The organism is Pseudomonas sp. GW821-FHT09C10 (assembly GCF_059418085.1).
In genome coordinates, this window is sequence record NZ_JBWKPE010000009.1 from 104,431 (window position 1) to 219,773 (window position 115,343).

Annotated in this window: 100 protein-coding genes and 4 tRNA genes (1 of these 104 running past the window's edge); 60 read left to right on the top strand and 44 right to left on the bottom strand. The window is 63.1% G+C overall.

The genetic code is table 11. The features are described 5' to 3' along the window. From AC07OT_RS18170 to AC07OT_RS18185, 4 genes are all read right to left on the bottom strand, one after another. Window positions 1–72, bottom strand: a tRNA-His gene (locus AC07OT_RS18170). 77 nt (window positions 73–149) lie between these two features. Next, window positions 150–234 (bottom strand) — tRNA-Leu (locus AC07OT_RS18175). Window positions 235–290: 56 nt separating this feature from the next. Continuing rightward, window positions 291–366: transfer RNA gene (locus tag AC07OT_RS18180), tRNA-His, on the bottom strand. Window positions 367–398: 32 nt separating this feature from the next. Next, a tRNA-Arg gene (locus AC07OT_RS18185) sits at window positions 399–475 on the bottom strand. Between the two features lie 275 nt (window positions 476–750). Between AC07OT_RS18185 and folD the strand changes: the two genes are divergently transcribed. Both folD and pbpG read left to right on the top strand, forming a co-directional pair. Further along, the gene (gene folD, locus AC07OT_RS18190; RefSeq protein WP_027606241.1) at window positions 751–1,605 is read left to right on the top strand and encodes a bifunctional methylenetetrahydrofolate dehydrogenase/methenyltetrahydrofolate cyclohydrolase FolD; all 855 of its coding nucleotides are present in this window, start codon (window positions 751–753) and stop codon (window positions 1,603–1,605) included. A gap of 207 nt (window positions 1,606–1,812) precedes the next feature. Beyond that, window positions 1,813–2,736 (top strand): D-alanyl-D-alanine endopeptidase, encoded by a 924-nt coding sequence (pbpG, locus tag AC07OT_RS18195; RefSeq protein WP_495108678.1) that lies wholly within the window; start codon window positions 1,813–1,815, stop codon window positions 2,734–2,736. Window positions 2,737–2,779: 43 nt separating this feature from the next. Here pbpG and AC07OT_RS18200 read toward each other — a convergent pair whose 3' ends face one another. Beyond that, a complete protein-coding gene (locus AC07OT_RS18200) occupies window positions 2,780–3,442 on the bottom strand; it encodes a peptidase C39 family protein (RefSeq protein WP_495108679.1) in 663 nt (220 codons plus the stop codon). 211 nt (window positions 3,443–3,653) lie between these two features. Between AC07OT_RS18200 and AC07OT_RS18205 the strand changes: the two genes are divergently transcribed. Beyond that, window positions 3,654–3,815: a hypothetical protein gene (locus AC07OT_RS18205; protein WP_166655314.1), complete on the top strand. Its 162-nt coding sequence runs from the start codon at window positions 3,654–3,656 to the stop codon at window positions 3,813–3,815. Here AC07OT_RS18205 and AC07OT_RS18210 read toward each other — a convergent pair. Beyond that, window positions 3,812–4,222, bottom strand: a complete 411-nt coding sequence (locus AC07OT_RS18210) for a PA0061/PA0062 family lipoprotein (protein WP_115488536.1) — start codon at window positions 4,220–4,222, stop codon at window positions 3,812–3,814. The genes AC07OT_RS18205 and AC07OT_RS18210 overlap by 4 nt on opposite strands. Window positions 4,223–4,429: 207 nt before the next feature. On the opposite strand from AC07OT_RS18210, the gene AC07OT_RS18215 reads away from it, so the two are divergent. From AC07OT_RS18215 to AC07OT_RS18230, 4 genes are all read left to right on the top strand, one after another. Further along, entirely contained in the window at window positions 4,430–7,651 is a 3,222-nt protein-coding gene (locus AC07OT_RS18215; protein ID WP_495108680.1) for an efflux RND transporter permease subunit, read from the top strand. After that, window positions 7,641–8,810 (top strand): efflux RND transporter periplasmic adaptor subunit, encoded by a 1,170-nt coding sequence (locus AC07OT_RS18220; RefSeq protein WP_115488538.1) that lies wholly within the window; start codon window positions 7,641–7,643, stop codon window positions 8,808–8,810. The genes AC07OT_RS18215 and AC07OT_RS18220 overlap by 11 nt, the downstream gene beginning before the upstream one ends. Then, window positions 8,794–10,212, top strand: a complete 1,419-nt coding sequence (locus AC07OT_RS18225) for an efflux transporter outer membrane subunit (RefSeq protein ID WP_495108681.1) — start codon at window positions 8,794–8,796, stop codon at window positions 10,210–10,212. The genes AC07OT_RS18220 and AC07OT_RS18225 overlap by 17 nt, the downstream gene beginning before the upstream one ends. A 249-nt stretch (window positions 10,213–10,461) precedes the next feature. Beyond that, entirely contained in the window at window positions 10,462–10,920 is a 459-nt protein-coding gene (locus AC07OT_RS18230; protein WP_495108682.1) for an REP-associated tyrosine transposase, read from the top strand. 122 nt (window positions 10,921–11,042) lie between these two features. Here the strand turns inward: AC07OT_RS18230 and AC07OT_RS18235 are convergent, their stop codons facing one another. Next, on the bottom strand, window positions 11,043–12,326 hold the full coding sequence (locus tag AC07OT_RS18235) for a Zn-dependent hydrolase (RefSeq protein ID WP_495108683.1): 1,284 nt from the start codon (window positions 12,324–12,326) through the stop codon (window positions 11,043–11,045). A 25-nt stretch (window positions 12,327–12,351) separates the two neighbouring features. Next, window positions 12,352–13,833, bottom strand: coding sequence for an NCS1 family nucleobase:cation symporter-1 (locus AC07OT_RS18240; RefSeq protein WP_065940162.1), 1,482 nt, complete (start codon window positions 13,831–13,833; stop codon window positions 12,352–12,354). A 591-nt stretch (window positions 13,834–14,424) separates the two neighbouring features. On the opposite strand from AC07OT_RS18240, the gene hydA reads away from it, so the two are divergent. From hydA to preA, 3 genes are all read left to right on the top strand, one after another. Beyond that, complete coding sequence (hydA, locus tag AC07OT_RS18245; protein WP_065940163.1) at window positions 14,425–15,864, top strand: dihydropyrimidinase; 1,440 nt, start codon at window positions 14,425–14,427, stop codon at window positions 15,862–15,864. Between the two features lie 157 nt (window positions 15,865–16,021). Continuing rightward, window positions 16,022–17,389, top strand: coding sequence for an NAD(P)-dependent oxidoreductase (locus AC07OT_RS18250; RefSeq protein WP_495108684.1), 1,368 nt, complete (start codon window positions 16,022–16,024; stop codon window positions 17,387–17,389). Then, on the top strand, window positions 17,389–18,663 hold the full coding sequence (gene preA / locus AC07OT_RS18255) for an NAD-dependent dihydropyrimidine dehydrogenase subunit PreA (protein ID WP_065927011.1): 1,275 nt from the start codon (window positions 17,389–17,391) through the stop codon (window positions 18,661–18,663). The genes AC07OT_RS18250 and preA overlap by 1 nt, the downstream gene beginning before the upstream one ends. 95 nt (window positions 18,664–18,758) lie before the next feature. Here the strand turns inward: preA and AC07OT_RS18260 are convergent, their stop codons facing one another. After that, entirely contained in the window at window positions 18,759–19,379 is a 621-nt protein-coding gene (locus AC07OT_RS18260) for a TetR/AcrR family transcriptional regulator (RefSeq protein WP_027606227.1), read from the bottom strand. 115 nt (window positions 19,380–19,494) lie between these two features. On the opposite strand from AC07OT_RS18260, the gene copC reads away from it, so the two are divergent. The 9 genes from copC to AC07OT_RS18305 all read left to right on the top strand — a co-directional run bounded on the left by copC (window position 19,495) and on the right by AC07OT_RS18305 (window position 27,889). Beyond that, entirely contained in the window at window positions 19,495–19,860 is a 366-nt protein-coding gene (copC, locus tag AC07OT_RS18265) for a copper homeostasis periplasmic binding protein CopC (protein ID WP_065940165.1), read from the top strand. A gap of 3 nt (window positions 19,861–19,863) precedes the next feature. Next, window positions 19,864–20,721 carry a copper homeostasis membrane protein CopD gene (gene copD, locus AC07OT_RS18270; protein ID WP_495108685.1) on the top strand — a complete coding sequence of 286 codons (858 nt, stop codon included), beginning with the start codon at window positions 19,864–19,866 and terminating at the stop codon, window positions 20,719–20,721. A 191-nt stretch (window positions 20,722–20,912) separates the two neighbouring features. Then, on the top strand, window positions 20,913–22,163 hold the full coding sequence (locus AC07OT_RS18275; protein WP_495108686.1) for an OprD family porin: 1,251 nt from the start codon (window positions 20,913–20,915) through the stop codon (window positions 22,161–22,163). A gap of 224 nt (window positions 22,164–22,387) precedes the next feature. Then, on the top strand, window positions 22,388–23,206 hold the full coding sequence (locus tag AC07OT_RS18280; RefSeq protein ID WP_027606223.1) for an NAD-dependent epimerase/dehydratase family protein: 819 nt from the start codon (window positions 22,388–22,390) through the stop codon (window positions 23,204–23,206). Window positions 23,207–23,236: 30 nt separating this feature from the next. Continuing rightward, window positions 23,237–24,112, top strand: a complete 876-nt coding sequence (locus AC07OT_RS18285; protein ID WP_495108687.1) for an SMP-30/gluconolactonase/LRE family protein — start codon at window positions 23,237–23,239, stop codon at window positions 24,110–24,112. Window positions 24,113–24,163: 51 nt separating this feature from the next. Then, window positions 24,164–25,126: a TRAP transporter substrate-binding protein gene (locus AC07OT_RS18290; protein WP_495108688.1), complete on the top strand. Its 963-nt coding sequence runs from the start codon at window positions 24,164–24,166 to the stop codon at window positions 25,124–25,126. Window positions 25,127–25,192: 66 nt separating this feature from the next. Further along, window positions 25,193–25,720, top strand: coding sequence for a TRAP transporter small permease (locus AC07OT_RS18295; RefSeq protein WP_115487080.1), 528 nt, complete (start codon window positions 25,193–25,195; stop codon window positions 25,718–25,720). Between the two features lies 1 nt (window position 25,721). Then, on the top strand, window positions 25,722–27,002 hold the full coding sequence (locus tag AC07OT_RS18300; protein WP_495108689.1) for a TRAP transporter large permease: 1,281 nt from the start codon (window positions 25,722–25,724) through the stop codon (window positions 27,000–27,002). Next, window positions 27,002–27,889 (top strand): aldose 1-epimerase, encoded by an 888-nt coding sequence (locus tag AC07OT_RS18305; protein ID WP_495108690.1) that lies wholly within the window; start codon window positions 27,002–27,004, stop codon window positions 27,887–27,889. The genes AC07OT_RS18300 and AC07OT_RS18305 overlap by 1 nt, the downstream gene beginning before the upstream one ends. A 197-nt stretch (window positions 27,890–28,086) precedes the next feature. Here the strand turns inward: AC07OT_RS18305 and AC07OT_RS18310 are convergent, their stop codons facing one another. From AC07OT_RS18310 to AC07OT_RS18320, 3 genes are all read right to left on the bottom strand, one after another. Further along, window positions 28,087–29,232: an HlyD family secretion protein gene (locus tag AC07OT_RS18310; RefSeq protein WP_027606218.1), complete on the bottom strand. Its 1,146-nt coding sequence runs from the start codon at window positions 29,230–29,232 to the stop codon at window positions 28,087–28,089. Continuing rightward, entirely contained in the window at window positions 29,229–30,872 is a 1,644-nt protein-coding gene (locus tag AC07OT_RS18315; protein WP_495108691.1) for an MFS transporter, read from the bottom strand. Before AC07OT_RS18315 ends, AC07OT_RS18310 begins: the two co-directional genes overlap by 4 nt. Before the next feature lie 104 nt (window positions 30,873–30,976). Beyond that, window positions 30,977–31,576, bottom strand: coding sequence for a TetR/AcrR family transcriptional regulator (locus tag AC07OT_RS18320; protein ID WP_065940426.1), 600 nt, complete (start codon window positions 31,574–31,576; stop codon window positions 30,977–30,979). 177 nt (window positions 31,577–31,753) lie between these two features. Between AC07OT_RS18320 and AC07OT_RS18325 the strand changes: the two genes are divergently transcribed. Together AC07OT_RS18325 and AC07OT_RS18330 are read left to right on the top strand one after the other, a co-directional pair. Then, window positions 31,754–32,542: an SDR family NAD(P)-dependent oxidoreductase gene (locus tag AC07OT_RS18325; RefSeq protein ID WP_065926998.1), complete on the top strand. Its 789-nt coding sequence runs from the start codon at window positions 31,754–31,756 to the stop codon at window positions 32,540–32,542. Between the two features lie 29 nt (window positions 32,543–32,571). Continuing rightward, window positions 32,572–33,570 (top strand): NADP-dependent oxidoreductase, encoded by a 999-nt coding sequence (locus tag AC07OT_RS18330; RefSeq protein ID WP_495108692.1) that lies wholly within the window; start codon window positions 32,572–32,574, stop codon window positions 33,568–33,570. Window positions 33,571–33,772: 202 nt separating this feature from the next. Here AC07OT_RS18330 and AC07OT_RS18335 read toward each other — a convergent pair whose 3' ends face one another. The 10 genes from AC07OT_RS18335 to pedF form a co-directional block, all read right to left on the bottom strand. Beyond that, window positions 33,773–35,251 carry a DASS family sodium-coupled anion symporter gene (locus AC07OT_RS18335; protein WP_495108693.1) on the bottom strand — a complete coding sequence of 493 codons (1,479 nt, stop codon included), beginning with the start codon at window positions 35,249–35,251 and terminating at the stop codon, window positions 33,773–33,775. Between the two features lie 78 nt (window positions 35,252–35,329). Continuing rightward, complete coding sequence (locus AC07OT_RS18340; RefSeq protein WP_495108694.1) at window positions 35,330–36,700, bottom strand: ATP-binding response regulator; 1,371 nt, start codon at window positions 36,698–36,700, stop codon at window positions 35,330–35,332. Next, window positions 36,684–37,847, bottom strand: coding sequence for an alcohol dehydrogenase-like regulatory protein ErcA (ercA, locus tag AC07OT_RS18345; RefSeq protein ID WP_065926995.1), 1,164 nt, complete (start codon window positions 37,845–37,847; stop codon window positions 36,684–36,686). The genes AC07OT_RS18340 and ercA overlap by 17 nt, the downstream gene beginning before the upstream one ends. A 127-nt stretch (window positions 37,848–37,974) precedes the next feature. Then, complete coding sequence (gene pqqA / locus AC07OT_RS18350) at window positions 37,975–38,046, bottom strand: pyrroloquinoline quinone precursor peptide PqqA (protein ID WP_010209364.1); 72 nt, start codon at window positions 38,044–38,046, stop codon at window positions 37,975–37,977. A 255-nt stretch (window positions 38,047–38,301) separates the two neighbouring features. Beyond that, window positions 38,302–39,822 (bottom strand): acetaldehyde dehydrogenase ExaC, encoded by a 1,521-nt coding sequence (gene exaC, locus AC07OT_RS18355; RefSeq protein WP_495108695.1) that lies wholly within the window; start codon window positions 39,820–39,822, stop codon window positions 38,302–38,304. A 121-nt stretch (window positions 39,823–39,943) separates the two neighbouring features. Further along, window positions 39,944–41,719 carry a PQQ-dependent methanol/ethanol family dehydrogenase gene (locus tag AC07OT_RS18360; RefSeq protein ID WP_495101749.1) on the bottom strand — a complete coding sequence of 592 codons (1,776 nt, stop codon included), beginning with the start codon at window positions 41,717–41,719 and terminating at the stop codon, window positions 39,944–39,946. A 126-nt stretch (window positions 41,720–41,845) separates the two neighbouring features. Further along, a complete protein-coding gene (locus AC07OT_RS18365; protein ID WP_495108696.1) occupies window positions 41,846–42,778 on the bottom strand; it encodes a quinoprotein relay system zinc metallohydrolase 1 in 933 nt (310 codons plus the stop codon). Window positions 42,779–42,794: 16 nt separating this feature from the next. Further along, window positions 42,795–43,544 carry a quinoprotein dehydrogenase-associated SoxYZ-like carrier gene (locus AC07OT_RS18370; protein WP_408014012.1) on the bottom strand — a complete coding sequence of 250 codons (750 nt, stop codon included), beginning with the start codon at window positions 43,542–43,544 and terminating at the stop codon, window positions 42,795–42,797. Window positions 43,545–43,553: 9 nt separating this feature from the next. Continuing rightward, a complete protein-coding gene (locus AC07OT_RS18375; RefSeq protein WP_495108697.1) occupies window positions 43,554–44,429 on the bottom strand; it encodes a substrate-binding periplasmic protein in 876 nt (291 codons plus the stop codon). Between the two features lie 3 nt (window positions 44,430–44,432). Further along, a complete protein-coding gene (gene pedF, locus AC07OT_RS18380; protein WP_027606205.1) occupies window positions 44,433–44,894 on the bottom strand; it encodes a cytochrome c-550 PedF in 462 nt (153 codons plus the stop codon). Between the two features lie 255 nt (window positions 44,895–45,149). On the opposite strand from pedF, the gene exaA reads away from it, so the two are divergent. Both exaA and AC07OT_RS18390 read left to right on the top strand, forming a co-directional pair. Beyond that, entirely contained in the window at window positions 45,150–47,042 is a 1,893-nt protein-coding gene (gene exaA / locus AC07OT_RS18385; protein WP_495108698.1) for a quinoprotein ethanol dehydrogenase, read from the top strand. A 223-nt stretch (window positions 47,043–47,265) separates the two neighbouring features. Beyond that, entirely contained in the window at window positions 47,266–47,913 is a 648-nt protein-coding gene (locus AC07OT_RS18390; protein WP_495108699.1) for a pentapeptide repeat-containing protein, read from the top strand. 35 nt (window positions 47,914–47,948) lie between these two features. Here the strand turns inward: AC07OT_RS18390 and AC07OT_RS18395 are convergent, their stop codons facing one another. After that, a complete protein-coding gene (locus AC07OT_RS18395) occupies window positions 47,949–48,575 on the bottom strand; it encodes a response regulator transcription factor (RefSeq protein ID WP_065948415.1) in 627 nt (208 codons plus the stop codon). Further along, window positions 48,572–49,834, bottom strand: coding sequence for a sensor histidine kinase (locus AC07OT_RS18400; protein WP_495108768.1), 1,263 nt, complete (start codon window positions 49,832–49,834; stop codon window positions 48,572–48,574). The genes AC07OT_RS18395 and AC07OT_RS18400 overlap by 4 nt, the downstream gene beginning before the upstream one ends. A gap of 168 nt (window positions 49,835–50,002) precedes the next feature. On the opposite strand from AC07OT_RS18400, the gene AC07OT_RS18405 reads away from it, so the two are divergent. The 6 genes from AC07OT_RS18405 to AC07OT_RS18430 all read left to right on the top strand — a co-directional run bounded on the left by AC07OT_RS18405 (window position 50,003) and on the right by AC07OT_RS18430 (window position 55,027). Continuing rightward, a complete protein-coding gene (locus tag AC07OT_RS18405) occupies window positions 50,003–51,175 on the top strand; it encodes an ABC transporter substrate-binding protein (RefSeq protein ID WP_495108700.1) in 1,173 nt (390 codons plus the stop codon). A gap of 30 nt (window positions 51,176–51,205) precedes the next feature. Further along, window positions 51,206–52,165 carry a YVTN family beta-propeller repeat protein gene (locus AC07OT_RS18410; protein ID WP_027606199.1) on the top strand — a complete coding sequence of 320 codons (960 nt, stop codon included), beginning with the start codon at window positions 51,206–51,208 and terminating at the stop codon, window positions 52,163–52,165. Then, complete coding sequence (locus tag AC07OT_RS18415; protein WP_495108701.1) at window positions 52,162–52,902, top strand: ABC transporter ATP-binding protein; 741 nt, start codon at window positions 52,162–52,164, stop codon at window positions 52,900–52,902. The genes AC07OT_RS18410 and AC07OT_RS18415 overlap by 4 nt, the downstream gene beginning before the upstream one ends. Next, a complete protein-coding gene (locus tag AC07OT_RS18420) occupies window positions 52,899–53,690 on the top strand; it encodes an ABC transporter permease (RefSeq protein ID WP_495108702.1) in 792 nt (263 codons plus the stop codon). The genes AC07OT_RS18415 and AC07OT_RS18420 overlap by 4 nt, the downstream gene beginning before the upstream one ends. Before the next feature lie 107 nt (window positions 53,691–53,797). Then, complete coding sequence (locus AC07OT_RS18425) at window positions 53,798–54,346, top strand: PQQ-dependent catabolism-associated CXXCW motif protein (protein ID WP_495108703.1); 549 nt, start codon at window positions 53,798–53,800, stop codon at window positions 54,344–54,346. Between the two features lie 15 nt (window positions 54,347–54,361). Then, window positions 54,362–55,027, top strand: coding sequence for a response regulator transcription factor (locus AC07OT_RS18430; protein WP_032889994.1), 666 nt, complete (start codon window positions 54,362–54,364; stop codon window positions 55,025–55,027). A gap of 146 nt (window positions 55,028–55,173) precedes the next feature. Here AC07OT_RS18430 and AC07OT_RS18435 read toward each other — a convergent pair whose 3' ends face one another. The 5 genes from AC07OT_RS18435 to AC07OT_RS18455 form a co-directional block, all read right to left on the bottom strand. Beyond that, the gene (locus AC07OT_RS18435) at window positions 55,174–57,114 is read right to left on the bottom strand and encodes a PAS domain-containing hybrid sensor histidine kinase/response regulator (protein ID WP_495108704.1); all 1,941 of its coding nucleotides are present in this window, start codon (window positions 57,112–57,114) and stop codon (window positions 55,174–55,176) included. Next, entirely contained in the window at window positions 57,056–58,201 is a 1,146-nt protein-coding gene (gene nosP / locus AC07OT_RS18440) for a nitric oxide-sensing protein NosP (RefSeq protein WP_027606194.1), read from the bottom strand. Before nosP ends, AC07OT_RS18435 begins: the two co-directional genes overlap by 59 nt. Before the next feature lie 139 nt (window positions 58,202–58,340). After that, window positions 58,341–59,147 (bottom strand): sulfite exporter TauE/SafE family protein, encoded by an 807-nt coding sequence (locus tag AC07OT_RS18445; protein WP_495108705.1) that lies wholly within the window; start codon window positions 59,145–59,147, stop codon window positions 58,341–58,343. After that, a complete protein-coding gene (locus tag AC07OT_RS18450; protein WP_495108706.1) occupies window positions 59,148–60,392 on the bottom strand; it encodes an NAD(P)/FAD-dependent oxidoreductase in 1,245 nt (414 codons plus the stop codon). Between the two features lie 51 nt (window positions 60,393–60,443). Then, window positions 60,444–60,779, bottom strand: coding sequence for an ArsR/SmtB family transcription factor (locus tag AC07OT_RS18455; RefSeq protein WP_017527038.1), 336 nt, complete (start codon window positions 60,777–60,779; stop codon window positions 60,444–60,446). Window positions 60,780–60,873: 94 nt separating this feature from the next. Between AC07OT_RS18455 and AC07OT_RS18460 the strand changes: the two genes are divergently transcribed. Then, window positions 60,874–61,737 (top strand): MBL fold metallo-hydrolase, encoded by an 864-nt coding sequence (locus AC07OT_RS18460; RefSeq protein WP_495108707.1) that lies wholly within the window; start codon window positions 60,874–60,876, stop codon window positions 61,735–61,737. A 58-nt stretch (window positions 61,738–61,795) separates the two neighbouring features. Here AC07OT_RS18460 and AC07OT_RS18465 read toward each other — a convergent pair whose 3' ends face one another. Both AC07OT_RS18465 and AC07OT_RS18470 read right to left on the bottom strand, forming a co-directional pair. After that, window positions 61,796–63,421: a methyl-accepting chemotaxis protein gene (locus AC07OT_RS18465; RefSeq protein ID WP_495108708.1), complete on the bottom strand. Its 1,626-nt coding sequence runs from the start codon at window positions 63,419–63,421 to the stop codon at window positions 61,796–61,798. A gap of 177 nt (window positions 63,422–63,598) precedes the next feature. Beyond that, window positions 63,599–64,081: an Lrp/AsnC family transcriptional regulator gene (locus AC07OT_RS18470; protein WP_027606189.1), complete on the bottom strand. Its 483-nt coding sequence runs from the start codon at window positions 64,079–64,081 to the stop codon at window positions 63,599–63,601. 195 nt (window positions 64,082–64,276) lie between these two features. Between AC07OT_RS18470 and AC07OT_RS18475 the strand changes: the two genes are divergently transcribed. The 5 genes from AC07OT_RS18475 to AC07OT_RS18495 all read left to right on the top strand — a co-directional run bounded on the left by AC07OT_RS18475 (window position 64,277) and on the right by AC07OT_RS18495 (window position 70,336). After that, entirely contained in the window at window positions 64,277–65,512 is a 1,236-nt protein-coding gene (locus AC07OT_RS18475) for a 3-methyl-2-oxobutanoate dehydrogenase (2-methylpropanoyl-transferring) subunit alpha (RefSeq protein WP_495108709.1), read from the top strand. A gap of 1 nt (window position 65,513) precedes the next feature. Further along, window positions 65,514–66,572, top strand: coding sequence for an alpha-ketoacid dehydrogenase subunit beta (locus tag AC07OT_RS18480; protein WP_065884833.1), 1,059 nt, complete (start codon window positions 65,514–65,516; stop codon window positions 66,570–66,572). Further along, complete coding sequence (locus AC07OT_RS18485; protein WP_495108710.1) at window positions 66,573–67,829, top strand: dihydrolipoamide acetyltransferase family protein; 1,257 nt, start codon at window positions 66,573–66,575, stop codon at window positions 67,827–67,829. 4 nt (window positions 67,830–67,833) lie between these two features. Then, the gene (gene lpdA, locus AC07OT_RS18490; protein ID WP_495108711.1) at window positions 67,834–69,213 is read left to right on the top strand and encodes a dihydrolipoyl dehydrogenase; all 1,380 of its coding nucleotides are present in this window, start codon (window positions 67,834–67,836) and stop codon (window positions 69,211–69,213) included. Window positions 69,214–69,316: 103 nt separating this feature from the next. Further along, on the top strand, window positions 69,317–70,336 hold the full coding sequence (locus tag AC07OT_RS18495; RefSeq protein WP_065940198.1) for a branched-chain amino acid aminotransferase: 1,020 nt from the start codon (window positions 69,317–69,319) through the stop codon (window positions 70,334–70,336). Between the two features lie 127 nt (window positions 70,337–70,463). Here AC07OT_RS18495 and AC07OT_RS18500 read toward each other — a convergent pair whose 3' ends face one another. Further along, a complete protein-coding gene (locus tag AC07OT_RS18500; protein WP_495108712.1) occupies window positions 70,464–71,357 on the bottom strand; it encodes a GNAT family acetyltransferase in 894 nt (297 codons plus the stop codon). A 287-nt stretch (window positions 71,358–71,644) separates the two neighbouring features. Here AC07OT_RS18500 and ctlX point away from each other — a divergent pair, with 287 nt between their 5' ends. The 7 genes from ctlX to AC07OT_RS18535 all read left to right on the top strand — a co-directional run bounded on the left by ctlX (window position 71,645) and on the right by AC07OT_RS18535 (window position 77,553). Beyond that, on the top strand, window positions 71,645–72,571 hold the full coding sequence (ctlX, locus tag AC07OT_RS18505; protein ID WP_065948429.1) for a citrulline utilization hydrolase CtlX: 927 nt from the start codon (window positions 71,645–71,647) through the stop codon (window positions 72,569–72,571). A gap of 11 nt (window positions 72,572–72,582) precedes the next feature. Continuing rightward, window positions 72,583–73,629 (top strand): ornithine cyclodeaminase, encoded by a 1,047-nt coding sequence (gene ocd, locus AC07OT_RS18510; RefSeq protein WP_495108713.1) that lies wholly within the window; start codon window positions 72,583–72,585, stop codon window positions 73,627–73,629. Window positions 73,630–73,886: 257 nt separating this feature from the next. After that, window positions 73,887–74,666 (top strand): ABC transporter substrate-binding protein, encoded by a 780-nt coding sequence (locus tag AC07OT_RS18515; protein ID WP_495108714.1) that lies wholly within the window; start codon window positions 73,887–73,889, stop codon window positions 74,664–74,666. A gap of 138 nt (window positions 74,667–74,804) precedes the next feature. Beyond that, the gene (locus AC07OT_RS18520) at window positions 74,805–75,506 is read left to right on the top strand and encodes an ABC transporter permease (RefSeq protein ID WP_027606180.1); all 702 of its coding nucleotides are present in this window, start codon (window positions 74,805–74,807) and stop codon (window positions 75,504–75,506) included. Further along, window positions 75,503–76,216: an ABC transporter permease gene (locus AC07OT_RS18525; protein WP_495108715.1), complete on the top strand. Its 714-nt coding sequence runs from the start codon at window positions 75,503–75,505 to the stop codon at window positions 76,214–76,216. Before AC07OT_RS18520 ends, AC07OT_RS18525 begins: the two co-directional genes overlap by 4 nt. 3 nt (window positions 76,217–76,219) lie before the next feature. Next, entirely contained in the window at window positions 76,220–77,050 is an 831-nt protein-coding gene (locus tag AC07OT_RS18530; protein WP_065940203.1) for an ABC transporter ATP-binding protein, read from the top strand. A gap of 5 nt (window positions 77,051–77,055) precedes the next feature. After that, entirely contained in the window at window positions 77,056–77,553 is a 498-nt protein-coding gene (locus AC07OT_RS18535) for an Lrp/AsnC family transcriptional regulator (RefSeq protein WP_053138651.1), read from the top strand. 52 nt (window positions 77,554–77,605) lie between these two features. On the opposite strand, the gene AC07OT_RS18540 is transcribed toward AC07OT_RS18535, so the two are convergent. The 4 genes from AC07OT_RS18540 to AC07OT_RS18555 form a co-directional block, all read right to left on the bottom strand. Then, on the bottom strand, window positions 77,606–78,439 hold the full coding sequence (locus tag AC07OT_RS18540) for a TIGR03915 family putative DNA repair protein (RefSeq protein WP_141155476.1): 834 nt from the start codon (window positions 78,437–78,439) through the stop codon (window positions 77,606–77,608). Next, a complete protein-coding gene (locus AC07OT_RS18545; RefSeq protein ID WP_065940205.1) occupies window positions 78,436–79,656 on the bottom strand; it encodes a putative DNA modification/repair radical SAM protein in 1,221 nt (406 codons plus the stop codon). Before AC07OT_RS18545 ends, AC07OT_RS18540 begins: the two co-directional genes overlap by 4 nt. Window positions 79,657–79,722: 66 nt before the next feature. Further along, entirely contained in the window at window positions 79,723–81,060 is a 1,338-nt protein-coding gene (locus AC07OT_RS18550) for a lysine N(6)-hydroxylase/L-ornithine N(5)-oxygenase family protein (RefSeq protein ID WP_065940206.1), read from the bottom strand. 119 nt (window positions 81,061–81,179) lie between these two features. After that, on the bottom strand, window positions 81,180–81,662 hold the full coding sequence (locus AC07OT_RS18555; RefSeq protein ID WP_065923789.1) for a sigma-70 family RNA polymerase sigma factor: 483 nt from the start codon (window positions 81,660–81,662) through the stop codon (window positions 81,180–81,182). A 255-nt stretch (window positions 81,663–81,917) separates the two neighbouring features. Between AC07OT_RS18555 and AC07OT_RS18560 the strand changes: the two genes are divergently transcribed. From AC07OT_RS18560 to AC07OT_RS18630, 15 genes are all read left to right on the top strand, one after another. After that, window positions 81,918–83,087, top strand: a complete 1,170-nt coding sequence (locus AC07OT_RS18560; protein ID WP_495108716.1) for an efflux RND transporter periplasmic adaptor subunit — start codon at window positions 81,918–81,920, stop codon at window positions 83,085–83,087. A gap of 1 nt (window position 83,088) precedes the next feature. Further along, window positions 83,089–85,059: a MacB family efflux pump subunit gene (locus AC07OT_RS18565; RefSeq protein ID WP_495108717.1), complete on the top strand. Its 1,971-nt coding sequence runs from the start codon at window positions 83,089–83,091 to the stop codon at window positions 85,057–85,059. Then, entirely contained in the window at window positions 85,052–86,464 is a 1,413-nt protein-coding gene (locus AC07OT_RS18570; RefSeq protein ID WP_495108718.1) for an efflux transporter outer membrane subunit, read from the top strand. Before AC07OT_RS18565 ends, AC07OT_RS18570 begins: the two co-directional genes overlap by 8 nt. A 107-nt stretch (window positions 86,465–86,571) precedes the next feature. After that, window positions 86,572–87,321, top strand: coding sequence for an alpha/beta fold hydrolase (locus tag AC07OT_RS18575; RefSeq protein ID WP_495108719.1), 750 nt, complete (start codon window positions 86,572–86,574; stop codon window positions 87,319–87,321). Window positions 87,322–87,428: 107 nt separating this feature from the next. Next, complete coding sequence (locus AC07OT_RS18580; RefSeq protein WP_115487043.1) at window positions 87,429–88,199, top strand: FadR/GntR family transcriptional regulator; 771 nt, start codon at window positions 87,429–87,431, stop codon at window positions 88,197–88,199. Between the two features lie 123 nt (window positions 88,200–88,322). Further along, entirely contained in the window at window positions 88,323–89,525 is a 1,203-nt protein-coding gene (locus tag AC07OT_RS18585; RefSeq protein WP_495108720.1) for an ABC transporter substrate-binding protein, read from the top strand. 67 nt (window positions 89,526–89,592) lie between these two features. Continuing rightward, the gene (locus tag AC07OT_RS18590) at window positions 89,593–90,453 is read left to right on the top strand and encodes a branched-chain amino acid ABC transporter permease (RefSeq protein ID WP_065923782.1); all 861 of its coding nucleotides are present in this window, start codon (window positions 89,593–89,595) and stop codon (window positions 90,451–90,453) included. A gap of 1 nt (window position 90,454) precedes the next feature. Then, complete coding sequence (locus AC07OT_RS18595) at window positions 90,455–91,465, top strand: branched-chain amino acid ABC transporter permease (RefSeq protein ID WP_495108721.1); 1,011 nt, start codon at window positions 90,455–90,457, stop codon at window positions 91,463–91,465. After that, the gene (locus AC07OT_RS18600; protein ID WP_027606164.1) at window positions 91,462–92,211 is read left to right on the top strand and encodes an ABC transporter ATP-binding protein; all 750 of its coding nucleotides are present in this window, start codon (window positions 91,462–91,464) and stop codon (window positions 92,209–92,211) included. Before AC07OT_RS18595 ends, AC07OT_RS18600 begins: the two co-directional genes overlap by 4 nt. After that, window positions 92,211–92,906 carry an ABC transporter ATP-binding protein gene (locus tag AC07OT_RS18605; RefSeq protein WP_495108722.1) on the top strand — a complete coding sequence of 232 codons (696 nt, stop codon included), beginning with the start codon at window positions 92,211–92,213 and terminating at the stop codon, window positions 92,904–92,906. Before AC07OT_RS18600 ends, AC07OT_RS18605 begins: the two co-directional genes overlap by 1 nt. Before the next feature lie 13 nt (window positions 92,907–92,919). Then, window positions 92,920–94,188: a Zn-dependent hydrolase gene (locus AC07OT_RS18610; protein WP_495108723.1), complete on the top strand. Its 1,269-nt coding sequence runs from the start codon at window positions 92,920–92,922 to the stop codon at window positions 94,186–94,188. Continuing rightward, on the top strand, window positions 94,185–95,591 hold the full coding sequence (locus AC07OT_RS18615) for an amidase (RefSeq protein WP_495108724.1): 1,407 nt from the start codon (window positions 94,185–94,187) through the stop codon (window positions 95,589–95,591). The genes AC07OT_RS18610 and AC07OT_RS18615 overlap by 4 nt, the downstream gene beginning before the upstream one ends. A gap of 111 nt (window positions 95,592–95,702) precedes the next feature. Continuing rightward, on the top strand, window positions 95,703–96,566 hold the full coding sequence (locus tag AC07OT_RS18620) for a LysR family transcriptional regulator (RefSeq protein WP_495108725.1): 864 nt from the start codon (window positions 95,703–95,705) through the stop codon (window positions 96,564–96,566). Window positions 96,567–96,655: 89 nt separating this feature from the next. Next, a complete protein-coding gene (locus AC07OT_RS18625) occupies window positions 96,656–97,333 on the top strand; it encodes a sterol desaturase family protein (RefSeq protein ID WP_027606158.1) in 678 nt (225 codons plus the stop codon). Next, complete coding sequence (locus tag AC07OT_RS18630; RefSeq protein ID WP_065948440.1) at window positions 97,330–98,427, top strand: SMP-30/gluconolactonase/LRE family protein; 1,098 nt, start codon at window positions 97,330–97,332, stop codon at window positions 98,425–98,427. Before AC07OT_RS18625 ends, AC07OT_RS18630 begins: the two co-directional genes overlap by 4 nt. A gap of 60 nt (window positions 98,428–98,487) precedes the next feature. On the opposite strand, the gene AC07OT_RS18635 is transcribed toward AC07OT_RS18630, so the two are convergent. The 6 genes from AC07OT_RS18635 to AC07OT_RS18660 form a co-directional block, all read right to left on the bottom strand. After that, window positions 98,488–99,999, bottom strand: coding sequence for a hypothetical protein (locus tag AC07OT_RS18635; protein ID WP_495108726.1), 1,512 nt, complete (start codon window positions 99,997–99,999; stop codon window positions 98,488–98,490). A gap of 149 nt (window positions 100,000–100,148) precedes the next feature. Beyond that, complete coding sequence (locus AC07OT_RS18640) at window positions 100,149–100,505, bottom strand: hypothetical protein (RefSeq protein ID WP_495108727.1); 357 nt, start codon at window positions 100,503–100,505, stop codon at window positions 100,149–100,151. A 2-nt stretch (window positions 100,506–100,507) separates the two neighbouring features. Next, window positions 100,508–101,503 (bottom strand): hypothetical protein, encoded by a 996-nt coding sequence (locus AC07OT_RS18645; protein ID WP_495108728.1) that lies wholly within the window; start codon window positions 101,501–101,503, stop codon window positions 100,508–100,510. A 137-nt stretch (window positions 101,504–101,640) separates the two neighbouring features. Continuing rightward, window positions 101,641–102,702: a lipocalin-like domain-containing protein gene (locus AC07OT_RS18650; protein WP_495108729.1), complete on the bottom strand. Its 1,062-nt coding sequence runs from the start codon at window positions 102,700–102,702 to the stop codon at window positions 101,641–101,643. Continuing rightward, a complete protein-coding gene (locus AC07OT_RS18655) occupies window positions 102,692–105,154 on the bottom strand; it encodes an ABC transporter permease (RefSeq protein WP_495108730.1) in 2,463 nt (820 codons plus the stop codon). The genes AC07OT_RS18650 and AC07OT_RS18655 overlap by 11 nt, the downstream gene beginning before the upstream one ends. Then, the gene (locus AC07OT_RS18660; protein ID WP_065940224.1) at window positions 105,151–105,810 is read right to left on the bottom strand and encodes an ABC transporter ATP-binding protein; all 660 of its coding nucleotides are present in this window, start codon (window positions 105,808–105,810) and stop codon (window positions 105,151–105,153) included. The genes AC07OT_RS18655 and AC07OT_RS18660 overlap by 4 nt, the downstream gene beginning before the upstream one ends. A gap of 274 nt (window positions 105,811–106,084) precedes the next feature. Here AC07OT_RS18660 and pmrG point away from each other — a divergent pair, with 274 nt between their 5' ends. The 3 genes from pmrG to AC07OT_RS18675 all read left to right on the top strand — a co-directional run bounded on the left by pmrG (window position 106,085) and on the right by AC07OT_RS18675 (window position 110,128). Beyond that, window positions 106,085–106,759, top strand: a complete 675-nt coding sequence (gene pmrG / locus AC07OT_RS18665) for a lipopolysaccharide core heptose(II)-phosphate phosphatase PmrG (protein WP_253491351.1) — start codon at window positions 106,085–106,087, stop codon at window positions 106,757–106,759. Between the two features lie 187 nt (window positions 106,760–106,946). Continuing rightward, window positions 106,947–108,602 carry a lipid IV(A) 4-amino-4-deoxy-L-arabinosyltransferase gene (arnT, locus tag AC07OT_RS18670; protein WP_495108731.1) on the top strand — a complete coding sequence of 552 codons (1,656 nt, stop codon included), beginning with the start codon at window positions 106,947–106,949 and terminating at the stop codon, window positions 108,600–108,602. Continuing rightward, window positions 108,602–110,128 carry an ArnT family glycosyltransferase gene (locus AC07OT_RS18675; RefSeq protein WP_495108732.1) on the top strand — a complete coding sequence of 509 codons (1,527 nt, stop codon included), beginning with the start codon at window positions 108,602–108,604 and terminating at the stop codon, window positions 110,126–110,128. Before arnT ends, AC07OT_RS18675 begins: the two co-directional genes overlap by 1 nt. A 43-nt stretch (window positions 110,129–110,171) precedes the next feature. Here the strand turns inward: AC07OT_RS18675 and AC07OT_RS18680 are convergent, their stop codons facing one another. Then, window positions 110,172–110,630 (bottom strand): hypothetical protein, encoded by a 459-nt coding sequence (locus AC07OT_RS18680; RefSeq protein ID WP_147296022.1) that lies wholly within the window; start codon window positions 110,628–110,630, stop codon window positions 110,172–110,174. Between the two features lie 245 nt (window positions 110,631–110,875). Continuing rightward, window positions 110,876–115,343, bottom strand: the 3' portion of a protein-coding gene (locus AC07OT_RS18685; protein ID WP_495108733.1) for an amino acid adenylation domain-containing protein. 1,796 nt of this gene lie beyond the right edge of the window; 4,468 of the gene's 6,264 nt are visible here — the last part of the coding sequence; its start codon lies beyond the right edge, outside the window — the gene reads right to left on this strand; the stop codon is at window positions 110,876–110,878.

Here is a 115,343-nt window from a genome sequence, read left to right on the forward strand (position 1 = left end):
GTGGACGAAGGGGATCGAACCCTCGACAACGGGAGTCACAATCCCGTGCTCTACCAACTGAGCTACGCCCACCATATTGCGTTAACAAAGAAACCAAACTACTTCTTTGTCTAACCCCACCCTGCATGTAAACCGAGTAAGGCCTTATTTGGTGCGGATGAAGAGACTCGAACTCTTACGCCTCGCGGCGCTGGAACCTAAATCCAGTGTGTCTACCAATTCCACCACATCCGCGCTTGAAGCTCTTAAAGCAAAGGCGCCAGACGGTTAATCTGGCGCCTTTCAAAATATGGGGTGGACGAAGGGGATCGAACCCTCGACAACGGGAGTCACAATCCCGTGCTCTACCAACTGAGCTACGCCCACCATATAGCGCTACTTGTGCCAAAGCTGCCTAATGGCGCACCCGGCAGGACTCGAACCTGCGACCATCCGCTTAGAAGGCGGATGCTCTATCCAGCTGAGCTACGGGCGCCTTATTAATCTGTACTCTTGGAGGATTACAAACTAAGTGCTTCCAGCCTTGCAGAACAACGATTCTGCTCGACCTTCTTAACCAGTGCTAGGCTGTGCCCGACAAGTGCGACGAATAGTATAGAGGGCCTGGAAACCCGTCAAATCTTTTTTGAAAAAAATTCATTTTATTTAAGGGGTTAGGCCAATTTGCGGACCAAGCGCCTTTGCCCTCACGCCGTGGCGTGCGAGAATGCGCGCACTTTTCCTCCCCCTCTCGATGGTTAATCACGCGTAATGACTGCACAACTTATCGACGGCAAATCAATCGCCGCCAGCCTGCGCCAGCAGATCGCCAAACGAGTCACCGAGCGCAGCCAGCAAGGCTTGCGCACGCCTGGCCTCGCGGTGATCCTGGTCGGCAGCGATCCTGCCTCTCAGGTTTATGTCTCGCACAAGCGTAAAGACTGTGAAGAGGTCGGCTTTCTTTCCAAGGCCTACGACCTGCCTGCCGACACCACCCAGCAGGCCCTGACCGACCTGATCGACAGCCTCAACGACGACCCGGCGATGGACGGCATCCTCCTGCAATTGCCATTGCCCGCGCACCTGGACGCGTCCAAGTTGCTCGAGCGCATCCGCCCTGACAAAGACGTCGACGGTTTCCATCCTTATAACGTCGGCCGCCTGGCCCAGCGTATCCCGCTGCTGCGCCCATGCACGCCCAAAGGCATCATGACCCTGCTGGAAAGCACCGGTGTCGACCTGTACGGCCTCGATGCCGTCGTCGTCGGCGCGTCCAACATCGTGGGCCGCCCCATGGCCATGGAGTTGCTGCTGGCCGGTTGCACCGTCACCGTGACCCACCGCTTCACCAAGGACCTGGCCGGCCACGTTGGCCGTGCCGACCTGGTCGTCGTGGCCGCCGGCAAGCCGGGCCTGGTCAAGGGCGAATGGATCAAGGAAGGCGCCATCGTCATCGACGTGGGCATCAACCGCCAGGAAGACGGCAAGCTGGTCGGCGACGTGGTGTATGAAACCGCCCTGCCCCGCGCCGGCTGGATCACCCCGGTACCGGGTGGCGTTGGCCCGATGACCCGTGCCTGCCTGCTGGAAAACACCCTGTACGCCGCAGAAACCCTGCACGGTTAATAACCAGTCGTACTGAAAAAGCCCTGCCTTATCGCAGGGCTTTTTATTGCCTGGAAGAAAACCTGTTTTTTGTTAGTTTTTAAGCACTTTCGTCTGGTTTTAGAAGAACATTCGACAGTCTGTCGTCCATACTCCTAAAATGTAACGCCATTTGTCACAAAACCCGTTTACCAACGGTATTTTTTACTTTTTAGCGAGTTCATCCGCGTGAAAATTCGTCTTTCCATTGTCAGCCTGTTTTTTGCGTTCACCGGCACCTTTGCGCACGCTGCCGACTCCGCCCTGGCGCCGCGGGATCCGTCCAAACTGCAGATCGCTTCCGGTAGCGCCATGCTGGTGGACCTGCAGACCAACAAGGTCATCTACGCCAGTAACCCCGACGTGGTGGTGCCTATCGCGTCGGTGAGCAAACTGATGACGGGCCTGATCGTCCTTGAAGCCAAGCAGAACATGGACGAGTACATCGACATCAACATCACCGACACGCCGGAGATGAAAGGCGTGTTCTCCCGCGTGAAGATCGGCAGCCAGATGCCGCGCAAGGAGATGTTGCTGATTGCCCTGATGTCCTCGGAAAACCGCGCCGCCGCGAGCCTGGCGCACCACTATCCGGGCGGCTACGCGGCCTTTATTGCCGCGATGAACGCCAAGGCCAAGGCCCTGGGCATGACCAGCACCCATTATGTCGAGCCCACCGGCCTGTCGATCCACAACGTGTCCACCGCCCGCGACTTGAGCAAGCTGCTGGCCTACGCGCAAAAATTTCCGATGCTGAGCCAGTTGAGCACCACCAAGGAAAAGACCGTAGCGTTCCGCAAGCCCAACTACACCCTGGGTTTCTCCAACACCGACCACCTGATCAACCGCGCCAACTGGGATATCAAGCTGACCAAGACCGGTTTCACCAACCAGGCCGGTCATTGCCTGGTGCTGGTCACCCGCATGGGCAATCGTCCAGTGTCGCTGGTGATCCTGGATGCTTTCGGCAAATTCACCCACTTTGCCGATGCCAGCCGTATCCGTAGCTGGGTCGAGACCGGCAAGGGCGGCTCGGTGCCGGACGTCGCGCTGCGCTACAAGGCTGACAAGAACCTGAAGAACCGCGCGAGTGCCGCCGAAGTCAGCCGTTAAGGAACACCGAGAACGCAGTTAGGAGGGGCTCGCCCCTCCCATTTTATTTGTGTTCCGCCAACACCTTGAGCGCCTGCGCCGCCGCCCGCTCCTGCCCGGCCTGGGCCGTTGCGTTCGCCGAATCCCGCCAGCGCTGCGCATCCACATTGGCCGGCAATTGGCTCGGGCGCTGGGTGACGATTGCCCAGTGCCCGGCACTGCTCCACTTCGACTCAAAGTCACTGAAGCTCATCAGCAGGCGTCGGTCCATGCCTGAACGCAACAGCACCGTGCTTTTCTGCTGGTTGAAACCCACCACCACCACGTAGCGCGCGTCAGACAACAGGCCGCCGCCAATCCGCGCCATCACCGGATAACCCACGGCCACCTGCGCCAGTACCGCGGTCAGCTTGGCATCCAGCGGGTACACCATCAGCCCGTACTCACGGGCCAGCACCTGCATGTTGCGCTCCAGGTCCGCTTCACCGCCCGGCAAATGCAACGGCTTATCCAACAAGCCCGGTGTCATCACAATGCCTTGTTGCGACAGCATGCTGGCTAACGCTGTAGGACCACTCTGATAAGCCTCGCTGCGAAAGGTCGGCACACCATTGAGTTCGACACGTTCCGGCAGGCCCGGAAGTTTCGACGGCTGCCCGGAACAGGCCGCAAGCCCCAGGGCACAGGCCAGCAACAAGGATGTTTTAAGGTTCGACCGTAACCGCAATTTTTTACTCTCTTGATCAACTGCCGGTGAGGGCCCTGATCATAGGACGCTCTGCCACGCGGGTATAGCCCATAGGCTCAGTAAAGCGTCGCGGTTAGAGCAAACGAGTTGGACGAACACGACCATTGGTCAATAGCAGGCAACCGCCGGGTAGCTAGACTGTCCATTGAGAAGACTGTGTGTGCCCCCTGCGGGGCGAAAGGAGGCCAAAATGAGCCTTGCAACAACGATTTTCCTGTTGATCTGCGGTTGGCTGGCGGTAGCCGGCGCCATGTTGTGGGGGGTGTTGCGCATTACTCGCCGGCACCATCACCCCCACGTCAAACCTGAGGCACCCGCCAAGCCCCATAGAGCGGCGGTGCACCACGCCTAGCCAGGCATGCAATTGAAATCCTGAGTCGCCGCGACTTCCTTACCGTGCCCGTCCATCAGGGATGCGCGCACGGTGGTGCCCAGGCTCGACTCCACCAGGGTGTAATGCTCACCCGCCTTGAAATCCTTGTACTCGACCCGACCCTCGCAGTCCTGCTGGTTGTCGTCGCCGGCTTCTTCCTCGAATAACGTCACGTCCAGGCGGTGATCCCCGGGGGTCACCTCGAAAAAGCGCCCGTCGTCGACACGCTTGCCGTCCACACGTTCGGCCATCAGGTCGTTCGGCGCTTCTTCTTTCAAGCCGATCCAGGCTTCGCTGGGGTCCGCCTTGGGAATCGGGCCGGCACAGGCTGACAACAACAAAACAGCCCCCAGGGCGGGGATCAACAATAAAGGTTTGAGTGACATGGCAGGGCTCCAAAGAACATCAGTAAAAAGACAAGTCGTCCGATGGGATGCAAGCTTGGGCAGCCACGCCTTGTAGAACAAATGAATCCATATGAAACGATCTTCAGCCCTTACCTAAATGTTCCTTCACCTGGCTGAAAGGCGCGTGTTAGGTGGGTCGGGCAAGACTGCCGGGGTTTGCAATCCTGCTCCCTCGGAGGTTCACGCATGCTCGGGCTGGTAAAGACCGCACTGCAAAAGCCGTACACGTTTATCGTGTTGGCCATATTCATCTGCATCATCGGGCCGATGGCGGCCCTGCGAACCCCCACTGACGTGTTTCCCGATATCGGTATCCCTGTGGTCGCCGTGGTCTGGCAGTACAACGGCCTGTCGCCGGACGCCATGGCCGGCCGGGTGATCTACACCTATGAACGCTCTCTGAGCACCACCGTCAACGACATCGAACATATCGAATCGCAATCCCTGCCCGGCATGGGCATCGTGAAGATTTTCTTCCAGCCCGGCGTCGACATCCGCACCGCCAACGCCCAAGTGACCGCCGTATCACAAACGGTGCTCAAGCAGATGCCACCGGGCATCACGCCACCGCTGATCCTCAACTACAGCGCCTCCACGGTGCCGATCCTGCAAATGGCGTTCTCCAGCCCCACGCTGTCGGAAGCCAAAATTCGCGACCTGGTGCAGAACAATATCCGCCTGCCCCTCAGCGCCCTGCCCGGCCTGGCCATGCCCACGCCGATGGGTGGCAAGCAGCGGCAGATCACCCTCGACCTCGACCCCCAGGCGCTGGCGGCCAAAGGCTTGTCGGCCCAGGATGTGGGCAATGCCCTGGCGCTGCAGAACCAGATCATCCCGGTGGGCACCGCCAAACTCGGCCCCAATGAATACACGATCCTGCTCAACAACAGCCCCAAGGCCATCGATGAGCTCAACGACCTGCCGATCAAGACCGTCGACGGCGCGCTGATCACCATCGGCCAGGTTGCCCACGTGCGCGACGGTTCGCCGCCGCAGACCAACATCGTGCGCGTCGACGGCCATCGCGCGGTGCTGATGCCGGCGTTGAAAAACGGCAGCATTTCCACCTTGTCGATCATCGACGGTATCCGCCAGATGCTGCCGCGCATCAACGAAACCCTGCCGCCGTCATTGAAGACCTCGTTGCTGGGCGACGCCTCGGTATTCGTCAAGCAATCGGTGGGCAGCGTGGCCCAGGAAGGCATCATCGCCGCGCTGCTGACCAGTGCGATGATCCTGCTGTTCCTCGGCAGCTGGCGCTCCACGATCATTATCGCGGCGTCGATTCCCCTGGCGGTACTGTCGGCCATTGCGCTGCTGGCGGTCAGCGGGCAGACCCTCAACGTCATGACCCTCGGCGGGCTGGCGTTGGCCGTAGGGATCCTGGTGGACGACGCCACGGTGACCATCGAAAACATCAACTGGCACCTGGAACAAGGCAAGGCGGTGAAGACCGCGATCCTCGACGGTGCCGCGCAAATTGTCGGCCCGGCGTTCGTCTCGCTGCTGTGCATCTGCATCGTGTTCGTGCCGATGTTCCTGCTGCAAGGCATCGCCGGTTATCTGTTCCGGCCGATGGCGCTGGCGGTGATCTTTGCCATGGCCAGCTCATTCATTCTTTCGCGCACCCTGGTGCCGACGCTGGCGATGTTCCTGCTCAAGCCACATATGCCGGAGCCAGGTGCCGGACATCACCCTGAAGACGAATTCATCAACCACCATGAGGGCGAGCAGCACACGAAACCGCGCAATACCGCGCTGCAAGCCGTGCTGAATTTCCAGCGAGGTTTCGAGCGCCACTTCTCGAATATCCGCGACACCTACCATGGCTTGCTGACGTTGGCCTTGGGTCATCGCAAGCGCTTTATCGTGGGTTTCCTGGCCTGTGTGCTCGCCTCATTCCTGCTGTTGCCCAGCCTGGGCCAGGACTTTTTCCCGGCGACGGATGCCGGTGCGCTGGCCCTGCATGTGCGCCTGCCGCTGGGCACGCGTATCGAAGAAAGTGCTGCCGCCTTCGACCGCATCGAAGCGCGGATCCGTGAAGTGATCCCCGCCGAAGAACTGGACACCATCGTCGATAACATTGGCATTCCGCTCAGCGGCATCGACATGGCCTACAGCAGCAGCGGCACCATCGGCCCGCAGGATGGCGACATCCAGGTCAGCCTGAAAAAGGGCCATGCGCCCACCGCCGACTACGTGAAGAAACTGCGTGAAGCGCTGCCGCAAAGTTTCCCTGGCAGCCACTTTGCGTTCCTGCCGGCGGACATCAGCAGCCAGATCCTCAACTTCGGCGCGCCGGCGCCGCTGGACGTGAAAATCTCCGGGCGCAGCGATGCAGAAAACCGCGCCTATGCCGTCGAGTTGGAACGTCGCCTGCAACATGTGCCCGGCATCGCCGACCTGCGCATCCAGCAGTCCACCGGCTACCCGTCGCTGCAGGTGAATGTCGACCGCATGCGCGCCAACGGCCTGGGCATCACCGAGCGGGACGTGACCAACAGCATGGTGGCGTCGCTGGCCGGCAGTTCGCAGACCGCACCGACCTTCTGGCTCAACCCGGCGAACGGCGTGTCCTATTCCATTGTCGCCGCCACCCCGCAATACCGCCTCGACAGCCTGCCGTCGCTGGAAGCGCTGCCGGTCACCGGCGCCGATGGGCAGTCGCAGATCCTCGGCGGCGTAGCAACTATCTCCCGCGTGCAAAGCTCGGCGGTGGTGACCCACTACAACATCGAACCGACCCTGGACCTGTACGCCAACGTGCAGGGCCGCGACCTCGGCGGCGTAGCCCGCGACGTGCAAAAGGTGCTGGATGACACCGCGCATCTGCGCCCCAAAGGCGCGACGATCAGCCTGCACGGGCAGATCGATGCGCTGCATGAAGCCTTCAGCGGCCTGAGCCTTGGCCTGCTGGGTGCGGTGGTGCTGATCTACCTGCTGATCGTGGTCAACTTCCAGTCGTGGGCCGACCCGTTTGTGATCATTACGGCCTTGCCTGCGGCACTCGCGGGGATCGTGTGGATGCTGTTCCTCAGCGGCACCTCCTTGTCGGTGCCGGCACTCACCGGCGCCATCCTGTGCATGGGCGTGGCCACGGCCAACTCGATCCTAGTGGTGAGCTTCTGCCGTGAGCGCCTGGCCGAACATGGTGATGCGTTGAAAGCCGCCATGGAGGCCGGTTACACGCGCTTCCGCCCGGTGTGCATGACCGCCCTGGCGATGATCATCGGCATGTTGCCCCTGGCAATTTCCGAGGAGCAGAACGCCCCGCTCGGACGCGCCGTCATCGGCGGTTTGATCTTCGCGACCCTCGCCACATTGTTGTTTGTTCCCGTGGTCTTCAGCCTGGTCCACGGTCGTCACCCTACTCGCGCAGTTGCAGGAGAAACCCCACATGTCGTCTGATCACAAACCCTCGCGCAAGCGTCTGATGCTCATGGGTGTCGGCGGCCTGACCCTGGCCGCCCTGTTAGTCGCCAACGGCCTGCATGCCCGTACGCTGCACGAACAATCGGTCACGGCCTGGACCGAGACCGCCGCCATCCCGCACGTGATGGTGTTCCAGCCCCGGCAGAATGTGGCCGGCGATACCTTGCGCCTGCCGGCGCACCTGGAAGCCTGGAGCAAGGCGCCGATCCACGCCCGGGTCAGCGGTTACCTGAAGGATTGGAAAGTCGATATCGGCAGCCGGGTCAAGGCCGGGCAAGTCCTCGCGGAAATCGACAGCCCCGACCTGGATCAACAGCTGGCGCAGACCCATGCACGCCTGGTGCAGGAACAGGCCAACGCACGCCTGGCCGAAACCACCGCCACGCGCTGGCAAAACCTGCTGGCCAGCCATTCGGTATCGCGCCAGGAGGCCGACGAAAAAACCTCCAATGCCGCTGCCGCCAAGGCCAACGCCGAGGCCGCCGCTGCCGACTATGCCAGGCTGTCGGCGCTGGAAAACTACAAGACCCTTCGCGCCCCGTTCGCCGGCACCATCACCGCGCGCAACACCGATATCGGCCAGTTGATCAAGGCCGACACCGACAGCGATCCGGAACTGTTCAACATTGCCGACACCCATCAATTGCGCCTCTATGTACCGGTGCCGCAGAACTACGCAGCGGTCATCCATCCGGGCCTTGAAGCCGAGCTGACCGTGCCCGAGCACCCCGGCAAGCATTTCAAGGCGCGCCTGATCGGTGACTCCACCGCCATCGACCGCCGCTCCGGCACCCTGCTCGCCCAGTTCGTCGCCGACAACCCCGACGGCGAACTGCTGCCCGGTGATTATGCCGAGGCCACCCTGCCGATTCCGGCCGATACCCATGGCGTGAGCATCCCGGCCAGCGCCCTGATCTTCCGCGCCCAGGGCACCCAGGTGGCGGTGTTGGACGGGCAGAACCGTGTGCACCTGCAGCCCATCCATATCGGCCTCGACCTGGGCGAACGCCTGGTGATCGACCAGGGCTTGAAACCCGCCGACCGCATCGTCGACAACCCGCCCGATGCCCTGCGCGAAGGTGATCCCGTGCAGCTCGCCGATGCCTCCGGAGGTGCGCATGCGCATAAGGCTTAAACCGCTCGCCGCATTGACGCTGCTGCTCTTGCAGGGTTGCTCGATGGCGCCGACCTACAAGGTGCCGGCGATCGACCTGCCGACCCACTACCGCGAACAGACCAGCGATGGCCCCTGGCACAGCGCGCAGCCGTCCGACCAACTGGCACCCGAATGGTGGAAGCTCTACAACGATTCGCGCCTGAATGACCTGCAACAGCAGCTGCTCAAGGCCAACCCGGACCTGGCGGCGGCGCTGGCGCACTTCGATGCTTCCCAGGCGTATGCCAGCCAACTGCACGCAGGCCTGTTCCCGAAGATCAGCGCCAGCGCGCAACCGCTGCGCCAGCGGCAATCGGATTCGCGACCGTTGCGGGGGGATACGCAACCGTCGGTGTACAACAGCAACATCGCGGGGTTTTCCTTGAGCTATGACCTGGACCTGTGGGGCAAAATCCGCAACCAGGTCGCGGCCGGCGATGCCCAGGCGCAAGCGTCCGGGGATGACCTGGCGGTGGCGCGCCTGAGTTTGCAGCGTCAGTTGGCGACCTTGTACGTGCAACTCAATGGGCTGGATGCACAGAGCCGGATTCTCACTCGCTCGCTGGATGATTTCAGCCAGGCATTGCAATTGACCCGCAGCCGCTACGAGGGCCAGATAGCCTCGGAGCTGGACCTGACCCGTGCGCAAAATCAACTGGCGCAGGCCAGGGCGCAATTGGATGAAGTGCGTGGGCAACGCAACCTCACCGAGCACGCCATCGGCGAGTTGGTGGGTGTGGCAGCCAGCGACTTTACCTTGCCGCCCGGCCAGCAACTGATCGCCCTGCCGGGAATTCCGTCACAGTTACCAAGCCACCTGTTGCAACGTCGCCCGGATATTGCAGCGGCAGAGCGCCGGGTGTTTGCGGCCAACGCAAATATCGGCGTGGCCAAGGCGGCGTGGTATCCGGACTTCAGCTTGACCGGGTTGATTGGCGGGCAGACACAGGGCGTCGGCAATCTGCTGTCGGCGGGCAATCGGTATTGGGCACTGGGCCCGTTGGTGAACCTGCCGATTTTCGACGGTGGCCGCTTGAGCGCCAATGAACGCCAGGCCAAGGCCGAGTTTGAAGAGGCGTCGGCGCAGTACCGCAGCCAGGTGCTGAAGGCCGTGCGCGAGGTGGAAGATAACCTGGCGCAACTACGGGATTTGCAGCAGGAGGCGCAGGATGAACAGGCGGCAGCGGATGCGGCGCAGCATACGCAATCATTGGCGATGAACAGCTATCAGGCGGGGGCAGTCAGTTACCTGGATGTGGTGACCGCGCAGACGGCGGCGTTGCAAGCGCAGCGGACATTGCAGGCGGTGCAGACGCGGCAGTTGCAGGCCAGTGTAGGACTCGTGACCGCACTCGGCGGCGGCTGGCAACCTGGCGCCTGACATCACCCCAGGCACAGTGATAGCGGTGGAACAGCCAGTTTAACCGTAGCTGAGCCACCGCCATCGGGGGCAAGCCCCCTCCCACACTGATCCTGCGTCAGACACATAATGTATAAGCGCCGCTGAACCAATGTGGGAGGGGGCTTGCCCCCGATGGCGGCCGTCCAGACACATCCTGCCAAAAGCCTGCCCATCCACCTCCTGCTCGCCAATCTAGCCTCTCTAAGCACATCTAGAGAGGGCCAGGGAATGGCAGATTTACCCGCTTCACACCGCCTGCGCATCGGTCGATTCAGCGAACCCGACCGTATCTACCTCATCACCACCAACACCCACGAACGCATACCGATATTCAGCAATTTCCATCTCGGTCGCCTGGTGGTCTGGCAATTTCGGTTAGCCCAGTACCAAGGGCTGGCCAACTCCCTGGCATGGGTCATCATGCCGGACCATTTCCATTGGTTGCTTGAACTGAAAAAAGGCTCGCTGGCGGACTTGATGCGCCAGGTGAAGTCAAAAAGCACCAGGACCGTCAATGGCGTGAGTGGTCGCAAGGGCCGGCTCTGGCAAGAGAGCTTTCATGACCGCGCACTGCGCAAGGAAGATGACTTGGTGAAAATGGCCCGGTATGTGGTGGCTAATCCATTGCGAGCGGGTCTGGTCGAGCGGATTGGCGACTACCCACTGTGGGATGCCATCTGGGTTTAACGTCATACACAGTCCAAATGTGGGAGGGGGCTTGCCCCCGATTGCGGTAGGTCAGTCAGCTTATCTGTAACTGATACACCGCTATCGGGAGCAAGCCCCCTCCCACTTTTTTTACCCGCACTTCAAGCCGTGAGTTTGCCGCTGGCGATGGCGGCTGAAGCGGCCACCATGGCGCGCAACAGCACCGCACACCCAGCCGCCAGGTCATCCGGTGCGGCGTTCTCGATTTCGTTGTGGCTGATGCCCCCTTCACACGGCACAAAGATCATCCCCGCCGGCCCCAACTCGGCGACGAAAATCGCGTCGTGCCCTGCACCGCTGACGATGTCCATGTTCGACAAGCCCAGCCCATTGGCCGCATCGCGCACGGCGTCCACACAGCCTTTGTCGAAGTACAGCGGCGGGAAGTCAGCCGTGGGTTCCATTTCAAAACTCAGCCCGTGCTTGGCACAGGTCTCGTCAATCACCTGGCGCACCTGGGCAATCATCGAATCCAACCGCGCCGGTTCCAAGTGCCGGAAGTCCAGGGTCATGCGCACTTCGCCCGGAATCACGTTGCGTGAACCGGGATACGCCTGCAGGCAACCGACGGTCCCGCACGCATGGGGCTGGTGCCCCAAGGCCGCCGCATTGACCGCCGCCACCACCGCCGCCGCGCCTACCAGGGCGTCCTTGCGCAGGTGCATCGGCGTCGGCCCCGCATGGGCCTCGACACCGCGCAGTTTCAGGTCGAACCACTTCTGCCCGAGGGCGCCGAGCACCACGCCGATGGTCTTTTTCTCATCCTCCAGAATCGGCCCTTGTTCGATATGCGCCTCGAAATACGCACCGACCTTGTGCCCACTCTCAGGACGGGTTCCCGCGTAGCCAATCGCATTCAGCGCATCACCCACGCTGACCCCGTCCGCATCGACCTTGGCCAGGGTATCCGCCAGGGTGAATTTCCTGGCAAACACACCCGAGCCCATCATGCACGGCGGGAAGCGCGAGCCTTCCTCGTTGGTCCACACCACCACTACCAAGGGCGCTTCGGTTTCGATCTTGAGGTCATTGAGCGTACGCAGCACTTCCACTCCCGCCAGCACGCCAAAGCAGCCATCGAACTTGCCGCCAGTGGGCTGGGTGTCGATATGGCTGCCGGTCATCACCGGCGGCAGGTCGGGATTACGCCCAGGGCGGCGCGCGAAGATATTGCCGATGCCGTCGACGGTCACGGTGCAACCGGCGTCTTCGCACCACTGCACAAACAGGTCGCGAGCCTTGCGGTCGAGGTCGGTGAGGGCCAGGCGGCACACGCCGCCCTTGGGGGTAGCGCCGAGTTTGGCCAGGTCCATCAGCGACTGCCACAAGCGGTCGCGGTTGATGTGCTGGTGGGTCGATTGCAGAACGTCGAGGGCAGCGTTCATGGGGATCTCCTCAGGCTTGTATTTCTTATGAATTGACAACCACCGGGCTGGCTCCACGCCTGGCATTCAGGCCGTAATACAACAACCCGCCCAACGCCGAACCGGTAAACCAGCCGTAGCTGTAGAACCAGCTGAACGCATCACTGCCCAGGGACAGCAAGGTCAGCACCACCGGCACACCAAAGGCGATAAAACCGCTCCAGTTCCAAGCCGGGTACACGTCGTCGCGGTACAGGCCGGCCAGGTCCAGTTGTTGTTTGCGGGTGATGAAGTAGTCCACCACCATGATCCCGGCAATCGGCCCCAATAGGCTCGAATAGCCCAGCAGCCAGTTGGAATACACGGTTTCCAGGCTCACATCCGAGACGATCAGGCCGAGTTTTTTCAGCAGTTCGTGGCCCATCAACGCCAAGCCCACCAACCCGGTGAGGATCACCGCCGTGGTGCGGTTGATCAGCTTGGGCGCGATGTTCTGGAAGTCGTTGGTGGGCGAGACGATGTTTGCAGCGGTGTTGGTGGACAACGTGGCGACGATGATCAGCGCCATGGCCACGGCCACCCACACCGGGCTCTGGATATGGCCGATCAGGGTCACCGGGTCGGATACGCTGACGCCCACCAGTTTCACCGAGGCGGCGGTCATGATCACGCCGAGGGCGGCGAACAGGAACATGGTCAGCGGCAGGCCGAAAATCTGCCCGAGGATCTGGTCCTTCTGGCTTTTGGCATAACGGCTGAAATCGGGAATATTCAGCGACAAGGTGGCCCAGAAGCCCACCATCGCGGTAAGGCCGGCCATGAAGTAACCGGTAAGGCTCGCGCCTTCGGGACGCTTGGGCGGGATTGCCATCAACTCGCTGATCGACACGTTGGGCATCGCCCATACCAGCAGGCCGATGCCCACCGCCACCAGCAACGGCGCCGACAGGGTTTCCAGGCGCTTGATCGACTCGGCACCGCGCAGCACCACCCACAGATTCAGGCACCAGAAGATCATGAAACCGATCACTTCACCGGTGCCGCCGAGGGACTTCCATCCCTCGAAAATCGAGCCCAGGAACAGATGGATCGCCAGCCCGCCGAACATGGTCTGGATCCCGAACCAGCCGCAGGCCACCAATGCCCGAATCAAACACGGCACGTTGGAACCGAGGATGCCGAAGGACGAACGCAGCAACACCGGAAACGGAATGCCGTACTTGGTGCCGGGGAAGGCGTTGAGGGTCAGCGGGATCAGCACCACGATATTGGCCAGCAAGATCGCCATCAGTGCCTCACCCACCGACAACCCGAAATACGCGGTGAGCACACCGCCCAGGGTGTAGGTGGGCACGCAGATCGACATGCCGACCCACAGCGCGGTGATGTGCCACTTGTTCCAGGTGCGTTCGTGCACCTTGGTCGGTGCCATGTCGTGGTTGTAGCGAGGGCTGTCGAGGACGTCGGGGCCGGCGTCGAGTTCGTACAGGCCGTTGCGCTCAATGACTTGCGATCTGTTCTGTTGCATGGCCGCTCCACGGTTTTTTCGAATTATTGTTGCTCACCCCGCGCTGAACACAGGGTGGCCGGAGTACCTCGTAAACAACATGACATCACGGGCCCGGCCAGCCACCACTGCACTCAATAACCGTGCCGACAACTGCCCTTGAACCCGCACCGCTTATATAACTGGCTGATGTTAATCAGCTTTCCGATTGTGCCTACGGTACTTGCCGCGTGACTCAGGCTAACTAACGCGCAAGTTATCCGAACTGTCAGGACTCAATCTGGTGCACCACAATTATTTTTATTTACCGACCCCGTCAAGAGGCATCTCTCAAGCGTCTGATTTGCAATAAGAAATGTTGCTCATATTGTGAACCTGTCAAGTGCGTCAAAATGGTGAGAGGCCGCTGCATTTTGGTGATTTCTTATTTTTAACCTTATAAATCAATAACTTAAATTCAATATAAGCTTATAAAAAATCTTCTTGCCCAATCGAAAAACTCGGGCTAGTTTCTATTCCTGTCACCGATGACAGGAATTAACCGACCATCGGCGCGTAGCCATACAACACTTAGAACTGGCACAAGCCGGTCAAGCCTGTGAGGAACTCGACATGTCGCTGTTGATCCGTGGCGCTACCGTTATTACCCATGATGAAAGTTACCGCGCCGATGTTTTATGCGCAGGCGGTCTGATTCGCGCCATTGGCACGGACCTGGATATTCCCGCCGGCACTGAACAACTCGACGGCAGCGGCCAATATTTGATGCCCGGCGGCATCGACCCCCATACCCATATGCAACTGCCCTTCATGGGCACTGTGGCCAGTGAAGATTTCTTCAGCGGCACGGCGGCGGGTCTTGCCGGGGGCACTACGTCGATTATCGACTTCGTGATTCCCAACCCGCAGCAATCGCTGATGGAAGCGTTCCATCAGTGGCGGGGCTGGGCGGAAAAATCCGCGTCCGACTATGGCTTTCATGTAGCAATCACCTGGTGGAGCGAGCAGGTGCGCGAGGAAATGGCCGAGCTGGTCAGCCACCACGGCATCAACAGCTTCAAGCATTTCATGGCCTACAAGAACGCGATCATGGCGGCCGACGATACCCTGGTGGCCAGCTTCGAACGCTGTCTGGAACTCGGCGCCGTGCCCACCGTGCATGCGGAAAACGGCGAGCTGGTGTACCACCTGCAACGCAAGCTGATGGCCCAGGGCATCACCGGGCCGGAAGCGCACCCGCTGTCGCGCCCGTCCCAGGTGGAAGGCGAAGCGGCCAGCCGCGCGATCCGTATCGCCGAGACCATCGGCACGCCGCTGTACCTGGTGCACGTGTCCACCCGGGAAGCACTGGATGAAATCACCTACGCCCGGGGCAAGGGCCAGGCAGTCTACGGCGAAGTGCTCGCCGGCCACCTGCTGCTGGACGACAGCGTCTACCAGCACCCCGACTGGCAAACCGCCGCCGGCTATGTGATGAGCCCGCCGTTCCGCCCGCGCGGGCATCAGGAAGCACTGTGGCATGGCCTGCAATCCGGCAACCTGCACACCACCGCCACCGACCACTGCTGCTTCTGCGCCGAGCAAAAAGCCGCCGGGCGTGACGACTTCAGCAAGATCCCCAACGGCACCGCCGGTATAGAAGACCGCATGGCGCTGCTGTGGCACGAAGGGGTCAACACCGGGCGCCTGTCGATGCAGGAATTCGTCGCGCTGACCTCCACCAACACCGCGAAGATCTTCAACCTCTACCCGCGCAAAGGCGCGATCCGCGTGGGTGCGGATGCCGACCTGGTGCTGTGGGATCCCGAAGGCACGCGGACCATTTCCGCCAAGACCCACCATCAGAAGGTCGACTTCAACATCTTCGAAGGCAAGACCGTGCGCGGCGTGCCGAGCCACACCATCAGCCAGGGCAAGCTGGTCTGGGCCGATGGCGACCTGCGCGCCGAGCGTGGCGCCGGGCGCTATGTGGAACGGCCGGCATATCCGTCGGTGTTCGAACAGTTGAGCAAGCGGGCGGAGCATTCCAGGCCGGTTGCTGTAAAGCGCTGAGACCGCTATCGGGGGCAAGCCCCCTCCCACACTTGACCGCATTCATTCAGATACAACTCGGTCGAATGTGGGAGGGGGCTTGCCCCCGATGAGGCCCGAACAAGCAACAAAAATGCCCACTTAGAGGCAATCCAAAAAAAACCGTGAGGCCCACACCGTGATCCAGACCCTGACCCACCTCCCCCATCCCCATGAAGACGGCGCCACCCTCGCCAGCCATTTCACCGACCTGGCGCCGCCCCTCAATGCGCGCCAGGCCCAACTGGAAGCCTCGCGCTGCCTGTATTGCTACGACGCCCCTTGCGTAAACGCATGCCCCAGCGAAATCGATATCCCGTCGTTCATCCGCAATATCCACACCGACAACGTCCAGGGCGCCGCGCAGAAAATCCTCTCGGCCAACATCCTCGGCGGCAGCTGCGCGCGGGTCTGCCCGACGGAGATCCTCTGCCAGCAAGCCTGCGTGCGTAACAACGCCGAAGAATGCGCGCCGGTGCTGATCGGTCTGTTGCAACGCTACGCCATCGATAACGCCCACTTCAGCGAACACCCGTTCCAGCGTGCCGCCCCCACCGGCAAACGCATCGCCGTGGTCGGCGCAGGTCCCGCAGGGCTGGCCTGCGCCCATCGCGCCGCTGTGCACGGGCACGACGTGGTGATCTTCGAAGCGCGGGAAAAGGCCGGTGGCCTGAATGAATACGGGATCGCCAAGTACAAGCTGGTCGACGACTTCGCCCAGAAGGAACTGGATTTTCTCCTGCAGATCGGCGGCATTGAAATCCGCCATGGCCAGCGCCTGGGCGACAACCTCACCCTGAGCGAACTGCACCAGCAATTCGATTCGGTGTTCCTCGGCCTGGGCCTGGCGGCCAGCAAGCAACTTGGCTTACCCCATGAGGACGCCCCCGGCCTGCTCGCCGCCACCGACTATATCCGCGAACTGCGCCAGGCCGATGACCTGACTCAACTGCCCCTGGCCGACCGCTGCATTGTGCTTGGCGCCGGCAATACCGCCATCGACATGGCCGTGCAAATGGCCCGGCTCGGTGCCCGTGATGTGAACCTCGTCTACCGCCGTGGCCTGGCCGATATGGGCGCCACCCAGCATGAGCAGGACATCGCCAAGGCCAACCAGGTGCGCCTGCTGACCTGGGCCCAACCCGAAGCAGTCCTGCTCGACGACCAGGGCCACGTACGTGGCATGCGCTTCGCCCGTACCCGCCTGGAAAACGGCCGCCTGCAATCCACCGGAGAAACCTTCGAACTGGCCGCCGATGCCATCTTCAAGGCCATCGGCCAGGGCTTCGACAACGACGCCTTGCACGATCCCCTGGCGCAACAGCTGCATCGCGTCGGCGAGCGTATCTTCGTCGACGAACAGCTGCGCACCAGCATCCCTGGGGTCTATGCCGGCGGCGACTGCGTCAGCCTCGGCCAGGACCTCACCGTGCAGGCGGTGCAACACGGCAAGCTGGCCGCCGAAGCCATGCACGCCCAACTCATGCTGAATGTGGAGGCTGCGTAATGGCCGATCTCTCGATTGTGTTTGCCGGTATCAAGGCCCCCAACCCGTTCTGGCTGGCCTCCGCACCGCCCACCGACAAGGCCTACAACGTGGTCCGCGCATTTGAAGCCGGCTGGGGCGGCGTGGTGTGGAAAACCCTGGGTGAAGACCCGGCGGCGGTCAACGTGTCATCGCGCTACTCGGCGCACTACGGCGCCAACCGTGAAGTGCTGGGCATCAACAATATCGAACTGATCACCGACCGCTCCCTGGAGATCAACCTGCGGGAAATCACCCAGGTCAAAAAGGACTGGCCCGACCGCGCGCTGATCGTGTCGCTGATGGTGCCCTGCGTGGAGGAGTCCTGGAAAAACATCCTGCCCCTGGTGGAAGCCACCGGCTGCGACGGTATCGAGCTGAACTTCGGCTGCCCCCACGGCATGCCCGAACGCGGCATGGGCGCGGCGGTGGGCCAGGTGCCGGAGTACGTGGAACAGGTGACGCGCTGGTGCAAGACCTATTGCTCGCTGCCGGTGATCGTCAAGCTCACGCCGAATATCACCGACATCCGCGTAGCCGCGCGGGCGGCGTATCGCGGCGGTGCGGACGCGGTGTCGCTGATCAACACCATCAACTCCATCACCAGCGTGGACCTGGAACGCATGGTCGCCCTGCCGATGGTCGGCACCCAGAGCACCCACGGCGGTTACTGCGGTTCGGCGGTCAAGCCGATTGCCCTGAACATGGTTGCCGAAATCGCCCGTGACCCGCAGACCCAAGGCCTACCGATCTGCGGGATCGGCGGCATCGGCAACTGGCGCGACGCCGCGGAATTCGTCGCCCTCGGTTGCGGCGCGGTGCAGGTGTGCACGGCGGCGATGCTGCATGGTTTTCGCATAGTGGAAGAGATGAAGGATGGGCTGTCGCGGTGGATGGACAGCCAGGGCTACACCAGCCTGCAAGAATTTTCCGGGCGCGCGGTGGGCAACACCACGGACTGGAAGTACCTGGACATCAATTACCAGGTGATCGCCAGGATCGACCAGGCGGCGTGCATTGGCTGTGGGCGTTGCCACATTGCCTGTGAGGATACCTCGCACCAGGCCATCGCCAGTCTGAAACAGGCGGACGGCACGCATAAATACGAAGTGATCGATGATGAATGCGTGGGCTGCAACCTGTGCCAGATCACCTGCCCGGTGGCGGATTGCATCGAGATGGTGCCGATCGACACGGGCAAGCCGTTTTTGAATTGGACGCAGGATCCGAGGAATCCGTACCGGGAAGCGGTTTAGGCCTGCAGGCCGCTCTCGGGGGCCCCCTCCCACACCACACATCAAATGTGGGAGGGGGCTTGCCCCCGATGAGGCCCTAAGCCCCACCACAGTACTCAAGGCTCCAACCCAATCCCACGCAAAATCACACTGGTCACCGTCTGGATCGCCTTCTCGAACTGCATATCCGACAACGGCTGGTGATCATTCAAAATCTTCACCTGGTGATCAAAGTCGGCGTAGTGCTGGGTCGACGCCCAGATCATGTACAGCAGGCTCGACGGCTCCACCGGCAGGATGCGCTTGTCTTCCACCCACTGGCGAATTTTCGCTTCCTTCATCTTGGCCCAGTCGTACAGGCTTTCATCCAACGCCTCACCGAGTGTCGGCGCGCCGTGGATGATCTCGTTGGCCCAGACCTTGGAGCCATAGGGCCGCGTGCGCGAGCGCTGCATCTTGGCGCGGATATAGCTGCTGAGCACCACCCGGGGGTCATCGAAGGTTTCGAAGCTGAGGGCGTCCTGCTTCCACACTTCCAGCAGGTCGAACAGCACCGCGCTGTAAAGCTCGCTCTTGGTGGTGAAGTAGTAATGCAGGTTGGAGCGCGGCAGTTGCACTTCTTCGGCGATATCGGCCATGGCGGTGCTGCCGTAGCCCTTTTCGGCGAAGATTTTCTCCGCCGCCAGCAGGATTTTCTCGACGTTGACCCGACGAATTCCGCTCTTGTGATTGCCCATAAGGGCTCCCTGACAAAGACATGCCCCAAAGACTACCACCGCTCTAGATCGGGGCGACAGGCGCAGTCGAAACTTCGTACACTGCCCGCTCCTAACCATTGATGGGTATTGCACCATGTTGATCAAGAAAACCCTGACCACTGTCGCCCTGCTCGCCTCCCTGCTGGGTGCCTCTGCAGCATTTGCCCATGCTCATCTCAAAAGCGCCACGCCTGCGGCAGACAGCAGCGTCACCGCGCCCAAAGACCTGCGCCTGACCTTCAGCGAAGGCGTCGAAGCCACCTTCACCAAAGTCTCCTTGAGCAAGGACGGCACCGAAATCGCTATCAAAGGCCTGGAAACCCCGGACGCCGACAAGAAAACCCTGGTGGTGACACCGGCCGCCCCACTTGCGGCGGGCACCTACAAGGTGGTGTGGAATGCGGTGTCGGTGGACACCCACAAGAGCAACGGTGAATACAGCTTCAAGGTCGGCCAATAATCCATGGCGACGCTGCTGGTGCTGTGCCGGTTCGTGCATTTCATCGTCGTGCTGTTGATGTTCGGGGCCAGTGTATTCAGGCCCTGGCTCCTCGGCGCTGAACCGCAGCCGGTGCTGGACCGGCAATTGCTGCGCATCACCCGTGGGCTGGCATGGACGGCCCTCACGTCGGGGCTGATCTGGCTGGGGTTGATTACCGCCAGCATGGCCGGTTCATGGCCGGCGGCATTGGAACTGTCGACCGTGCAGTTGGTGCTGGGCAAGACCTTTTTTGGCCAGGTGTGGACCTGGCACCTGATCGTCAATGGCTTGCTGGTCATCGCCCTGATGACCCCGTGGAACGCCCCGCGCCTGCCATTGCTCACACTGTTGCTGATGACTCTCGCCCCGGTCGGGCATGGCGCCATGCTCGACGGGCTGAGCGGGCAGTTGTTGATCCTCAACCAAGTGGTGCACCTGGTATGCGTCGGCGCATGGCTGGGTGGGTTACTGCTGCTGGTATTGATCCTCAGGCAGCCACACCGTGTTGAACTGGCGCCTGTCCTGCGTCGTTTCAGCGGCGTGGGTTATGGCCTGGTCAGCGGCCTGCTGGTGACCGGCCTGATCAATGTGCGCGTACTCACCGGACAGCTGTGGCCCACGCCGTTGTTCAGTGGTTTTGCCCTGATTCTGTTGATCAAGGTGATGCTGGTGCTGGGCATGTTGGCGCTGGCATTGTTGAACCGGTTGCGCCTGGATAGCGGCGAACAGCGGTTGGGCAGCTTGAAGGCCAGCGTGATGCTGGAATGGCTGCTCGGTGTTTGTGCAGTCGCGGCCGTTTCACTCCTTGGCACTTTGCCGCCGATGGTCCTGGCGGGCTGAATGTGGAAGGGGCAAGTCGAATCGTCGCACCGCCCCTCCCACATTGACCCTGTGCGCTCTGGATCAACCCTCACCTAGTCATCGTATAACTTCTGCTTGACACACCCTGAAAACCCCGCAAATATCCGCTCCAATGTTGTACGACGACGTATAACGAATAATAAAAACAACAAATGAAAGGGAGCGTCACTGTGAGTCCATTCGCCCGCAATTCGTCCGCGCGTCTCAGTGTTATCGGCCTGTTTACCCTGCCCCTCCTCGCCCACGCCGACGGTTTCGTCGACGACGCCAAGGCCACGCTCAACCTGCGCAACGCCTACTTCAACCGCAACTTCACCAACCCGAGCAACCCCCAGGACAAGGCCGAAGAGTGGACGCAGAGTTTTATTCTCGACGCCAAGTCCGGCTTCACCCAGGGCACCGTGGGGTTCGGCATTGATGTGCTGGGGCTGTATTCCCAGAAGCTCGATGGCGGCAAAGGCACCGGCGGTACCCAGTTGCTGCCGATCCACGATGACGGCCGCCCCGCCGACAACTTCGGGCGCCTGGGCGTGGCGCTGAAAACCAGGCTGTCGAAGACCGAATTGAAGGTCGGCGAATGGATGCCGGTGCTGCCGATCCTGCGCTCCGACGATGGCCGCTCGCTGCCCCAGACCTTTCGCGGCGGCCAGGTGACGTCCAGCGAAATCGCCGGCCTGACCCTCTACGGCGGCCAGTTTCGCGGCAACAGCCCGCGCAACGACGCGAGCATGGAAGACATGTTCATGAACGGCAAAGCGGCGTTCACCTCCGATCGCTTCAACTTCGGCGGCGGCGAATACACCTTTAACGACAAGCGCACCCAGGTCGGTGTGTGGTACGCCGAGTTGACCGATATCTACCAGCAGCAGTACTTCAACCTGACCCACAGCCAGCCCGTGGGTGACTGGACCTTGGGGGCCAACCTCGGTTTCTTCAACGGCAAGGAAGACGGCAGCGCCCTGGCCGGCGACCTCGACAACAAAACCACGTTCGCCCTGCTCTCGGCCAAATACGGCGGCAACACCTTCTACGTGGGCCTGCAAAAACTCACCGGCGACAGCGTGTGGATGCGCGTCAACGGCACCAGTGGCGGCACCCTGGCCAACGACAGCTACAACGCCAGCTACGACAACGCCAAGGAAAAATCCTGGCAGGTGCGGCATGACTTCAACTTCGTGGTACTCGGCGTGCCGGGGCTGACCCTGATGAACCGCTATATCAGCGGCAGTAACGTACACACCGGGGCAATCACCGATGGCAAGGAATGGGGGCGCGAATCGGAACTGGCCTACACCGTGCAGAGCGGTGCGTTGAAGAACCTCAACGTCAAGTGGCGGAATTCCACCATGCGTCGGAATTTCAGCAACAACGAGTTCGACGAAAACCGGATCTTTATCAGCTATCCACTCTCCCTGCTGTAGAACCTAGTCTCCCAGCCCCAGAAAATCCCCAGTGGGAGGGGGCTTGCTCCCGATGGCGGTGAGTCAGTAACAGATGCATTCACTGGCATGCCCTCATCGAGGGCAAACCCTCTCCCACATTTTGCTCCGCACTCTGTCCGCAAGAACGTTGACAACCTGGGGGATCCCTAACAATACTTCGACATAGTCATACGACAACCTACAACAAAAAATTTGGAATCCCCATGACCACGACCACCCCCGCTCCCTTCAACCGCCTGCTGCTCACAGGTGCCGCCGGCGGCCTCGGCAAAGTCCTGCGCGAACGCCTGCGTCCCTACACCCAGGTGCTGCGCCTGTCGGACATCGCCAGCATGGCCCCGCCGGTGGATGCCTCGGAAGAAGTCCAGCCCTGCGACCTCGCCGACAAACAAGCGGTGCACCACCTGGTGGAAGGCGTCGACGCCATCCTGCACTTCGGCGGTGTATCGGTGGAGCGTCCGTTTGAAGAAATCCTCGGCGCCAATATCAGCGGTACCTTCCATATCTACGAAGCCGCGCGCCGCCATGGGGTAAAACGTGTGATCTTCGCCAGTTCCAACCATGTGATCGGCTTTTACAAGCAGACCGAAACCATCGACGCCCACTCCCCACGCCGCCCCGACAGCTACTACGGCCTGTCCAAGTCCTACGGCGAAGACATGGCGAGCTTCTACTTCGACCGCTACGGCATCGAGACCGTGAGCATCCGTATCGGCTCCTCGTTCCCCGAACCGCAGAACCGCCGGATGATGCACACCTGGCTGAGCTTCGACGACCTGACCCAACTGCTCGAACGCGCGCTGTATACGCCGAATGTCGGTCACACCGTGGTCTACGGCATGTCGGATAACCTCGACACCTGGTGGGACAACCGCTACGCCGCGCACCTGGGCTACGCCCCGAAAGACAGCTCCGAAGTCTTCCGTGCCCAGGTCGAAGCCCAGCCACCGGTGGCCGCCGATGACCCGGCCAAGGTCTATCAGGGTGGGGCGTTCTGCGCCGCTGGGCCGTTCGGTGACTGAGTTCACACCAACCCAAGGGAATGAGTGGCCATGACTGCTGAATTGATTGTCGACGCCCGCAATGCCGTGGGCGAATGCCCGGTGTGGGTGCCCGAGGAAAACGCCCTGTACTGGGTGGATATCCCCAACGGCGGCCTGCAAAAATGGAGCGCCGCCAGCGGCCACGTTGCCGCCTGGAAAGCCCCGCAGATGCTCGCCTGCATTGCCCGCACCAGCGCGGGCAACTGGGTCGCCGGGATGGAAACCGGCTTCTTCCAACTCACGCCGCACAACGACGGCAGCCTCGATACCACGCCGTTGGCCAGTGTCGAGCATCCACGCCCGGACATGCGCCTGAACGACGGCCGTTGCGACCGCCAGGGCCGTTTCTGGGCCGGCAGCATGGTGCTGAACATGGGCGCGAATGCGGCCGAAGGTATCCTCTATCGCTATGCATCGGGTTCAGCCCCCCACGCCCAGCTGGACGGTTTTATCACCCTCAACGGCCTGGCCTTCAGCCCCGATGGCCGCACGATGTATGCCTCGGATTCGCACCCGCTGGTCCAGCAGATCTGGGCCTTCGACTACGACATCGACACCGGCACGCCGTCCAACCGTCGCGTGTTCATCGATATGCACCAGTACCTCGGCCGCCCCGACGGCGCCGCCGTGGACGCCGATGGCTGCTACTGGATCTGCGCCAACGACGCCGGCCTGATCCACCGCTTCACCCCCGATGGACGCCTGGACCGCTCCCTGAGCGTGCCGGTGAAAAAACCCACTATGTGCGCCTTCGGCGGCAGCCGCCTGGACACCCTGTTCGTCACCTCGATCCGTGACGACCAGAGTGCCCAGTCAGTGTCCGGTGGCGTGTTCGCCCTCAACCCCGGCGTCACCGGATTGCCGGAGCCCCACTTCATCCTCTAGCTGCATCGCTGTGCCTTGAATACAACAATAACAACACAGGAGTGACCTCCCATGGACTTCAAACGCACCTTGCTCGCCGCCGCAGTCTTTACCCTCAGCAGCGCCGCCCATGCGCTGGAAATCAAATTCGCCGACATCCACCCCGCCGGCTACCCCACCGTCGTCGCCGAAGAAAACATGGGCAAGGCCCTGACCAAGGAAAGCAACGGCGAACTGACCTTCAAGTACTTCCCGGGCGGCGTGTTGGGCTCCGAGAAGGAAGTGGTCGAACAGGCCCAGGTCGGCGCCGTGCAGATGACCCGTGTCAGCCTCGGCATCGTCGGGCCGGTGGTGCCGGACGTGAACGTGTTCAACCTGCCGTTCGTGTTCCGCGACCAGGCGCATATGCGCAAGGTCATCGATGGCGAGATCGGCGATGAGATCCTCGCCAAGATCACCGACTCCGAGTTCGGCCTGGTGGCCCTGGCCTGGATGGACGGCGGCACACGCAACCTCTACACCAAGAAGCCGGTGCGCAAGATCGAAGACCTCAAGGGCATGAAGATCCGCGTGCAAGGCAACCCGCTGTTCATCGATGCATTCAACGCGATGGGCGCCAACGGCATTGCCATGGACACCGGCGAGATCTTCAGCGCCCTGCAGACCGGGGTGATCGACGGCGCAGAGAACAACCCGCCAACCCTGCTGGAACACAATCACTTCCAGAACGCCAAGTACTACACCCTCACCGAGCACCTGATCCTGCCCGAGCCCATCGTGATGTCGAAAATCACCTGGAACAAGCTCACCCCGGCGCAACAGGTCATGGTCAAAAACGCCGCCAAGGCCGCCCAGGCCGATGAGCGCGTGCTGTGGGACGCCAAGTCCGCCAGCAGTGAGGAAAAACTCAAAAAGGCCGGCGTCGAGTTCATCACCGTCGACAAAAAGCCCTTCTATGACGCCACCGCAGCGGTTCGCGCCAAGTACGGCGCGCCTTACGCCGACATCATCGCGCGCATCGACGCCGTTCAATAACCTCCCCTGCCTCTCGCAAAAGGCCCGGCGCGGTCTGCACCGCCGCGCCCGGTTACGGTGAACGCCATGAAGAATCTACTGCTGCGCATCAACGACCGCATCTACATGACCTGCATCTGGGTCGCCGGCCTTTCGGTTCTCGGCGTCGCGCTGATCATTCCCTGGGGCATCTTCGCCCGCTACGTCCTCGGCACCGGCTCCAGCTGGCCGGAGCCCACCGCCATCCTGCTGATGCTGGTGTTTACCTTTATCGGTGCCGCCGCCAGCTACCGCGCCGGCGCGCATATGTCGGTGGCCATGGTCACGGACCGCCTGCCGCCCGCCCAGCGCCGCCTCGTCGGCATCCTGTCGCAACTGTTGATGGGCACCATCTGCCTGTTCATGGCGATCTGGGGCACCAAGCTGTGCCTGTCCACCTGGAACCAGTTCATGAGCGCCATCCCGACCCTGCGCGTGGGCATCACCTATATGCCGATCCCGATTGGCGGGCTGCTGACCCTGATCTTCGTAGTGGAAAAACTCCTGCTCGGTGACCAGAGCAACCGGCGCGTGGTGCGCTTCGACCTGGTGGAAGAAAGCGAAGGGGCTGCCTGATATGGACGCATTGATTCTGCTGGGCAGCTTTATCGCCTTGATCCTGATCGGCATGCCGGTGGCCTACGCCCTGGGTTTGTCTGCGCTGATTGGCGCGTGGTGGATCGACATCCCGTTCCAGGCCCTGATGATTCAGGTGGCAGGCGGGGTGAACAAATTCTCGCTGATGGCGATTCCGTTCTTCGTGCTGGCGGGGGCGATCATGGCCGAAGGCGGCATGTCGCGCCGGCTGGTGGCGTTTGCCGGGGTGCTGGTGGGGTTTGTACGCGGCGGCCTGTCGCTGGTGAACATCATGGCCTCGACGTTTTTCGGCGCCATCTCCGGCTCGTCGGTGGCCGACACCGCCTCGGTGGGCTCGGTGCTGATCCCGGAAATGGAGCGCCGTGGCTACCCACGGGAATTTGCCACCGCCGTCACCGTCAGCGGTTCGGTGCAGGCGCTGCTGACCCCGCCCAGCCATAACTCGGTGCTCTACTCCCTGGCGGCAGGCGGCACGGTGTCCATCGCCTCGCTGTTCATGGCCGGCGTGGTGCCCGGCTTGCTGATGAGCGCGTGCCTGATGGTGCTGTGCCTGGTCTTCGCGAAAAAACGCAACTACCCCAAGGGCGAAGTGATCCCGCTCAAGCAGGCGCTGAAAATCTGCGCCGACGCGCTCTGGGGCCTGATGGCCATGGTGATCATCCTCGGCGGCATCCTCTCGGGCATCTTCACCGCCACCGAGTCCGCCGCGATTGCCGTGTTGTGGGCATTCTTCGTGACCATGTTCATCTACCGCGACTACAAGTGGAGCGAGCTGCCCAAGCTGATGCACCGCACGGTGCGCACCATTTCCATCGTGATGATCCTGATCGCCTTCGCGGCCAGCTTCGGCTACATCATGACCCTGATGCAGATCCCGGCGAAGATCACCACGCTGTTTCTGACCCTGTCGGACAACCGCTACGTGATCCTGATGTGCATCAACGCCATGCTGCTGTTGCTCGGCACGGTGATGGACATGGCACCGCTGATCCTGATCCTCACGCCGATCCTGCTGCCGGTGGTGCTGGGTATCGGCGTCGACCCGGTGCACTTCGGCATGATCATGCTGGTCAACCTCGGCATCGGCCTGATCACCCCGCCGGTGGGTGCGGTGCTGTTCGTGGGGGCGGCGGTGGGCAAGGTCAGTATCGAGAAGACCGTGAAGGCGCTGCTGCCGTTTTATGCCGTGCTGTTCCTGGTGCTGATGGCGGTGACGTACATTCCGGCGCTGTCGTTGTGGCTGCCGAGCGTGGTGCTGTGATGATTGAACTCGAAGATAACCTGACCCACCTCACCCTGAACCCGGCCGTGGGCGGCAGCCTCGTCAACTGGACGGTGCGCGCCACCGGCCAGCCGTTGTTGCGCCATAACGATGAGCAGGCGATCCATACCGGTTTGCCGGGCAAGCTGGGGTGCTATCCATTGGTGCCCTGGTCCAACCGCATTGCCCACGGCGGTTTCGACAACCCCGACGGCTGGCTCCCGCTCACGCCCAACAGCCTCACCGATCCGCTGCCGATCCATGGCTCGGCCTGGCAACAGGCGTGGCAGGTGGTCAGCCACACGGCGGATGAAGTGGTGCTGGAGGTGCTGTGCGAGACGCCGTTTGCCTATCGCGCCGAGCAGCGGATTCGCTTGAGCGAAGGAGCGTTGAGTATTGAACTGCGGGTGACCCATCTGGCCGAAACAGCCGCATGGCATGGCGTGGGCTTGCATCCGTACTTTCCGCGCCGGCCGGGTACCCGGTTGCAGGCCAGGGCCGCACAGGTGTGGATAAGTGACGCATCCAAGCTGCCGACGGGGTTGGCGCCGGTGCCGGGCGAGTGGGATTTCCAGGTATTGAAGCCCCTGCCCGAAGGCCTGGTGGACAATGGCTTCTGCCAGTGGGATGGCTATTGCCGGATCGAACAGCCAGACCTGGGCTATGCGCTGGAATGCCAGGCCAGCGGGGCCGATTACTTCCTGCTGTACTGCCCGCCGGGGCTGGGGTTCTTTTGCATCGAGCCGGTGAGCCATCCGGTGAATGCTCATCACCTGGCGGGACGGCCGGGCCTGAAACTGCTGGAACAGAATCAGTCGGTCCAGCTCAATTTCAACCTGAAATACATTCAACATGTGGGAGGGGGCTTGCCCCCGATGGCGGCCTGACAGCCGACCAGGATGTTGGCGTGGAATGAGTACATATCCGTTGCTGCGGTAACGGCCACTTAGGGTTCCGCTCTTACAGCGACTCACTTTTGGAAAGGAGCCGGAATGCCGGCCCAGCCCAAAGTAACCAAAAGGGCTCTTGCCCCACCACTCGGCACCTCGCCCAGGCTCGGTGTGCCCGTAATCCGACAGTGATGTCAGGGTGGAGAGTTTTTCAGCCGCCCAGCCGTGTCGATACTCACGACAACCGACAACCCCGGCCGCAACCGCTCGCTCTCAGCCTGATCCGGGTCCACCGTAATCCTGACCGGCACGCGCTGGGCAATCTTCACAAAGTTGCCCGTCGCGTTGTCCGCCTGCAACAGGCTGAACTCCGAGCCCGTGGCCGGGGAGATATGCTGCACCGTGCCGTGAAACCTGCGGTGGTTCAGCGCATCCACGGTGAAGGTCACCGGCTGGCCGACCTGCACATTGTCCATCTGGGTTTCCTTCATGTTGGCGATCACCCACAGCTGCTTCGGCACCAGCGCCATCAACTGCGCGCCGGAGTTGACGTAGGCCCCCAGGCGCACGCCAATCTGCCCCAACTGCCCGTCACGGGGCGCGGTAATGCGGGTGTTGGACAGGTCGATCCGCGCCAGCTCCACCGCCGCCTCGGCACTGGCCACCGCCGCTTCCAGGGAGCCGCGATTGACGATCACCGTCTGCAAATCCTGCCGCGCGATTTCCAGGCTGGCCTGGGCCTGGGCCACCGCCGCGATGGTCTGGGCATTGGCGGCGCGGGTCACGTCCAGCTCGCGCCGGGACACCGAGCCGTCGCTGATCAACTCTTCGTTGCGGCGCAGGTCGGCGGTGCTTTTGCGCGCCTGGGCCTGGCTGTCCACCAGTGCGGCCTGGCGCAGCTTGATGGTGGCTTCGGCACTGTTGCGTTGCTGCACCACATTGGCCAGCGCGGCCTTCTGCACCGCCAGTTGCGCCAGGGCCTGGTCGAGGCGCTGTTTGTAGATGCGATCATCCAGGCGCACCAGCAAGTCGCCGGCCTTGACGTACTGGAAGTCCTGCACCGGCACCTCGAACACATAGCCGCTGAGCTGCGGGCCGATGATGGTCACCTGGCCGCGCACCAGGGCGTTCTCGGTGGTTTCCACCGCGCTGCTGAACGGCGGCAATTGCCAGGCATACAGCACGATCAGCACCCCAACGATGGCAATCGCGGCAAAGCCCAGGGACGAGAGAATGCGCACGCGCAAGGAGCGCGGCTCGGTGACCGTGGCGCCGGGCGGCGTGGTGCCTTCCGGGGTGGCGGCGATGGCGTTGGTGGTCGTGGTGGTCGGTTCGGTCATGAAGTAGCGCCGCTGGGTTGAACGGGAGTGGCTGTTTTAGTGGTGCTCATCAGCCACAGACTGCGGATAAAGATCCAGATCATGGTCAGGATCGCGACAATCGCGATCAGCATGAACACATCGTTGTAGGCCATGACATTGGCCTCGCGGGTCGCCGCCGTGGCCAGGCTGCGGATGCCCATGAGGTTCCGCAGTTCCGGGTCGGCGACGATACCGCCATAGGCCGAGCCGCCGCCCTGCACCCGCGCGGCCACACGCGGGTCGAGCAGCGTCAGGTGCTCGACAATCATGCTGGAATGATACTTCTCGCGCACGATCTGGAACGTGCCGAGCAAGGCCGCGCCGATCAGGCCGCCGAGGTTCTGGCAAATCCCGAACATCACCGAAAAGCTCACCAGGTTACGCGGGTTGGCCAGCACGTTTTTGGTCCCCAGCACCATGGTCGGCCCCAGGAAGAAGGTGCCACCGAAGCCTAGCAGGAACTGGCTGATGTACAGGTTCTGCGGACGCGTGAGGTTACTGGAGAAACTGTCCATCACCGAGCCGGTGGCCATCAGCGCCAGGGAAATCACCAGCGGCATCAGCAGGTGCGCCGGGTTGATCGTCAGCGCACTGACCACCAGCCCGCTGATCGCGCCGGCCAGCATCACCACGTACAGCGTATGCATCTGCTGGTAGCTCATGTTCAGCATCTGCATGAACCCCACCGCACCGGTGGACTGCTCCGACAGCACCATGCGAATCAGGATCACCGCCAGCGCCAGGCGGATCATGGTGCCGCTGCCCAGCCAGCGGGTCATCAGCATCGGGTTGGCGCGGTTATGCTCGATGGCCAGGCCGGCCATGATCAGCACCAGGGAACAGGCCGAGGCCACGCCGATCCACGGCGCTTCCAGCCACCAGTCGATACGCCCCAGGGACAGCACCGCACACAGCAGCGCGACACCGCTGGCGAGAATGGCGAAGGTGACGAAGTCGAGTTTTTCAAAGGTCTTGAAGCGGTCGCCGGGGGGCAGTTTGAGCAGGAATACACAACCCAGGCAGATCAGCGCCAGGCCCAGTTCGAACAGGTAAAGCCCGCGCCATTCGGCGATCTGCAGCAGGTCCTCGGAGAACAGCCGCGCCAGGGGTAACGCCAACTGCGCCGTGCCCAGCCCCAGCACCAGGGATTTCAACCGCCACTTGGCCGGGAACGCCTGGATCATGTAGTACAAGCCCAACGAACTCAGCGCCGCACCCACCATGCCATGGGCCGCCCGTACGGCGATGGCCGAATTGAGGTCGTTGACGAACAAGTGGCCGAAGGTCACCAGCGCATACAGCACCAGGAACACCTCGGTAAACGCCCGCAGGCCGAATTGCTGGCGGAACTTCACCAGCAGCAGGTTCATGCACACGTTGGTCATCACATAGGCGGCAGGCAGCCAGGCCATTTCCGCCGTGGTTGCACCGAGGGCGCCTTGCAGGTATTGCAGGTTGGCGATGACCAACGCGTTGCCCAGGCCACCGGTGATTGCCACCAGCACGCCGACCATCGCAAACAGCCAGCGCTTGTGCGTCGGATGCAACGGCGTCGACGGCGAGCCCGGCAGGCTCGGGCGCTCGTGGGGTTCCCAGGGGCGGGGGGTGTATTTGTCCATTCGATGACCTAGATGAGCCGACGGGTGACGTCGGTAAAACCACTACTCAGAGTAGTAAACCTGAGCGGGGTTCATCTTGCCATCTTGGGCGCATCGTTCAGCGCCTATTCAGTCACTCCTACAGCGCTTTCTTTAGTCGAGGGCAATGCCGCGATGATCTCGGCGCGGCAGGTTTCCAGTATTTCATCCGCGAGCGGCGAGTCATCCGGACACGCCCGCGACAGCATGACCGCACCGATTGCATGGGCCAGCAGGTCGATCATCTTCGCGCGTGCCTCTTGCCTGGTGACATCCACCGCCTGCGCGTACTTGTCCCCAAGGGCTGCAAGCGTATTTTCAACGCCACTGGCAAAGGTCGCCTTCAGATCACCGGGCTGGCGGGCGGCGTCACCGCACAGGGCTGCCAGGGTACACCCCGCTGCCCTGCCGTCGCGGTGATCCCTGGACACGTACAGGTCGACAAATCCCGGCACGTCGAGATCGCAGGTACTCGACAGGGATTTGGCCAGGCTGTTTTCGGCCGCTTCGGCCATCAGATCGGCCTTGGAGCCAAAGTGTTTGTAGAAGCCTCCCTGGGTAAAACCCGCGGTAGCCATGAGTTCTGCCACACCCACACCGTCATAGCCACGCTCACGAAACAGCTCTGACGCCGTCTCCACAATATGAGCTCGGTTGGCGAGTGATTGCGTCTTGGTGATCTTCATTTCGCGCCCCTGCGACTCCTGAACAATGGCCTGATCATACTCTGATGTCGTTCATAATCAAAACCATTGACAACTTTGATTATGATCGACATCATAAAACCACCCGCACCTATCCCTGCGGCTGTGTGGCGCCGATCGCCGTACCTGATCATCCTGAACACTCAAGAGCATCCATTTATGAGCACTCCCGAAACCGTACTGATCACTGGCGCCTCCACAGGCATTGGCGCGACCTACGCCGAGCGTTTTGCCCAACGTGGGCACAACCTGGTGCTGGTTGCCCGCGATAAAGGCCGACTGGACGCACTGGCCTCGCAGCTGCGTGAGAAACACGCGGTGTCCATTGACGTGATCCAGGCCGACCTGACTCAAACCGGTGACCTGGCCCGCGTCGAAGCACGCCTGCGTGATGACGCCAGTATCGGCATCCTGGTGAACAACGCGGGCGCCGCCCTCTCCGGCAGCTTCATCGAACAATCCATCGACAGCGTTACCAACCTGGTTGCGCTCAACACCACCGCCCTGGTGCGACTCGCCAGCGCCATCGCGCCACGCCTGGTACACGCCGGTAACGGCGCGATTATCAACATTGGCTCAGTGGTGGGGCTGGCACCGGAATTCGGCATGAGCGTCTACGGTGCAACCAAGGCGTTCGTGCTGTTTCTATCCCAAGGGCTGAGCCTCGAACTCTCGCCCAAAGGCGTCTACGTGCAAGCCGTTCTTCCAGCCGCCACCCGCACGGAAATCTGGGATCGCGCAGGCATCGACATCAATACCCTGAGCGAAATCATGAGCGTGGACGAGTTGGTCGATGCTGCGCTGGTCGGTTTTGATCGTCGCGAACCGGTGACCATTCCGCCCTTGCAAGACGCCGCCCGCTGGGATGCCCTGCAAGCCGCCCGCCAGGGTTTGCTGTCAGAGATTCGCCAGTCGGTCGTCGCCGAGCGCTATCAAGCCAAGGCGTGATTGTCACGTATAGCCATGGGAACCGAACGATGAAAGCCTTCCTGATTGACCGTTACGGCAAGCATCAAGGACGCCTTGCCGAGGTACCGGATCCGGAACCGGGCATCCACGACGTATTGGTCAAGGTACATGCCAGCAGCGTCAACCAGCTGGATTCGAAGATCAGCAAGGGTGAATTCAAACTGATCCTGCCCTACACATTCCCGCTGATCATGGGCAACGACGTGGCTGGTGTCGTTGTTCGCGTAGGGTCAGGCGTGCGCACCTTCAAGCCCGGTGACGAGGTCTACGCGCGCCCGCCCGACGCGCGAATCGGTGGCTTTGCCGAGCTGATCGCGATTGAGGAAAGTGCCCTCGCACTGAAACCCAACAACACCAGCATGGAACAAGCCGCCGCCCTGCCCCTGGTGGCACTGACCGCCTGGCAGGTGCTGGTTGAAACAGCCCGCGTGAAGAAGGGGCAAAAAGTCTTTATCCAGGCGGGCTCCGGTGGTGTCGGCAGCATTGCCATCCAGCTGGCAAAACACCTGGGGGCTTTCGTTGCCACCACGACCAGCACCGCCAACGTGGAGTGGGTCAAGGCGTTGGGAGCGGACGTGGTCATCGACTATACGCAGCAGAACGTCGAAAACGTGTTGCGTGACTACGACGTCGTCTTGAACAGCCTCGGCCCCGCCGAACTGGAAAAATCCCTGCGCATTCTCAAGCCGGGTGGGCAGCTCATCTCCATCTCGGGACCACCGACCGCCGAGTTCGCACGCGAGCAAAAGCTGTCCTGGGGACTGGGCTGGGTCATGCGCCTGTTAAGCAGCGGCATACGCAGAAAAGCCCGCAGGCAGGGCGTCGACTACGGGTTCGTGTTCATGCGTGCGAGCGGTGCGCAATTGCAGAAAATCACCGCGCTCGTCGAGTCCGGCGCCATCACACCGGTGATCGACCGAACCTTCCCTCTCGAGGCAACGGCTGAGGCCTTGAGCTACGTCGAACGGGGCAGAGCCAAGGGCAAGGTGGTGATCAAGGTCTTATGACTAAGCCCACCCAACGCTCAAGCTGATGGCGATGCAGACTTGTCCCGCGTTGGGGTGCGAAGCGCCCCCAATGAAGGACGAATGGGGTGTACCCGATATTGCGCAGTGGCTGGTTTTGGGGCTGCCGAGCAGCCCAGCGCGGGACAAGCCCGCTCACCACATCCACAGTGGATCTCATGGGCATCCACAAGCGCATTTCACATCAGATCCAACCGAGCCAGCTCCAGTAGGTCGCCGCAAACACCAACATCAACCCATACCCGATCAACGTCACCAGGATCCCCACCTTGGCAAACTGCCGCGCCGTAAACGTCCCGGTCCCCAGGCACACCATGTTCTGCGGCGCATTGATCGGCAGGATAAACCCGTAGCTCATCACAAACCCCAACAGCATGGTCATGCCCAAGCGGTTGAACTCCCCCGGCAAGGTCTGCAGCACCGCAATCAATATCGGCAACAACGCCGAAGTCAGTGCCGTGGCGCTGGCAAAGCCCAGGTGGATCACAATCAGAAACGCCCCCAGGATCGCAAACACCCCTAACGGCCCGACCTGATCCAGGCCGGTGTGCGCCACCACCTGGGACCCCAGCCATTGCCCGGCCTGGGTAGTCAGCAATGCGGTACCGAGGCTGATGCCCACGCCAAACACGATCACCGTGCCCCACGGGATGCGCGATTGCACATCCTTCCAGGTCATCACCCCGATGCCCGGCAGCAGCAGGAACACCAACCCGGCGTAGGTGGTCGAGGTGGTGTCGAACGGGTGCAGGCGCCCTTCCGTGGCCCACGCCAACAGCAGCAGCACCGACACCGTCAGCAAGCGTTTCTGCGGGCCGGTCATCGGGCCGATGTCCACCAGGGACTGGGCCACGGCCTCCTTGCCACCGGGGATGCTGTCGGTTTCCGGCGGCAGCAGCTTGATCACCAGGAACAGCAACACCGCCGACATGATCACCGCCCACGGCGCGCCGGCGATCAGCCAGTCGATCCACGACACGCGCTGGCCGAGCATCTTGTCCATGAAGCCCACGGTCAGCAGGTTTTGCGCGGCGGCGGTCTGGATGCCGACGTTCCAGATGCTGGTGCCCTGGGCCACCACGATCATCAGGCCGGCGGCGATGTTGGAGCGCTTGTCCACGCCAAACGCGGCGACCACGCCCATCATGATCGGCACCACACAGGCACTGCGCGCCGTGGCGCTGGGCACCACGAGGCTGAGCAGGATGGTCACCGCAATTGCCCCCAGCAGAATGCCCCGCGTGCTGGTGCCGACGCGGGTCAGGGTCACCAGGGCGATACGCCGGTCCAGGCCGGTGTGGGTCATGGCCGCCGCGATGAACAATGCGCCCGCCACCAGGGCCAGTGCCGGGTTGGAAAAGCCGGTAAGCGCCATGCTGATGGCCGGGCTGGAGCCGATCAGGTGCGTGGGGTCTTGCAGCGACGGCGCGGTGCCGAGCAAAAACGCCATGAGCGAGGTGATCATGATCGCGCTGGCTTCATAGGACACCGCCTCGGTGATCCACACCACCACGGCAAACGCGAGGATCGCCAGCATGCGCTGCCCGGCCACCGGCAGGTCGGCGGGCAGCGGCAACAGCAGCACGCCGACCATCACCAGTACGCCAATCACCAGGCCCGGGGGCAACTTGAATGAGGCTGCGGTTGTTGCGGGGGCGTTCATGGCGGGCTCCGTCGGGCGCTGAATCAGAGCCCGCAGCATGGGGCAAAGCGCCGCAACAGGTGTTGACGGGTATCAACCCTAGGTCAATAACTGGCTCAACACCGCCCGCAACTTGCCGGGCTTGAGCGGTTTGTTCAGCAACGGTGCGTCCAGGCGGCGCAGCGCGCGGCGGCACTGGTCGGTGCGGTCGGCGGTGATGATCACGGCGGGGATGTTCTGCGCGAAATGCTCGCGCAGGTGCTTGACCACCGCACAACCCACCACCCCATGGTCAAGGTGGTAGTCGGCGAGGATCAGCTCCGGCGCCCTGCCCTGCAACGCCAGCAACGCCCCGGCCTGGTCGGTGGCGGTGATCACCTCGCAGCCCCACTGCGCCAGCAGCGCACGCATGCTGTCGAGGATGCTCACCTCGTTGTCGATTACCAGCAGGCGCCTTCCCGGCAGCGGGTTGCCCGTGCTCGGTTGCGCCGGCAGTTGGCTGATCGCCAGGGGCATCTCTTCGCTGATGGGCACCTCGATACTGAACATCGAACCGCGCCCGGGCCACGAACGGACTGCCACCGGGTAGCCGAGGATCTCGGCGATGCGCTCGACAATCGCCAGGCCCAGCCCTACGCCTTTGCGGTCCGAGGCACGGCCGACGTCGAGCTGGTTGAATTCAAGGAAGATCGCGTCGAGGCGGTCGGCCGCGATGCCGCGCCCGGTGTCCCACACCTCCAGGCGCAGGCGATCGCCACGGCGGCGCGCGCCGAGCAGGATGCAGCCCTCGTCGGTGTAGCGACAGGCATTACTGAGAAAGTTGCGCAGGATCCGCGTCACCAGGCGCAGGTCGGTGCGGATCGCATAATGGCCGGTACGCGCGCGCAGGTTCAGCCCGGCCGCCAGCGCCACCGACTGGAACTCCGAGACCAGCGGCGCAAACAGCTCATCCAGGCGATACAGCGCCACGTCCGGCTTGACCGCCGCCTGGTCGAGCCGCGAAATATCCAGCAGGTCGGTGAGCAAATCCTCGGCGCCTTCCAGGGCCTGGTGCGTACGTTCCACCAGCACCTGTTCGACGCTGGGCAGGTTGCGCTCGCGCAGGGTGGAGATCAGCAGTCGCGCGGCGTTGAGTGGCTGCAACAGGTCATGGCTGGCGGCGGCGAGGTATTTGTCCTTGCTGCGGTTGGCGGCCTCGGCGGCATCGCGGGCGTCACGCAGCTCCTGCTCGACCTGCTCGCGCTGGGCGATCTGCTGTTGCAGGTTGTGGTTGGCTTCCAGCAGTTCATCGGTGCGCGCCGCCACGCGCTGCTCCAGCTCATCGTTGAGACGGATATAGCGGTTGCGCTCGGCCTCCAGCTCGTCGAGACGCGCGGTGAGTTCCGGGTAGTGGCTCTTGCGCGCCGAGTGATTGCCCAGGCCCAACAGACCGGCGAGGGCCTGTTGCTGGTCGTCAGAGCGCTTCGCCATACACCACCTCGACATCACGCTGGCTGGACTCGCGCGGGTTGGTGAGGATGCACGGGTCGTGCATCGCATGCTGGGACAGGAACGGAATGTCCGCCACGCGCACGCCATGCAGGCCGAGGGTTTCATGGAAGCCGATGGCGTGTTTCAGGGCAATCAGGTGTTCCACCAGGCGCCCACAGATCTGTCGGTGGTTGAGGCCACGGCAATCGATGCCGAAGGTCTCGGCAATCACCTTGAAACGCTCCGGCGCCGAGTTGTAGTTGAACGCCACCACGTGTTCCACCAGGACCGCGTTGCACAAGCCATGGGGCAGGTCGAGAAACCCGCCGAGGCTGTGGGACATGGCATGCACCGCGCCGAGGATCGCATTGGAGAACGCCAACCCCGCCTGCATGCTGCCGAGCATGATCTTCTCGCGCAGGGCAATATCGCCGGGGTTGGCGATCATCTGCACCAGGTTGCCGTTGATCAGGCGCATGGCCTCCAGCGCATGGGGGTCGGTCAGCGGGCCGTGGCCGGTGGATACGAACGCCTCGATCGCATGCACCAGCGCGTCGATGCCGGTACAGGCGGACAGGAACGGATCCATGCTCGCCGTGGTTTCCGGGTCGATCAGCGACACATCCGGCACCACCGCCTTGCTGACGATGGAGAACTTCATGCGTTCCTGCTGGTTGGAAATGATCACGAACTGCGAGACATCCGCCGAGGTGCCGGCGGTGGTGGGGATCAGGATCAGCGGCGGGCTCGGCACACGGATGGTGTCCACGCCTTCGAACTCGAGGATGCAGCGCCCATGGGCGACCACAATGCCGATGGCCTTGCCGCAGTCCATGGGGCTGCCGCCGCCGATCGCCACGATCACGTCGCAATGGTTTTCCCGGTACACCTCGGCACCGAGCATCACTTCCTCGACGCGCGGGTTGGGCGACACGGCGCTGTACAGGCAGTAGTCGATGCCGATGGCCTGCAGGCTGGCTTCCACATCGGCGACCCATCCGGCGGCGATCACACCGGGGTCGCTGACCACCAGGACCTTGCGCGCACCAAAGGTCTTGGCGTAGTTACCGACGTTGTGCCGGCAGCCGGCACCGAAGATGATTTCAGGCGAGACGAATTTACGCAGGAGGCTCAGATTGGGGCTCATTGGAAAGCCTGTTGTTATTATTTTTGGGAGATGCGCTTCACACTAACCCATTCCCAGGCGTTTGCAATCAGACCAAAGGGTCATTCCCCATAGGGCACCGGCCAGCGCGAGGCTGGCCGGAGATGGATCAGCGGCTGGCGAAGTACATGGTCACTTCGAAGCCGATACGCAGGTCGGTGAAGGCGGGTTTGGTCCACATGGGGAGAGTCCTCTTGTTGTGCCGGAAGATTCCGGTAAAGGCATTAATGCATGGGGGGATGGGGGTGCGAATGCTACTTTCGAACGAAGCGGCGCCTGCATTGGTAGCGGGTGTACGCCGATCAAAATGTGGGAGGGGGCTTGCTCCCGATGGCGGTGGGTCAGTTAACATTTATGCCACTGACATACCGCTATCGGGAGCAAGTCGAATCGTCGCACCGCCCCTCCCACAGGGGACCGCATTGCAGTCAGAGGGTTAGAAGAAACCCAACGGATTGATGTCGTAGCTCACCAACAGGTTCTTGGTCTGCTGGTAGTGATCCAGCATCATCTTGTGGTTCTCACGCCCCACACCCGACTTCTTGTAGCCGCCAAACGCCGCATGCGCCGGGTACAGGTGATAACAGTTGGTCCATACGCGGCCGGCCTTGATCGCCCGGCCCATGCGGTAGGCGCGGTTGATGTCGCGGGTCCACAGCCCGGCGCCGAGGCCGAATTCGCTGTCGTTGGCAATCGCCAGGGCTTCAGCTTCGTCCTTGAAGGTGGTGATCCCCACCACCGGGCCGAAGATTTCTTCCTGGAACACGCGCATCTTGTTGTGGCCCTTGAGCAGGGTCGGCTGGATGTAGTAACCGCTGGACAGGTCGCCCTCCAGGCGCTCGGCCGCGCCGCCGGTGAGCAGCTCGGCGCCCTCTTCCTGGGCGATCTTGAGGTAGGAGAGGATCTTGTCGTATTGCTGCTCGGACGCCTGGGCGCCGACCATGGTCTCGGTGTCCAGCGGGTTGCCGCGCTTGATCTTGACGATCTTCTTCATCACCACTTTCATGAAGTCGTCGTAGATCGACTCCTGCACCAGCGCCCGCGACGGGCAGGTGCACACTTCGCCCTGGTTGAAGAACGCCAGCACCAGGCCTTCGGCGGCTTTTTCGATGAACGCAGGCTCAGCCTGCATGATGTCTTCGAAGAAGATGTTCGGCGACTTGCCGCCCAGTTCCACGGTGGAGGGAATGAGGTTCTCGGCGGCCGCATGCATGATGTGCGCACCGATGGGGGTCGAGCCGGTAAAGGCGATCTTGGCGATGCGCTTGCTGGTGGCCAGCGCCTCCCCGGCTTCGCGGCCAAAGCCCTGGACGATATTCAGCACGCCCGGTGGCAGCAGGTCATTGATCAACTCGGCAAACACCATGATCGACAGCGGCGTCTGCTCGGCCGGCTTGAGCACGATACAGTTGCCGGCGGCCAGGGCCGGGGCGAGTTTCCAGGCGGCCATCAGCAGCGGGAAGTTCCACGGAATGATCTGCCCGACCACGCCCAATGGCTCATGGAAGTGATACGCCGCGGTGTGTTCGTTGATCTCGGCGGCGCCGCCTTCCTGGGCGCGAATGCAGCCGGCGAAGTAGCGGAAGTGGTCGGCAGCCAGGGGCACGTCGGCGTTGAGGGTTTCGCGCACGGCCTTGCCGTTGTCCCAGCTTTCGGTCACGGCCAGCACTTCGAGGTGCTGCTCGATACGGTCGGCGATTTTCAGCAGCACCAGGGAGCGATCCTGGGGCGAAGTCTTGCCCCAGGCGTCGGCGGCGGCATGGGCAGCGTCAAGGGCCTTGTCGATATCGGCGGCGTTGGAGCGCGGGAATTCGGCGATCGCTTCACCGGTCACCGGCGAGGTGTTGGTGAAGTACTCACCACTGAGCGGGGCGACGAACTCGCCGCCGATGTAATTGCCGTAGCGCTGCTTGAAGCTGACGATGGCGCCAGGGGTGCCAGGTTGTGCGTAGATCATGTTAAAGCCTCTGTCTGGGTCCGGGCCTGTCGGTCAACAGGCGATGACCCGATAGTAAAGAGCCCCCGCTGGCGGGCGAATGCGCCGTTGGCAGGGGGGCACTTGTCATTTGGTCGTAGTTTCAGTGCTTGGCGACCAGCTCTTTGGGCAGCTTGAAGGTCCAGAGCATGCCGCCCTGGTTGAAGTCCTTGATGCGCTTGGCCACTTCACCGCCCCACAACGGCACGGCGCCGCCCCAGCCGGAGAGCACCGAGACGTACTGTTCGCCGTCCATTTCCCAGGTCACAGGCGAGCCGAGCACGCCGGAGCCGGTCTGGAATTCCCAGACCTTCTCGCCGGTCTTGGCGTTGAACGCCTGCAGGAAGCCTTCCGGCGTGCCGGTGAACACCAGGTTGCCCTTGGTGGTCAGCACCCCGCCCCACAGCGGCGCGAAGTTCTTGTGGCGCCAGACTTCCTTGCCGGTCTTCGGGTCGATGGCGCGCAGTACGCCGATGTAGTCTTCGTTCAGCGGCTTGATGGTGAAGCCGGCGCCAAGGAACGCCGCGCCCTTCTTGTAGGCGATGCCTTCGTTCCAGATGTCCATGCCCCACTCGTTGGACGGCACATAGAACAGCCCGGTGTCGCGGTTATAGGCCATCGGCATCCAGTTCTTCGCACCGAGGAACGCCGGCGCGACAAACACCGAGGTGCCCTTGGTTTCGCTGCCCGGCGCGCCTGGGCGGCTGGCTTCGTTGTAGATCGGCCGACCGTCCTTATCCAGGCCGCTGGCCCAGGTGATCTTGTCGACAAACGGGAAGCCACGGATGAACTTGCCGTTGGTGCGGTCGAGTACATAGAAGAAGCCGTTGCGGTCGGCGGTGGCTGCCGCTTTGATTTCCTTGCCGCCTTCGGTGTAGTTGAAGGAGATCAGCTCGTTGACGCCGTCATAGTCCCAGCCGTCGTGGGGCGTGCTCTGGAAGTGCCACTTGATGGTGCCGTCGTCCGGGTTCAGCGCCAGGCGCGAGGACGAGTAGAGGTTGTCGCCGGGACGCAGGTGCGAGTTCCATGGCGCCGGGTTGCCGGTGCCGAACAGCAGCAGGTTGGTTTCCGGGTCGTAGTAGCCGCCCAGCCACGGTGCGGCGCCGCCGGTTTTCCACAGGTCCCCCGGCCAGGTCTTGCCCGCTTCGCCGCCGGAGATGCCGTTTTCCACGGCTTTGCCGTCCTTGTAGACATAACCCATATGACCTTCGACCGTCGGGCGGCTCCACAGCAGCTCGCCGTTTTTCGGGTCATAGGCCTGGATCTTGCCGACCACGCCGAATTCGCCACCGGCCACGCCGGTGATCAGCTTACCGTTGACCACCAGGGGCGCGGCGCTGATCGAGTAGCCTTCCTTGTGGTCGGCGACCTGCTTGCTCCACACCACTTTGCCGGTGTCTTTGTTCAGCGCCACCAGCTTGGCGTCGAGGGTGCCGAAGAACACCAGGTCGCCGTACAGCGCCACGCCACGGTTGATCACGTCACAGCACGGGCGGATGTCATCGGGCAGACGCGCATCGTACTGCCAGAGCTTCTTGCCGGTGCGCGCATCCACCGCGAACACCCGCGAGTAGGAACCGGTGAGGTACATCACCCCGTCCTTGATCATCGGCTGCGCCTGTTGCCCACGCTGCTTCTCGCCGCCAAAGGAAAACGCCCAGACCGGGCGCAGGTCCTTGACGTTGTCGACGTTCAGGCTGTCGAGGGGGCTGTAGCGCTGGCCCTGCACGCCCAGGCCGTTGGTGACGATCTGCCCGGGGTTTTTCGGGTCCTGGAGGATGTCCTCATCGCTGACCGAGGCCATGGCCTGGCCGGATAACAGGATGGCACCGAGCAACACACTCAAGGCGAAGGGTTGGCGACGTGCGGGTTGGGTCATGACGGCTACCTCTGCGGTTTTTTGTTATACCCGGGAAATTTTCCCGGTCTGGTGCAGATTCTTGGGCGCAGGGGCCGTTGTCACAATTGACCGCAGTATCGAGTTTGCTAGTTCCTTAGTAGCGGGTCAGCGCGGCGAATCCACGCGTTGCATCTGTTCGCGCTCGTACCGCGGGTACAGGTGGCTGACGCTGCGGATCAGTTCATAGCGGCTCAGGCTGATCGCCGCGAAGCGTGCGGGGATGGGGCTGCGGATCATCTCGGCCATGTCGCTGCCCTGGGCCGCGCCGTCACGCAAAAGTTGATCGAGCCAGGTCAGGTAGTCGCGCATCTGCGTAAAGGGTTGCGCGTCGCTGGCCACCGGGCCATGGCCGGGCACGATCAGGGTCCAGGGCAAGGCTTGCAGGGTGCCGAGGTCCGCCAGCCACACCGCCAGCCCCGGGCTGTTGGGGGTGGTGAGGGCGCGCTGGTAAAACACCAGGTCGCCGGCGAACAGCACGCCGGTGCTCTGGTCGAAGATCGCCAGGTCGGCGCCGGTGTGACCGCTGAGCGCGAGCAGGCGCAGGTCATGGCGGCCGACGCTCAGCACACCGGGCTCCAGCACCTGGGTGGGCAACACCACCTCGGTGCCGCGCATCCAGTCGCCGACCATGCGGTAGAGGTTTTCCGCCATGCCGTCGCCCTGCTCGTGCAGCAGCCGCGTGGTCTCGGCCAGGGCGCCGATGGGCACGTCCTTGAAGGCCTGGTTGCCGAGCGCATGGTCGGGGTGATGATGGGTAATCAGCACCCGGATCACCGGCTTGGGGGTGACACGGGCGATGGCCTCGCGCATGGCTTCGCCGTAGCGCCGCGACGGTCCGGTGTCGATCACCACCACGCCGGCCTCGGTGACGATAAAGGCGGTGTTGACGATATTGCCGCCGTTGGCCTTGGCAAAATTGTCGGTGCTGCCTTCGAGCAGCCAGGTGTCGTCGGCGATCAGCCGGGGCTTGAGGGCGTAGTCGAGGTCCGCCAGGGCGGGCAGGCTCAGGCCCAGGCATAACAATAGAATCCAGCGCATGCCGCGCTCCTTCTGGTCAGGGGATGGCCGCGTCGAACTCATTGCCGCTGTTGTCGCGCAGCACCAGGCGGGTGGGCCCCGGCGCGTCGATGTCGAAGGCCAGGTTGGGGTTCTCGCTGACCGCCGGGAACAGCTCAAGATCAGCCAGCACCTGGCCGTCCTGGCCGCGCAGTTGCGCATGGTTGATAAAAAACTCGGGGATGCCGCTGACCATGCCGTTGTCCATCGGGTGCGCCACCTGCACACGCACGCGGCTGAACTCGCCACGCGGGTAACGGCCGCCGAGCACTTCGCCGATGTGCTCTTCCCAGCCCGGCTGGGTGCGTACCACGCTGGGCGCGGTGCAGCCGCCACCGGCCGCGTCGATCAGGGTCGAGCCCACGTGCCACAAGCCGTCATCGGTGAGCACCGCCGCCCGCAACGGGGTGGCCTGCTCGATACGAATCCGCAGCGACAGCCATGGCAGCACCCCGGCCTTGGGCTGGAAGTCGACGATTTTCGGCAATGGGTTGAGCTCGGCCCAGGCCAGGATTTTCACCACATGGCCGTTAAAGGCGCGCGCATCGATTTCCAGGGGCACCTGGCGCGCATCTTCGGCGAACGGCGGCGCGAGCAGCTTGACTCGGTCGTCGAACACGAACGGCGCCTGCGCCAGGAACTGCTTGTGATAGAAGTCCCACATCACCGACGGCACCGGGTCGACCTCCACGGCGTGCGCCGCCAGCGGCAGCCAGCAGGCCAGGATGCAGCTCAGTCGCCAGTTCATCGCCTGCTCCTATTGATACATCTCGGGCACTTCGTACTGCAGGCCGTAACGGGCATAGATGGCTTGCACCGCGCCGTCGCGGATCAGGCCTTCCAGCGCCTCTTCCACCGCGTAGGCCAACTGGCGATTGCTCTCGTGCACCGCCATGCCGATCTCCCAGCGTTGCTTGCCCATGTTCGGGTAGGCGTTTTCGGCGAGGGCCAGTTGCGGGTCATGGGCCTCGTGCACCTGCCAATCGACTTCGCCGCGCATCGCCATCACCGCATCGACCTCACCGGCTTTCATCGCCGCAAAGGCCTGGGGGACGTCGGGGTAGTGATGGGTCCTGGCGGCGAGCATGCCGTTGAACACCGAGGTGAGGTAGAACGACGGCACACTGTCGACTTCGACGCCAATCGGGTGCTGCTCGAACACCGCCACGCTGGCGACCGTGTCCAGGCGCCGACGATCGTAGGCCACCTGCCATTGTTCGTTCTGGTACGGCCCGAACATCACCACATGGCCGTTTTCCAGTTCGCCCTGGTCGTTGCGCTTTTGTGCGTAATCGCGGTCGTAGGGCGCGCGCATCATCAGGTCGGCCAGTTGCTGGTTGTGCAACGGGCTGCCGCGCCAGATGTAGTCGCGCAGGTCGTCGTCGAGCTTCTCGCCGGCCGGCGCCCAGATCAACTTGAGCCGTACCCCCAGGGCCGTGGCCAGGGCCCGGGCCAGTTCCACGTCGACCCCGCGCGCGGTGGCGCCGTCTTCGAAACTGTAGGGGGCAAAGTCCTTGTACACCGCCACGTTGATTTCGCCGGCGGCGATCATCTGGTCATAGCTGCGCACCTGCGCCTGTGCCGGCTGGCAACACAGCAGGGCCAGGCCAAGCACATAAGCGAACAGGCGCATGGCTTACTCCTCGACGTGCACGCTGTCCAGGTAGGTGCGCACGGCCCACAAGGCTTCCTGGCTCAGGTAGTCGGCCATTTTCGGCATGTACACGCGGCCGTCACGCACCGCGCCATGGCGCACGCGCTCGACGAACCACTCATCACCGGCTTCGCCCACATCGAGCATGCGCAGGTCGGGGGCGATGCCGCCGGACTTGGCTTCCAGGCCGTGGCAGGCGGCGCAGTTCTGGTTGTAGGCGGACGAGCCGATTTCCACGGCGCGGTCGTGTTCAGGCGAGGTGCGGTACGGATTGACCGCCGCCCAGCCGTCTTCGTTGACCGGTACGCCGGCGTCCTTGATCGAGGTCAGGCCCTTGGTTTCCACCGCTTGCGGGACCACGTTGCCATGGGCCCAGGCGGAGCCCCCGGCGATCACACCGACCAACAGCCCGGCGACGAGCAAGGCATTGTGTTTTGTTGTCATTATTTTTGCCCTCAGGATTGCACGCAAAACCTCATTGCAGAGGCTATGGCAACCATCTTAGAAACCCCGGGGCATGGGCCGTATGCTGCTTTGGTGGCCGCCCTCTCCTCCCTTGGTAGTAGGGCTTGTGGGGCACGCCTAAAACAGCGGCGCCTCGGGAAGTCTTCCCGGCCACAGCGGGAGTTTTTCCGTATCCGCCCGGCGCCCCGGCGTTCCACCCTGTGCAGGCCAAAACCTCCACTGGGAACTGCAACCATGACAATAAGATCGCTACCCGCCCGCTCACCTTTAAGCCTTGCCGTGCAAGCCTTCGTGCTGGTGGGCAGCCTGTCCCTCAGTGCCGTAACGTTCGCGGCCGCCGAACCCGCCAAGCCGACGCACAATGTCACCTGGGAAGACATCGCCAACGACCACCTGACCACCCAGGACGTGCTGCAATACGGCATGGGCACCAACGCCCAGCGCTGGAGCCCGCTGGCCCAGGTCAACGACAAGAACGTGTTCAAGCTCACCCCGGCCTGGTCCTATTCCTTTGGCGATGAGAAGCAACGCGGCCAGGAATCCCAGGCCATCGTCAGCGATGGCGTGGTCTACGTCACCGGCTCCTATTCCCGGGTGTTCGCCCTCGACGCCAAGACCGGCAAGCGCCTGTGGACCTACAACCACCGCCTGCCCGACAACATTCGCCCATGCTGCGACGTGGTCAACCGCGGTGCGGCGATCTTCGGCGACAAGATCTACTTCGGCACCCTCGACGCACGCCTGATCGCCCTCGACAAAAACACCGGCAAAGTGGTGTGGAACAAGAAGTTCGGCGACCACGCCGCCGGCTACACCATGACCGGCGCGCCGGTGCTGATCAAAGACAAGGTCAGCGGCAAGGTGCTACTGATCCACGGCAGCTCCGGCGATGAGTTCGGCGTGGTCGGCCAGCTGTTTGCCCGCGACCCGGACACCGGTGAAGAAGTGTGGATGCGCCCGTTCGTGGAAGGCCATATGGGCCGCCTCAACGGCAAGGACAGCACCACCACCGGCGACGTCAAGGCGCCTTCGTGGCCGGATGACCCGACCACCGCAACCGGCAAGGTCGAGGCCTGGAGCCACGGCGGCGGCGCCCCTTGGCAGAGCGCGAGCTTCGATGCCGAGACCAACACGATCATCGTCGGCGCCGGCAACCCCGGCCCGTGGAACACCTGGGCGCGCACCGCCAAGGACGGCAACCCCCACGACTTCGACAGCCTCTACACCTCCGGCCAGGTCGGCGTCGACCCGAGCACCGGCGAAGTGAAGTGGTTCTACCAGCACACCCCGAACGATGCCTGGGACTTTTCCGGCAACAACGAGCTGGTGCTGTTCGACTACAAGGACAAGGACGGCAAGGTGGTCAAGGCCACCGGCCACGCTGACCGCAACGGCTTTTTCTATGTGGTGGACCGCAACAACGGCAAGCTGCAGAACGCCTTCCCGTTCGTCGACAACATCACCTGGGCCAGCCATATCGACCTGAAGACCGGGCGTCCGGTGGAGAACGAAGGCCAGCGTCCGGCCAAGCCCTTGCCGGGTGAAACCAAAGGCAAGCCGGTGGAAGTCTCGCCGCCGTTCCTGGGGGGCAAGAACTGGAACCCCATGGCCTACAGCCAGGACACCGGCCTGTTCTACATCCCGGGCAACCAGTGGAAAGAGGAATACTGGACCGAAGAGGTCAACTACAAGAAGGGCTCGGCGTACCTGGGCATGGGTTTTCGCATCAAGCGCATGTATGACGACCACGTCGGCACCCTGCGCGCAATGAACCCGACCACCGGCAAGGTGGTGTGGGAGCACAAGGAAGCCTTGCCGCTGTGGGCCGGCGTGCTGGCGACCAAGGGCAACCTGGTGTTTACCGGTACCGGCGACGGTTTCTTCAAGGCCTTCGACGCGAAAACCGGCAAGGAGCTGTGGAAGTTCCAGACCGGCAGCGGCATCGTCTCGCCGCCGATCACCTGGGAACAGGATGGCGAGCAGTATGTCGGCGTCACCGTCGGCTACGGCGGCGCGGTGCCATTGTGGGGCGGCGACATGGCCGAGCTGACCAAGCCGGTGGCACAAGGCGGGTCGTTCTGGGTGTTCAAGATCCCGAGCTGGGATCAGAATACCGCGCAAAAATAACCCCCGCGAGAATGCCGGACCGCTTTTTGTAGTGAGCGGGCTTGCCCCGCGCTGGGCTGCGAAGCGGCCCCGGCATTCCTCCAGCACCTCCGTGCGCTCAGGTTCTACGGCTGCTGCGCAGCCGAGCGCGGGGCAAGCCCGCTCACCACAACAAGCCCGCTCACCACAGCAAGCCCCTCACCACAGCAAGCCCGCTCACCACAGGATCCCCAGAGGTCGTACGATGAACTACCTGCCCTTGTTACTCCTGCTCTGCCTGCCCGTGGTCCACGCCGAGGATGGCGACGATGCGCCGCTGATCATCAACGGCTGCACCATCGCCGAACACAGCCAATGCCCCGGCGCCAACCTCAAGGGCGCCAACCTGCGCAACCAGGACTTGAGCAAGATGAACCTGGCCGGCGCCGACCTGCGCGAGGCGGATCTGCGCCATGCCAACCTCGACCTGGCCAACCTGGAAAAAGCCCGACTGCAAGGCGCCAACCTGACCCGCGCCAGCCTGCAACAGGCCAACCTGCGCCTGGCCGACTTCAGCGGCTCCACGTTGATGGCGATCCAGGGTTGGGGCCTGTTCGCCCAGGGTGCGCAGTTCGAAAACGCCAACCTCAGCGCGGCCTACCTGCAATTTGCGCGGCTGTCGGGGGCGAAAATGCACAAGGCCAACCTGCGTGCGGCCGACCTGGAAATGACCTGGTTGAGCAAGGCCGACCTGCAAGGGGCCGACCTCAGCGATGCCAACCTGCAGGAAGCCAAGTTCGGCGAGAGCAACCTGGAACAGGCCACCCTCACCGGCAGCCGCCAGCACTACGCGAACTTCCAGGATGCCAATATGGAAGGCTGCATCGACTGCCCCACCACCTGGGATCGCTAGCCCCCACCTCCCACAGTGGATGTGCGCACACCCGGTTATCCAACCACCCGCACCACGCCCATGTCGATCCCCAGGTGCACCAGCTCGGCATGGGAACTCACCTGCAATTTGCTCTTGAGCAAGGTCAGGTGATTGGACACGGTCTTGCTGCTGATATTCAGCTGGTCGGCAATCGCTCGGGTCGGCGTGCCCCTGGCCAGCATCAGGAAGATTTCCAGCTCGCGCGGGGTCATGCCCTGCAAACGTTGGTCACCGGGCGTATAGGCCAGTTCAGTGGCCAGGGCCTGTTCGATATAGGCGTGGCCGTCTAGGATGCGACGCACCGCTTCGATCAACACCTCGGGTGCCGAGGTTTTGGTCAGGTAGCCCGAGGCGCCCGCCTCCAGGGCCTGGCGCACCAGGGGCAACTCGTCGTGCATGCTGAAAAACAGCACGCGCAGGTGCGGCAGGCGCTGGCGCAGGCGCCGGGTGGTTTCCAGGCCGCTGATGCCCGGCAGGCCGAAGTCCATGATCACCAGGTGCGGCAGCGCTTCCTGGACCCGGCTCAACGCCTCTTCGCCACTGGCCGCCTCGCGCACTTCAACGGCCGGCAGCAGCGCACGCAACAGGCTGGCATAGCCTTGGCGTACCACCGCGTGGTCATCCACCAACAGAATATTCATGAGGCCTCCAACGGCATGTTCAACGCCAACGCCCAGCCGGCGCCGGGGTGGCTGATGATCTTCAATTCGCCGCCCAGGCAACGGGCGCGTTCGGCCATTGAATACAGGCCCACGCCGGGCCGCTGGGGCGTGTCTGCACCGCGACCGTTATCGCGCACCCACAGGCGCAGGCGCGAACCGTGGTGTTGCAGGCGCACGTGCACCTGGCTGGCGTCGGCATGCCGCAGGATGTTGGTCAGGGCTTCCTGGAGCAGGCGGTACAGATGGGTCTTGCTGGCGCCGGGCAACAGCGGCAGGTCGGTGCTGACCTGCAGGTGGCAGGGAATGCCGTGGCTGGCCTGCCACTGGGTGACCAGCAGCGCAAACGCCTCGGCCATCGGCAGGTGTTGCAGGGCCACCGGATAAAGGTCGTGGACCAGTGCCCGGAAGCCTTGCTGCAAGTGCTCGCAGTGATCCTCGAGTTGCGCCACCGTGGGCGCCAGCAGGTGCGGCTGGTCGGTGGCCAGGCGCAACAGGCAGGCCTGGGCGCGAATGCCGGCCAGGTATTGGCCGAGGTCATCGTGCAGGGTCTGGGCCAGGTGGGTGCGCTCCTGCTCCTGCACCGCCAGCAGGGTTTGGGTAAGCCGGGTGTTATCGGTGCGCGCCTGCTCCAGGGCGTCGGTCATGCGGTTGAAGTGCAGCGCCAGTTGGCGTGCTTCCGGCGCGCCTTGGCTGCCCAGGCGCACATTGAGCTGGCCGGCGCACACCTGTTGCAGCGCGCGCAGCAATTCATCCAGCACGCCCATGCCACGGCGCACCGCCCATCGGATGGTCAACAGGCTCAGGGCCAGGGCCAGTGCGCACAGGCCCAGCAGTTGTTGCAGGGAGTCCCAGACCTCGTCGATTTCATCCCGTGGGTCGACAGCGATGGACACGCGCCGGCCGTCCGGCAAGTCCAGCACCTGGGCACTGCGCCGCGCCTCGGCAAACAACAGGCGCCCGAGCCAGGCGTCCAGCCCGTCCGCGTCCGGCGCTTGCACGGTGTCGCCGCTCGCCAGCCAGTGCACGCGAACATGGCGCAAACTCGCGGTGAGGTGGGGTTGCAGGCTGGCCGGGTCGCGCGCGGCGGTTTCGCTCAGGTAGTGCACCACCGCTTCGGCCGATTGCAGTTCGCGCTCCACATCGGCCAGGGCCTGGTGCAGCAACAGCGCGGTGCAGGCGCAGGTCACCAGGGCGAAAAAGCCGCACACCCATAGGTTGATGCGCCACAAGGCCGACAAGACGCGCATGCTGGTGTCACTCCTGTGGATAGAGCCCGTGGTACTCCATGCTAAAACCCCACGGCACGCCCGGGGCTACTACCTTGGTACTGCCCCAGCGCTACTTTCTGCATATTTGCAGCGACGTTCAGGGTTCCTATGCTGGCGCTACCTGTCATGGAGTGCCCTATGCGCCAGCTCGCCCCCTACGCCGTGATCTGCCTGCTGGCGATCGCCTGGGCCGCCACCGGCCAGGCCGCCGAAGCGCCCTTGCAGGTGCAGATCGGCTACCTGGGTTATCGGCCCGATCCGGGCCCGCTGCTGTCGAATGTGATTGCCGAGCCCGCCGATGCCGGGCAGCGCGGCGCTGAACTGGCGATCATCGACAGCAACAGCACCGGCGCCTTTCTCAACCAGCGCTACAGCCTGACCAGCGCCACGGTGGACACCCCGGACGCCCTGCTCGCCGCCGCCCAGGCCCAGCATGCCCAGGGCCTGCGCCTGTTCGTGATCAACGCACCCGCCGCCAGCCTGCGCCAACTCAGCGCAGCCCTGCCGGACAGCCTGCTGTTCAACGCCGGCAGCCCGGATGACCGCCTGCGCAGCAGCGACTGCCTGGGCAACGTGCTGCATACCCTGCCCAGCCGCGCGATGCTCGCCGATGCCCTGGCGCAGTTCCTGGTAGTGCGCAAATGGCAGAAAGCGCTGCTGATCGTCGGCCCCACCGAGGATGACCAGGCCTACGCCGCCGCCCTGCGGCGCGCCGCCAAACGCTTCGGCGTGCAGCTGGTGGCGGAAAAGGCCTGGCGCTTCGATAACGACCAGCGCCGCAGCGCCCAGGCGGATATGCCGCTGTTCACCCAGACCGCCGAATACGACGTGGTGCTGGTGGCCGACGAGCGCGGCGACTTCGGCGAGTACGTGCCCTACCAGACCTGGTACCCGCGCCCCGTCGCCGGCACCCAGGGCCTGACGCCCACCGGCTGGCACAAAACCGTCGAGACCTACGGCGCCGCCCAATTGCAGAAACGCTTCGAGGCCCTGGCCGGGCGTTGGATGAACGACCGTGACTTCGCCGCCTGGATGGCCGTGCGCAGCGTCGCCAGTGCAGTGAGCAAGTTGCGCCAGGTCGAGCCCATGGCGATCCGCCAAGTGGAAATCAGCGAGCAACTGCCCCTGGACGGGTTCAAGGGCCGCAAGCTCAGCTACCGCCCCTGGAACGGCCAACTGCGCCAGCCGATTCCCATCGTGCAGCCCCGCGCGCTGGTCAGCACCTCGCCCCAGGACGGTTTCCTGCACCCCACCAACGAAATGGACAGCCTGGGCTATGACAAACCCGAGGTGACCTGCCGCTTCCCTTGATCAACTACCCACAATAATAAGGAATCCGCCATGCGCCGCACCCTGCTCCCATGCGCCCTGCTGCTTGCCGCCGGGCACGCCGTGGCCAGTACCGCCTGGGTCTCCAACGAGAAGGACAACAGCCTGAGCCTGATCGACATGCAGACCCTGCAAGTCACCGACACCCTCAAGGTCGGCCAGCGCCCACGGGGCCTGCTGCTGTCCCATGACAACAAGCTGCTGTACATCTGCGCCAGCGACTCGGACCGCGTGCAGGTGATGGACGTGGCCACGCGCAGGATCATCAAGGAACTGCCCTCCGGCAAAGACCCCGAGCAATTCGCCCTGCACCCCAATAACCGCTGGCTGTACGTGTCCAACGAAGACGATGCGCTGGTCACCGTGATCGACACCGAGACCTCCAAGGTGCTCGGCCAGATCAACGTCGGCGTCGAACCCGAAGGCATGGCCGTGAGCCCGGATGGCAAGTGGGCGGTGAACACCAGCGAAACCACCAACATGCTGCACTGGATCGACACCAGCACCCAGACCCTGGCCGACAGCACCCTGGTGGACCAGCGCCCGCGCTTCGTCGAGTTCAACCACGATGGCTCGCAGCTGTGGGCCTCGGCGGAAATCGGCGGTACCGTGACCATCCTCGACGTGGCCAGCCGCGCAATCCTCAAGACCCTGACCTTCAAGATCAAGGGCGTACATCCGGATAAGGTGCAGCCGGTCGGCATCAAGCTCAGCGCCGATGGCAAGTACGGCTTTGTCGCCCTCGGCCCGGCCAACCATGTGGCCGTGATCGACGCCAAGACCTTCGAGGTCCTCGACTACCTGTTGGTGGGCCGCCGCGTGTGGCAGATGGCATTTACCCCGGACGAGAAACAGTTGCTGGCCACCAACGGCGTGAGCGGTGATGTGTCGGTGATCGATGTGGACAGTCTCAAGGTGATCAAGTCGGTGAAGGTCGGGCGTTATCCGTGGGGCGTGGTGGTCACGCCATGAACGCCCTGGAGGTGCGCGACCTGAGCTTCGCCTACGGCGCACGGCAGGCCTTGTGCGAGGTGAGTTTCAGCCTGGCGCCAGGGCGTTTTGCGGCGCTGCTGGGGCCCAATGGCGCCGGCAAATCCACCTTGATCGCCCTGCTCACGCGGCTGTATGACCTGCAAAGCGGCGACATTCGCGTGGGCGGTCATTCCCTGCGTGAGGCTCCGCGTGCGGCCCTTGCGCAATTGGGTGTGGTGTTCCAGCAAAGCACCCTGGACCTGGATTTGAGCGTGGAACAGAACCTGTGTTACCACGCTGCGTTGCATGGTTTGTCGCGGCGCCAGACCGACCTGCGCGTCGCCGCCGAACTGGCCCGCCAGGCCCTCACCGAACGGCGCCGGGAAAAAGTCCGCGAACTGAACGGCGGACATCGGCGCCGCGTGGAAATCGCCCGGGCGTTGCTGCATGAGCCGCGCCTGCTGCTGTTGGATGAAGCCAGCGTCGGCCTCGACCCGGCCAGCCGCCTGGCGCTGAACCAGCACGTGCGCAGCCTGTGCCGCGAACAGGGCATCAGCGTGCTGTGGACCACCCACCTGCTCGACGAAGTACAGGCCGACGATGCCTTGATGATCCTGCACCAGGGCCGCCTGGTGGCCAGTGGGCAAGTCGCTGCCTTGATCGAGCAACAAGGCGGCGATCTGGGCAGCGTGTTCGCGCGCTTGACTCGCCCCACCACGACGGGAGCGGCGGCATGAACGCTTACTGGCAATGCCTGCGCGGCATCGTGCTGCGCGAGTGGCTGCGCTTTGTGTTGCAGCGCACGCGGTTTCTCAGTGCGCTGGTGCGCCCATTACTGTGGCTGCTGGTGTTCGCCGCCGGGTTCCGCGCCGCGTTGGGCATCTCGGTAATCGAGCCCTACGACACCTACATCCCCTACGAGGTGTACATCGTCCCGGGGCTGGCCTGCATGATCCTGCTGTTCAACGGCATGCAGGGCTCGCTGTCGATGGTCTACGACCGCGAGATGGGCAGCATGCGCGTGCTGCTGACCAGCCCGTTGCCGCGCACGTTTTTGCTGTGCAGCAAGCTGTTGGCCACCGCGCTGATTTCGCTGTTACAGGTGTATGGGTTCCTGGCGATCGCCTGGGTGTACGGCGTGCAACCGCCGGCCATGGGGCTGTTGATCGCCCTGCCGGCGTTGCTGCTGGTGGCCTTGATGTTGAGTGCCCTGGGCCTGCTGCTGTCGAACGCGATCCGCCAACTGGAGAACTTTGCCGGGGTGATGAACTTCGTGATCTTCCCGCTGTTTTTCCTGTCGTCGGCGTTGTACCCGCTGTGGAAGATGCGCGACTCCAGTGAATGGCTGTACTGGCTGTGCGCGGTCAACCCGTTTACCCACGCCGTGGAGCTGGTGCGCTTTGCCCTGTACCAACGCTTCGCCGGCCTGGCCCTAGCGGTGTGCCTGGGCTTGACCGTGCTGTTCACGGTGTTGGCGGTGCTGACCTTCAATCCCCAGCATGCGGCGTTGCGCAAAAAGGGCTGAGGGCGGCAAAACTACTACTTTGGTACTGGTTTTCCTGTCTATCGTCGCATTCCCAAGGGCTCGGGACTCACGTGTAATGCGCGCATAACGATAAGGATTGCCCTGCCATGCTGCCTGCCCGACTGCCTCTATTGGCGCTGCTGTGCCTGTTCGTCGCCCACGTCCAGGCCGACACCCCGCTGTTTTCCGCCGAGGGCTACCGCATCAGCCTGTACCGCAGCCCCACGCCCGACCACCTGCCAGGCGCCACGATTGTCGACACCGCGGCCCTGCAAACCCTGCTCAATCAAAGCCCGACACCAGTGCTGATCGACGTGTACCGCCGCCAATGGCTGCAAGGCCGCTTCATCGAAGACCAGCCCCACGCCAACCTGCCCGGCAGCCATTGGCTGGCCAATACCGGCGACGGCGACCTGACGCCGGAGTGGCAAAGCTATTTCGTGCGCCACTTGTATGCCTACAGCGGCGGCGACCTCAAGCGACCGCTGGTCTTCTACTGCCGCGCCGATTGCTGGCTGAGTTGGAACGCGGTAAAACGTGCCGCCAATCTCGGCTATACCTCTGTGTACTGGTATCGCGACGGCCTGGATGCCTGGGAAGCGGCGAAGCTGCCGGTGACGGTCGCCCAACCCGAGCCATTTCAAACCTCACAATAAGAAAGGTGAACGGCCATGTACAAAATCCTGATTGCCGACGATCACCCACTGTTTCGCGAAGCGATCCATAACGTCATCAGCGACGGCTTCCCCGGCAGCGAAGTGATGGAAACCGCCGACCTCGACAGCGCCCTGGCATTGACCCAGGAACACGACGACCTCGACCTGATCCTGCTCGACCTGAACATGCCCGGCATGCATGGCCTCAATGGCCTGATCAACCTGCGCAACGAGGCGCCGACCATTCCGGTGGTGATCGTCTCGGCCGAACAGGACAAGCAGATCGTGCTGCAAGCCATCACCTACGGCGCCGTGGGCTTTATCACCAAGTCCTCGCCGCGCCTGCAAATGACCGAGGCGATCCAGCAGATTCTCAACGGCAACGTATACCTGCCGCCGGACATCATCCGCACCCAGAAACCCGGCACCCACCGACGCCTCAACGAAAACCCCGGCTTCGCCCCCGAGCTGCTGCAAGCCCTGACGCGCAAGCAGTTGCTGGTGCTGGAGCGCATGACCAAGGGCGAGTCGAACAAGCAGATCGCCTACACCCTGGAAATTGCCGAGACCACGGTGAAGGCCCATGTGTCGGCGATTCTGCGCAAGTTGAATGTGCATAACCGGGTGCAGGCGATCCTCAGTGCCGGGGATATCGATTTCGGTTCGTACCTGCGCCGCTGACCCGTCTGACACAACACAAATAAAATGTGGGAGGGGGCTTGCCCCCGATGGCGGTGCATCAGACAGTTATGATGTCGACTGACCCACTGCTATCGGGAGCAAGCCCCCTCCCACATTTTGATCTCCACTTGTGGGTATTTCGCCGTTCATTTGCCGAGCAGGTGGCTCATGGCGGTCTTGAGTTTCATCGGCCGCACCGGCTTGTGCATCAAGGTGTGCCCCAACTCGCGGATCTGCTGTTTCAGCTCATTGCTGTAGTTGGCAGTGATCATCAGCGCCGGTATCGCGCGGCCGCGGCGTCCATTGATGCGGGCGACGGCGTCGACGCCGTTCTGGTCGTCGTCGAGGTGGTAGTCGGCGATCAGCAAGTCCGCTTCGGCATGGTAGTTGTCCACCTGCCGTGCCAGGTCCTGCTCGGACAACGCGGTGATCACCTGGCAGCCCCAGCCTTCGAGCAAGGTGCGCATGCCCGCGCAGATCGCCGCGTCGTTATCCAGCACCCACACCCGCGCGCCTTGCAGGCGTTCGAGCATCGGCTCGCTCATGGCCAGCATTGGCAGCGATTTGGGTGCGGTGGCGCTCAACGGCACCTCCACCGAGAACATCGAGCCCTTGCCCGGCCAGGATTTGACGCTGATGCGATGACCCAGGATCCCGGCGATCTTTTCCACGATCGCCAGCCCCAGGCCCAGCCCACGGTCCTGGTCGGGCCGCTGCACATCGCCGCGCTTGAACTCCTGGAAAATCTCCTCCAACCGCTCCTCGGCGATGCCCATGCCGCTGTCCCACACCTGGATCGACAAACGCTGATGCTGGCGGCGACAGCCCAGCACCACACGCCCCTTGTAGGTGTAGCGAAGCGCATTGCTCAGCAGGTTGCGCAGGATCCGCGCCAGCAACTGGATATCGCTGCGCACCAGCGCCGAACAACCGAAAAAATGCAATTCCAGGCCCTCGCTGCGGGCCAATTCGGTGTACTCGGCGGCCAGGTTATCCAGCAGTTCGCTCAGGGCAAACGGCGCGATGTCAGCCTTGATCACCCCGGCATCCAGCTTGGAGATATCCACCAGGGTGCCCAGCAGGTTTTCCACGTCTTCCAGGGAATTGCTCACGTTGCGCACCAGGGTTTCGCTGGGCCGCTCCAACAGTGCGCTGGTGAACAGGCGCGCCGCGTTCAAAGGTTGCAGCAGGTCATGGCTGACGGCGGCGAGGAATTTGGTTTTCGACAGGTTGGCCTGCTCGGCCTCGAGCTTGGCTTCGCGCAGGCGCGCCTCCATGCGCCGGCGCTCGTCGATCTCCTGCAATAACTGGTCGTTAAGGGCGGTGAGTTCCGAGGTGCGCTGGGCCACGCGCTGCTCCAGGTGCTGATAGGCCTGGTGCAGGGCTTCGGCGGTTCGGCGGCGTTCGGTGATGTCGCGGATCAGCACGAAGATCCCCACCACTTCGCCGCTGGCCAGCATATTCGGCACATAGGAACGCAGCATGTAGCGCTCCTGGTTATTGATGTTGGTCTCGGCGAACTCGAAGGTCACGCTCTCCCCGGCCAGGGCGCGGGCGACGTAGGCGTCCAGGCGCTGGCAATGCTGCTCGCTGTGAACCTCGCGCAGGCTCTGGCCGAGCATCATGCCGCGCGGCCAGCAATACCATTCTTCATAGACTTTATTGGTGAACTCGTAGACCAGGTCGGCATTCAGGTAGCCGATCAGGGCCGGGACGTTATCGGTGATCAGGCGAATCCAGCGTTCGCTTTCCTGGGCCTTTTGCGCCGCGGCCTGTTCGCCGCGCAGGGTTTCGGCGCGCAGCCGGGCGTTGATCAGCAAGTGGTTGCTGGCCTTGAGCTCGGCCATCGCCTGGTTCAGCGCATCGGTGCGTTCGCGCACCTGCTCGGCCAGCACCACCGAATGCTGGAAGGTGGTGTAGGGGTTATTGCCCTGGGCCATGCCAGACTCGATGCGCTCGATCAGCGCCGCGTTGATCCGCGCCAGCTTGTGGTTGTCCTGTTGCAGCTGGGCAACCTGGGCGAGCAGTTCAGCGCCGGCCTCGGGCAATGGCGACCCCGGTGAAGGTCTGGTTGATATGCATGCCATTGAACTGTTCTCCGTAGGTGTTGAAACCCATCACCCGCTGATCACGCAGGAAGCCGCCGATCTGTTCCAGATTGTCGCTGTCTTCCAACTCCAGGCGGCGCAGGAAGCAGTCGCAGCCGATGGTCAACAGCAGATCGCCAAGGCGCGCTTGCAGGCCGTCGAACAGGGTTTGCAGGTTTGGCAGGATCGGCCCAGGCTTCATCACGGTAAGGACGATGCCGTTTTCCACCGCGCAGTAGAAACTCAGGCTGAGGTCGTCGTGCACTTGCTGGATCGCGCGCACGTAGTACTGGTCGTGGATGCGCACCGCCAGCGGGTGCGCCGCGAAGACGCGGTGGTCGAGGTCGGCCACGGCCACGCCGATATGCCGCGCGTACTCTTCGGCGGCGGGTTCGGCGTTGAGCTCGAAGACCCGGCGTGACGGGCTGTCGGCGCCGGTCACCACCAGTTTTTCACTGCGCGGCAGGATGTGGTGGGTGGTGAACACCTCGAAATCCAGCCAGGTATTGACCAGCACCACCACCGCCGCGCCGCTGTGGAAGGCGCCGTTGAAGTACACGTGGGTATGGGTGAGGAAGTTGTCGTCGCCGGCCGAACCGCCGAAATGCGGAATGTCGCCGAGCGCCGCGCTGAGGGCGGCGAGCACCACTTCTTCGCGGCTGGACAGGCCATCGAGCAGGGTCAGGGCGAAGGTGTTGCCCTTGATCGGTGCCAGGGTATTGCTGCGGCAACCGCCGACCAGACGTTCGACCATCTGCTGGGCGTCGATCAGGCTGAAGTGTTCCACCTGGTCGATCAGCTCCGTGGCGATGGAAAAGTGCGCGTGGTTGAAGCCCATCGCCGTAATGCAATTGCGGCCATAGCCCTGGGGCGTTATCTCGCCGGCGCTGGTGCAGCCCACCACGCGCACGTTGCCGAAACACTCCTGCAGGGCGCGGCCCAGGGCCTGCAGGTCGTAGGACGCCGAGCAGAAAAACAGCACGAAGCCCAGGTACGGATGCAACAGTTGCCGCGCCAACTCCTCGGCGGCCTGCCCGGCATCGGTGGCCTGGGACATGGCACTGACTACGCCTTCACTGTTGTGCATCGTTGCCTCCCCCTCTGAAGCATGAGTGTACGAAGGGCGGGGGGCGGGACCTATGCTACTTGGGTACTGGGTGGGGGGATGCGATGGGATGAATCGCTCAAAAACAAGGGAGATTCAACTGTTGGACTGCATTTCAAATTCACAGCAAAGCGTTCCCAAGCATTCCAGCTGCAACCACCACACACAGGCTGGCAAACCCCACCTGCAAGGTGCGTGCGGCAATCACCGAGCACAGGCGCCGGCCGATCAGCATGCCGACGATACTCGCCGCGATGAACACCCAGCCCACGGGTTCGATGCGCACGCCGGCATGGAACGCGCCAGCCACGCCGATCAGCGAAATCAGGCTGATCACCATCAGCGACGTGGCGACGATGCCGCGCATCTGCACGTCGGTGAGTTGCTTGAACGCTGGCACGATCAAAAAGCCGCCGCCCACCCCGAGCAACCCCGAGACTGCCCCCGTCACCGCGCCCAGTGCGGCCAGGGTGGCGCTGCATTTGGCGGTCCAGGCCAGGCGCCCGGTCTGCTGGTTGAGCATGCAGTTCTTCTGGCCCCAGGACGCCGCGCCATGGTCACTCGGCCCGGCCTCGATCTTTTCGCGCTGCAACATGCGCCAGGCCACCAGCACCATCAAGGCGCTGAACAGGCCCATCAGCACCGGCTCCGGCAACTGGTGGGCGAGAAACACCCCCAGCGGCGAAAACAGCGCGCCGAGCAAGGCGATCAACAGCGCGGCGCGGTAACGCACCAGGCCGTGGCGCAAGCCGTCAATCGCCCCGACGGCTGCTGCCGCCCCCACCGCAAGCAACGACACCGGCGCAGCCTGGGTCATCGTCAAGCCCAACCCCAGCACCAGCGCCGGCACCCCGAGGATGCCGCCGCCCGCGCCGGTCAGGCCCATGACCAGGCCCATCAACACGCCTAAAACGCTCGCCAGCAGCATTCAGTCCACCTTGCTCAGACGGGTCAGCCACTCGCGGCCCTTGAGCATGCCGTTCCAGTAGAACCACGGCAGCCAGGTCGCCTTGAGGAACCACATCGAACGGCGTGCCCGGGTCGGATCGAGGGGAAAGGTCGGCAGCAGCTTGCCGCCGTAGCCGAACTCGGCCAGTACCACCTTGCCCTTCTCCACCGTCAGTGGGCACGAGCCATAGCCGTCGTACTTGAGCGGCAGCGGTGCCTGTTTGCGCAGGGCCAGCAGGTTTTCGGCGACCACCACGATTTGCTTGCGCACGGCGGCGGCGGTCTTGGCATTGCTGGTGCCGCACACATCGCCCAGGCCGAAGATGTGCGGGTAGCGCAGGTGTTGCAGGCTGTGGGGGTTCACCTCGCACCAGCCGGCGGCGTCGGCCAACGGGCTGTGGCGGATGAAATCCGGCGCGACTTGCGGCGGTACCACGTGCAGCAGGTCGAAGGATTTTTCCTCGACGGTGACGTTGCCCTCGGCGTCCTTCACCTCGAACCAGGCCTTGCGCGCCGGGCCGTCGACCTTGACCAGGTTGGCGTTGAACGCCAGGCGCGCGTGGTACTTCTCCACGTACTTCATCAACGGCGGCACAAAGGTCGCCACGCCGAACAGCGCCGCGCCGGCCAGGTTGAATTCGACGTCGATGTGCTTGAGGTTGCCCTGCCTGAGCCAGTGATCGCAGGACAGGTACATGGCCTTTTGCGGCGCCCCCGCGCATTTGATCGGCATGGCCGGCTGGGTAAAGATCGCCTTGCCGCGCTTCAACTGCTGCACCAGTTGCCAGGTATACGCCGCGTGCTCATAGCTGTAGTTGGACGTGACCCCGTTGCGGCCCAACGTGTCTTCCAGGCCCTCGACTTTCTCCCAGGCCAGGCGCAGGCCTGGGCAGACGATCAGGTGGTTCCAGGTGACGCGTTGGCCGCTGTCGAGCACCAGGGTGTGCTCATCCGGCAGCAACTCGGTAACGGCAGCCTGCACCCAGGTGACGCCATTGGGCAGCACGTCGGCCAGGGGGCGTCGGGTCTTTTTCAGGTCGTAGGCGCCGCCGCCGACCAGGGTCCAGGCCGGCTGGTAGCAGTGATGGTCGCTGGGTTCGATGAGGGTGATGTTGAGGTCGGGGTCGCGCTTGAGCAGGCTGGCCAGCAGGCCGATGCCTGCCGAACCGCCGCCGATGACGACGATATCGCCACTGATGGTTGGCCCCCAGTGTTGGTCGGTCATGGTCTATTGCCTTTTATCGTCAATGCACACAAGGGTCGCTGCCGTATGGCGTCACGCCCAGCTTTTTATCACCGCGCCGCAGTAAAGGCCGGACAGTGTCTTCATCACTTGGATCACTTCATGGCTGGCCAGCCCGTAGAAGATGTACTTGCCTTCACGACGGGTGGCGACCAGCCCTTCGTCACGCAGGATGCCCAACTGCTGTGACAGCGTGGGCTGGCGTACGCCGGTCATGGTTTCCAGCTCGCCGACGTTGCGTTCGCCCTGGGTCAGCTGGCACAGGATCAACAGGCGATCCTCATTGGCCAAGGCCTTGAGCAAGGCACAGGCCTTGGATGCCGACGCGCGCAGTTGGGCGACTTCGCCTTCACTCAGAGTAGATTCCATTTGCCTCGGGTCCTTTGCGTCACTTAAGCTCAAAACATTATGTGTAAATGTAAAGTGATTGTAATCACTTTTTTCAACATCAGAGGCAGCCGTCATGTCAGCGTTGATTCATTCCTTTCTGGACGAGGCGTCGTCGACCTACACCTACGTCGTCTATGAAACGGACGGCGGCCCCTGTGCCATCGTCGATTCGGTGCTCAATTACGACCCGGCCTCCGGGCGCACCGACACCGCCCAGGCCGACAAGGTCATCGCCTTTGTGCGTGAGCACGGCTTGCAGGTGCAATGGCTGCTGGAAACCCACGCCCATGCCGACCACCTGTCGGCCGCGCCGTACCTGCGCCGCACCCTGGGCGGCAAGATTGCCATCGGCCAGGCGATCAGCAAGGTGCAGGACGTGTTCAAGCACCTGTTCAACCTGGAGCCGGAATTTCGCGTCGACGGCTCGCAGTTCGATCACCTGTTTGCGCCGGATGAAATTTTCCACATCGGCACCATCAAGGCCCAGGCCCTGCACGTGCCCGGGCATACCCCGGCGGACATGGCCTACCTGATCGACGACCGCTTGATCCTGGTGGGCGACACCCTGTTCATGCCCGATGTCGGCACCGCCCGCTGCGACTTCCCTGGCGGCGATGCGCGCCAGCTGTATGCGTCGATGCGCAAACTGCTGGCCTTTGCCCCCGACACCCAGTTGTACGTATGCCATGACTACCCGCCCGAAGGCCGCGAGGCTAAATGCCTGACCACCGTGGCGGAACAGCGCGCGGGCAATATCCATGTGCATGACGGGGTGGATGAAGCAGCGTTCGTGGCGATGCGCACCCAACGCGATGCCGGGCTGGGGATGCCCACGCTGTTGTTGCCGGCGATCCAGGTGAATGTGCGAGCGGGGAATATGCCGCCGGCGGAGGAGAACGGGGTGGTGTACTTGAAGATTCCGTTGAACCAGCTCTAAAGCCGTCCTGCCTGGCGTCCATGCCGTTCCATGCCCCGGGGGTGTTGCGCAGGTGTGATCAGGCTACGGCAAATTTAGACACGATCTGCTTGAGGTCCACCGCCAGCCTCGACAGTTCCTGGCTGGCGATCGAGGTCTGGCCGGCCGCCGAAGAACTCTGGATGGAAAGATCACGGATGCTGATCAGGTTCTGGTCCACCGAACGGGCCACGTGGGCCTGTTCCTCGGAGGCCGTGGCGATCAAGAGGTTGCGGTCATTGATATCGGTAATGGCTTCGGTGATCTGAGTAATTGCCAGGCCCGCTTCATGGGCGATCTTCAAGGAGTCCACCGCTTCGTTGCGGTTGAGGGCCATGGAAGACACCGCTTCGCTGGAGCACGTCTGGATTTTCGCGATCATCTGCTCGATTTCCTGGGTCGAGGTCTGGGTTCTATGGGCCAGTGCCCGCACTTCGTCGGCCACCACCGCAAAGCCCCGGCCCTGCTCCCCTGCCCTGGCGGCTTCAATGGCCGCGTTCAAGGCCAGCAGGTTGGTTTGCTCGGCAATCGAGCGGATCACTTCAACCACCCGGGCAATATCCTGGGCCTGCCTGGCCAGCCCTTCGACTTCGACGCCGGTCTGCTGCACCGTGGCGCTGAGTTTCTCGATGGAGGCGATGGTTTGCGTCACACGCTCCTGGCCCACTTTGGCCGAGCGTTGGGAGTCCTGGGTGGACTGGGACGCCGACACCGCATTGCGCGCCACTTCTTCAACTGCTGCCGTCATTTGGTTAACCGCCGTGGCGGCCTGATCGGTTTCCATGCTTTGGCGTTCAATACCGGCACTGGACTCGCGGGTGATGGCGCTCATCTCCTCCGCCGCCGCCGCCAATTGCCCGGACGCCTCGGAAATGTGCTGCAAGGTACTTTTCAGGTTCATTTGCATGGACGCGGTAGACCGTTGCAACGCGGTCAACTCGTCATTGCCATTGATGGCAATCGCCACGCGCAGATCGCCGTCGGCGATCTTGCCGGTCGATACCAGCAATTCACGCACCGGAGCAATGATGCTGCGAGTAAACAGGCTTGCTACCACGACGGTGATCAGCAAAGAGGCGGCCATCAATATCCAGGTGAACAGACGCGCCGCGTCATATTCGCTGGAAGCCACCTGCACCGCCGCCTTGGAGCCCCGTTCATTCAACGCGATCAACTCGCTGATGGAACGCTGCACATCCAGGGCAATCGGCCCGTTGACTTCGCGCAGGTAGGTCGACATCTGTTCAGCGGACAGGGTGGAGGCTTGCGCAAGAAATTCGTCCATCTTCTGGCTGTAGTTCTTGATGCTGGCTAATGCTTCGTTGTACTTGGCTTGCTCTTCGGGGCCTGAGACTAACGGCCCATAGCGTTCGGCAACATCGAGGGCTTCCGTACGGGTCGCCTTGAGTTTTTCCAGGGAGGCCGGATCCTGGCGGCTGATATCCATGGCATAACGACGTAGATCGAGACGAAGTTTATAAAACGCCGAATCTATTTCACCCGCCAAACGAATACTGGGGAGCCAGTTAGTTTCGATTTCAACCGTCGACGAATAGACCTTATCGACTTTGATCAGGGTCATTGCGCCTTGTATCAGCAGCAAAAGGCACACCAGGCCAAAACACAGTGTGGTACGGAAGTTCAACTTCAAGGCTCTCATGGACATCGCGGCTTACCCCTTTCCTGGGCCGCGAACTTCACGGCCTGATGGGGGCCAATGTGTTGAAATGCGTGTGAAAAATACGTGACCGCCGATGCAATTTTTCATTAACTAAAAATAAAAAGCCCGCCCTGATTATTACTTGGCTAACTATCAGGATCAGCGGTGCAGCCCCTATTGAAATCAAACCATTAACCCACCCGGCGGCAATGGCAGCGCCGTCTTGTAGCGCACTTGCTTGAGGGCAAAGCTCGAGCGGATGTTGGCGACACCCGGCACCTTGGTCAGGAAGTCCATCATGAAACGCTCCAGCGACTGGATCGTCGGCACCAACACCCGGATCAAATAGTCCGGGTCGCCGGCCATCAAGTAGCACTCCATCACCTCGGGCCGGTCGGAAATCGCGCCTTCGAACTGCTGCAACGCCAGCTCGTTCTGCTTTTCCAGGCTCACATGGATAAACACGTTGACGTGCAGCCCCAGCAAATCGGCGTCGAGCAGCGTGACTTGCTCGCGAATCAGGCCCAGTTCCTCCATCGCCTTGACCCGGTTGAAACAGGGTGTTGGCGACAGGTTGACCGAGCGGGCCAGGTCGGCGTTGGTGATCCGCGCATTCTCCTGCAGGGCGTTGAGAATGCCGATATCGGTACGGTCCAGTTTGCGCATGAGACAAAATCACCTGTTTATTATGTTTATGCAGGTTTTTTATCCGCAAATGATCGCGGGCGCAATGAAACACAGATAAATATTCTTCTACGCCACGCCTATGATTGTTGTAGGACAAGATTTCTTCTACCCGAAGACGGACTGTCAGCTAGCGCGCCCACTACAAGAAATTCACAAGATAGAGCGTAGAAAGCCATGACCCAGCAGTACGAACCCCTTCGCCTGCACGTGCCCGAACCCTCGGGCCGTCCAGGCTGCAAGACCGACTTTACCTACCTGCGCCTGACCGACGCAGGTCTGGTGCGCAAACCCGCCATCGACGTAGAACCCGCCGACACCGCCGACCTGGCCAAGGGCCTGATCCGCGTGCTCGACGACCAGGGCCAGGCCCTGGGGCCATGGGCCGAAGGAGTTCCCGTTGAAGTCCTGCGCAAAGGCATGCGCGCCATGCTCAAGACGCGGATCTTCGACAACCGCATGGTGGTCGCCCAGCGTCAGAAAAAAATGTCGTTCTACATGCAAAGCCTTGGCGAAGAAGCCATCGGCAGCGCCCAGGCCCTGGCCTTGAACATCGACGACATGTGCTTCCCCACCTACCGCCAGCAAAGCATCCTGATGGCCCGCGACGTGCCGCTGGTGGACCTGATCTGCCAACTGCTGTCCAACGAGCGCGACCCGCTCAAGGGCCGCCAGTTGCCGATCATGTATTCGGTCAAGGACGCAGGCTTCTTCACCATTTCCGGCAACCTCGCCACCCAATTCGTACAGGGTGTGGGCTGGGGCATGGCCTCGGCGATCAAGGGCGATACCAAGATCGCCTCGGCCTGGATCGGTGACGGCGCCACCGCCGAATCCGACTTCCACACCGCCCTCACCTTTGCCCACGTGTACCGCGCGCCGGTGATTCTCAACGTGGTCAACAACCAGTGGGCCATCTCCACCTTCCAGGCCATCGCCGGTGGTGAAGCCACCACCTTCGCCGGACGCGGCGTCGGCTGCGGCATCGCCTCCCTGCGCGTGGACGGCAACGACTTTATCGCGGTGTACGCCGCCTCCGCCTGGGCCGCCGAGCGTGCGCGCCGCAACCTCGGCCCAACCCTGATCGAATGGGTCACCTACCGCGCCGGCCCGCACTCCACCTCGGACGATCCGTCCAAATACCGCCCCGCCGACGACTGGAGCCACTTCCCGCTGGGCGACCCGATTGCCCGCCTCAAGCAGCACCTGATCAGGATTGGCCAGTGGTCCGAAGAGGAGCACGCGGCGGTCAGTGCCGAACTGGAAGCCGAGGTGATCGCCGCGCAGAAACAGGCCGAACAGTACGGCACCCTGGCCGGTGGCCAGATCCCAAGCGCCGCGACCATGTTCGAAGACGTCTATAAAGAGATGCCGGAGCACTTGAAGCGCCAGCGTCAGGAGTTGGGGATCTGACATGAACGATCACAACAACAGCATCGAATTGGAAACCGCCATGACCACCACCACCATGACCATGATCCAGGCCCTGCGCTCGGCCATGGATGTGATGCTTGAGCGTGATGACAACGTGGTGGTGTTCGGCCAGGACGTCGGTTACTTCGGCGGTGTATTCCGCTGCACCGAAGGCTTGCAGACCAAATACGGCAGCTCGCGGGTGTTCGACGCACCGATCTCCGAAAGCGGCATTATCGGCGTGGCCGTGGGCATGGGTGCCTACGGCCTGCGCCCGGTGGCCGAGATCCAGTTCGCCGACTACGTCTACCCCGCCACCGACCAGATCATCTCCGAAGCCGCGCGCCTGCGTTATCGCTCGGCCGGCCAGTTCACCGCGCCCTTGACCATGCGCATGCCCTGCGGCGGCGGCATCTACGGCGGCCAGACCCACAGCCAGAGCATCGAAGCGGTGTTCACCCAGGTCTGCGGCCTGCGTACGGTCATGCCGTCCAACCCCTATGACGCCAAGGGCCTGCTGATTGCCTCCATCGAAAACGATGACCCAGTGATCTTCCTTGAGCCTAAACGCCTGTACAACGGCCCGTTCGACGGCCACCACGACCGCCCCGTAACGCCGTGGTCGAAACACCCGCAAGCCCAGGTGCCGGACGGTTACTACACGGTGCCGCTGGACGTGGCCGCCATCGTACGCCCGGGCTCGGCCGTCACTGTGCTGACCTACGGCACCACGGTGTATGTGTCGCAGGTCGCCGCCGAAGAAACCGGCATCGACGCCGAAGTCATCGACCTGCGCAGCCTGTGGCCGCTGGACCTGGACACCATCGTCAAGTCCGTGAAGAAGACCGGCCGTTGCGTGGTGGTGCACGAAGCCACCCGTACCTGCGGCTTTGGTGCCGAGTTGGTGGCGCTGGTGCAGGAGCATTGCTTCCACCACCTGGAAGCGCCGATCGAACGCGTCACCGGTTGGGACACCCCCTACCCGCACGCGCAGGAGTGGGCGTATTTCCCAGGCCCGTCCCGAGTGGGCGCGGCGTTGAAACGGGTCATGGAGGTCTGAATGGGCACGCACGTTATCAAGATGCCGGACATTGGCGAAGGTATCGCGGAAGTTGAATTGTCGCAGTGGCATGTGAAGGTCGGCGACATGGTCGTCGAAGACCAGGTGCTGGCGGATGTGATGACCGACAAGGCGATGGTGGACATTCCCTCGCCAGTCCATGGCAAGGTGATTGCCCTCGGCGGCGAGCCGGGTGAAGTGATGGCGGTGGGCAGTATCCTGATCAGCATTGAAGTGGAAGGTGCGGGTAACGCCAAAGACGTGCCGGTGGCGGCGGAGCCGGTGAAAGCGGCTGCCGTTGTCGAGGCCAAGCCGGCACCGGTGGTCGAAAGCAAGCCTGCACCGGTGGCAGCCGCACAGGCCCCCGTGGCCCGCGATGCCGACGAGCGTCCCCTCGCCTCCCCCGCCGTGCGCAAGCATGCGCTGGATGCCGGGATTCAACTGCGTCTGGTCCAGGGCTCCGGCCCGGCCGGGCGGATCCTGCACGAAGACCTCGAGGCCTACCTGCAACAAGGGGCGTCAAAAGCTTCGATGGCCGCCAACCCTTACGCCGAACGCAACGACGAAGAACAGATCCCGGTGATCGGCATGCGCCGCAAGATCGCCCAGCGCATGCAGGACGCCACCCGGCGTGCCGCGCATTTCAGCTATGTGGAAGAGATCGACGTCACCGCCCTCGACGAGCTGCGCGTGCACCTCAACGAGAAGCACGGCACCACGCGCGGCAAGCTGACGTTGCTGCCGTTTATCGTGCGCGCCATGGTCGTGGCGCTGCGGGATTTCCCGCAGATCAACGCGCGCTACGACGACGAAGCCCAGGTCATCACCCGCCTCGGCGCAGTGCATGTGGGCGTCGCCACCCAGAGCGACGTGGGCCTGATGGTGCCGGTGGTGCGTCACGCCGAAGCGCGCAGCCTGTGGGGCAACGCCGAGGAAATCGCGCGCTTGGCCAGCGCCGCGCGCAATGGTAAGGCCAGTCGCGATGAGCTGTCGGGCTCGAGCATTACCCTGACCAGCCTGGGCGCCCTGGGCGGCATCGTCAGCACACCGGTGCTGAACCTGCCGGAGGTGGCCATCGTCGGCGTCAACCGCATCGTCGAGCGGCCGATGGTGATCAAGGGCCAGATCGTGATCCGCAAGATGATGAACCTCTCCAGCTCCTTCGATCACCGCGTGGTCGATGGCATGGACGCGGCGCAATTCATCCAGGCCATTCGCGGCCTGCTCGAACAACCCGCCAGCCTGTTCCTGGAGTAAGGGCATGACCCAGACATTGCATACCACGCTGCTGATTATCGGCGGCGGCCCTGGCGGTTATGTGGCCGCCATTCGTGCCGGCCAGCTGGGCATCCCGACGATCCTGGTGGAAGGCCAGGCGTTGGGCGGCACCTGCCTGAACATCGGTTGCATTCCGTCCAAGGCCTTGATTCACGTGGCCGAGCAGTTCCAGCAAACCGTGCATCACAGCCAGGGTTCCCGGTTGGGAATCGAGGTGGACGTGCCGACCCTGGACATCCGCAAAAGCGTGGAATGGAAAGACGGCATTGTCGACCGCTTGACCACCGGTGTCGCCGCACTGCTTAAAAAGCACAAAGTGCAGGTGATCCACGGCTGGGCCAAGGTGGTGGACGGCAAGACCGTCGACGTCGGCGACCAGCGCATCCAGTGCGAACACCTGCTGCTGGCCACCGGTTCGACAAGCGTCAACCTGCCGATGTTGCCGATCGGCGGGCCGATCATCTCGTCCACCGAAGCCCTGGCGCCGACCCGCGTGCCCAAGCGCTTGATTGTGGTGGGCGGCGGCTACATCGGCCTGGAGCTGGGGATCGCCTATCGCAAGCTCGGCGCCGACGTGAGTGTGGTCGAAGCTCAGGATCGTATCCTGCCGGCCTATGACGCCGAGCTGACGCAACCGGTGAACGAATCCCTCAAGCAATTGGGCGTGAAGCTGTACCTCAAGCACAGCGTCACGGGTTTTGCCGATGGCAGCCTGCAAGTACGCGACCCGAATGGCGACATCCTGTCGCTGACAACCGATCAGGTGCTGGTTGCCGTTGGTCGCAAACCCAACACCCAGGGTTGGAACCTTGAGGCGCTGAACCTGGAGATGAACGGAGCGGCGATCAAGATCGACAGCCGCTGCCAGACCAGTATGCGCAACGTGTATGCCATCGGCGACCTGAGCGGCGAGCCGATGCTGGCGCACCGAGCGATGGCCCAGGGCGAAATGGTCGCCGAACTGATCAGCGGTCAATCCCGCGAATTCAACCCGGCGGCGATCCCGGCGGTGTGCTTCACCGACCCGGAACTGGTGGTGGTCGGCAAGACGCCCGATGAAGCCAAGGCCGCCGGCCTGGACTGCATCGTGTCGAGTTTCCCGTTCGCCGCCAACGGCCGCGCGATGACCCTGGAGTCGAAAACCGGCTTCGTGCGGGTGGTGGCGCGACGGGACAATCACCTGATTGTGGGCTGGCAGGCGGTCGGCGCCGGCGTGTCCGAGCTGTCCACCGCCTTCGGCCTGAGCCTGGAAATGGGCGCGCGCCTGGAAGACGTGGCCGGCACTATCCACGCCCATCCGACGCTTGGCGAGGCGGTGCAGGAAGCTGCGCTGCGGGCCCTGGGCCACGCCTTGCACCTATAGCGTTTGTGGCGAGGGCGCTACAGGGGATGCGAACGGGCCCGGGAATGAAGTATTGTTGCGCCCATTCAGAAAAAAACCGACTTGACCAAAGATAGAGGGTGTCATGGGTAACGAAAGCATCAATTGGGACAAGCTGGGTTTTGACTACATCAAGACCGACAAGCGGTTTCTCCAGGTCTGGAAAAACGGCGAATGGCAAACCGGCACCCTGACCGACGACAACGTGCTGCACATCAGCGAGGGCTCTACCGCCCTGCACTACGGCCAACAGTGCTTCGAAGGCCTCAAGGCCTACCGCTGCAAGGACGGCTCGATCAACCTGTTCCGCCCGGACCAGAACGCCGCGCGCATGCAGCGCAGCTGCGCCCGCCTGCTGATGCCGCACGTCCCGACCGACGCGTTCATCGACGCGTGCAAGCAGGTGGTCAAGGCCAACGAGCGGTTCATCCCGCCGTACGGCAGCGGCGGCGCGCTGTACCTGCGCCCGTTCGTGATCGGCACCGGTGACAACATCGGCGTGCGCACCGCACCGGAGTTCATCTTCTCGGTGTTCTGCATCCCGGTCGGTGCCTACTTCAAAGGCGGCCTGGTGCCGCACAACTTCCAGATCTCCACCTTCGACCGCGCCGCGCCACAGGGCACCGGTGCCGCCAAGGTCGGCGGCAACTACGCCGCCAGCCTGATGCCGGGCTCGGAAGCGAAGAAATCCGGTTTCGCCGATGCGATCTACCTGGACCCGATGACCCACTCGAAAATCGAAGAAGTCGGCTCGGCCAACTTCTTCGGGATCACCCACGACAACCAGTTCATCACACCGAAGTCACCTTCGGTGCTGCCAGGCATCACCCGCCTGTCGCTGATCGAACTGGCCCAGACCCGCCTGGGCCTGGAAGTGGTCGAAGGCGAGGTATTCATCGACAAGCTGGATCAGTTCAAGGAAGCCGGTGCCTGCGGCACTGCCGCGGTCATCTCGCCGATCGGCGGTATCCAGTACAACGGTCAGTTGCATGTGTTCCACAGCGAGACCGAAGTCGGCCCGATCACCCAGAAGCTCTACAAAGAGCTGACCGGCGTGCAGACCGGCGACGTCGAAGCGCCAGCGGGTTGGATCGTTAAGGTCTAACAGCCTCAACGCATATCCCATGTGGGAGGGGGCTTGCCCCCGATGGCAGTGGGTCAGTCAATGAATCTGTTGACTGATACACCGACATCGGGGGCAAGCCCCCTCCCACATTTGCTCTCCGGTGTCCTCAGGATTGAGCCGGGATATTCTCGACAATCTTCTTGCCCATGCTGATCCTCGGCTCCACCCCATACCCCAGCGCCTCATAGAACCCCACCACCGCCTCATTGCCACCGGTGATCTGCAGGTTGATCTTCACGCAGCCCAGGGCCGTCAGGGCCTGTTCCGCATGCCGCACCAGCGAGGAACCGAGGCCATGACGCCGATAGCCAGGGTGCACGGCCACCGAGTACAACCAGCCGCGATGACCGTCGTAGCCGGCAAGCACCGTTCCGATGACAGTCTTTTTGTCCGTCGCCACAAAAAACAGCCCGTCATTGACCGCCAGTTTCTTATCGATCGCCAGGGTCGGCAGGTTATGCGCCGTGTCATACCCAAACGCCTCCTGCCATAACGCCACCACTTGCCCACGGTGCTGGCGGTCGCGATACGGACCGATGGGATGGCGCGATAACAGCGCCTTTTCCATCACCAACGTGCGCTCAGTGCCGTGGTAGACGTCACGTACCGTGTGAAAACCCAGCTTGGTGTAGAACGGCTCGGCGGTCAGCGAAGACGGCACACTCAGCGTCGTCACCCCCGCTTCCCGCGCGCGCAGTTCGATTTCAATCATCAGCAACCGGCCAATGCCCTGCCCTTGCAGCGTCGGGTTGACGAACACCGAACGCACCACATTGGCATCCAAGGCCGCCGTGGCGACGATCACCCGGTCCTGGACCGCCGCCAGCACCACACGGCGCTTGAGCAGGTCGATCACCGCGTCCGGGGTGAAGTTGCTGGCCACCCGGGCAATCACATCCGCCGGATAATCCCGTGCATTGCTGCTGTGCAAGGCCGCCAGGATGACCTGGCTGATCCCTTCGGCATCCTCGGATTGGGCAAGACGTACGACGGTAGACATGACTCCTCCTGGCTGACGGCGTTATTACAGTCGCCACTGTACCAATGTGGGAGGGAGCTTGCTCCCGATGGCGGTGTGCCAGTTGATGGATTGAGTGGCTGATATACCGCAATCGGGGGCAAGCCCCCTCTCACATTTTGACCGCGCTCCAGCTCCAACAGCCGATTCGGCCGGCTCACCCCCCTTTTCAGCTTTCCCGGCTGAGCCGCCCCTGGGTTTCAGCCGGGATTCCCCTGCCACAGCGAACAAAATAGCCCTACTGCTCAACCCCATGGATTCGTGCCCCCATGCAAACCACCAATACCGTCCTGATGATTCGCCCGGCGCGCTTTGCCTTCAACCCGGATACCGCGATCAACAACCGTTTCCAACGCCCGCCCCTCGACCCGCTCAGTGCACAGCAGAAAGCGCTGGAAGAGTTCGACGGCTATGTCGACACCCTGCGCCGGCACGGCGTGGAAGTGCTGGTGGTGCAAGACACTCCGGCGCCCCACACACCCGACTCGATCTTCCCCAACAACTGGTGGAGCAGCCACGCCGACGGCAGCCTGGTGCTGTACCCGATGGAAGGCCAGAACCGCCGACTGGAGCGCAACAAAGGCGTGCTGCAAGTGCTGGAGCAGCGCTTTGCGATCAAGGACACCATCGACCTCAGCCACCTCGAACAACAGAACATCTTCCTCGAAGGCACCGGCAGCATGGTCCTCGACCGTCAGCACCGCATCAGCTACGCCTGTCACTCCGGGCGCACCCACCACGACGCGCTGCGCCAGTTTGCCGAACGCCTCGACTACCGGCTCTGCGTCTTCCACGCCGTCGACCGCCACCACGCACCGATCTACCACAGCAACGTGATGATGAGCGTCGGCCGCGACCTTTCGGTGGTGTGCCTGCAAGCGTTGCCCGACGCCGACGAACGCCAGGCCCTGGAACGCTCGCTGCGCGACACCGGCAAAGACATCCTCGGCCTCGACTTCGACCAGCTCGAAGCCTTCGCCGGCAACATGCTCGAAGTCCACGACCGCGACGGCCAGCCGCTGCTGGTGATGTCTGCCAGTGCCTGGGGCGCGCTGCAACCGGCCCAGCGCCGGCATGTGGAGCGCCACACCCGGCCGGTGGTGGTGAACATCGACAATATCGAACGCATCGGCGGCGGCAGTGCCCGCTGCATGCTGGCAGAAGTGCACCTGCCAGCCCGTCCCTCATTTCAATAAGGAGTCTTGCCATGACCCGCTATATCGACGTCAACGACCTCAGCTATCTGGTTTCGCAAAAGGGCCTGCACACCTGCATCACTGAGATGGCCGAGTACATCCGCGCCGACTACCTGCGCTGGCAGGATTTTGAAAAATGCGCACGCCTGGCCAACCACTCGCCGGATGGCGTGATCGAGTTGATGCCGGTGTCCGACGCCTCGCTGTACGCCTTCAAGTACGTCAACGGCCACCCGAAGAACACCTTGGCCGGCATGCTCACCGTGATGGCCTTTGGTGCCCTCGGTGACGTCGACACCGGCAAACCGGTGCTGCTGGCGGAAATGACCCTGACCACTGCCATTCGTACCGCCGCCACGTCGGCCCTGGTGGCCCGCTACCTGGCCCGCGCCAACAGCCGCAGCATGGCGTTGATCGGCAACGGCTCCCAGAGCGAATTCCAGGCCCTGGCCTTCCACGCCATGCTCGGCATCAACGAGATCCGCCTGTTCGACATCGACGCCAAGGCCACCGCCAAGCTGGCAGCCAACCTCAAGGCGTTCCCGGCAATCAAGGTGATCCTGGCCGGCAGCGTGGCCGAAGCGGTCAAGGGCGCGGACATCGTCACCACCGTCACCGCCGACAAGGCCTACGCAACCATCCTCACCGACGACATGATCGAGCCCGGCATGCACCTCAACGCCGTGGGCGGCGACTGCCCGGGCAAGACCGAGCTGGACCGCCGCATCGTCGAGCGCGCCCGTGTGATCGTCGAGTACGAACCGCAAAGCCGCGTCGAAGGTGAAATCCAGCACATGCCGGAAGACTCGCCGGTGACCGAGTTGTGGCAGGTCATCAACGGCCAGGTCGCCGGCCGCGAGCATGAGCGCCAGGTCACCCTGTTCGACTCGGTGGGCTTTGCCATCGAAGACTACTCGGCCCTGCGCTATGTGTTGGACGTGGCCAAGGCCCTGGATGTCGGCAGCGAACTGGAACTGGTGCCGGACCTGGCCGACCCCAAGGATTTGTTCGCGCGCCTGGCCCAACAGCCTCGAGCACAGCATAAAAAGCGCGCCTGAGACCGCTCTGGCCTGCCCCTTTGCGCCATGGGCAGGTCGGATTTCCAGGGCTGAAAAGCCGATTCAGCGGGTACAACAGCCGATTCCGCTGCATTGCGTGTTTTAACAGCGCAATTTGCGCTTTGAGCACCGGGTAAACGACACAAAAAACGCACCACCATGAAGCATTCTGAGCCCGACCAAAGAGTCACCGAATGCATGCACGCTGCACCCTTTCTACTGCCCTGACATCAATTACAAAATATAGGGACCGTCATATGACTCCATTGCGATCACTCTTCGCTGCGTTGCTGTTGCCACTGTGCGCCGGCGCCGCCCACGCCCAGGATTGGAAAGAAATCCGCTTCGGCGTATTCCCCGAGTACCCCCCGTTTGAATCCGTGGCCGCCGACGGTAGTCTGCAAGGCTTCGATATCGAGTTGGGCAATGCCATCTGCGCCAAGCTCGAGGTCAAATGCACCTGGGTGCACAACGAATTCGACGGCATGATCCCGGCCCTGCGCGCGCGCAAGTTCGACGCGATCATGTCGTCCATGGCCGTGACCCCGGCGCGCGAGAAAGTCATCGACTTCACCGACCGCCTGTTCCTCAGCCCCACGTCGGTGATCACGCGCAAAAACGCCGACTTCGGCGACACCCCGGAATCGTTGAAAGGCAAACAGGTCGGCGTGCTGCAAGGTTCGTTGCAGGAAGCCTATGCCCGCGCGCACCTGGCCAAACTGGGCGCGCAGATCAAGGCGTACCAGTCCCAGGAGCAGAACTACGCCGACCTGCAGAACGGCCGTCTCGACGCTACCCTGACCGACAAGCTCGAAGCCCAGCTCAACTTCCTGTCCAAGCCTGAAGGCGCCGACTTCAAGACCGGCCCGGCCTTCAAGGACCCGACCCTGCCCCTGGACATCGCCATGGGCCTGCGCAAGAACGACCAGGACTTGCGTGCGCTGATCAACAAAGGCATCGCCGCCGTCCAGGCCGATGGCACCTACGCACAGATCCAGAAGAAATACTTCGGCGATCAAGACATCTACAACGAATAAGCCAACACAATCCCTTGTGGGAAGGGGCTTGCTCCCGATAGCGATGGGTCAGTCAATACAGGTGTCGACTGGCACGCCCCTCATCGGAAGCAAGCCCCCTCCCACAGGGGTATGTCTGCGCCCTTTAGAGATCTCCCCATGAACGAACTCCTCAACCTGCAAGGCTACGGCCCGATGCTCGCCCAGGGTGCCTGGATGACGGTCAAGCTGGCGCTCCTGGCGCTGGCCCTGAGCCTCGCCCTGGGCCTGATCGCCGCCGGCGCCAAACTGTCCAGCGCCCAATGGCTGCGGGTGCCGGCCACGCTGTACACCACGCTGATCCGCAGCGTGCCGGACCTGGTGCTGATCCTGCTGATTTTCTACAGCCTGCAACTGTGGCTCAACGACCTGAGCGAAGTGTTCGGCTGGGACTACTTTGAAATCGACCCGTTTACCGCCGGGGTCATCACCCTGGGGTTTATCTACGGCGCGTATTTCACCGAGAACTTTCGCGGTGCGATCCTCAGTGTGCCGGTCGGCCAACTCGAAGCCGCCACCGCCTACGGCCTGAGCCGCTGGCAGCGTTTTCACCTGGTGCTGTTCCCGCAGTTGATGCGCTTTGCCCTGCCGGGCCTGGGCAATAACTGGCTGGTGCTGCTCAAGTCCACGGCGCTGGTATCGATCATCGGCCTGTCGGACCTGGTCAAGGCCGCGCAGAACGCCGGCAAGACCACCAACGAGCCGTTGTACTTCCTGATCCTCGCAGGCCTGGTGTACCTGGTGATCACCACCCTCTCCAACCGCATCTTCAAGCGCCTCGAACGGCGCTATAACCTCGGCATCAAGGGGATGGCGCGATGATCGAACTGTTCCAGCAATACGGCCTGGCCTACCTGTTCAGCGATGGCACCGGGTTGTCCGGCGTTGCCATGACCTTGTGGCTGTTCATTATCTCGGTGGTGCTGGGGCTTTTCCTCTCGATCCCGCTGGCGCTGGCCCGCGTGTCGGAACACTTCTGGCTGCGCTGGCCGGTGGAGGTCTACACCTACCTGTTTCGCGGCACGCCGTTGTATATCCAACTGTTGATCTGCTACACCGGGCTGTACAGCCTGGAGGTGGTGCAGGACAACGCCCTGCTCAACCAGTTTTTCCGCAATGCCCTCAACTGCACCCTGCTGGCCTTTGTGCTCAACACCTGCGCCTACACCGTGGAAATCTTCGCCGGGGCGATCCGCAACATTCCCCATGGCGAGCTCGAAGCGGCCCGCGCCTATGGCCTGCACGGCTGGCGCCTCAACCTGTTTGTGGTGGTGCCTGCCGCACTGCGCCGCGCGCTGCCGGCCTACAGCAATGAATTGATCCTGATGCTGCACGCCACGTCGCTGGCGTTTACCGCCACCGTCGCCGACATCCTCAAGGTGGCGCGCGATGCCAATGCCGAGACGTTCCTGACGTTCCAGGCCTTCGGCATCGCCGCCCTGCTCTACATGCTGCTGTCCTTTGCACTGGTGGGCCTGTTCCGACTGGCCGAACGTCGCTGGATGCGTTTTCTTGTTCCTACCCGAGGCTAACCCATGAATCAGTCCGCGCAGGCCCTGGCCACTTATCCTGTCGATGTACCCGTTACCCAGGCGGCAACTGCTGCCGTCAAGCTGCAGGTCGAAGGCATCCATAAACGCTACGGCGAACACGAAGTGCTCAAGGGTGTGTCCCTCAACGCCCGCAATGGCGACGTAATCAGCCTGATCGGCGCCAGCGGCTCGGGCAAAAGCACCATGCTGCGCTGCATCAACTTTCTCGAACAGCCGGACGCCGGCGTCATCACCCTGGACGGCATCAGCATCGAAATGCGCCAGGGCCGCGCCGGCGCCCGTGCGCCGCACCAGGAACAATTGCAGAACCTGCGCACGCGCCTGGCCATGGTGTTCCAGCACTTCAACCTGTGGAGCCACATGACCGTACTGGAAAACATCACCATGGCCCCGCGCCGGGTGTTGGGGGTAAGTGCCGCCGAAGCCGAAAAACGCGCGCGCATGTACCTCGACAAGGTCGGCCTGCCGGGCCGCGTGGCCGATCAGTACCCGGCGTTCCTGTCCGGTGGCCAGCAACAGCGCGTGGCCATCGCGCGGGCCCTGGCGATGGAGCCGGAAATCATTCTGTTCGATGAACCCACCTCCGCCCTCGACCCCGAACTTGTAGGAGAAGTCCTCAAAGTCATACAGACGTTAGCTGAGGAAGGTCGTACCATGCTGATGGTCACCCACGAAATGGGCTTTGCCCGCCAGGTGTCCAGCCAAGTGCTGTTCCTGCATCAGGGCCGAGTCGAGGAACAAGGCGGCGCCGAGATCCTCGACCACCCCAACAGCGAGCGCTTGCAGCAATTTCTTTCCAACCGTTTGAAGTGAAACCCATGGATACCAAGGCCAACGGACCCCATACCTCCCCTGCGCTGGATCGCATCGATGAGGCGATCATCGAAGTGCTGCGCCACCAGGGGCGTATCACCTATGAAAAGCTCTCGTCACTGGTGCACCTCACCCCCAGGCCCTGCCTGGAGCGGGTGCGCAAGCTGGAGCGACGCGGGGTAATTCGCGGGTACGGCGCGATCATCGATGTGCAGATGGTCTCGCCCGGGCTGTCGCTGCTGGTGCTGGTGGCCTTGTCCAACCAGAGCGGGCGCTCGGCGCAAAAGGCCTTCGAAGCCTGTATGAAGGCCTGCCCTCAGGTGTTCGAATGCCAGTTGATCAGCGGGCCGTTCGACTACAGCCTGCGCATGCGCTGCCGGGACATGGAGCACTACCGGGTGGTATCGGAGATCTGGCTGAACAATGATGAGCTGCACATCGATAAGTTGGTGGCGCATCCGGAGTTGGCGGTGGTGAAGAATACCGCCATCGAACTGGCCTAGATCCTCAAACACTGGAAATCCAATCTGGGAGGGGTTTGCCCCTCCCAGACTTTTAACCGCGCCCGCTTGAAATACGCTTGCCGAGCTTGGTGCCAATCATCTTCGCCTGCCCATCCTTCTGCTTCCCCGTACGCGCCTCGCTGATCAACCCCGGGATCAACCTGCCCTCCGGCAGATTCTTCCAGAACCGGCTCGGCAAGTGCCCTTCCATCACCTTGGGGTTCAACCGCGCCGGGTTGAAGATATGGCTGTAGTACGTCAGCCACATCGCACTGTGGGGATCCTCGACATTCTGCGCCAGCTGCTGCCAGGCCTCAGGGCATTGGCGTTGATGAATCAACTGTTCGCCATCGTAATAAACCCCATCCAACGGCGTGGCGATCATCCAGCGATGGCGCCCCATGCGCCCGACAAAATGCTGGCTGGCCGATTTGAGGATGTCATGGGCCGGCTCATGCCAGGCCACGTACTCCGGCAACTCGGGCCCTGCTTCTGCCGGCAAGGCGATAAAGCGCACAAACGCATGCAGGTGATGGGCCTCGCGACTCACCTGCTTGATGCGACGCTGCAATTCAGTGCCGAGTTTATCCCCCGCCAGCATCGCGGTGCGGTCGCCATGGCTGACGCGCCAAAGCACTTCGTACAACAGGCTCCAACGCTGGTCGCCGTGGTAACAGGCGGCTGACGCCAACAGCTCCAGCAGCGCCTTGGGAATTCGCGCCTGGAACGGACCCAAGCCTTCGGGGATCGGCTCATCGGTGGCAAACAGGTCCGCCGCCTGTACCTCGCCCCAGCTGACCTGGCTGGGGTCGACCTGATGACTGAGCAGCCAGCGCGCCTGTTCGCGCCAGGTGCTGAAAAGGTTGTCGCATTCCAGGCTGATCATCCCCACAACCCCATCTGCTGCGGCTGCGGGCGGTCGCGCAGTTGTTCGCGCAGCAGCACGCTGGTGCTGTCCGCCTGTTGCGGGTGGTAGTCACTGGTGATGAAGAATGGCTTGGCCTTGGCCAGCACACAGCGCATGCGTGCCAGGTCTTCAAAGCGGATCTTGCGTTCGCGGCGCAGGTCCACCAGGCGCTGGGTGGTGCGCAGGCCGATGCCCGGGATGCGGGCGATCAAGGTCGGCTCGGCACGATTCAGGTCCAGGGGGAATACCTCGCGGTGCTCCAGGGCCCAGGCCAGCTTGGGGTCGATGTCCAGGGCCAGGTGGCCGGGGCCTTCGAACAATTCGTTGGCACTGAAGCCGTAGCTGCGCAGCAGGAAATCCGCCTGGTACAAGCGATGCTCGCGCATCAACGGCGGCGCGGCCAGGGGCACGCTTTTCGGGCTGTTGGGGATGGGGCTGAAGGCCGAGTAATACACGCGGCGCAGCTTGAAGTTGCCATACAGCGCCTCGGCACTGTGGAGGATGGTGCTGTCGTCGGTCTCGTCGGCGCCGACGATCATCTGGGTACTCTGCCCGGCCGGGGCGAAACGCGGTGCACGGGGTTCGTTGAAGACCGTCTGCTCGCCGGTGTAGATGGTCTGCATGGCCTGCTTGATCGAGACGATCTGTTTTTCCGGCGCCAGGGTTTGCAGGCTGGCATCGGTGGGCAGTTCGATATTCACGCTGAGGCGATCGGCGTAGCGCCCGGCCTCGGCAATCAGCGCCGGGTCGGCTTCGGGGATGGTCTTGAGGTGGATGTAACCGCGAAAGTCATGCTCTTCGCGCAGCAGTTTGGCCACCCGCACCAATTGCTCCATGGTGTAGTCGGCCGAACGAATGATGCCGGAGCTGAGGAACAGCCCGCTGACGCAGTTGCGCTTGTAGAAATCCAGGGTCAGGGTGACCACCTCCTCCGGGCTGAAGCGTGCACGGGGCACGTCGCTGGAGCGGCGGTTGACGCAGTATTGGCAGTCGTAGAGACAGAAGTTGGTGAGCAACACTTTGAGCAAGGATACGCAGCGACCGTCCGGCGTGTAGCTGTGGCAGATGCCCATGCCATCGGTGGAGCCCAGCCCCGCCTTGCCTTCCGAGCTGCGCTTGGGCGCGCCGCTGCTGGCGCAGGAGGCGTCGTACTTGGCGGCGTCGGCGAGGATGCTGAGTTTTTCGATCAACTGCATGGAGGCTTACCGATACTGGTTTTTTGTACAGTATCAGCCAGCCCCCCGTGTCACAAGTGCAGCCTGTCAGCTGGCGGTGGCCAGGAGCAGATCCTGTACCGAACGCCCCTTGCCACGGCTACGGTCATTTTCAAACAGCGACGCCGCGATCTCATCCGCGCGAATCGGCAGTACCGACAGCAACGTATCGCTCAAGCCATGGCTGGCCTGGCTGAAGCCCTGGATGTAGATGCCGGCCTTGCAGCGCTCGTCGGTGACGATGCGGTAGTCGCGCGCCACTTCAAAATCACCCAGGTACTCCTCCAGCGGCGCCAGCAATGCGCGGTGGGTCTCGCGCTCGTAGCCGGTGGCGAGGATCACCGCGTCGTAATGGTTGACGCTGGTTTCGCCGCTGGCGTTGTTGCGCAGAGCCAGTTCGATGCCCAGGGGGCCGGGGGTGGCCTTCTCGACCACGGTCATGGTGCGGAAGGCCTGGCGGGCGATGCCGGAAACTTTCTGGCGGTAGAAAATCCCGTAGATGCGCTCGATCAGGTCGAGGTCGACCACCGAATAGTTGGTGTTCTGGTACTCGGCGACCAGGCGCTCGCGCTCGGCACCGACTTGCTGGAACACCAGGTCGGTGAAGGCCGGCGAGAACACTTCGTTGACGAATGGGCTGTCATCGGCGGGCTTGAGCGCCGAACCGCGCAGGATCATGTCGACCTGTACCGATGGGAAGCTGTCATTCAAGTCAATAAAGGCTTCGGCCGCACTCTGGCCACCGCCGATGATGGCGATGCGCATCGCCTTGCCGTCCACGCAAGGCTGGGCGGCCATGCGCTCCAGGTACTGGGAATGGTGGAACACCCGGCTGTCGCCCTTGAGGGCCTTGAAGGTTTCGGGAATGCGCGGTGTGCCGCCGGCGCTGACCACCACCGAACGGGTGGTGCGCACATGCTGCTCGCCCAGGGTATCGCGGGAGATCACGCGCAATGCCTCGACCTGTTGCTGGTGCAGGATCGGCTCGATGGCCAGTACTTCCTCGCCGTAGCGGGCCTGGGCCTGGAACTGCCCCGCGACCCAGCGCAGGTAATCGTTGAACTCCATGCGGCACGGGTAGAAGGTGCCCAGGTTGATGAAGTCCACCAGCCGGCCGTGGGTTTTCAGGTAATTGACGAAGGAGTACGGGCTGGTGGGGTTGCGCAGGGTCACCAGGTCCTTGAGGAACGAAATCTGCAATTCGCTCTGGGTCACCAGGGTATTGCCGTGCCAGCGGTAATCGGCCTGTTTGTCGAGAAACAGTACGTCCAGTTTGCCCTGGGCCTTTTCGCGCTCCTGCAGGGCGATGGCCAGCGCCAGGTTCGAAGGGCCAAAACCGATACCGATCAGGTCGTGAACCGCGGGCGAAGCAATTGCCTGTGTCATTCCAGTGTCCTCTGGATAAGCCCCTTGGCGGTGGGGCGGGAATACCTTCGAGACCTGCACAACAGGTCATGTGTTGATAGGAAACGAGGACAGTGAAAAAAAATTTAACCGATCAGTGATCAGTGCGCGTCCCACTCGCGCATCCGCACCCGGCAGTGCTTCATGGCGTTAACGATGTGTTTTTCCACCAGGGTGCGGGAAATACCCAGGCGCTCGGCGATTTGCAGGTGGCTCAGGCCCTCGAGTTTGCGCAGCAGGAAGCTGTCGCGACAGGCCGCCGGCAGCTCGGCCAGGGCGCGCTCGAGCAAGGCCAGGCGTTGGCCGTAGTCATGAGTGGCATGGGGCGAACACGCGGCAAAGCGCTCCTCGCTGTCGAGTACCTCCAGGGGTTCGACCTGGCGCAGGGCGTTGCGCCGGTGGCCGTCGATCACCAGGTTCAGCGCGGTGCGATACAAAAAGGCACGCGGCTGTTCGATGGGCGTCTCGCTGGAACGTTCCAGCACCCGGACATAAGCGTCATGCACCACATCCTCGGCCACCTGACGGTTGCCCAGCTTGGCGTTGAGGAAACACACCAGCTCGCGATAGTAGTTTTCCAACATGACTCCCGGCCGCCGGGTGGCGGCATTACGTCCTTGAGTGCGAAAAAGACAGCGTATTCAGTAATGGCAGTTTGGGTAGGTGCAATTTATAGTAATTCTCATCTACTTTTAAACAAGACTTGCACCAACAGGCCGTTTTTTTCTCCACAAGACCTGTAACCACTTATGTAACAGCCTAAATCCTCGGGCAATTCTCTCGTTTAACTGTGAGCTCTGCGCAACTGCGCTCCGAACTTTCCCGGCTGGAACCTAAGCATGAAACGCCCTCGACCCGCCCGACGCGCCTTGCTCGCTATCGCGTGCCTGATTCCCATCATCGCCGTCGCCGCCTGGCAGGTGTTGCCGCCGGGGCGTGACAACCTGACCACCGTCACCGTCACCCGCGGCACTATCGAAAACAGCGTCACGGCCCTGGGCACCCTGCAACCGCGCCGGTATGTCGACGTGGGCGCCCAGGCGTCCGGGCAGATTCGCAAGATCCACGTTGAAGCCGGCGACCAGGTGCAGGAAGGCCAATTGCTGGTGGAGATCGACCCCTCGACGCAAAAAGCCAAGCTCGACGCCAGCCGCTACGCCATCGAAAACCTCAAGGCCCAGTTGCAGGAGCAAAAGGCCCAGCATGCCCTCGCCCGCCAGAAGTACCAGCGCCAGCAGCGCCTGGCCGCCGGCAACGCCACCCGCGAGGAAGACGTGCAAACCGCCAAGGCCGAACTGAGCGCCACCCAGGCCCGGATGGACATGTTCCAGGCGCAGATTCTCCAGGCCCAGGCCAGCCTGCGCAGCGACGAAGCGGAGCTGGGCTATACGCGCATCTACGCACCGATGACCGGCACCGTGGTCGCGGTGGACGCGCGGGTCGGCCAGACCCTCAATGCCCAGCAGCAGACGCCGCTGATCCTGCGGATCGCCAAGTTGTCGCCGATGACCGTGTGGGCGGAAGTCTCGGAAGCCGACATCGGCCACGTCAAGCCGGGCATGACCGCCTACTTCACCACCCTCAGCGGCGGCAACCGGCGCTGGACCAGTACCGTGCGGCAGATCCTGCCGATCCCGCCCAAGCCGCTGAATGAAACCCAGGGCAGCGGTAGCCCCAACAGCGCCAACAAAAGCGGCAGCGGGCGCGTGGTGCTGTACACCGTGCTGCTGGACGTGGACAACAGCGACAACGCGTTGATGGCCGAAATGACCGCCCAGGTATTTTTCGTCGCCAGCCAGGTCAAGGATGTCCTCACCGCACCGGTGGCCGCGCTGCTGGGCACCTCAAGTACCGACAAGCAGATCGCCCGCGTGGTCGCCACCAACGGCCGCATCGAAGAACGTGAAGTGCGCCTGGGCATCAGCGATCGCCTGCGGGTCGAAGTGCTCGACGGCCTGCACGAAGGCGATCACCTGCTGATCGGCCCGGCCGACGGCAACGGGGGTTGAGGTGACCACGCCCCTGATCGAACTCAAGAACATCCGCAAATCCTACGGCGGTGGCGACAGCCCGCAGGTCGACGTGTTGCGCGGCATCGACCTGTCGATCCATGCCGGGGAATTCGTCGCCATCGTCGGGGCTTCCGGTTCCGGCAAGTCTACGTTGATGAATATCCTCGGTTGCCTCGACCGCCCAAGCCTGGGCGAGTACCTATTCGCGGGGGAAAACGTCGCCCACCTGGACAGCGACGAATTGGCCTGGCTGCGCCGCGAGGCCTTTGGCTTCGTGTTCCAGGGCTACCATTTGATCCCCTCGGGCTCGGCCCAGGAGAACGTCGAGATGCCGGCGATCTACGCCGGCATCAGCGCCGCCGAACGCCATGCCCGCGCCCACGCCCTGCTTGCGCGCCTGGGCCTGGCCGAGCGCACCGGCAACCGTCCGCACCAGCTGTCCGGCGGTCAGCAACAGCGTGTCTCGATCGCTCGGGCGCTGATGAACGGCGGCCACATCATTCTTGCCGATGAACCCACCGGCGCCCTCGACAGCCACAGCGGTGCCGAGGTGATGAGCCTGCTGGACGAACTGGCCAGCCAGGGCCATGTGGTGATCCTGATCACCCACGACCGCGAAGTGGCGGCGCGGGCCAACCGCATCATCGAGATTCGCGATGGCCTGATCATCAGTGACTCGGCCGATGACGAAGCCGCGCCCCCACCCGCCACCCGCGGCGCGTTGCAAGCCGTGGACCTGCGCCAGCGCCTGGCCGACGGCGCCGAACACAATGGCGCCTGGAAGGCCGAACTGGTGGACGCGGTCCAGGCCGCCTGGCGGGTGATGTGGATCAATCGTTTTCGCACCGCGCTGACCCTGCTGGGGATCATCATCGGCGTAGCCTCGGTGGTGGTGATGCTGGCCGTGGGCGAAGGCAGCAAACGCCAGGTCATGGCGCAGATGGGCGCGTTCGGCTCCAACATCCTCTACCTCAGCGGCTCATCGCCCAACCCGCGCACGCCGCTGGGTATCGTCACCCTCAATGACGTCGCCGCGCTGGCGGCGCTGCCCCAGATCAAGCGCATCATGCCGGTCAACGGCACCGAAGCCGGCGTGCGCTATGGCAACGTCGACTACATGGCCTATGTGGGCGGCAATGACACCAATTTCCCGGATATTTTCAATTGGCCGGTGGTCGAGGGCAGTTACTTCACGGCGGCCGACGAGCGTGCGGCCGCCACCGTGGCCGTGATCGGCCATCGCGTGCGGGAAAAGCTGTTCAAGGGTGAGGTCGACCCGATCGGCCAGTACATCCTGATCGAGAACGTACCGTTCCAGGTGATCGGCGTGCTGGCGGAGAAAGGCGCCAGCTCCGGCAACAAAGACAGTGATGACCGTATCGCCATCCCCTACACCGCCGCCAGCGTGCGCCTGTTCGGCAGCTACAACCCCGAATACGTGGTGATTGCCGCCGCCGATGCGCGCAAGGTCCACGAGGCCGAAGTGGCCATCGATCAGTTGATGCAAAAGCTGCACAACGGCAAGCGCGACTACGAGCTGACCAACAACGCGGCGATGATCCAGGCCGAGGCGCGCACCCAGAACACCCTGTCGCTGATGCTCGGTTCGATTGCCGCGATTTCCCTGCTGGTGGGTGGCATTGGCGTGATGAACATCATGCTGATGACCGTGCGCGAACGCACCCGCGAGATCGGCATTCGCATGGCCACCGGCGCGCGCCAGCGCGACATCCTGCGCCAGTTCCTGACCGAAGCGGTGATGCTGTCGGTGGTCGGTGGCCTGTGCGGCATTGCCCTGGCCCTGCTGGTGGGTGGTGTGCTGGTGCTGGCCAAGGTGGCGGTGCAGTTTTCCCTGGTGGCGGTGCTTGGCGCATTCGGTTGCGCACTGGTCACCGGCGTCGTATTCGGCTTCATGCCGGCCCGTAAAGCTGCCCGGCTCGATCCGGTTAAGGCGTTGACCAGTGAATAAACGATCCATCCCCCCGTACCTGCCCGCACTTGGCCTGTGCCTGCTGCTCACGGCCTGCGCCGGTGACCCGCCCGCCGTGGACAGCGCTATTGCGCCGCCGGCCGCCTGGCAGTTCGCCGAACGCGACGCCGCCCAGGCCACCAACCAGCGCTGGTGGACGCAGTTCGGCAGCCCGCAGTTGGACCGCCTGGTCGACCAGGCCCGGCGTGACAGCTTCGACGTGGCCGCTGCCATGGCCCGCGTGCGCCAGGCCCAGGCCACGGCGGTGATTGCCGGGGCGCCACTGCTGCCCGAGGTGAAATTCAACCTTGCCGCCAGCCACCAGAAGTTGTTGCACGGCACGGGCGGGCCGGACCTTGACGCCTCACAAAGCGATGACGCCGTGAACAATTTCGGCGCCAACCTCACCGCCAGCTACGAAGTGGATTTCTGGGGTGGCCGCGCCGCCGCCCGTGACAGTGCCTTGCACAGCCTGCGCGCCAGCGAGTTCGACCAGGCGACCGTGGAGCTGACCTTGCTCAGCAGCGTCGCCGACCGTTATGCGCAAACCCTCGCGGCCCGCCAACGCCAGCAGATCGCCGAGTTGAACCTGGCCAATGCGCGTAACGTCCTCGACCTGGTGCAGACCCGTTACGACGCAGGCTCCGCCACGGCCCTGGAACTGGCCCAGCAGAACAGCCTGGTGGCCAGCCAGCAACGCCAGCTGCCGTTGATTCAACAACTGGCCGAAGAATCCCAGATCACCCTGGCCGCCCTTCTCGGCCAGCCGGTCCAGGCCCTGGACCTGGGCGCCGAACCCTTCCAGGCGCTGACCTGGCCAACCATCGGCGCCGGCCTGCCCAGCCAACTGCTCAGCCGCCGCCCGGACATTGCCAAGGCCGAGGCCGAACTGGCAGCCGCCCAGGCGGACGTCACCGTGGCCCGCGCCGCCATGCTGCCGGCCCTGACCCTCGGCGCCACGCTCGGCTCCGATGCCTACAAGGCCGTGGACGTCCTGCGCAGCCCCTACTACACGCTGACGGCCGGCCTGGTCGGGCCGATCTTCAATAACGGCCGTTTAAGCGCCGAGCGCGACAAGGCCCGCGCGCGCCAGGATGAGCTGTTACAAACCTACCGCGGCGCGATCATCAACGGCTTTGCCGATGTGGAAAAAGCCCTCAGCAGCATCACGCGCCTGGACCAGCAACGCCACTGGCAAACCCAAGAACTGCAACAGGCCCAAACCGCCTTCCAGATCGCCGAAAGCCGCTACCAGGCGGGTGCCGAAGACTTGCTGACGGTACTGGAAACCCAGCGCACCCTGTATGCCGCCCAGGACTTGAACGTGCAATTGCGACTGTCACGCCTGCAGGCCAGCATCGCCTTGTACAAAGCATTGGGTGGCGGCTGGAAGACTGATATCTGATAAACAAAACTCTGATTTCGTACGCAATCCGTTTTCTCAACCTACATTCTTCGACCCCAGGTCCTTGGTAAAACAGCCGCCATCCCACGGCTGACCAGGACCTCTCGATGACTGCTGCAAACTCATTGGCGTGCGCCTGTCTCTGGCTGCTGGCGAGCCTTGGCCATGCCGAGCCCCTGATCAAGCCCACCGCCATCGACTGGTTGCTGGACTGCCCGCTGCCCCACGTTGAGGGCCTGGACCCCGAGGTGCTCGCGCGCACCCAGTGCGGCATCGTGACCGTACCGCGCAATTACGCTGCGCCGCGTCAAGGCAGCATGCGTCTCTACCTGACCCGTGTGGGCGCCCGCGAGCCGCTGAACCGCGCCGGCCTGGTCTTTGCCCAGGCCGGCAACGCCTCGAGAAGCAACACCGGCGGCACCTTCGCCATTCAGTTGGCCAGCCGCTGGGGCGACTACTCCACTCAGGCTTACCGCAGGCTGCTCAATTACTATGACGTCATCGAACTCAGCCACCGCGACCTCAAACACGACAAAAGCGTCGAACACGCCGCTCGGGACATGGAGTTCGTACGTGCCCAGCTGGGCGATGCACAGCTGCTTTACCTGGGCAATGCTGACGCCACGCGGCTGGGCAACCACTACGGGGCGCTGTATCCGGAACGCGTCGCGCGCATGGTGCTGGTCAATGCTCCCTACGGAGAAAAGGCTGCGCCCCTGGTCGAGCAGCTGCGCCTCAAGGAGCCCGCTCAGACGGCGGCTAGCGGCTGCATCAACCGATGGGTCGGCGACTTCCTGGCCTATGGCAGGCAACCGCCCCCGTCCACGCGCTGCCTGGATTCGGGTAATTGGGAGTAGCGCGTCGTTTACGACCTGTTGCCGCCGAAAACGACACCCTGCGTTGACGCTCCGTCGCAATCGTTATTAAGTGCTATTTATCCGCATTAATACGATAAATCGAACCCATGCTGACTCGCCCGCTACGCCGCAAACGCCAGAAGCTGTCCGACGTGATTGTCGAGTCGGTCAAGCGCTCCATCGTCACCGACGCCTTGAAGCCCGGCGACCGCCTGCCCACCGAGCGTGAGCTGATGGAAAGCTTCCAGTGCTCCAAGGGCTCGGCCCGTGAAGCGCTCAAGGCCCTGGAGGTCGAGGGGCTGGTGAGTACGCGCACCGGCCCCAGCGGCGGTGCCTACCTGAACCAGGCCGGCACCGAACCCGCCAGCCGCGCGCTGCGTAACTACCTGCACTTCCAGCACCTGGACGGCGAGCAGGTGTACCAGTTGCGCAAGGTCATCGAAGTGGAACTGGCGGTGTCGGTGCTCGGGCGCCTGAGTGAGGACGACTACCGGGCATTGCAGGACAACGTGGATTTTTGCAGCGCCCCCGAAGACAGCGAAGCCGGCCAGCGCGAGCAACGCCTGGCGGAACTGGAGTTCCACAACCTGCTGGCCAAGGCCTGTCCCAACCCGTTGCTGAGCTTTATGGCGCAATTTCTCAACGACCTGCTGCGCGACCTGGTGGTACTGAAAAAAGCCTACAAGCCCAAGCGCAAGCAGTTCGACGCCGCCAACCTCGACTATCACAAACAGCTGCTGAGCGCCTTTCGCGCCGGGGATGAAGGCGCGGTACGCAGCCTGATGCATGAACATATGTGCGACGCCGAACACCATATGACCGCACTGGAAGGCCAGGTCAGCCCGCACTTTCTACTGGAGTTCGATCACAACCACTGAAAACACCCCGCCCACAGTTGACTGCATTCACTGCGTTATCCCAATAACAGGCCTGCCCACAGGCCCTGCTCCACCGTATCGCCCTTGCTACTCCTGCCAATAACTAAACCAGGGAGTCACCCCATGCAGCGTCGTACGTTATTGAAAGCCAGTCTTACCGCGGCCGCCGCCTTCAGCCTTCCGCTGAGCGTGCGTTCGGCATTCGCCGCCGAGCCCTTTACCTTTTACGGCCTCAAGTCCATGTCCGGCGCCTTTGCCAGCTATGGCAAGTTTGCCGACATGGGTTCGCGCCTGGCGGTGGCACAACACACCGAGCTACTGGGCCGCCCCTTGAACTACAAGGTCATCGACACCGAGGGCAATGCCGGCAAGGCCGTGCGCAAGGTGCAGGAAGCGATCCAGCAGGACGGCGCGCGGTTCTTCCAGGGCTGCACGCTGTCGTCGTCGGCACTCGCGGTGGCCAAGGAAGTCGACAAGGTCGGCGGCGTGTTCATGACCCCGGTGGGTGCCGATGAAGTCACCGGCAAAGACTGCAACCACGCCACGTTCCGCTGGTCGGTGCCCACCTACGGCGCGATCCGCGAAACCATGGTGCCGCTGATCAAGCTGCTGCCGGATGCCAAGCGCTGGTACACCATCACGCCGCAATATGTGTTCGGCGAAGCGCTGCTCGAAGGCGCCAGAAACGTACTCAAGGAACATGGCCTGGAGCATGTCGGCAACAGCTACCACTCGCTGCAGGAGCAGGAATTCTCCGGCTACCTGACCAATGCCATTTCCACCAAGCCGGATGTGCTGGTGTTGCTCAACTTTGGCAGCCAGTCGTCCAACACCCTGCGCCAGGCGGTGAACTTCGGCATCAAGGAGCGCATGAAAGTGCTGCTGGTGTGGTCCGCCGGCCTCGACCAGTTCCAGGAACTGGGCAGCGATATCCTCGACGGTGTGTACCTCGGCGCGCAGTACTGGCATCAGGTCGACACCCCGCTCAACCGCGAACTGGTCAAGCTGACCCAGGCCAAGTACGGCATCAACCCCACCTACCCTTTGGCCGCCGACTACATCAGCACCAAAGTCATGCTCGACACCATCATCGCCACCGGCAGCTTCGACGGGCCGACCGTGGCCAAGGCCATGCAGGGCCTGAGTTTCGAAGGCCCCACCGGCAAGGAGTCGATCCGCGCCGGCGACCACCAGGTGATCAAGGACTACTACCTGTTGGTCGGCAAGGCCGCCGGCGAGATGGCCGACAAGGATGACCTGGCCAAGGTGCTCAGCGCCGGCCAGTCCTTCCCGCCGGTGGAAGCCACGGGCTGCACGCTCGCCTGATCCGCTAAAACACCACCGTTGTACACGGCAGGGCCGCCCGGGCGGCCACCTGTTCGAGGGTTTCTGCATGCTTAATCTTTACCTGTTCCAGATACTCAACGGCCTTGGATTGGGAATGATCTACTTCCTGATCGCGGTCGGGCTGACGATCATTTTCGGCCTGCTCAACTTCGTCAACTTCGCCCACGGCGCGTTCTTCCTGCTGGGCGCCTACATCTGCTACACCGCCGTGAGCCTCACCGGCAACTTCTGGCTGGCGCTGCTGATTGCGCCGCTGGTGGTGGCCGCGTTGGCCTGGGTGATCGAGCGGCTGTTGATCCAGCGGATCTATCACTTGCCGCACATGTTCCAGATCCTGGTCACCCTGGGCATCGCACTGATCATCCAGGAAGCCAGCGTGATGATCTGGGGCCCGGTGGGCAAAAGCGTCGCCGTGCCGGAACTGCTGCGCGGCGTGCTGGTGGTGGGTGATTTCGTCTACCCCTACTACCGCCTGTTCCTCATCGTGTTTTCCGGGCTGGTGGGCCTGGGCCTGTGGCTGCTGCTGGAGCGCACGCGCTTCGGCGCCCTGGTGCGCGCCGGCAGTGAAAGCACCGAGACCGTGTCGCTGCTCGGCACGAATATCTTCCGCCTGTTCTCCATGACCTTCGCCCTCGGCGTGGGCCTGGCCGGCATGGCCGGGGTGCTGTTCGCGCCGTTGCGCGGTGCGCAGCCGTTCGTTGGCCCGGAGATTCTCGGCATCGCCTTCGTGGTGGTGGTGATCGGCGGCATGGGCTCGTTCAGCGGTGCGCTGGTCGGCGGTTTGCTGGTGGGCGTGGTGCAAAGCCTGATGACCACACTCTGGCCCCAAGGCGCGAGCCTGATGATCTACGGCGCCATGGCCGTGGTGATTCTGGTACGCCCTTACGGCCTGTTTGGGAGAGCCTGACATGAGCGAGAAAAATCCCCTGCCGTTTGCCAAAACCCAATCGCGCGCCATGGTGCTGTGGGTCGTGGCGGTGCTGATCGGCCTGCCCGTGCTATTGCCCTCGGCGACCCTGGCCAGCGAGATCCTGATCTTTGCCATGGCGGCCCTGGCCTGCAACCTGTTGCTGGGCTACACCGGGCTGCTGTCATTCGGCCAAGGCATCTTCTTTGGTGCCGGCGCCTACTGCGCGGCGCTGCTGATGATCCACCTGCAACTGGGGTTGTTCACCGCGCTGCTGGGTGCCGCCATCGCCGGTGGCTTCCTGGCCTTGCTGGTGGGTGCCCTGGCAATCCGGCGCACCGGCATCTACTTCGTGATGCTCACATTGGCCTTCAGCCAGATGGCGTACTTTGTCGCCTACACCCTCAGCGACTGGACCGGTGGCGACAACGGCCTGCTCAGCGTGCCGCGCCCCGAGATTCGCCTGGGTGACACCGTGCTGCTGTCCCTGGCCGACGCCCGTGCGTTCTATGGTTTTGTCGCGGTGTTGTTCCTGCTGATCTTTATCGGCGCACGCCGGGTGATCGCCTCGCCGTTCGGCAGCACGTTGATGGCGATCCGCGAAAACGAAACCCGCGCCTCGGCCATCGGCTACGACACGCGGCACTTCAAGATCCTGGTGTTCGTGCTGTCCGGCGCGGTCACCGGGATTGCCGGGGCGCTGTACGCCATGCTGCTGCACTTTGTGCCGCTGTCGAATATCGACCTGGCGATGTCCGAGAACATCCTGATCATGACCATTATCGGCGGCACCGGCTCGCTGTTCGGTTCGTTGCTGGGCGCCGGGTCCATCGTGCTGCTGGGGGATTTTCTCTCCGACCTGTGGCCCCGTTGGCTGATGCTGCTGGGGGTGATCCTGATCCTGGTGGTGATCTTCATGCGCGGCGGTTTGTGGGGCGGCCTGGCCGCGTTGTTCGAGCGCGTGCGCGGCCGTCGCAAGGCCGCCGTCGTCGCCAAGGAGGAAGGGCTATGAGCATCCTGTTGGAAACCCAGGACCTGGAACTGGCCTATGGCGCGTTCCGTGCAGTGAACGGCGTGAACCTCAAGGTCGAAGCCGGCACCATCCACACCATCATCGGCCCCAACGGCGCGGGCAAGACCAGCCTGTTCCACTGCCTGACCGGTGAACGCCAAGCCACAGCCGGGGCGATTCATTTCGACGGCAGGAACCTGATGCGCAAGCCGGCCCACGGCCGCGTCGGCCTGGGCATGGCGCGCTCGTTCCAGCTCACCAGCCTGTTCCAGAACCTCAGCGTGCGCGAAAACCTGCGCCTCGCCGCCCAGGGCCGCGACGGTGCACGTGCGTTGAATTTCTGGCGCCGCGTGGACAGCAAGCGCGAACACCTGGAGATGGCCGACCAGGTGCTCGAACGCCTGCAACTCAGCGCCCGCGCCGAGACCCTGGCCGGCGAGTTGTCCCACGGCCAGCAACGGGTGCTGGAGGTGGGCATGTCGATCTGCTCCAAGCCCAAACTGTTGATGCTCGACGAACCCACCTCGGGCATGGGCATCGATGACATCCCGATCATGACCCAGTTGATCAGCGACCTCGGCCGCGACCACACGGTGCTGTTGATCGAACACAACATGAGTATCGTCATGTCCATCAGCCAACGCATCACGGTGATGAGCCACGGGCAGATCCTGGTGGAAGGCACGCCGGAGTTCGTGCGTGCCGATGAACGCGTGCGCAGTGCTTATCTTGGGGAGGCTGCCTGATGCTGATCGTTGACAACATCCATTCCTACTACGACAAGAGCCACGTGCTCGAAGGCGTGTCGCTGAGGGTCGACCCCGGCGAACTGGTGACCCTGCTCGGGCGCAACGGTGCCGGCAAGACCACCACCCTGCGCAGCATCCTCGGCATCATCTGCCCGCGCCAAGGCCAGATCCACTTCAACGGCCAGGCGCTGGTGGGGCAGAAAATCTTTGAAATCGCGCGCCAGGGCCTGGCGCTGGTGCCGGAGAATCGCGGGATCTTCCGCCTGCTGACCGTCGAGGAAAACCTGCGCATCGCCGTGCGCAAGAGCAGCCGCTGGCAGCTGGAAGACGTGTACGGCATGTTCCCGCGCCTCAAGGAGCGGCGCAGGAACGCCGGCCATGCGCTCTCCGGCGGCGAGCAACAGATGCTCGCCATCGCCCGCGCCCTGCTCAACGATCCGCAGCTGCTGATCCTCGACGAACCCACCGAAGGCCTGGCCCCGGTGATCGTCGACGAACTGGTGAAGATCCTGCGCAAGGTCAAGGACGACGGCCTGCCGGTGCTGCTGGTGGAACAGAACCTGATGGTCTGCGACAAGCTCGCCGACCGCCATTACGTCCTCGAACAGGGCCGCGTGGTCTACGAGGGCAGCGCCGCCGCCTTCCGCGCCGACCCGACCATCAAGAACCGCTACCTGGCGCTGAGCGCCTGACGGGAGAATGCAGATGAACAGTTTTGCGCAACCGCTCCAGGGCAACGCCCCGCTGATCAACCGCGACCGCCTGTGGCAATCGCTGATGGACCTGGCGCAACTGGGCGCCACGGTCAAGGGCGGCGTGTGCCGCCTGGCCCTCACCGACCTGGACCGCCAGGCCCGTGACTTGTTTGTGCAGTGGTGCGAGGCCGCCGGGTGCAGCGTCAGTGTCGATGCCATCGGCAATATCTTCGCCCGTCGCCCTGGGCGTAATCCCGCCCTGCCCCCGGTGATGACCGGCAGCCACATCGACACCCAACCCACCGGCGGCAAGTTCGACGGCTGCTACGGGGTGATGGCCGGGCTGGAAGTGATCCGCACCCTCAACGATTTGGACATCGAGACCCAGGCGCCGCTCGAAGTGGTGGTATGGACCAACGAAGAAGGCTCGCGCTTCCCGCCGTGCATGATGGGTTCCGGAGTGTTTGCCGGTAAGTTCGACTTGCAGGATACCCTCGACAAACGCGACGACCAGGGCCTGTCGGTGGGCGCTGAATTGCAGCGCATCGGCTATGCCGGTTCGCGCGCGGTGTTAGGCCACCCGGTCGGCGCGTATTTCGAAGCGCATATCGAGCAAGGCCCGGTGCTGGAAGACCAGGCCACCACCATTGGCGTGGTCATGGGCTGCCTGGGCCAGAAGTGGTTCGACCTGACCCTCACCGGCGTCGAAGCCCACGCCGGGCCGACGCCGATGCACCTGCGCAAGGACGCCCTGGTCGGCGCCGCCGAGGTGGTCAGCGCGGTCAACCGTATCGCCCACCAGCAGCAACCTCACGCCTGCGGCACGGTCGGCTGCCTGAGCCTGCATCCGGGTTCGCGCAATGTGATTCCCGGCCAGGTGCACATGACCCTCGACCTGCGCCACCTGCATGCCGACAAGCTGCAGGCCATGGTCGATGAAGTGCGCGGCGTGATCGAAGCCACAGCAGCCCGGCACGGGTTGACCTTCGAACTGACGCCCACCGCCGACTTCCCGCCCCTGGACTTCCACCCGGCCTGCGTCAACGCCGTGCGCGATGCGGCGGGCGCCTTGGGCTTGAGCCATATGGACATCGTCAGCGGCGCCGGGCACGACGCGATTTTCGTCGCCGAGCTGGGCCCGGCCGGGATGATCTTTGTGCCGTGCGAAGGCGGCATCAGCCATAACGAAATCGAAAACGCCGCGCCGGATGACCTGGCGGCCGGTTGCGCGGTATTGCTGCGCGCCATGGTCAACGCGGCGCAGGGAGACAGGGCATGAGTGAGATGGGCCAACTGACAGCGGTGCAACTGCTGGAGCATTTCCGTAACAAGACCTTATCGCCGGTGGACGTCACCGAAGATGCGCTGCTGCGTATCGAGCGCTACAACCCGGTGGTGAACGCCTACTGCCATGTCGACCCCGAGGGTGCGCTGCACGCGGCGCGGGCGTCGGAAGCACGCTGGTTCAAGGGCGCGCCCTGCGGCGCGCTGGACGGCGTACCGGCGTCGATCAAGGACCTCACGCTGACGCTCGGCATGCCCACCCGCAAGGGCTCGCGCACCTCGTCGGCCGAGGGGCCGTGGGACGTCGACGCGCCCTTTCCGGCCTTTATGCGCAAGGCCGGCGCGGTGCTGCTGGGCAAGACCACCACCCCGGAATTCGGCTGGAAAGGCGTCACCGATAACCCGCTGTACGGCATCACGCGCAATCCGTGGGACACCCGCACCACCGCGGGCGGTTCGTCTGGCGGCGCGGGGGCGGCAGCGGCGCTGAACCTGGGCGTGCTGCACCAAGGCAGCGATGCCGGCGGCTCGATCCGCATCCCCTGCGCGTTTACCGGCACCTTCGGGATCAAGCCGACGTTCGGCTATGTGCCGCAATGGCCGGCCAGTTCGATGACCATCCTCTCGCACCTGGGGCCGATGACCCGTACCGTGGAAGACAGCGTGTTGATGCTGCAGGCCGTCGCACAACCGGATGTGCGGGATGGCCTGATCGGTGCGCCGAGGACCACGCCATGGCTCACGCCGCAGACGGATTTGAACGGCCTGCGCGTGGCCTACAGCCCCACGTTTGGCTACGTGGATGTCGACCCGCAGGTGGCCAAGGTGGTTGCCCAGGCGGTCGAGGGCTTGGTGCAGTTGGGCGCCCATGTCGAGCAGATCGACCCCGGTTTCAGCGACCCGCTGGAGGTGTTCAGCACCTTGTGGGCGGCGGGCGCGGCACGCCTGACCGGGTCCATGAGCGACGCACAGAAACAACTGCTGGACCCTGGCCTGCTGCGCATTGCCCAGCGTGGCGAGCAACTGAGCCTGGATGACTTCAACGCAGCCCTCGAAGCCCGCGCCGCGCTGGTGGCCCGTATGGCGGCGTTCCACGAGCATTACGACGTGCTGGTCTCGCCGATGATGCCGATCACCGCGTTCGAGGCCGGGCACAACGTACCGCCCGGTTCCGGCATGCAGGAATGGACCGAGTGGACGCCGTTCACCTACCCCTTCAACCTCACCCAGCAGCCGGCGGCGTCGGTGCCGTGCGGCTTGGCGGCGAATGGCTTGCCGGTGGGGTTGCATGTGGTGGGCGCGCGGTTTGCCGATGAGCAGGTGTTGCGAGTGTGCCGGGTGTATGCCAAAGCGTTTCCGACCCGGCACTTACAGACACCGATCACCCCAACACCGTAGATCCAAATGTGGGAGGGGTGGTGCGACGATTCGACTTGCCTCTCCCACATTTTCTGAGCGCACTCCAATCCCCTGCCTCTACAATGTCCCCCATTCATCCCTGGGGGCTTCATGGACATCGAACTGGCACGCACTTTCCTGGAAATCACCCGCTGCGGCAGCCTGGCCGCCGCCGCCGAGAAACTGCACGTCACCCAGACCGCCATCACCGCACGCGTTAAAAACCTGGAAAGCCAACTGGGCAGTACGCTGTTCGTGCGCAACCGTGCCGGTGCTCGCCTGACCGCCGACGGCGAGGCGTTTGTGGTGTACGCCAACCAGTTGCTGCAAGCCTGGGAAGCCGCGCGGCGCGACCTGCCTCTGCCCGATGGCTATCGCAATGTGCTGCATATCGGCGGTGAAGTCAGCCTGTGCAACCCGCTGATGCTCGGTTGGGCCCGGGCCCTGCGCGAACAGATCCCCGGGCATGCCCTGCGCACCGAAGTGCGTGAAGGTGAATACCTGCTGCGGCAGCTGGAGCTCGGTGTACTCGATGCGGCGCTGGTGTTCCAGCCGCAGTACTGGCCGGGGTTGCAGGTGGAGCAGGTGCTGGAAGAAAAACTGATCCTGGTGCAATTGACGAGCAAACCGGCCCCGTACGTCTACATCGATTGGGGCCCGGGTTTCCGCCAGCAGCACGACGCGGCCCTGCCCGACAGGGCTCGCGCGGCGGTGAGTTTCAACCTCGGACCGCTGGCATTGCAGTACATCCTCGAGAACGGCGGCGCCGGCTATTTCCGCACGCGGGTGGTACAGAGCTACCTGGACAGCGGCGTGATGCAGCGCGTGCCCAAGGCCCCGGAGTTCAGCTTCCCGACGTTCCTGGTGTACTCGCGGGCACGGGATTCGGCGGTGTTGCAACAGGCCCTGGGGCTGCTGCGTGAAGTGGTCAAGGCCGAGAGTGACTGGTCGCAGCGCTGGGACCCGTTGATCTGAATCCCTTCACCGGTGCAGTGCGCAAAACTCGCAGATTCCCGTGTACCAACTAAGCTCAGTCTCCAACAAAAAAACCTGAGCAGCCCGCCATGGTCCACCCCACCGAGACGTTTCGCAGCCGCTACCGCGCCGAGGTCAGCCCCCATTACAACCCCTGGCTGCACGCCGGCTTTGTGCTCGGCTATGGCGTGTGCTGCATCGGCCTGGCCGGGGCCTCCACCCACCGAGTGACGCCGTTCGAGTGGCTGACCGTGCCGCTGACCCTGGTGTTCTTCAACCTCTGTATCTACCTGGTGCATCGCCACCTCGGCCATCACAAACACGCCTTGGCCCGCCTGTTCTATGCGCGCCACACCGGTGATCACCACAGCTTCTTTACCCCCGGCCACATGACCTACGACAGCCCGCGAGACTGGCGGGTCATTCTCTTTCCGGCGTGGCTGATCGTGCTGCACAGCCTGGTCATCACCCTCCCCGCCTGGTGGTTGCTCCAGCACCTGAACGCCAATGTCGCCGGGCTGTTCGCCGGGAGCATGATCCTCGGTTACCTGCTCTACGAAGTGTTCCACGCCTGCGAGCACTTGCCCGCCGACCACCCGCTGGCGCGCCTGCCGTGGATTCGCCAGATGCACCGACTGCACGCCCTGCATCACCGCCGCGAGCTGATGCAGGGGCGCAATTTCAATATCGTCCTCCCGCTGATGGATTACCTGTTCGGCACCCTGTACTGGGAACCGAACCCCAACGACAACCAGGAATCGTCATGAGTACCCGTCGAAAGAAAATGCGTCATCTGCTGTTTGTGCTGCTGCTGGCGGTGATCGCTTTCCTGCTGTTGATGCCGACCAAAGTGCAACCGGTGAACTGGGCTCCACCCAAGGCGCCATCGATGAAGGAAGGCGCCTATGCCGACAACCAACGCCTCAAGGCTGTGCAGAAAATCGGCGCCCAGGGCATCGCCGGCCCCGAGGCCTTGCTGCTCGATGCCCAGGGGCTTCTGATCAGCGGGCTGCATGACGGCCGCATCATCCGCACGTCGCCCGACAGCCCCACTCTGGAAGTGCTGGCCAACACCGGTGGTCGGCCGCTGGGCATGGCGCTGCACCCGGACGGGCGCTTGATCATTGCAGACGGGGTCAAGGGCTTGCTCGCGCTGGATCCCCAGCGCCAACTGACCGTCCTGAGCGCCAGCGCCAATGGCGTCCCCTTTGGCTTTACCAATGACGTGACCATCGATGCCGGCGGGCGCTATGCGTACTTCAGCGATGCTTCGAGCCGCTGGGGTTATGGCCAGGATGGCGAGGCGGTGATCGAGCATGGCGGCGATGGTCGCCTGCTGCGCTATGACTTTCGCAACGGCACCACCGAGGTGTTGCTGGACCAACTGCAATTCGCCAACGGCGTGGCCCTCGGCCCCGATGAAAATTACCTGCTGGTCAATGAAACCGGGGCGTATCGCATCAGCCGCTACTGGCTCAAGGGCGAACGTGCGGGCAACCACGACTTGTTTATCGACAACCTGCCCGGCCTGCCGGACAACCTCAGTTTCAACGGCCAGGACCGTTTCTGGGTGGCGCTGTACTCACCACGCAACCCGCTGCTGGACAGCTTTGCCGGCTACCCCTTGCTGCGCAAGGTGATGGTGCGTGCGCTGATGGTGGTGCCCAAGCCCATTGAGCGCAAAGCCTTCGTGCTGGGGCTGGATACCGATGGCAAGGTCATCGCCAATTTGCAGGATGGCAGCGCCGGCAATTACTCGCCCATCACCACGGCCCGGGAATATGGCGACTGGCTGTACCTGGGCTCATTGAAGAATACGAGCATGGCGCGCTTGCCGTTGAAGCTGGCGTTGGCGCAATAACGCAAACAGGGCATACAGGCGCCTGGCCTGTATGCCCTGGGTACTACGGGTCACTCATGTTCAGCTCTTGGTGCTGCTCAGCAAGGTCTGTTTGCACAGGTGGCCGAAGCTGACGAACTCGGTGTTGTCACCACCGACGCCGATACCCGGGTATTCCAGTACTTCCATGCGCCACACGCCGTAGTTGAAGTCGGTACGCCAGGTGTTGTTGTAGCCCTGGGCGTAATCGACAAAGGTGGTCTGGAAATCACCGAAGCAGGTGCCCACGTTGATCGTGCCCGCCGCTTGGCCCGCACTGTCGGTCGCCGCCGAATACGCCTTGTAGACGATATCGCCGTTGGCCGGGTCGATCCGCTGGTCGAGATAGACGATCGGGTGCAGGCCCACCAACGGTGCACCGGTGCTGTCCGACAGGCCCATGGTCCAGGTCAGGTCGCGATAGGCTTGGGTGGTCATGTAGCCGTAGCCCACGCCGGAAGCCGAATACGGAATGCGCAACACGTTCGCCTCGCCCTTCACATCCGGGCTGTTGACCCGCGGGTTGGAACCGAACGACAAGTTGTACTTGCCGGTCGCGCTCCACGGCTCGTTCGGGTGCTGGTTCGGCCGCACACGCACCTTGACCACGCCACCGACACCCGGGCTCGGGATCGAGGTCGACACGACGTTGGCCCCCACGGTGACCCACTGGGCGCCATCGAAACGCTCGAGGATCCACTTGTTGCGCGTGCTGCCACTGGTCGCATCGGCCGTCAGCGCAATACCCACACTCTGGCCACGGACGGCGGTGAAATCGAAGTAATCGACATCATCCAGGCTGTCGGCGTTGCCGTTGATGTAGTTGAGGGTGTCCGGCAGTTGGAAAGCCGTGTCCGGGGTGTCATTGGGTTCGAACGCATCAAGGTTGGTATCGACCGCCACACCGAACTGAAAGCTCGAGCCCTGGACCGCAGCGTTGGCTTCCATGAACCAGTAGTAATCACCGGCCGGCACCACGCCGCCAAGGCTTTCATCGCCCGTGCCGGGGTTATTGGAGGTGCCCAGGGGCAGCGGATTGCCCTGGCCATCGTCCTGGAACAGCGACAACGACATGTCGGTGCCTGCGGTCTGGTTGACCAGCAGAACATTGATCCGCGCCTTCTGCGGCAGGTTGAAGTGGTAGCACAGCAGGTCGCCGGTTTGCACCCCATCGATCGTGTAGAGCGAGTTGATGTCCAGCGTCTGCTCACAGCCCTGGACCAGCGCAGCCTGTACAGCAGGCGCCGACTGGGCCGTGGTTTTCTGCAGCTTGGTCACCCTGGCCGGCGCAGTGTTGTCTTCCACCACCGAGTCAGCCTTCGCCTTGGGGGCAAACAGGGTTTTCTTCTGCTGGGCACCCGCCAGCAATTGCTGCTTGAGCGCAGCCGTCGCCTTGTTGGCCTTGATCTTCGCAGCGCTTTTCAAGCCTTGCTTGACCGCAGGAGGCGCCGCTTGCGCAGCCAGGTGAGGGTATTGTTCAGCGAGGGCAAAGGCCGAGACAAAGCAGGTGGCCGCCATGGCCGCGCCGAGCATAAAGGCTTTTTTCGATTTCATTTTTTATCCATCCATAGTTAAAAACTGAAGGTCAGGTGACATCCGGTCACCTGGGATGGAATGTAGGATAAGACTGGATGGATGTACAGTATTTTTTCAGGAAAATGTGGCTTTAAGGAAAAATACGTTTAGGAAAAAGCTGGCTTCCTTTAGAGCCAAGTACCCCAAAAGCCCCAACTGACAGCCCAAAACATCACAAGCCGATAAGGCCATACGGCCCAACGCTTGAGGGCAAGGGGGATGGCGGCTAGCTCTACCTCGGTCACAAGACCGTCTTTCACGGAGCGTTTTGGTGTGCGAAGGATGTCAATCAACAGCGCCATGCGATTACCCCGATTGAGCTGCTGGTTTCGTTCCCAGCGTTGCCAATATTTACGAACCTGCGCGTTTTCACTGAAATAACTTTCCAGCTCGTCGAGCTTTGTATGCCCGGCATATAGAATCAGGCCCAAAACAACGAACGTTCCAATGATCATCACAAGGGTGTAGACGAGAAAAAACGACATCGTTAAGCGCCTTCTGGATGAAATATCAAATCACCATCAATCTCTATGATCCTTCCGCCCAGGAACGCCCCAGCATCGCCGCCTTTACTGCCGCCTATATACCCTCCCGCAGCCCCACCGATAACTCCACAGGTGAGTGCGCCACTTCCCCTAGTCGCCACACCTAAAAAAATGGTGCATGCGCGACGAGTCAGTTCAGCGCCTAATCCCCCAGCTCCAGCAGCCCCAGCCACTCCCCCCACCAACCTCCCCGTCTCCACATACTTCGCCCTCCTGCACTGCGCCTCCCGTCCCGTCACACACGCCTCCTTGATCTCCATCCCCGTCACGCCCACGTCCAGCGCGATCCCAATGAAAGTCCCGTTACCCAGCCACTTGGACATCTGCGCAATCTCGCGCATGCGCTGTGCATACCCCGCAATCTCGCCTTTATGCAGATAGCTTTTGGTCGAAATCCCCAGCACCTTCTTCAACGACTCATTGCCCTGCAACCCCGTGCCGAACCGTGCCGCGCCTTGCAGTTGCAGATCCAGGCGCCGGAACAACGCCTGGCGCTGTTTGATAAAGCCATCCCGGTCCAACGCACCGTCCTTCAAGCGCTGATGCAACCGCTCGATGTCCTCCAGGGTCTGCGCCACCTCCTCCAGATGCCGTGACCAGGCCGATGTCGCGCTGCCGATCCCAATAGAACCGTAGGCCATGAAGCTCTGCAGCAAGTCATAGTTGCCGAGCAACTCCCTGCCCGCCGAAGTATTCATTTCCAGGTTGCGCCGAACCTCTTCAGCATGACGCATCAACCAGGCTTCCTCGCTCGAACAGCTCACGCTGTAGGGATCGGGAATAATCACCAGTTGCCCCGGCGCGACCAGGCCGGGGCGCAGGTGTCGGTTCAACACATCAAAATGGTCAAGACGTTGACGGCTCGGGGCAGTGCCCATCAGGCGGGATTTCAAGCTGTTGTAGTCCGTTGCGCGGTCGTTGATATAGCTCTGCGCCATGCCCTACATCCGAGATGCAAAGAATATGGCGTCGAAATATAAGCAAGCACCTACGCCCCGAACACAAGCGCAGGTGATCTGAATTGCATTTGGGAAGTTGCCTACTTAACGAAGAAACAGCACCTACAGAAACAACCCTAATATCCGGTCATCTCCAGGTACCCCACCCCACCCTCAAACCGCACCGGCCCTTCCCAGTACGGAATACTCAGGTTCATCCAGGCGGTCGGGTTGACGGCCTGGGTGGTGATATCCAGCTGCTTGCCGGGAATTTTCAGCGACCAGCGTGTGGGAATCTGGCGACCGTCGATCGTCGTGGTGTCCAGCGGTGCCAGTTGGATATCGGCGTTGTGCAGGGTCTGGGTGTGGCCTTCGCGGTCGATCCAGGTGCCGGTGAGGTAGGACGCGCCGTCGGTTTGCCGCACCCGAAACAGCATCAACTGCTCGCCACGGTCCAGGTGCAGGGAGAACCAGTCCCAGCCGGTCTGGCTGGCGGTCAGCGGTTGGCTGCTCCATTCGCGGTCGAGCCAGGCCGGGCCGCTGACCTGATACGTCTGACCGTCGATGCTGACGCTGCCTTCGGCGGTAAAAAAGGGCTGGCTGTAGTAGTACGACGCCTGGCCCTGATCGGATTTGCGGCTGTAGCCGTTGTCGCCTTGCAACACCAATGGCCGGCTGGAGGTGAGGCGCAGGTCGTAGGCAAATTGCGCACCGCTGGCCTTGAGTTGCATGTCCGCCAACGCGCTCGCGGCGCCGGGCTGGCTGGCGAAATTCCAGTCGTCGATCCAGGCGTTGAACGGCGTTGCCTGCGCCCCGGCCTGGCCGACGCCGCCGCGGGCGAAGCGTTCAGCGGCGTAGTGGCGGGTGGCGGAGGTGACGGCGGCGTGGCCAAGCCATACGGTCGAGTCGTGCCAGCCCGCTTGCGTCGGCCCGGCCTTGAGGGCGTTGCGAAACAGCGTCCATTGCACGCCGAACACATTGCCCTGGGCGTCCTTGAGGTTGGCGGTGACGTACCACCACTCGATCCGAAAGCCATGGTGGGGGCCATGGTCCTCGGGAAAGCTGAAGACCCTGCCGGGCAGCACCTGGGCAAAGTCGGCCGCATCACTGCCCAGGCCGGCGAAGCTTTCCTGGGGCGCGGGGACTTTGTCGCAGGCCGCCAGCAGTAATAACGCACACATCAACGCCCTAATCTTCATGGGCAAATGTCCTCAACAAATCCGCCGGACGGCTGCGGTACAGCTGCCACAGCGGCCAGGCCGACGCCAACAACGTGGCCAGCAGCGCCAGCCCCAGCAATTGTGCGAGCTGCCACGGGAACACTTGCAACGGCAGGCGCCAGCCAAAGGCCTGCACGTTGATCACCGCGTCCAGGCACCACGCCAGCAACAGCCCCAGGGGCAATGCCAGCAGCAGCGTGAGCACCGCCAGCAGCCAGGTTTGCCCCAGGTTCAGCAGCATCAATTGCCTGCGCGTCACCCCCAATGCCCACAGCGGGGCGAGTTGACCGAGGCGGCTCTGGCTCTGGGTCAGCAGGCTGATAAACAGCGCTACGCCGGCCACGCCCAAGGTCAGGCTGTTGAGCGCGGCGGTGGCGGCGAAGGTGCGCTCGAACACCTGGCTCGACCAGCCCTTGAGTTGCTGTTGATCGACGATACGGCTGTCTTCCAGGGCAAAGGCGCGCTGCACTTCAGCCACCAGCGGCGCCACGTTTTCCGGCAATACCCGCAGGTTGAATCGCGCCGGCGTCAGTGTCGGCCAGTGGGCCAGCAGGTGCCGGGAATTGACCAGCACGTGGCCCTTGGGGTTGCCGTAATCGGCGTACACCCCCACTACGGTGGGCGACCACACCCCCTGGGGCGTGGGAATGCTCACCGTATCACCCAGCGTAACCCCCAGCCGCCGCGCCAGCTGTTCGCTGAGCATCAGGGTATCGCCTTGCTGCAACTGGTCCCACGGCGCCCTCGCCGCTTCCAGCAACGGCCAGTGCTGGCGATAGGTCTGGTCGTCGACCACGCCAAACAGATCCGCCGGCCAGCCCTGCAATTGCACCGCGACCTGCCAGGTGGGCAACACGGTTTGCACCAACGGTTGCTGCGCCAGCCAGGCGCTGAGTTGCTCTGCCTGGGCCGGGGTTTGCGGGTTGAGGTACAGCTCGGCGGTAAGGCGTTGCTCCAGCCAGTTATTGAACGTGTGACGAAAGCCCGAGGTCATGGAGCCCGCGCCGATATTCGCGGCCAGGGCCAACAGCAGCGCCATCAATGCCAGGCTCAGGGCCGGCAATTGTTGGCGGCAGTCAGCCAGGAACCATTGGCCGAGGACCGAACGGCTGCGCCCCAATACGGCCTTCAACAGCCCATTGAGCACGACCGGCAACCCCAGGGCGGCGCCGAGCAGCAAGGCCGCCATCAACACAAAGCCCGCCGCCAGGCTGTCGCCCAGCCATAACGCCCACAACGCGATCAGCAAGGCCGTAGCCGCGACCCAGCCCTGGCGCCGCAACCAGCGCCCATGGGCCTCGTGCCAGGCCTGGGCGTTGGCCAGCGCCAGCAACGGCAGACGCGCCGCGCGCCACAGGCTGCTGGCGCCGGCAAGCAAGGCGCCGAGCAGGCTCAAGCCCAACCCTGCCGCCCACCACCTGGGACTCAAGCTCAATTGGCCCGGCACCTCGGCGCCATACAAGCCACGCAGGCTGGCGGCCACATCCGGCAGCAACAGGCTGGCCAGCAGGTAACCACTGGCGACGCCGAGCACGCCCCCCAACAGCGACAACGCCCCCAGCTCCACCCCCAGGCCGAGGATCAACATCCGCGCACTCACCCCACAGGCGCGCAACGTGCGCAACAACCCGCGCCGCTGCTCCAGGGCCAGGCCGATGGCCGCGTGCACGATAAACAGCCCCACCACAAACGACAGGAAGCCCAACGCATCAAGGTTCAGGTGAAAGCTCTCGGTCAGCCGCGCGAGGTTATTCTCCTCGCCCTGCTTGAGCTGCAGCCCGGCGGGCGGTGTGGGATGGCGAGCGGCGAAGGCCTTGTCCACCAGCAGGCGTGAGAGCTGGCCGGGCATCTCCAGCAGCGCCTGGGCAAACCCGATATCGGTGAGCAACAGGCCGGGCGCCATATCCGCCTGGACCTGCAACGGCGGCAGGCGCTGCCCAGTCAGCGTGAGCGGTTGCTGGCCCTCGCGCAGCCCCAGGGCCTGCAAGGTGTGCGGTGCAATCCAGGTACGCCCCGGCGGTTCAAAGAAGGCCAGCATCTGCGCCTGGCTCAGGCGCTGCCCCGCCACCACGCCGCTGCCGGGCAACGACAGTGGTTCGATGCCCATCAATTGCAGGCGCACGTCCTCATGCCCCTTGAGTTGCAGCCGCCCCTGCACCACCGGCGACACCGGCCACCCGGCGCGACGCAGTTCGGCAAAGCGCGTTTGCGCGAAACTGGCAGCGTCCGACGCACTGAGGCTGGCCTGGGGTTCGCCGCCGATCAATTGGCTGGCGCGCGCGTAGCTGTCGCGGGCCTGGCTGTTAAGGGCCTGCACCCCGGTCAGCAGCGCGGTGGCCAGCCACAGGCCGGTAAGCACGCTGAAGAACTGCACCGGATGGCGTCGCCAATGGCTGAGCAAGGCACGCAAGGTCCAGTAGAACACCCTCACGTCGGCATGACCTGTCCGTGATGCAGCACCACTTGCCGGTCCAGGCGGGCGGCGATGCGTGGGCTGTGGGTGACCATCAACAGGCTGGTGGGGCTGTCGCGCAGCAGGTCCAGCAGCAGTTGCAGCACCTCGTCGCTGGTGGCTTCGTCGAGGTTGCCGGTGGGCTCGTCGGCCAACAGTAAACCTGGGCGCGAGGCCAACGCCCGCCCCACCGCCACCCGTTGCTGCTGGCCGCCCGAGAGTTGTTCCGGGTAACGCTTGAGCAAGTCCCCCAGGCCCAGGCGTTCGACCAATTGCGCCTGCCACTGCGGATCAAAACGCCCCGCCAGGCGGGCCTGGAACGCCAGGTTGTCGTCGACGCGCAAGCTGCCGATCAGGTTGAACTGCTGGAACACCAGGCCGATTTCGGTACGCCGCCAGTGGGCCAGTTGCGCCTCGCTCATGCGGTCAAGGCGCTGCTCACCTACCAGGATGCTGCCGCCGTCCACCCGATCAAGCCCGGCAACCAAGTGCAGCAGCGTGCTCTTGCCGCTGCCGGACTCACCCATCAACGCCAGGCTGCTGCGCGCTCCCAGGTGCAAGTCGACCCCCGCCAACACCGCCAACGGGCCTTGGGGGGTGGCGTAGCTTTTGAAGACACCTTGCACCTGCAACATGGGAGCACTCATCGGATGGCTGGCAATCGAGAATAACGGCTGAGGATCAAGGCCATGCAAATTTTTCACATGCTTTTCACCGGCCGCCCACCCACCGCACTTTAAATTGCCGGCCATGCGTCACTCGTCGGCAACTTTTTAGTTGTCACGCCTGGCAACTTCTAACCGCAGCATGTTCAGCGAAAAGACAGCCACCCTGTGACAGCCTCGCGCTTCACTTCGGGCACTTGCCGACAAGTTGCGCCTAATTAATACAACACAGCCGATAGTGACCATGGTGAATGTAGTGGTTGACCTTACCCTGATTAAACCACGCTCGCGCCGAGCCTTTTTCAAGCGCCTCAAACCGCTTTGGCTCGGACTTGCCGTGCTCGCCGTGCTGCTCACTTGCGCGCTGTTCTGGCCGACTTCCCCGCGGGACCTTGGCGTGGGCAACCGCCTGTTGACCTCCCAGGTGCTGCCGCTGTGGCGCGACGGCGACCTGATCGTACTGGTGCGTCATGAAGAGCGCTGCGACCGTTCGAGCAACCCGTGCCTGGGCCCGGTGGAAGGCGTGACGATCAACGGCAGCCAACACGCCGAAAACCTGGGAAAAGCCTTTAAATCCATGGGTATGGACGGCACCGACGTACTCTCAAGCCCCGCCATTCGCACGGCCCAGACCTCGCGTTTCATGTTCGGCAAAACCGACATGACCTCCAGCGAACAAGCCGTCTGCGGCAAGGCCATGGGCGAAGAACTGCTCAGCCACAAACAGGCTGGACGCAACCTCGTATTCGTCACCCACAGCGGTTGCATCGCCGACTTTGAAACCGCCCTGGGCTTCCCCCACGCCACGTTTTCCGAGTACGGCAGCGCGCTGTTCGTGCAGGTGCTGGCCAACGGCAAGTTCAAGGCCCTGGGCATCATGAAAAACCAGGACTGGCCTGCCGCGCTTAAACAAATCTAAGTCATTCCCTTCCCGCCGCTACGGCTTATGTTCAGCAAAAAGACAGCCCTGTTCTGGCATGTTTAGTTGCGTCCTTAATTAAGGTCGTTATGACTATTTCCTGTTATTTAGTGACCGCTGTGACGACTTTCGCCATTACTTCATTAGTTGAAAAAACCACCATCAGACGTCAAGGAGCGACGTTTTCATGACTCGCCTGAAACCCCTGCCGGTACTCTTGCTGGCCTTCGTCGCGTTTTATCTGTTGCCACTGGGCCTGCACGGTTTGTGGATACCGGATGAAACCCGCTACGCCCAGATCAGCCAGGAGATGCTCCTGAGCGGCAACTGGGTGGCACCGCATTTCATGGGCATCCGCTATTTCGAAAAACCGGCCGCCGGTTACTGGCTGATCGCCCTGGGCCAGGCCGTGTTTGGCCAGAACCTGTTCGGCGTGCGCATCGCCTCGGCCCTGACCACCGGCTTGAGCGTGCTGCTCGCTTACCTGATCGCCCGTCGCCTGTGGAACGACCCGCGCAAAAGCTTCGCCTGCGCCCTGCTCTACCTGAGCTTTGGCCTGGTGGCCGGGCAAGCGGGGTATTCCAACCTCGATCCGCAATTCACCTTGTGGGTCAACCTGAGCCTGGTGGCGCTGTGGTTTGCCCTCGACAGCAGCACCCTGCGCAACCGCCTAGGCGCTTGGGCCGTGTTGGGTTTTGCCTGTGCCATGGGGTTCATGACCAAGGGTTTCCTGGCGTGGGCGCTGCCGGTGCTGATTGCCGTGCCCTATATGCTCTGGCAGCGGCGCCTGGGCGAGTTGCTGCGGTATGGCCCGCTGGCCATCGGCGTGGCTGTGCTGGTGTGTTTGCCCTGGGTGCTGGCGATCCACACTCAGGAACCGGATTTCTGGCGCTTCTTTTTCTGGAATGAACACATCCGCCGCTTCAGCGCCGACAACGCGCAACACGTGCGGCCTTGGTGGTTCTTCCTGCCGATCATGGCGGTGGCTTGCCTGCCGTGGGCCGGGCTGCTGCCCAACACCCTGTACCAGGCCTGGAAAGAAAAGCGCCAACCGGCAATCGCCTTCCTGGCCCTGTGGTTGCTGCTGCCCCTGGGCTTGTTCAGCCTGAGCAACGGCAAGCTGCCGACCTACATCATGCCGTGCCTGCTGCCCCTGGCGTTGCTGATGGGGCATACCCTGAGCGAGCTGGTCAGCCAGGGCAAAACCCGCACCCTGCGCCTCAATGGCCTGCTCAACTTCGTGATCGGCATGGCCGCCATGGTCGGGCTGATCTACCTGCAAATCGCCCGGCCGCTGTACAGCAACAGCCATGCCGAGATGTTCAGCCTGTCCCTGGCGTTTATCGTGCTGCTGGGCTGGATACTTGCCAACCTGCTGCAGGCCTTGCGTCCGCTGACGTTGTGGGCAATGCCGGCCCTGGGCATCGGCTTGCTGGTGATCCTGCTGCCGGCGAGCATGCCGGCGCAGATCGCGGATAACGAAATGCCCGATCAATTTGTGCTGGAGCATCTGGATGAGTTGCAGCAAACGCACGCGCTGCTGAGCAATGAACTGGAGAGCGCCAGCGCCTTGGCCTGGCGCCTGCAACGACCCGACGTGGCGCTGTATGACACCGAAGGCGAGTTGCGCTACGGCTTGCGGTACGCCGGTGCGGTCACACGCAAAGTGGAGCTGGAACAGGTTCAGGGCTGGCTCAAAGAGGCGCGCCAGCACGGCTCGGTCGGCGTGCTGCTGCGGGTCAACAGCACCAGTGAAATGCGCGAGGCCGGGCAATTGCCGCCCGGAGGCAAACGCTACTACAAGGGCTACCTGGAACTTATCCTCTACCCACAGGCGCCATGATGCCGGGTTATTTCAAGACCGAACGCGGCGCCCTGCTGCTATTGCTCGGCGTCTCGGCCCTGCTGCTGCTCACCGGCCTGGGCGCGCGTGACCTGTGGGGCCCGGAAACCCGCTGGGCGAATATCGCCTTGCAGATGCTGCAGAGCGGCGATTATTTCGACCCGTACCTCAAGGGCGTGCCCTATTACGACAAACCCCTACCCTCCTACTGGCTGATCACCGGCGCGGCCCACCTGGTGGGGGGCCTCGGCCCCTGGTCGTTGCGCCTGCCATCGGTGATCGGCGCGTGGTTGAGTGTGTGGCTGGTGTACCTGATCGGCGAACGCCTGTTCCGCAAGGGCACCGGGCTGATCGCCGGCTGGATGCTCGCCACCACGTTCTACTTCCTGTTCTGGGCCCGCGTGGCCACGGCGGATGTGCTCACCGTGTGCGGCGTGCTGGCGGCCGTCGCCTGGTATTGGCGCGGCCCCGACGACACACGGCTGTGGCGCTACACGGTGTTTTTCCTGTTGCTGGCCCTGACGTCGTTGTTCAAAGGCCTGATCGGCTTCGTGCTGCCCGGTCTGGTGCTGTTGCCGCACCTGCTCGGCGAACAGCGCTACAAGCGCCACCTCAACCTGCGCCTGCTGCTGGCCGTGCTGATCGCCGCCGCGGTGTACGCCGTGCCCTTCGTGCTGTCGCACGTCTACGGCGCCCCGACCTATGGCGCGAGCGGCCTGGCCTTGGTATTCCGGGAAAACGTGGTGCGTTTCTTCGACCCGTTCGACCATATGGGGCCGATCTACACCTACCTGATCTACCTGCCCGCCTACACCCTGCCCTGGACGCCGTGCTGGCTGCTGGGCCTGTGGCTGGCCGTGCGGCACTGGCGCCACACCCCGCCGAACGTGCGTTGGCTGGTGTGGGGCCTGGGCCTGCTGTTTGTGTTCTTTACCGCCAGCGGCAGCCGGCGCAGCTACTACGTGCTGCCGCTGGTGCCGTATGCCCAGTTGCTGGCGGCGTGGTGGCTGAGTGAACGCATGTTGAAAAAGCCCGCCAGCTGGCCGCGCTGGCAGAAGGCTCTGGGGATCGCTGCCGCACTCATGCTGTTGATCCTCGGCGTGGCCTATCCCTGGTCCAACGGCGACGGCGGCGTGACCCGCTTCGCCGAAGAGGTGCAAGCCGAGGCCGTGAAAAGCGCGCCCTGGAATCAATGGCAGATGGTGCTGGTAGAGGTCGATAACAAACTGCCGATGTACCTGCAAAATGGCGGCAAGCCGTTCTACTACATCGCCGAGACCCAGGACTTTCCCCGCCAGGGTCACACCGCCGCCTTCATGGCCTGGCTGGAAAAAACCAGCGGCCAGGCCTTCGACCCGCAACGTACGATCATCGTCGCGCAGTTTTCCAAGGATGACCCGACGCCGCTGGCATTCCTGGGTGCGGATCATCAGGTGATCAGCACCCAGCCGGCCAACGGCGAGCGGTTGTTTCAGAAGCGTGAGGATGGGAGTGTGGCGTTTATCCCGAGACCACGCCGACCGTAGGTGAGCGACGTGGGCAGCGGATACAACCGCCAGTAAAACCCGATTATTTTTGATTCAGGGCGGAATAACCTTCCTTGCTGAAGGTAACCAAGCGGTCTACCTCGGATTTCTGATCCAGAGTTCCATCACCTGGCGACCTGCTCTGATGCCTGGATAGACTCGGATCGCTATCAATGTAGTTGACCGCATGCGCCAAGCGATAATTCGCATCGGCACGAGACTCAGGGTCTTGGTTGTCAGAGGTAAAGTCGCCTACCTGTTGCTTCAGATTGTTGGTCAGCCTATCTCGGCTCTCTCGCCCATTAGGGGTTGCATCGTCGCTTCCCGACAAAATTGTCCGGTTCAGGATAGGGTTATCGTATTGGATTTGCTGAGCGTTGCGCTGATCACCCTCCGGCCTACGCTCGTCACGGGTCGGCAGGCCTGGCATCTTCTCACCTGAGACAGCAGCTGCTGCGTAAGGGGAGGATTGAGAAACGGAGTTACCAATAGAAAGAGTCATATACACCTTTTTTATCAACATTAAATTGCGCCAACACGGTGCTCTTAACGCATACCGGGGCACGGAACCTTATTGGTGAACGCAAAGAAATGGTTCCGTAACAGGTGAGATTGACGTTCACTGCTTCGATGAGAACCTTCCAGTACGTCGTAGGCTGGATCGCCCAGACGAAGACAGTCCCCTCCTCTTCCAATCGGTAATCGACCTGCTGACAGCCAGTTCCTGCAATGACCGCATTGCCGCTTTCAAATCCTCCGGCGGCGATTAAGTTGAGGGATCGCAGTGTCGGGTACGTCCACCCGCTTCACCTGCGTCACTGTACGCACCGCAAGCTGGGCCAACGTCGGGTGGCTGAACACGCTTCGCGCGTCCACCTCCAGCCCGGCCTTGCGCATTCGCGCCACCAGGTTCACCGCCAGCAGGGAATGCCCGCCCAATTCGAAGAAGTGGTCGTGGCGCCCTACCCGTTCCAGCCTCAAGACCTCAGCCCAAATACCGGCCATCAATGCTTCCACTTCGCCGACCGGCGCTTCGTAGCCACGGCTAAGCACCGCCGCCAGCCCCGGCTCCGGCAATGCCTTGCGGTCGAGTTTGCCGGCGGGGTTGAGGGGCAACACCTTCAACTGCACGAAGGCTGCCGGCACCATGTATTCCGGCAACTGCTCCAGCACGTGAGCACGCAGGTCTTCCAGGCTCGGCGCCGGGCCGCGAAGGGTGAAGTACGCGAGCAGACGCTCATCGCGGATCAGCACCGCCACCTCACGCAAGGCCGGATGCGCGAGCAGGCGCGATTCAATTTCTCCCAGTTCCAGGCGCACGCCGCGCAATTTGACCTGGAAGTCATTGCGCCCGAGGAACTCCAGGTTGCCGTCCGGGAGGTAGCGCACCAGATCCCCCGTGCGATACAGCCGGTCGCCAGCCACGAACGGGCTGTCGATAAAGCGCTCGGCCGTCATCTGCGGCAATCCCAGATAGCCCCGGGCCACGCCGACACCGCCGATATGCAGCTGGCCGCTGACGCCTATGGGCACCGGCGCATCATGTTCGTCCAACACATACAGGCGGGTGTTGTTGATGGCCCGGCCAATCGGCAGTTGCAACGCGGGCACCGGTGCGCCCGGTTCCAGGGTCCAGGCGCTGCTGTCCACCGTGGCTTCAGTGGGGCCGTAGACGTTATGCAAGCGCACCTTGGGCAAGCGCGCCTGCACGCCACGGGCCAGGGCCTCGGTGAGTTCGCCGCCGCCGCACAGCACGTCGGTGAGGCTGGTGCACAGGGCGGACTCTGGCAGTTCGAGGAACTGCTGCAACATCGCCGGTACGAATTTGATCACGCTGATCTGCTGCTCGCGAATCACTTGCGCCAGGTAAGCCGGCTCGCGATGCCCATCAGGCCGCGCAAGGACCAGGCGCATGCCGCTGGCGAGCGGCCAGAACAGCTCCCAGACCGAGCCGTCGAAGCTGAACGGCGCTCGTTGCAACAACGCACCGCCCTCGGCGTTGGGGCATAGCCGAGAGCCCCAGTGCATGAGGTTGCCCAGGCCACGATGCTCGATCATCACGCCTTTGGGCCTACCGGTGGAGCCGGAGGTGTACATCACGTAAGCCAGGTTGGCGACGGTCAGCCCCGGCACCGACGGGTTGCCATCCGGCGCGTGATGCCAGGCGCAGTGGTCGAAGTCGATCACCGGAATTGCCACCTCCCCCGGCAAGTCGCGGGTGGCCGCGTGAACCAGCAGCGCGACAGGCTGGCTGTCCTGAAGCATGTACGCGAGGCGTTCGCGGGGGTAGCCGGGGTCCAACGGCACATAGGCGCCGCCCGCCTTGAGGATGGCCAACAATCCCACCACCAGGTCCAGACCGCGTTCGACGCACAGCGCCACGCGAGCGTCCGGCTGCACACCGCGTTCGCGCAGGTGGTAAGCCAGCCGGTTGGCGCGCTCGTTCAGTTCCTGGTAAGTCAGCTGCAACGCCCCGGCCTGCACGGCCACGCCATGGGGAACGCGCCGCGCCTGGGCCTCAAAGAGCGCCTGGACGGTGAGGCTTGCGGGGTAATCAATTGCGGTGGCGTTGAAAGCCTGCAGCAGGGTGTGCAGTTCGCTGGCGGGCAGCACCTGCACCTCACGCAACGGCATGTGCGGGGCGTTTTCCAACCCATCCGCCAGGTTGACCAGGGTGGTTTCCAGGTAGTCCAGCACGCGCTCGGCGCCTACCTTGCGCGGGGCCTTGGCCTTGAGCTGAAAAGCACCGGGGCTGTCGTCCACGGTGAGCATCAACGGATAACTGAGGACGTCTTCGGCGCTGACCAGAGCAATGCCCGGCACCAGGTTGAAGTCACGCTCGGCGTCGGTGTGCCGGTAATTCAACAGGCTGTTGAACAGCGGCGCCACGCTGCAGCAGCGCTGCGCCAAAGCCAGCGACGCCTGCTCATGGGCGAGCAACGCGCTGAGACGGGCATGGGTGTCGCGCAGCGCATCGGTCACGTTGCGTCCGGCCAGGTGCAGGCGCAGTGGCAGGGTGTTGATGAACATGCCCAAGGCGCGGTCGGCGCCCTCGCCGGCCTGTAAACGGCCGAGCAGGACGGTGCCGAACACCCCGTCATCGCGGCCCGCCACGCGGCTGAGGACTTGGGCCCAGGCCAGGTGAAACAGGCTGGCCGCGCTGACGCCCACGCCACGCGCCTGGGCACGCAAGCGCAGCGTGAGGGCGGCGTCCAGGGTGCGGACCGCTTCTTCGGTGTCCGCCCGGTTGGCCTGGCGCGCCTGCACGCCGAAGGCCAGGGTCGGCTCGTCGAGATCCCCCAACTGCTCGCGAAAGAACGCCTCGTGGGCGGCCTGACGCGTCGTTGAACGAGACTGCGCCAGCGCATTGCGGTAAGGCACCGGCACCGGTAATTGCCCCTGTTGGCCGAGCAGATGAGCGCGGATTTCCTGCATCAGAATCGTGGTCGACGTCGCGTCGTTCACCAGGTGATGAAAGCGCAGCCGGGCGACCCATCGCGCGGGTTCTTCGGCATACTCCAGCGCCATCAACGGTGCCTGGCGCAGATCCAGCGGCGCAGCGCCTTCGTTCCAGGGAAGCACGGGCAGGCGCGCCTCGCGCCACACCACCTGCATCGGCTGCTCCAGTGCCTCCCAGGCCAGGCTGGTGCGCAGGATGTCGTGGCGGTCGATCACCTGTTGCAGGGCATGGGCAAAGGCGTCCAGTTGCTCGCGCTGTTCGAAGCTGAACAGCGCCTGTTGCTGGTACGGGTCGTGGTCGTCAGTGAGATGGTGGTAGAGCAAGCCTTCCTGCAACGGCGCCAGGGGGTAGATCTCCTGCACGTTGGCCGCACCGCCGGGAATGTCGGCAACGATGCGATCAATACCGGCCTGATCCAGCTCGGCCAGGGCCAGCAGGTCCGGGGTGATATGGCTGCACTGCGCCGGTATGCGATTGGCCGGCACATCTATGTCGCTGCCGGTACTCACCGCGGCCAGGGCCGCCAGTGTCGGCTGGCCGAACAGCACCTGCACATCTGCGTGCAAGCCGGCCTGGCGCATGCGCTGCACCAGGTGCACCGCCAATAAGGAATGCCCGCCCAGTTCGAAGAAATGATCGTGGCGCCCCACCTGCTCCACCTGCAACAGCTCGGCCCAGATCTGCGCCAGCAGCGTTTCCGCCCCCTCTCGCGGCGCTTCGAACACGCGCGTCACGAACGCCGCCTGGGTCGGCGCCGGCAGGGCCTTGCGGTCGAGCTTGCCGTTGGCAGTCAGGGGCCACGCCTGCAGTGGCATGTACGCCGCTGGCAGCATGTAGTCGGACAACGAGGCTTGCAGATGGGTGCGCAGGGTGTCGATGGCCACGGCCTGGCGTGGAATGAACCAGGCGAACAATTGCCCCTGGCGAGACAGCACCACGGCCTCCTGAACATCCGGGTGGGTGGCCAGGGCGGCTTCGATTTCACCCAGTTCGATGCGCACGCCACGGATTTTGACCTGGTCATCATTGCGGCCCAGGTACTCCAGCTGGCCCTCGGGCAACCAGCGCGCCAGGTCGCCGGTGCGGTACATGCGCCCCGGCGCGAAGGGGTTGTCGAGAAAGCGTTCGGCGCTCAGGTCCGGGCGGTTCAGGTAACCCCGTGCCACGCCTTTGCCGCCGACGTACACCTCCCCCACCACGCCGATGGGCACCGGCCGTTGCTGCGCATCCAACAGGTACACCGTGGCATTTGCGACGGGCGCGCCGATGTGCAACGGCCGGCCCACGTCGACGCGGCCGGAGGTGGCGACTACCGTGGCTTCGGTGGGGCCGTAGTTGTTGATCACCGCAAAGGGTTGCGCACGGGTGAAGCTGCGCAGACGGTCACCGCCGATCAGCAAGGTATGCAGGGTGGGGTGAACCAGGTCCTGGCTGAAGGCGTATTCGGCCACGGGCGTCGGCAGGAAGCACACATCCAACGGCTGCTCGCGCCACCAACCGAGCAGCGCGTCAATGTCTTCCGCGCCGTCGTGAGCCGGTGGCAGATGCAAGGTCGCGCCCACGCATAACGCCGGCCAGACCTCCCAGGCCATCGCGTCGAAGCCAAATCCGGCAACGCTGGCGGTATGGCTGCCCGCGTGCAGGTTAAAGGCCTGGCAGTGCCAATCCACCAGGTTGACGACGCTGTGGTGCTCGACCATCACACCTTTAGGCAAGCCGGTGGAGCCGGAGGTGTAAATCACGTAGGCGAGGTTC

Coding starts and splice junctions, on each gene's coding strand:
- folD (WP_027606241.1), top strand. CDS start 751: ATGACTGCACAACTTATCGACGGCAAATCAATCGCCGCCAGCCTGCGC.
- AC07OT_RS18205 (WP_166655314.1), top strand. CDS start 3,654: ATGAGCCTTGCAACAACGATTTTCCTGTTGATCTGCGGTTGGCTGGCG.
- AC07OT_RS18210 (WP_115488536.1), bottom strand. CDS start 4,222: ATGTCACTCAAACCTTTATTGTTGATCCCCGCCCTGGGGGCTGTTTTG.
- AC07OT_RS18215 (WP_495108680.1), top strand. CDS start 4,430: ATGCTCGGGCTGGTAAAGACCGCACTGCAAAAGCCGTACACGTTTATC.
- AC07OT_RS18220 (WP_115488538.1), top strand. CDS start 7,641: ATGTCGTCTGATCACAAACCCTCGCGCAAGCGTCTGATGCTCATGGGT.
- AC07OT_RS18225 (WP_495108681.1), top strand. CDS start 8,794: ATGCGCATAAGGCTTAAACCGCTCGCCGCATTGACGCTGCTGCTCTTG.
- AC07OT_RS18230 (WP_495108682.1), top strand. CDS start 10,462: ATGGCAGATTTACCCGCTTCACACCGCCTGCGCATCGGTCGATTCAGC.
- AC07OT_RS18235 (WP_495108683.1), bottom strand. CDS start 12,326: ATGAACGCTGCCCTCGACGTTCTGCAATCGACCCACCAGCACATCAAC.
- AC07OT_RS18240 (WP_065940162.1), bottom strand. CDS start 13,833: ATGCAACAGAACAGATCGCAAGTCATTGAGCGCAACGGCCTGTACGAA.
- hydA (WP_065940163.1), top strand. CDS start 14,425: ATGTCGCTGTTGATCCGTGGCGCTACCGTTATTACCCATGATGAAAGT.
- preA (WP_065927011.1), top strand. CDS start 17,389: ATGGCCGATCTCTCGATTGTGTTTGCCGGTATCAAGGCCCCCAACCCG.
- AC07OT_RS18260 (WP_027606227.1), bottom strand. CDS start 19,379: ATGGGCAATCACAAGAGCGGAATTCGTCGGGTCAACGTCGAGAAAATC.
- copC (WP_065940165.1), top strand. CDS start 19,495: ATGTTGATCAAGAAAACCCTGACCACTGTCGCCCTGCTCGCCTCCCTG.
- copD (WP_495108685.1), top strand. CDS start 19,864: ATGGCGACGCTGCTGGTGCTGTGCCGGTTCGTGCATTTCATCGTCGTG.
- AC07OT_RS18280 (WP_027606223.1), top strand. CDS start 22,388: ATGACCACGACCACCCCCGCTCCCTTCAACCGCCTGCTGCTCACAGGT.
- AC07OT_RS18285 (WP_495108687.1), top strand. CDS start 23,237: ATGACTGCTGAATTGATTGTCGACGCCCGCAATGCCGTGGGCGAATGC.
- AC07OT_RS18290 (WP_495108688.1), top strand. CDS start 24,164: ATGGACTTCAAACGCACCTTGCTCGCCGCCGCAGTCTTTACCCTCAGC.
- AC07OT_RS18295 (WP_115487080.1), top strand. CDS start 25,193: ATGAAGAATCTACTGCTGCGCATCAACGACCGCATCTACATGACCTGC.
- AC07OT_RS18300 (WP_495108689.1), top strand. CDS start 25,722: ATGGACGCATTGATTCTGCTGGGCAGCTTTATCGCCTTGATCCTGATC.
- AC07OT_RS18305 (WP_495108690.1), top strand. CDS start 27,002: ATGATTGAACTCGAAGATAACCTGACCCACCTCACCCTGAACCCGGCC.
- AC07OT_RS18310 (WP_027606218.1), bottom strand. CDS start 29,232: ATGACCGAACCGACCACCACGACCACCAACGCCATCGCCGCCACCCCG.
- AC07OT_RS18315 (WP_495108691.1), bottom strand. CDS start 30,872: ATGGACAAATACACCCCCCGCCCCTGGGAACCCCACGAGCGCCCGAGC.
- AC07OT_RS18320 (WP_065940426.1), bottom strand. CDS start 31,576: ATGAAGATCACCAAGACGCAATCACTCGCCAACCGAGCTCATATTGTG.
- AC07OT_RS18325 (WP_065926998.1), top strand. CDS start 31,754: ATGAGCACTCCCGAAACCGTACTGATCACTGGCGCCTCCACAGGCATT.
- AC07OT_RS18330 (WP_495108692.1), top strand. CDS start 32,572: ATGAAAGCCTTCCTGATTGACCGTTACGGCAAGCATCAAGGACGCCTT.
- AC07OT_RS18335 (WP_495108693.1), bottom strand. CDS start 35,251: ATGAACGCCCCCGCAACAACCGCAGCCTCATTCAAGTTGCCCCCGGGC.
- AC07OT_RS18340 (WP_495108694.1), bottom strand. CDS start 36,700: ATGGCGAAGCGCTCTGACGACCAGCAACAGGCCCTCGCCGGTCTGTTG.
- ercA (WP_065926995.1), bottom strand. CDS start 37,847: ATGAGCCCCAATCTGAGCCTCCTGCGTAAATTCGTCTCGCCTGAAATC.
- exaC (WP_495108695.1), bottom strand. CDS start 39,822: ATGATCTACGCACAACCTGGCACCCCTGGCGCCATCGTCAGCTTCAAG.
- AC07OT_RS18360 (WP_495101749.1), bottom strand. CDS start 41,719: ATGACCCAACCCGCACGTCGCCAACCCTTCGCCTTGAGTGTGTTGCTC.
- AC07OT_RS18365 (WP_495108696.1), bottom strand. CDS start 42,778: ATGCGCTGGATTCTATTGTTATGCCTGGGCCTGAGCCTGCCCGCCCTG.
- AC07OT_RS18370 (WP_408014012.1), bottom strand. CDS start 43,544: ATGAACTGGCGACTGAGCTGCATCCTGGCCTGCTGGCTGCCGCTGGCG.
- AC07OT_RS18375 (WP_495108697.1), bottom strand. CDS start 44,429: ATGCGCCTGTTCGCTTATGTGCTTGGCCTGGCCCTGCTGTGTTGCCAG.
- pedF (WP_027606205.1), bottom strand. CDS start 44,894: ATGACAACAAAACACAATGCCTTGCTCGTCGCCGGGCTGTTGGTCGGT.
- exaA (WP_495108698.1), top strand. CDS start 45,150: ATGACAATAAGATCGCTACCCGCCCGCTCACCTTTAAGCCTTGCCGTG.
- AC07OT_RS18390 (WP_495108699.1), top strand. CDS start 47,266: ATGAACTACCTGCCCTTGTTACTCCTGCTCTGCCTGCCCGTGGTCCAC.
- AC07OT_RS18395 (WP_065948415.1), bottom strand. CDS start 48,575: ATGAATATTCTGTTGGTGGATGACCACGCGGTGGTACGCCAAGGCTAT.
- AC07OT_RS18405 (WP_495108700.1), top strand. CDS start 50,003: ATGCGCCAGCTCGCCCCCTACGCCGTGATCTGCCTGCTGGCGATCGCC.
- AC07OT_RS18410 (WP_027606199.1), top strand. CDS start 51,206: ATGCGCCGCACCCTGCTCCCATGCGCCCTGCTGCTTGCCGCCGGGCAC.
- AC07OT_RS18415 (WP_495108701.1), top strand. CDS start 52,162: ATGAACGCCCTGGAGGTGCGCGACCTGAGCTTCGCCTACGGCGCACGG.
- AC07OT_RS18420 (WP_495108702.1), top strand. CDS start 52,899: ATGAACGCTTACTGGCAATGCCTGCGCGGCATCGTGCTGCGCGAGTGG.
- AC07OT_RS18425 (WP_495108703.1), top strand. CDS start 53,798: ATGCTGCCTGCCCGACTGCCTCTATTGGCGCTGCTGTGCCTGTTCGTC.
- AC07OT_RS18430 (WP_032889994.1), top strand. CDS start 54,362: ATGTACAAAATCCTGATTGCCGACGATCACCCACTGTTTCGCGAAGCG.
- AC07OT_RS18435 (WP_495108704.1), bottom strand. CDS start 57,114: ATGGCATGCATATCAACCAGACCTTCACCGGGGTCGCCATTGCCCGAG.
- nosP (WP_027606194.1), bottom strand. CDS start 58,201: ATGCACAACAGTGAAGGCGTAGTCAGTGCCATGTCCCAGGCCACCGAT.
- AC07OT_RS18445 (WP_495108705.1), bottom strand. CDS start 59,147: ATGCTGCTGGCGAGCGTTTTAGGCGTGTTGATGGGCCTGGTCATGGGC.
- AC07OT_RS18450 (WP_495108706.1), bottom strand. CDS start 60,392: ATGACCGACCAACACTGGGGGCCAACCATCAGTGGCGATATCGTCGTC.
- AC07OT_RS18455 (WP_017527038.1), bottom strand. CDS start 60,779: ATGGAATCTACTCTGAGTGAAGGCGAAGTCGCCCAACTGCGCGCGTCG.
- AC07OT_RS18460 (WP_495108707.1), top strand. CDS start 60,874: ATGTCAGCGTTGATTCATTCCTTTCTGGACGAGGCGTCGTCGACCTAC.
- AC07OT_RS18465 (WP_495108708.1), bottom strand. CDS start 63,421: ATGTCCATGAGAGCCTTGAAGTTGAACTTCCGTACCACACTGTGTTTT.
- AC07OT_RS18470 (WP_027606189.1), bottom strand. CDS start 64,081: ATGCGCAAACTGGACCGTACCGATATCGGCATTCTCAACGCCCTGCAG.
- AC07OT_RS18475 (WP_495108709.1), top strand. CDS start 64,277: ATGACCCAGCAGTACGAACCCCTTCGCCTGCACGTGCCCGAACCCTCG.
- AC07OT_RS18480 (WP_065884833.1), top strand. CDS start 65,514: ATGAACGATCACAACAACAGCATCGAATTGGAAACCGCCATGACCACC.
- AC07OT_RS18485 (WP_495108710.1), top strand. CDS start 66,573: ATGGGCACGCACGTTATCAAGATGCCGGACATTGGCGAAGGTATCGCG.
- lpdA (WP_495108711.1), top strand. CDS start 67,834: ATGACCCAGACATTGCATACCACGCTGCTGATTATCGGCGGCGGCCCT.
- AC07OT_RS18495 (WP_065940198.1), top strand. CDS start 69,317: ATGGGTAACGAAAGCATCAATTGGGACAAGCTGGGTTTTGACTACATC.
- AC07OT_RS18500 (WP_495108712.1), bottom strand. CDS start 71,357: ATGTCTACCGTCGTACGTCTTGCCCAATCCGAGGATGCCGAAGGGATC.
- ctlX (WP_065948429.1), top strand. CDS start 71,645: ATGCAAACCACCAATACCGTCCTGATGATTCGCCCGGCGCGCTTTGCC.
- ocd (WP_495108713.1), top strand. CDS start 72,583: ATGACCCGCTATATCGACGTCAACGACCTCAGCTATCTGGTTTCGCAA.
- AC07OT_RS18515 (WP_495108714.1), top strand. CDS start 73,887: ATGACTCCATTGCGATCACTCTTCGCTGCGTTGCTGTTGCCACTGTGC.
- AC07OT_RS18520 (WP_027606180.1), top strand. CDS start 74,805: ATGAACGAACTCCTCAACCTGCAAGGCTACGGCCCGATGCTCGCCCAG.
- AC07OT_RS18525 (WP_495108715.1), top strand. CDS start 75,503: ATGATCGAACTGTTCCAGCAATACGGCCTGGCCTACCTGTTCAGCGAT.
- AC07OT_RS18530 (WP_065940203.1), top strand. CDS start 76,220: ATGAATCAGTCCGCGCAGGCCCTGGCCACTTATCCTGTCGATGTACCC.
- AC07OT_RS18535 (WP_053138651.1), top strand. CDS start 77,056: ATGGATACCAAGGCCAACGGACCCCATACCTCCCCTGCGCTGGATCGC.
- AC07OT_RS18540 (WP_141155476.1), bottom strand. CDS start 78,439: ATGATCAGCCTGGAATGCGACAACCTTTTCAGCACCTGGCGCGAACAG.
- AC07OT_RS18545 (WP_065940205.1), bottom strand. CDS start 79,656: ATGCAGTTGATCGAAAAACTCAGCATCCTCGCCGACGCCGCCAAGTAC.
- AC07OT_RS18550 (WP_065940206.1), bottom strand. CDS start 81,060: ATGACACAGGCAATTGCTTCGCCCGCGGTTCACGACCTGATCGGTATC.
- AC07OT_RS18555 (WP_065923789.1), bottom strand. CDS start 81,662: ATGTTGGAAAACTACTATCGCGAGCTGGTGTGTTTCCTCAACGCCAAG.
- AC07OT_RS18560 (WP_495108716.1), top strand. CDS start 81,918: ATGAAACGCCCTCGACCCGCCCGACGCGCCTTGCTCGCTATCGCGTGC.
- AC07OT_RS18575 (WP_495108719.1), top strand. CDS start 86,572: ATGACTGCTGCAAACTCATTGGCGTGCGCCTGTCTCTGGCTGCTGGCG.
- AC07OT_RS18580 (WP_115487043.1), top strand. CDS start 87,429: ATGCTGACTCGCCCGCTACGCCGCAAACGCCAGAAGCTGTCCGACGTG.
- AC07OT_RS18585 (WP_495108720.1), top strand. CDS start 88,323: ATGCAGCGTCGTACGTTATTGAAAGCCAGTCTTACCGCGGCCGCCGCC.
- AC07OT_RS18590 (WP_065923782.1), top strand. CDS start 89,593: ATGCTTAATCTTTACCTGTTCCAGATACTCAACGGCCTTGGATTGGGA.
- AC07OT_RS18595 (WP_495108721.1), top strand. CDS start 90,455: ATGAGCGAGAAAAATCCCCTGCCGTTTGCCAAAACCCAATCGCGCGCC.
- AC07OT_RS18600 (WP_027606164.1), top strand. CDS start 91,462: ATGAGCATCCTGTTGGAAACCCAGGACCTGGAACTGGCCTATGGCGCG.
- AC07OT_RS18605 (WP_495108722.1), top strand. CDS start 92,211: ATGCTGATCGTTGACAACATCCATTCCTACTACGACAAGAGCCACGTG.
- AC07OT_RS18610 (WP_495108723.1), top strand. CDS start 92,920: ATGAACAGTTTTGCGCAACCGCTCCAGGGCAACGCCCCGCTGATCAAC.
- AC07OT_RS18615 (WP_495108724.1), top strand. CDS start 94,185: ATGAGTGAGATGGGCCAACTGACAGCGGTGCAACTGCTGGAGCATTTC.
- AC07OT_RS18620 (WP_495108725.1), top strand. CDS start 95,703: ATGGACATCGAACTGGCACGCACTTTCCTGGAAATCACCCGCTGCGGC.
- AC07OT_RS18625 (WP_027606158.1), top strand. CDS start 96,656: ATGGTCCACCCCACCGAGACGTTTCGCAGCCGCTACCGCGCCGAGGTC.
- AC07OT_RS18630 (WP_065948440.1), top strand. CDS start 97,330: ATGAGTACCCGTCGAAAGAAAATGCGTCATCTGCTGTTTGTGCTGCTG.
- AC07OT_RS18635 (WP_495108726.1), bottom strand. CDS start 99,999: ATGAAATCGAAAAAAGCCTTTATGCTCGGCGCGGCCATGGCGGCCACC.
- AC07OT_RS18640 (WP_495108727.1), bottom strand. CDS start 100,505: ATGTCGTTTTTTCTCGTCTACACCCTTGTGATGATCATTGGAACGTTC.
- AC07OT_RS18645 (WP_495108728.1), bottom strand. CDS start 101,503: ATGGCGCAGAGCTATATCAACGACCGCGCAACGGACTACAACAGCTTG.
- AC07OT_RS18650 (WP_495108729.1), bottom strand. CDS start 102,702: ATGAAGATTAGGGCGTTGATGTGTGCGTTATTACTGCTGGCGGCCTGC.
- AC07OT_RS18660 (WP_065940224.1), bottom strand. CDS start 105,810: ATGTTGCAGGTGCAAGGTGTCTTCAAAAGCTACGCCACCCCCCAAGGC.
- pmrG (WP_253491351.1), top strand. CDS start 106,085: ATGGTGAATGTAGTGGTTGACCTTACCCTGATTAAACCACGCTCGCGC.
- arnT (WP_495108731.1), top strand. CDS start 106,947: ATGACTCGCCTGAAACCCCTGCCGGTACTCTTGCTGGCCTTCGTCGCG.
- AC07OT_RS18675 (WP_495108732.1), top strand. CDS start 108,602: ATGCCGGGTTATTTCAAGACCGAACGCGGCGCCCTGCTGCTATTGCTC.
- AC07OT_RS18680 (WP_147296022.1), bottom strand. CDS start 110,630: ATGACTCTTTCTATTGGTAACTCCGTTTCTCAATCCTCCCCTTACGCA.